This window comes from Mammaliicoccus sp. FSL K6-3158, assembly GCF_038005105.1.
Taxonomy (GTDB): Bacteria; Bacillota; Bacilli; order Staphylococcales; family Staphylococcaceae; genus Mammaliicoccus; species Mammaliicoccus sciuri.
The window spans coordinates 865,071-980,413 of the sequence record NZ_JBBOSL010000001.1 but is presented as its reverse complement, the minus strand read 5'-3'; the positions used below and the strand labels follow the sequence as shown (position 1 = coordinate 980,413).

General features: G+C 32.7%; 115 protein-coding genes and 3 rRNA genes (2 of these 118 cut by a window edge). 46 read left to right on the top strand and 72 right to left on the bottom strand.

The window, feature by feature from the left end; genetic code table 11:
- The 3 genes from liaF to map all read right to left on the bottom strand — a co-directional run.
- Positions 1-392: the 5' portion of a cell wall-active antibiotics response protein LiaF gene (gene liaF, locus MHH94_RS04815; protein ID WP_058591883.1), read on the bottom strand. The gene continues 319 nt to the left of window position 1, outside the view; 392 of the gene's 711 nt are visible here — the first part of the coding sequence; its start codon is at positions 390-392; its stop codon lies off the left edge, out of view.
- A 15-nt stretch (positions 393-407) separates the two neighbouring features.
- Complete coding sequence (locus MHH94_RS04810) at positions 408-818, bottom strand: hypothetical protein (protein WP_227532160.1); 411 nt, start codon at positions 816-818, stop codon at positions 408-410.
- Positions 819-963: 145 nt separating this feature from the next.
- Complete coding sequence (gene map, locus MHH94_RS04805) at positions 964-1,719, bottom strand: type I methionyl aminopeptidase (RefSeq protein WP_048540673.1); 756 nt, start codon at positions 1,717-1,719, stop codon at positions 964-966.
- Positions 1,720-1,816: 97 nt separating this feature from the next.
- Between map and MHH94_RS04800 the strand changes: the two genes are divergently transcribed.
- Positions 1,817-2,812, top strand: coding sequence for an FUSC family protein (locus MHH94_RS04800; protein WP_078354790.1), 996 nt, complete (start codon positions 1,817-1,819; stop codon positions 2,810-2,812).
- Positions 2,813-2,924: 112 nt separating this feature from the next.
- Here the strand turns inward: MHH94_RS04800 and MHH94_RS04795 are convergent, their stop codons facing one another.
- Both MHH94_RS04795 and MHH94_RS04790 read right to left on the bottom strand, forming a co-directional pair.
- Positions 2,925-3,647 (bottom strand): type 1 glutamine amidotransferase, encoded by a 723-nt coding sequence (locus MHH94_RS04795; protein ID WP_078354791.1) that lies wholly within the window; start codon positions 3,645-3,647, stop codon positions 2,925-2,927.
- Positions 3,647-4,957, bottom strand: coding sequence for a Mur ligase family protein (locus MHH94_RS04790; RefSeq protein ID WP_232183086.1), 1,311 nt, complete (start codon positions 4,955-4,957; stop codon positions 3,647-3,649). Before MHH94_RS04790 ends, MHH94_RS04795 begins: the two co-directional genes overlap by 1 nt.
- A 146-nt stretch (positions 4,958-5,103) precedes the next feature.
- Between MHH94_RS04790 and MHH94_RS04785 the strand changes: the two genes are divergently transcribed.
- Both MHH94_RS04785 and MHH94_RS04780 read left to right on the top strand, forming a co-directional pair.
- A complete protein-coding gene (locus MHH94_RS04785) occupies positions 5,104-5,610 on the top strand; it encodes a ferritin (protein WP_025905146.1) in 507 nt (168 codons plus the stop codon).
- 142 nt (positions 5,611-5,752) lie between these two features.
- Complete coding sequence (locus MHH94_RS04780) at positions 5,753-6,307, top strand: 3'-5' exonuclease (RefSeq protein WP_078354792.1); 555 nt, start codon at positions 5,753-5,755, stop codon at positions 6,305-6,307.
- 52 nt (positions 6,308-6,359) lie between these two features.
- Here the strand turns inward: MHH94_RS04780 and MHH94_RS04775 are convergent, their stop codons facing one another.
- The 10 genes from MHH94_RS04775 to gatC form a co-directional block, all read right to left on the bottom strand.
- Entirely contained in the window at positions 6,360-6,575 is a 216-nt protein-coding gene (locus MHH94_RS04775) for a hypothetical protein (protein WP_048540669.1), read from the bottom strand.
- 118 nt (positions 6,576-6,693) lie between these two features.
- Entirely contained in the window at positions 6,694-7,761 is a 1,068-nt protein-coding gene (gene dinB, locus MHH94_RS04770) for a DNA polymerase IV (protein WP_048540668.1), read from the bottom strand.
- Positions 7,762-7,830: 69 nt separating this feature from the next.
- A complete protein-coding gene (locus tag MHH94_RS04765) occupies positions 7,831-8,376 on the bottom strand; it encodes a DUF3267 domain-containing protein (protein WP_106417800.1) in 546 nt (181 codons plus the stop codon).
- A gap of 96 nt (positions 8,377-8,472) precedes the next feature.
- Positions 8,473-9,597, bottom strand: a complete 1,125-nt coding sequence (locus MHH94_RS04760; protein ID WP_340839942.1) for a PQQ-dependent sugar dehydrogenase — start codon at positions 9,595-9,597, stop codon at positions 8,473-8,475.
- 106 nt (positions 9,598-9,703) lie between these two features.
- Positions 9,704-11,077 carry a 23S rRNA (uracil(1939)-C(5))-methyltransferase RlmD gene (gene rlmD / locus MHH94_RS04755; RefSeq protein WP_325887640.1) on the bottom strand — a complete coding sequence of 458 codons (1,374 nt, stop codon included), beginning with the start codon at positions 11,075-11,077 and terminating at the stop codon, positions 9,704-9,706.
- 60 nt (positions 11,078-11,137) lie between these two features.
- Positions 11,138-12,103 carry a diacylglycerol kinase gene (locus tag MHH94_RS04750; protein WP_025905139.1) on the bottom strand — a complete coding sequence of 322 codons (966 nt, stop codon included), beginning with the start codon at positions 12,101-12,103 and terminating at the stop codon, positions 11,138-11,140.
- Between the two features lie 71 nt (positions 12,104-12,174).
- Complete coding sequence (locus tag MHH94_RS04745) at positions 12,175-13,626, bottom strand: helicase HerA-like domain-containing protein (protein WP_217844039.1); 1,452 nt, start codon at positions 13,624-13,626, stop codon at positions 12,175-12,177.
- A gap of 271 nt (positions 13,627-13,897) precedes the next feature.
- Positions 13,898-15,325 carry an Asp-tRNA(Asn)/Glu-tRNA(Gln) amidotransferase subunit GatB gene (gene gatB, locus MHH94_RS04740; RefSeq protein WP_340839939.1) on the bottom strand — a complete coding sequence of 476 codons (1,428 nt, stop codon included), beginning with the start codon at positions 15,323-15,325 and terminating at the stop codon, positions 13,898-13,900.
- A gap of 6 nt (positions 15,326-15,331) precedes the next feature.
- Complete coding sequence (gene gatA, locus MHH94_RS04735) at positions 15,332-16,798, bottom strand: Asp-tRNA(Asn)/Glu-tRNA(Gln) amidotransferase subunit GatA (RefSeq protein WP_048540663.1); 1,467 nt, start codon at positions 16,796-16,798, stop codon at positions 15,332-15,334.
- Positions 16,799-16,801: 3 nt separating this feature from the next.
- Positions 16,802-17,101 carry an Asp-tRNA(Asn)/Glu-tRNA(Gln) amidotransferase subunit GatC gene (gatC, locus tag MHH94_RS04730; RefSeq protein WP_025905135.1) on the bottom strand — a complete coding sequence of 100 codons (300 nt, stop codon included), beginning with the start codon at positions 17,099-17,101 and terminating at the stop codon, positions 16,802-16,804.
- A 165-nt stretch (positions 17,102-17,266) separates the two neighbouring features.
- On the opposite strand from gatC, the gene putP (MHH94_RS04725) reads away from it, so the two are divergent.
- Both putP (MHH94_RS04725) and putP (MHH94_RS04720) read left to right on the top strand, forming a co-directional pair.
- Entirely contained in the window at positions 17,267-18,796 is a 1,530-nt protein-coding gene (gene putP / locus MHH94_RS04725; protein WP_340839936.1) for a sodium/proline symporter PutP, read from the top strand.
- 252 nt (positions 18,797-19,048) lie between these two features.
- Positions 19,049-20,581 (top strand): sodium/proline symporter PutP, encoded by a 1,533-nt coding sequence (putP, locus tag MHH94_RS04720; protein WP_048540661.1) that lies wholly within the window; start codon positions 19,049-19,051, stop codon positions 20,579-20,581.
- A gap of 375 nt (positions 20,582-20,956) precedes the next feature.
- Here the strand turns inward: putP (MHH94_RS04720) and MHH94_RS04715 are convergent, their stop codons facing one another.
- The 11 genes from MHH94_RS04715 to MHH94_RS04665 form a co-directional block, all read right to left on the bottom strand.
- Positions 20,957-22,144, bottom strand: a complete 1,188-nt coding sequence (locus MHH94_RS04715) for a CamS family sex pheromone protein (RefSeq protein WP_340839933.1) — start codon at positions 22,142-22,144, stop codon at positions 20,957-20,959.
- Positions 22,145-22,155: 11 nt separating this feature from the next.
- Positions 22,156-24,159: an NAD-dependent DNA ligase LigA gene (ligA, locus tag MHH94_RS04710; protein ID WP_058591873.1), complete on the bottom strand. Its 2,004-nt coding sequence runs from the start codon at positions 24,157-24,159 to the stop codon at positions 22,156-22,158.
- 3 nt (positions 24,160-24,162) lie between these two features.
- Positions 24,163-26,343, bottom strand: coding sequence for a DNA helicase PcrA (gene pcrA, locus MHH94_RS04705; RefSeq protein ID WP_058591872.1), 2,181 nt, complete (start codon positions 26,341-26,343; stop codon positions 24,163-24,165).
- A gap of 12 nt (positions 26,344-26,355) precedes the next feature.
- Entirely contained in the window at positions 26,356-27,039 is a 684-nt protein-coding gene (locus tag MHH94_RS04700) for a heptaprenylglyceryl phosphate synthase (protein WP_107603140.1), read from the bottom strand.
- 233 nt (positions 27,040-27,272) lie between these two features.
- Positions 27,273-27,971, bottom strand: coding sequence for a M15 family metallopeptidase (locus MHH94_RS04695; protein WP_048540656.1), 699 nt, complete (start codon positions 27,969-27,971; stop codon positions 27,273-27,275).
- A gap of 103 nt (positions 27,972-28,074) precedes the next feature.
- Positions 28,075-28,377: a YerC/YecD family TrpR-related protein gene (locus tag MHH94_RS04690; RefSeq protein WP_025905127.1), complete on the bottom strand. Its 303-nt coding sequence runs from the start codon at positions 28,375-28,377 to the stop codon at positions 28,075-28,077.
- A gap of 78 nt (positions 28,378-28,455) precedes the next feature.
- Positions 28,456-29,751: an adenylosuccinate lyase gene (gene purB / locus MHH94_RS04685; RefSeq protein ID WP_075578456.1), complete on the bottom strand. Its 1,296-nt coding sequence runs from the start codon at positions 29,749-29,751 to the stop codon at positions 28,456-28,458.
- Positions 29,752-29,950: 199 nt separating this feature from the next.
- Entirely contained in the window at positions 29,951-30,127 is a 177-nt protein-coding gene (locus MHH94_RS04680) for an NETI motif-containing protein (protein ID WP_065381774.1), read from the bottom strand.
- Entirely contained in the window at positions 30,117-30,686 is a 570-nt protein-coding gene (locus MHH94_RS04675; protein WP_048540654.1) for a DUF2179 domain-containing protein, read from the bottom strand. Before MHH94_RS04675 ends, MHH94_RS04680 begins: the two co-directional genes overlap by 11 nt.
- A 64-nt stretch (positions 30,687-30,750) precedes the next feature.
- The gene (gene nadE, locus MHH94_RS04670; protein WP_048540653.1) at positions 30,751-31,572 is read right to left on the bottom strand and encodes an ammonia-dependent NAD(+) synthetase; all 822 of its coding nucleotides are present in this window, start codon (positions 31,570-31,572) and stop codon (positions 30,751-30,753) included.
- Entirely contained in the window at positions 31,569-33,044 is a 1,476-nt protein-coding gene (locus MHH94_RS04665; RefSeq protein ID WP_048540652.1) for a nicotinate phosphoribosyltransferase, read from the bottom strand. The genes nadE and MHH94_RS04665 overlap by 4 nt, the downstream gene beginning before the upstream one ends.
- A gap of 144 nt (positions 33,045-33,188) precedes the next feature.
- On the opposite strand from MHH94_RS04665, the gene MHH94_RS04660 reads away from it, so the two are divergent.
- From MHH94_RS04660 to MHH94_RS04605, 12 genes are all read left to right on the top strand, one after another.
- Positions 33,189-34,358, top strand: a complete 1,170-nt coding sequence (locus MHH94_RS04660) for an MFS transporter (RefSeq protein WP_048540651.1) — start codon at positions 33,189-33,191, stop codon at positions 34,356-34,358.
- Positions 34,359-34,568: 210 nt separating this feature from the next.
- A complete protein-coding gene (locus tag MHH94_RS04655; protein WP_078354799.1) occupies positions 34,569-35,399 on the top strand; it encodes an ATP phosphoribosyltransferase regulatory subunit in 831 nt (276 codons plus the stop codon).
- A 9-nt stretch (positions 35,400-35,408) separates the two neighbouring features.
- On the top strand, positions 35,409-36,026 hold the full coding sequence (gene hisG, locus MHH94_RS04650) for an ATP phosphoribosyltransferase (RefSeq protein WP_025905120.1): 618 nt from the start codon (positions 35,409-35,411) through the stop codon (positions 36,024-36,026).
- Positions 36,016-37,272 carry a histidinol dehydrogenase gene (hisD, locus tag MHH94_RS04645; RefSeq protein ID WP_208182606.1) on the top strand — a complete coding sequence of 419 codons (1,257 nt, stop codon included), beginning with the start codon at positions 36,016-36,018 and terminating at the stop codon, positions 37,270-37,272. Before hisG ends, hisD begins: the two co-directional genes overlap by 11 nt.
- A gap of 3 nt (positions 37,273-37,275) precedes the next feature.
- Positions 37,276-38,286 (top strand): pyridoxal phosphate-dependent aminotransferase, encoded by a 1,011-nt coding sequence (locus tag MHH94_RS04640; protein WP_208182604.1) that lies wholly within the window; start codon positions 37,276-37,278, stop codon positions 38,284-38,286.
- Positions 38,258-38,836, top strand: coding sequence for an imidazoleglycerol-phosphate dehydratase HisB (hisB, locus tag MHH94_RS04635; protein WP_208182603.1), 579 nt, complete (start codon positions 38,258-38,260; stop codon positions 38,834-38,836). The genes MHH94_RS04640 and hisB overlap by 29 nt, the downstream gene beginning before the upstream one ends.
- Complete coding sequence (gene hisH, locus MHH94_RS04630; protein ID WP_058591862.1) at positions 38,836-39,417, top strand: imidazole glycerol phosphate synthase subunit HisH; 582 nt, start codon at positions 38,836-38,838, stop codon at positions 39,415-39,417. The genes hisB and hisH overlap by 1 nt, the downstream gene beginning before the upstream one ends.
- A complete protein-coding gene (gene hisA / locus MHH94_RS04625; RefSeq protein WP_078354802.1) occupies positions 39,410-40,114 on the top strand; it encodes a 1-(5-phosphoribosyl)-5-((5-phosphoribosylamino)methylideneamino)imidazole-4-carboxamide isomerase in 705 nt (234 codons plus the stop codon). The genes hisH and hisA overlap by 8 nt, the downstream gene beginning before the upstream one ends.
- The gene (hisF, locus tag MHH94_RS04620) at positions 40,111-40,869 is read left to right on the top strand and encodes an imidazole glycerol phosphate synthase subunit HisF (RefSeq protein WP_084756448.1); all 759 of its coding nucleotides are present in this window, start codon (positions 40,111-40,113) and stop codon (positions 40,867-40,869) included. The genes hisA and hisF overlap by 4 nt, the downstream gene beginning before the upstream one ends.
- Complete coding sequence (hisIE, locus tag MHH94_RS04615; protein WP_048540643.1) at positions 40,866-41,498, top strand: bifunctional phosphoribosyl-AMP cyclohydrolase/phosphoribosyl-ATP diphosphatase HisIE; 633 nt, start codon at positions 40,866-40,868, stop codon at positions 41,496-41,498. The genes hisF and hisIE overlap by 4 nt, the downstream gene beginning before the upstream one ends.
- A gap of 65 nt (positions 41,499-41,563) precedes the next feature.
- Positions 41,564-42,622, top strand: coding sequence for a nitric oxide synthase oxygenase (locus MHH94_RS04610; RefSeq protein ID WP_058611146.1), 1,059 nt, complete (start codon positions 41,564-41,566; stop codon positions 42,620-42,622).
- Between the two features lie 14 nt (positions 42,623-42,636).
- Positions 42,637-43,449, top strand: a complete 813-nt coding sequence (locus MHH94_RS04605; protein WP_048540641.1) for a prephenate dehydratase — start codon at positions 42,637-42,639, stop codon at positions 43,447-43,449.
- Between the two features lie 36 nt (positions 43,450-43,485).
- Here the strand turns inward: MHH94_RS04605 and MHH94_RS04600 are convergent, their stop codons facing one another.
- Both MHH94_RS04600 and MHH94_RS04595 read right to left on the bottom strand, forming a co-directional pair.
- Positions 43,486-43,935, bottom strand: coding sequence for a DUF1801 domain-containing protein (locus MHH94_RS04600; RefSeq protein ID WP_088592246.1), 450 nt, complete (start codon positions 43,933-43,935; stop codon positions 43,486-43,488).
- A 17-nt stretch (positions 43,936-43,952) separates the two neighbouring features.
- Entirely contained in the window at positions 43,953-45,059 is a 1,107-nt protein-coding gene (locus MHH94_RS04595; protein WP_208182601.1) for a glycosyl hydrolase family 28-related protein, read from the bottom strand.
- Positions 45,060-45,147: 88 nt separating this feature from the next.
- Between MHH94_RS04595 and MHH94_RS04590 the strand changes: the two genes are divergently transcribed.
- From MHH94_RS04590 to MHH94_RS04580, 3 genes are read left to right on the top strand one after another with little or no spacing between them, the layout of a single operon-like run.
- Positions 45,148-45,696: a cysteine hydrolase family protein gene (locus MHH94_RS04590; RefSeq protein WP_058591855.1), complete on the top strand. Its 549-nt coding sequence runs from the start codon at positions 45,148-45,150 to the stop codon at positions 45,694-45,696.
- A 59-nt stretch (positions 45,697-45,755) separates the two neighbouring features.
- Positions 45,756-46,682 carry a manganese-dependent inorganic pyrophosphatase gene (locus MHH94_RS04585; RefSeq protein ID WP_058591854.1) on the top strand — a complete coding sequence of 309 codons (927 nt, stop codon included), beginning with the start codon at positions 45,756-45,758 and terminating at the stop codon, positions 46,680-46,682.
- Positions 46,683-46,703: 21 nt separating this feature from the next.
- The gene (locus tag MHH94_RS04580; protein WP_106417404.1) at positions 46,704-46,979 is read left to right on the top strand and encodes a GNAT family N-acetyltransferase; all 276 of its coding nucleotides are present in this window, start codon (positions 46,704-46,706) and stop codon (positions 46,977-46,979) included.
- Positions 46,980-47,021: 42 nt separating this feature from the next.
- On the opposite strand, the gene MHH94_RS04575 is transcribed toward MHH94_RS04580, so the two are convergent.
- Both MHH94_RS04575 and MHH94_RS04570 read right to left on the bottom strand, forming a co-directional pair.
- Positions 47,022-47,324, bottom strand: a complete 303-nt coding sequence (locus MHH94_RS04575) for a hypothetical protein (RefSeq protein ID WP_058591852.1) — start codon at positions 47,322-47,324, stop codon at positions 47,022-47,024.
- Positions 47,317-48,291: a Gfo/Idh/MocA family protein gene (locus MHH94_RS04570; RefSeq protein WP_107603091.1), complete on the bottom strand. Its 975-nt coding sequence runs from the start codon at positions 48,289-48,291 to the stop codon at positions 47,317-47,319. Before MHH94_RS04570 ends, MHH94_RS04575 begins: the two co-directional genes overlap by 8 nt.
- Before the next feature lie 113 nt (positions 48,292-48,404).
- Between MHH94_RS04570 and MHH94_RS04565 the strand changes: the two genes are divergently transcribed.
- Entirely contained in the window at positions 48,405-49,784 is a 1,380-nt protein-coding gene (locus tag MHH94_RS04565; protein WP_084756436.1) for an aldehyde dehydrogenase, read from the top strand.
- A gap of 96 nt (positions 49,785-49,880) precedes the next feature.
- Here the strand turns inward: MHH94_RS04565 and MHH94_RS04560 are convergent, their stop codons facing one another.
- The 4 genes from MHH94_RS04560 to pglS all read right to left on the bottom strand — a co-directional run bounded on the left by MHH94_RS04560 (position 49,881) and on the right by pglS (position 53,327).
- A complete protein-coding gene (locus MHH94_RS04560) occupies positions 49,881-50,639 on the bottom strand; it encodes an ABC transporter permease (protein WP_078354807.1) in 759 nt (252 codons plus the stop codon).
- The gene (locus MHH94_RS04555; RefSeq protein ID WP_340841566.1) at positions 50,636-51,370 is read right to left on the bottom strand and encodes an ABC transporter ATP-binding protein; all 735 of its coding nucleotides are present in this window, start codon (positions 51,368-51,370) and stop codon (positions 50,636-50,638) included. Before MHH94_RS04555 ends, MHH94_RS04560 begins: the two co-directional genes overlap by 4 nt.
- Positions 51,371-51,499: 129 nt before the next feature.
- Positions 51,500-52,276, bottom strand: coding sequence for a carbon-nitrogen family hydrolase (locus MHH94_RS04550; RefSeq protein WP_058591849.1), 777 nt, complete (start codon positions 52,274-52,276; stop codon positions 51,500-51,502).
- Between the two features lie 16 nt (positions 52,277-52,292).
- Complete coding sequence (gene pglS, locus MHH94_RS04545; protein ID WP_084756434.1) at positions 52,293-53,327, bottom strand: 6-phosphogluconolactonase; 1,035 nt, start codon at positions 53,325-53,327, stop codon at positions 52,293-52,295.
- Positions 53,328-53,802: 475 nt separating this feature from the next.
- Here pglS and MHH94_RS04540 point away from each other — a divergent pair, with 475 nt between their 5' ends.
- The 4 genes from MHH94_RS04540 to agrA are packed head-to-tail and all read left to right on the top strand — an operon-like array spanning position 53,803 to position 56,574.
- Complete coding sequence (locus tag MHH94_RS04540; RefSeq protein WP_340839900.1) at positions 53,803-54,378, top strand: accessory gene regulator AgrB; 576 nt, start codon at positions 53,803-53,805, stop codon at positions 54,376-54,378.
- Positions 54,375-54,515, top strand: coding sequence for a cyclic lactone autoinducer peptide AgrD (gene agrD, locus MHH94_RS04535; protein WP_107565491.1), 141 nt, complete (start codon positions 54,375-54,377; stop codon positions 54,513-54,515). Before MHH94_RS04540 ends, agrD begins: the two co-directional genes overlap by 4 nt.
- Positions 54,516-54,544: 29 nt before the next feature.
- On the top strand, positions 54,545-55,861 hold the full coding sequence (gene agrC / locus MHH94_RS04530) for a quorum-sensing sensor histidine kinase AgrC (protein ID WP_049320426.1): 1,317 nt from the start codon (positions 54,545-54,547) through the stop codon (positions 55,859-55,861).
- Positions 55,858-56,574 (top strand): quorum-sensing response regulator AgrA, encoded by a 717-nt coding sequence (gene agrA / locus MHH94_RS04525; RefSeq protein WP_048540627.1) that lies wholly within the window; start codon positions 55,858-55,860, stop codon positions 56,572-56,574. Before agrC ends, agrA begins: the two co-directional genes overlap by 4 nt.
- 60 nt (positions 56,575-56,634) lie before the next feature.
- Here the strand turns inward: agrA and MHH94_RS04520 are convergent, their stop codons facing one another.
- Positions 56,635-56,853, bottom strand: a complete 219-nt coding sequence (locus tag MHH94_RS04520; protein WP_025905095.1) for a hypothetical protein — start codon at positions 56,851-56,853, stop codon at positions 56,635-56,637.
- A gap of 242 nt (positions 56,854-57,095) precedes the next feature.
- Between MHH94_RS04520 and MHH94_RS04515 the strand changes: the two genes are divergently transcribed.
- Positions 57,096-58,031, top strand: a complete 936-nt coding sequence (locus MHH94_RS04515; protein ID WP_119650313.1) for an LPXTG cell wall anchor domain-containing protein — start codon at positions 57,096-57,098, stop codon at positions 58,029-58,031.
- Here MHH94_RS04515 and MHH94_RS04510 read toward each other — a convergent pair.
- Positions 58,021-58,593, bottom strand: a complete 573-nt coding sequence (locus MHH94_RS04510; protein ID WP_048540625.1) for a hypothetical protein — start codon at positions 58,591-58,593, stop codon at positions 58,021-58,023. The genes MHH94_RS04515 and MHH94_RS04510 overlap by 11 nt on opposite strands.
- A 71-nt stretch (positions 58,594-58,664) precedes the next feature.
- A complete protein-coding gene (locus MHH94_RS04505; RefSeq protein WP_049320466.1) occupies positions 58,665-58,832 on the bottom strand; it encodes a hypothetical protein in 168 nt (55 codons plus the stop codon).
- Between the two features lie 245 nt (positions 58,833-59,077).
- On the opposite strand from MHH94_RS04505, the gene MHH94_RS04500 reads away from it, so the two are divergent.
- Positions 59,078-60,049, top strand: coding sequence for a bile acid:sodium symporter family protein (locus MHH94_RS04500; RefSeq protein ID WP_058591845.1), 972 nt, complete (start codon positions 59,078-59,080; stop codon positions 60,047-60,049).
- Between the two features lie 333 nt (positions 60,050-60,382).
- A complete protein-coding gene (locus MHH94_RS04495) occupies positions 60,383-61,420 on the top strand; it encodes a C45 family autoproteolytic acyltransferase/hydolase (RefSeq protein ID WP_078354812.1) in 1,038 nt (345 codons plus the stop codon).
- Positions 61,421-61,463: 43 nt separating this feature from the next.
- Here the strand turns inward: MHH94_RS04495 and MHH94_RS04490 are convergent, their stop codons facing one another.
- Positions 61,464-62,303, bottom strand: coding sequence for a DUF4097 family beta strand repeat-containing protein (locus MHH94_RS04490; protein WP_048540622.1), 840 nt, complete (start codon positions 62,301-62,303; stop codon positions 61,464-61,466).
- Complete coding sequence (locus tag MHH94_RS04485) at positions 62,300-62,848, bottom strand: HAAS signaling domain-containing protein (RefSeq protein ID WP_058591843.1); 549 nt, start codon at positions 62,846-62,848, stop codon at positions 62,300-62,302. Before MHH94_RS04485 ends, MHH94_RS04490 begins: the two co-directional genes overlap by 4 nt.
- 154 nt (positions 62,849-63,002) lie before the next feature.
- Here MHH94_RS04485 and MHH94_RS04480 point away from each other — a divergent pair, with 154 nt between their 5' ends.
- The 3 genes from MHH94_RS04480 to MHH94_RS04470 all read left to right on the top strand — a co-directional run bounded on the left by MHH94_RS04480 (position 63,003) and on the right by MHH94_RS04470 (position 66,586).
- The gene (locus MHH94_RS04480) at positions 63,003-64,040 is read left to right on the top strand and encodes a S66 family peptidase (RefSeq protein ID WP_058591842.1); all 1,038 of its coding nucleotides are present in this window, start codon (positions 63,003-63,005) and stop codon (positions 64,038-64,040) included.
- An 81-nt stretch (positions 64,041-64,121) separates the two neighbouring features.
- Positions 64,122-64,673 carry a thioredoxin family protein gene (locus tag MHH94_RS04475; protein ID WP_058611167.1) on the top strand — a complete coding sequence of 184 codons (552 nt, stop codon included), beginning with the start codon at positions 64,122-64,124 and terminating at the stop codon, positions 64,671-64,673.
- A 674-nt stretch (positions 64,674-65,347) separates the two neighbouring features.
- On the top strand, positions 65,348-66,586 hold the full coding sequence (locus MHH94_RS04470; RefSeq protein WP_106417766.1) for an L-lactate MFS transporter: 1,239 nt from the start codon (positions 65,348-65,350) through the stop codon (positions 66,584-66,586).
- Between the two features lie 81 nt (positions 66,587-66,667).
- Here MHH94_RS04470 and MHH94_RS04465 read toward each other — a convergent pair whose 3' ends face one another.
- The 12 genes from MHH94_RS04465 to MHH94_RS04410 form a co-directional block, all read right to left on the bottom strand.
- Entirely contained in the window at positions 66,668-68,026 is a 1,359-nt protein-coding gene (locus MHH94_RS04465) for a gluconate:H+ symporter (protein ID WP_048540617.1), read from the bottom strand.
- Between the two features lie 12 nt (positions 68,027-68,038).
- The gene (gntK, locus tag MHH94_RS04460) at positions 68,039-69,574 is read right to left on the bottom strand and encodes a gluconokinase (RefSeq protein ID WP_058591839.1); all 1,536 of its coding nucleotides are present in this window, start codon (positions 69,572-69,574) and stop codon (positions 68,039-68,041) included.
- Positions 69,575-69,583: 9 nt separating this feature from the next.
- Entirely contained in the window at positions 69,584-70,291 is a 708-nt protein-coding gene (locus tag MHH94_RS04455; protein WP_058591838.1) for a GntR family transcriptional regulator, read from the bottom strand.
- 142 nt (positions 70,292-70,433) lie between these two features.
- Positions 70,434-71,624 carry an amidohydrolase gene (locus MHH94_RS04450; RefSeq protein WP_058591837.1) on the bottom strand — a complete coding sequence of 397 codons (1,191 nt, stop codon included), beginning with the start codon at positions 71,622-71,624 and terminating at the stop codon, positions 70,434-70,436.
- 50 nt (positions 71,625-71,674) lie between these two features.
- Positions 71,675-71,878 (bottom strand): hypothetical protein, encoded by a 204-nt coding sequence (locus MHH94_RS04445; protein ID WP_025905081.1) that lies wholly within the window; start codon positions 71,876-71,878, stop codon positions 71,675-71,677.
- Positions 71,879-71,939: 61 nt separating this feature from the next.
- Positions 71,940-72,668 carry an ABC transporter permease subunit gene (locus tag MHH94_RS04440; protein ID WP_107609443.1) on the bottom strand — a complete coding sequence of 243 codons (729 nt, stop codon included), beginning with the start codon at positions 72,666-72,668 and terminating at the stop codon, positions 71,940-71,942.
- Positions 72,665-73,537 (bottom strand): phenol-soluble modulin export ABC transporter ATP-binding protein PmtC, encoded by an 873-nt coding sequence (gene pmtC / locus MHH94_RS04435; protein WP_078354816.1) that lies wholly within the window; start codon positions 73,535-73,537, stop codon positions 72,665-72,667. The genes MHH94_RS04440 and pmtC overlap by 4 nt, the downstream gene beginning before the upstream one ends.
- A 17-nt stretch (positions 73,538-73,554) precedes the next feature.
- A complete protein-coding gene (gene pmtB, locus MHH94_RS04430; RefSeq protein ID WP_119469796.1) occupies positions 73,555-74,220 on the bottom strand; it encodes a phenol-soluble modulin export ABC transporter permease subunit PmtB in 666 nt (221 codons plus the stop codon).
- Positions 74,217-74,873 (bottom strand): ABC-2 transporter permease, encoded by a 657-nt coding sequence (locus MHH94_RS04425; protein ID WP_084756424.1) that lies wholly within the window; start codon positions 74,871-74,873, stop codon positions 74,217-74,219. Before MHH94_RS04425 ends, pmtB begins: the two co-directional genes overlap by 4 nt.
- Positions 74,874-75,749, bottom strand: coding sequence for a phenol-soluble modulin export ABC transporter ATP-binding protein PmtA (pmtA, locus tag MHH94_RS04420; RefSeq protein WP_084756420.1), 876 nt, complete (start codon positions 75,747-75,749; stop codon positions 74,874-74,876).
- Position 75,750: 1 nt separating this feature from the next.
- On the bottom strand, positions 75,751-76,128 hold the full coding sequence (gene pmtR, locus MHH94_RS04415) for a PSM export ABC transporter transcriptional regulator PmtR (protein ID WP_048540607.1): 378 nt from the start codon (positions 76,126-76,128) through the stop codon (positions 75,751-75,753).
- A gap of 156 nt (positions 76,129-76,284) precedes the next feature.
- Positions 76,285-77,568, bottom strand: coding sequence for an aminotransferase class I/II-fold pyridoxal phosphate-dependent enzyme (locus tag MHH94_RS04410; protein ID WP_058591830.1), 1,284 nt, complete (start codon positions 77,566-77,568; stop codon positions 76,285-76,287).
- Positions 77,569-77,732: 164 nt separating this feature from the next.
- On the opposite strand from MHH94_RS04410, the gene MHH94_RS04405 reads away from it, so the two are divergent.
- On the top strand, positions 77,733-77,909 hold the full coding sequence (locus MHH94_RS04405) for a hypothetical protein (protein WP_048540605.1): 177 nt from the start codon (positions 77,733-77,735) through the stop codon (positions 77,907-77,909).
- Between the two features lie 51 nt (positions 77,910-77,960).
- Here MHH94_RS04405 and MHH94_RS04400 read toward each other — a convergent pair whose 3' ends face one another.
- Entirely contained in the window at positions 77,961-78,773 is an 813-nt protein-coding gene (locus MHH94_RS04400; RefSeq protein ID WP_048540604.1) for a MetQ/NlpA family ABC transporter substrate-binding protein, read from the bottom strand.
- A gap of 115 nt (positions 78,774-78,888) precedes the next feature.
- Here MHH94_RS04400 and MHH94_RS04395 point away from each other — a divergent pair, with 115 nt between their 5' ends.
- Positions 78,889-79,407, top strand: a complete 519-nt coding sequence (locus MHH94_RS04395; RefSeq protein ID WP_078354820.1) for a methylated-DNA--[protein]-cysteine S-methyltransferase — start codon at positions 78,889-78,891, stop codon at positions 79,405-79,407.
- Positions 79,408-79,439: 32 nt separating this feature from the next.
- On the opposite strand, the gene MHH94_RS04390 is transcribed toward MHH94_RS04395, so the two are convergent.
- The 3 genes from MHH94_RS04390 to groES all read right to left on the bottom strand — a co-directional run bounded on the left by MHH94_RS04390 (position 79,440) and on the right by groES (position 82,086).
- Complete coding sequence (locus MHH94_RS04390) at positions 79,440-80,003, bottom strand: GNAT family N-acetyltransferase (RefSeq protein ID WP_078354821.1); 564 nt, start codon at positions 80,001-80,003, stop codon at positions 79,440-79,442.
- 129 nt (positions 80,004-80,132) lie between these two features.
- Entirely contained in the window at positions 80,133-81,758 is a 1,626-nt protein-coding gene (gene groL, locus MHH94_RS04385; RefSeq protein WP_340839859.1) for a chaperonin GroEL, read from the bottom strand.
- Between the two features lie 43 nt (positions 81,759-81,801).
- Positions 81,802-82,086, bottom strand: coding sequence for a co-chaperone GroES (groES, locus tag MHH94_RS04380; protein ID WP_025905068.1), 285 nt, complete (start codon positions 82,084-82,086; stop codon positions 81,802-81,804).
- A 173-nt stretch (positions 82,087-82,259) separates the two neighbouring features.
- Between groES and mroQ the strand changes: the two genes are divergently transcribed.
- On the top strand, positions 82,260-83,030 hold the full coding sequence (mroQ, locus tag MHH94_RS04375) for an intramembrane glutamic endopeptidase MroQ (protein ID WP_048540600.1): 771 nt from the start codon (positions 82,260-82,262) through the stop codon (positions 83,028-83,030).
- Between the two features lie 200 nt (positions 83,031-83,230).
- Here mroQ and MHH94_RS04370 read toward each other — a convergent pair whose 3' ends face one another.
- Positions 83,231-84,658 carry a phosphate--AMP phosphotransferase gene (locus MHH94_RS04370; protein ID WP_232157318.1) on the bottom strand — a complete coding sequence of 476 codons (1,428 nt, stop codon included), beginning with the start codon at positions 84,656-84,658 and terminating at the stop codon, positions 83,231-83,233.
- 113 nt (positions 84,659-84,771) lie between these two features.
- On the opposite strand from MHH94_RS04370, the gene MHH94_RS04365 reads away from it, so the two are divergent.
- Positions 84,772-86,472: a M3 family oligoendopeptidase gene (locus MHH94_RS04365; RefSeq protein WP_325868224.1), complete on the top strand. Its 1,701-nt coding sequence runs from the start codon at positions 84,772-84,774 to the stop codon at positions 86,470-86,472.
- A 561-nt stretch (positions 86,473-87,033) separates the two neighbouring features.
- Here the strand turns inward: MHH94_RS04365 and MHH94_RS04360 are convergent.
- From MHH94_RS04360 to MHH94_RS04325, 8 genes are all read right to left on the bottom strand, one after another.
- A complete protein-coding gene (locus MHH94_RS04360; RefSeq protein WP_340839852.1) occupies positions 87,034-88,071 on the bottom strand; it encodes an SdrH family protein in 1,038 nt (345 codons plus the stop codon).
- Positions 88,072-88,260: 189 nt separating this feature from the next.
- A complete protein-coding gene (locus tag MHH94_RS04355) occupies positions 88,261-89,742 on the bottom strand; it encodes a glycoside hydrolase family 32 protein (protein WP_107609137.1) in 1,482 nt (493 codons plus the stop codon).
- Positions 89,743-89,807: 65 nt separating this feature from the next.
- Positions 89,808-90,761 (bottom strand): LacI family DNA-binding transcriptional regulator, encoded by a 954-nt coding sequence (locus MHH94_RS04350; RefSeq protein WP_058592486.1) that lies wholly within the window; start codon positions 90,759-90,761, stop codon positions 89,808-89,810.
- Positions 90,762-90,887: 126 nt separating this feature from the next.
- Positions 90,888-91,112 carry a sulfurtransferase TusA family protein gene (locus MHH94_RS04345; protein ID WP_025905061.1) on the bottom strand — a complete coding sequence of 75 codons (225 nt, stop codon included), beginning with the start codon at positions 91,110-91,112 and terminating at the stop codon, positions 90,888-90,890.
- A gap of 18 nt (positions 91,113-91,130) precedes the next feature.
- On the bottom strand, positions 91,131-92,198 hold the full coding sequence (locus MHH94_RS04340; RefSeq protein WP_058592485.1) for a YeeE/YedE family protein: 1,068 nt from the start codon (positions 92,196-92,198) through the stop codon (positions 91,131-91,133).
- Positions 92,199-92,323: 125 nt separating this feature from the next.
- Complete coding sequence (gene tatC / locus MHH94_RS04335) at positions 92,324-93,103, bottom strand: twin-arginine translocase subunit TatC (RefSeq protein ID WP_058592484.1); 780 nt, start codon at positions 93,101-93,103, stop codon at positions 92,324-92,326.
- A 74-nt stretch (positions 93,104-93,177) separates the two neighbouring features.
- Complete coding sequence (locus tag MHH94_RS04330) at positions 93,178-93,402, bottom strand: twin-arginine translocase TatA/TatE family subunit (protein ID WP_048540593.1); 225 nt, start codon at positions 93,400-93,402, stop codon at positions 93,178-93,180.
- An 11-nt stretch (positions 93,403-93,413) separates the two neighbouring features.
- Positions 93,414-94,046 (bottom strand): redox-sensing transcriptional repressor Rex, encoded by a 633-nt coding sequence (locus MHH94_RS04325; RefSeq protein ID WP_025905057.1) that lies wholly within the window; start codon positions 94,044-94,046, stop codon positions 93,414-93,416.
- Between the two features lie 162 nt (positions 94,047-94,208).
- Here MHH94_RS04325 and MHH94_RS04320 point away from each other — a divergent pair, with 162 nt between their 5' ends.
- The gene (locus tag MHH94_RS04320) at positions 94,209-96,131 is read left to right on the top strand and encodes an ABC-F family ATP-binding cassette domain-containing protein (protein ID WP_107609136.1); all 1,923 of its coding nucleotides are present in this window, start codon (positions 94,209-94,211) and stop codon (positions 96,129-96,131) included.
- 503 nt (positions 96,132-96,634) lie between these two features.
- On the top strand, positions 96,635-96,778 hold the full coding sequence (locus MHH94_RS04315; RefSeq protein ID WP_167388695.1) for a hypothetical protein: 144 nt from the start codon (positions 96,635-96,637) through the stop codon (positions 96,776-96,778).
- Positions 96,779-96,945: 167 nt separating this feature from the next.
- On the opposite strand, the gene MHH94_RS04310 is transcribed toward MHH94_RS04315, so the two are convergent.
- The 5 genes from MHH94_RS04310 to tsaE all read right to left on the bottom strand — a co-directional run bounded on the left by MHH94_RS04310 (position 96,946) and on the right by tsaE (position 100,000).
- Entirely contained in the window at positions 96,946-97,374 is a 429-nt protein-coding gene (locus tag MHH94_RS04310; protein WP_048540591.1) for a VOC family protein, read from the bottom strand.
- Positions 97,375-97,449: 75 nt separating this feature from the next.
- Positions 97,450-98,463, bottom strand: coding sequence for a tRNA (adenosine(37)-N6)-threonylcarbamoyltransferase complex transferase subunit TsaD (gene tsaD / locus MHH94_RS04305; RefSeq protein WP_107603106.1), 1,014 nt, complete (start codon positions 98,461-98,463; stop codon positions 97,450-97,452).
- Entirely contained in the window at positions 98,456-98,923 is a 468-nt protein-coding gene (rimI, locus tag MHH94_RS04300) for a ribosomal protein S18-alanine N-acetyltransferase (protein WP_107603107.1), read from the bottom strand. The genes tsaD and rimI overlap by 8 nt, the downstream gene beginning before the upstream one ends.
- Positions 98,896-99,561 carry a tRNA (adenosine(37)-N6)-threonylcarbamoyltransferase complex dimerization subunit type 1 TsaB gene (gene tsaB, locus MHH94_RS04295; protein WP_084756484.1) on the bottom strand — a complete coding sequence of 222 codons (666 nt, stop codon included), beginning with the start codon at positions 99,559-99,561 and terminating at the stop codon, positions 98,896-98,898. Before tsaB ends, rimI begins: the two co-directional genes overlap by 28 nt.
- A complete protein-coding gene (tsaE, locus tag MHH94_RS04290; RefSeq protein WP_048540698.1) occupies positions 99,542-100,000 on the bottom strand; it encodes a tRNA (adenosine(37)-N6)-threonylcarbamoyltransferase complex ATPase subunit type 1 TsaE in 459 nt (152 codons plus the stop codon). Before tsaE ends, tsaB begins: the two co-directional genes overlap by 20 nt.
- Before the next feature lie 448 nt (positions 100,001-100,448).
- On the opposite strand from tsaE, the gene ilvD reads away from it, so the two are divergent.
- From ilvD to ilvA, 9 genes are read left to right on the top strand one after another with little or no spacing between them, the layout of a single operon-like run.
- Entirely contained in the window at positions 100,449-102,137 is a 1,689-nt protein-coding gene (ilvD, locus tag MHH94_RS04285) for a dihydroxy-acid dehydratase (RefSeq protein ID WP_025905050.1), read from the top strand.
- Positions 102,138-102,149: 12 nt separating this feature from the next.
- On the top strand, positions 102,150-103,883 hold the full coding sequence (gene ilvB, locus MHH94_RS04280) for a biosynthetic-type acetolactate synthase large subunit (RefSeq protein ID WP_048540588.1): 1,734 nt from the start codon (positions 102,150-102,152) through the stop codon (positions 103,881-103,883).
- Positions 103,883-104,356 carry an acetolactate synthase small subunit gene (ilvN, locus tag MHH94_RS04275; protein ID WP_048540587.1) on the top strand — a complete coding sequence of 158 codons (474 nt, stop codon included), beginning with the start codon at positions 103,883-103,885 and terminating at the stop codon, positions 104,354-104,356. Before ilvB ends, ilvN begins: the two co-directional genes overlap by 1 nt.
- Before the next feature lie 34 nt (positions 104,357-104,390).
- Positions 104,391-105,398: a ketol-acid reductoisomerase gene (gene ilvC / locus MHH94_RS04270; RefSeq protein ID WP_058592479.1), complete on the top strand. Its 1,008-nt coding sequence runs from the start codon at positions 104,391-104,393 to the stop codon at positions 105,396-105,398.
- A gap of 29 nt (positions 105,399-105,427) precedes the next feature.
- On the top strand, positions 105,428-106,960 hold the full coding sequence (locus MHH94_RS04265; protein WP_048540585.1) for a 2-isopropylmalate synthase: 1,533 nt from the start codon (positions 105,428-105,430) through the stop codon (positions 106,958-106,960).
- Positions 106,957-107,997 carry a 3-isopropylmalate dehydrogenase gene (leuB, locus tag MHH94_RS04260; RefSeq protein WP_340839837.1) on the top strand — a complete coding sequence of 347 codons (1,041 nt, stop codon included), beginning with the start codon at positions 106,957-106,959 and terminating at the stop codon, positions 107,995-107,997. Before MHH94_RS04265 ends, leuB begins: the two co-directional genes overlap by 4 nt.
- A gap of 15 nt (positions 107,998-108,012) precedes the next feature.
- Positions 108,013-109,386, top strand: a complete 1,374-nt coding sequence (gene leuC, locus MHH94_RS04255) for a 3-isopropylmalate dehydratase large subunit (protein ID WP_058592477.1) — start codon at positions 108,013-108,015, stop codon at positions 109,384-109,386.
- A complete protein-coding gene (leuD, locus tag MHH94_RS04250; protein WP_048540582.1) occupies positions 109,387-109,956 on the top strand; it encodes a 3-isopropylmalate dehydratase small subunit in 570 nt (189 codons plus the stop codon). It begins immediately after the preceding gene.
- A gap of 14 nt (positions 109,957-109,970) precedes the next feature.
- Positions 109,971-111,236: a threonine ammonia-lyase IlvA gene (gene ilvA, locus MHH94_RS04245; RefSeq protein ID WP_058592476.1), complete on the top strand. Its 1,266-nt coding sequence runs from the start codon at positions 109,971-109,973 to the stop codon at positions 111,234-111,236.
- A 207-nt stretch (positions 111,237-111,443) separates the two neighbouring features.
- Here the strand turns inward: ilvA and rrf are convergent.
- The 3 genes from rrf to MHH94_RS04230 all read right to left on the bottom strand — a co-directional run.
- Positions 111,444-111,558 (bottom strand): 5S ribosomal RNA (gene rrf, locus MHH94_RS04240).
- Between the two features lie 84 nt (positions 111,559-111,642).
- Positions 111,643-114,569, bottom strand: a 23S ribosomal RNA gene (locus tag MHH94_RS04235).
- A gap of 249 nt (positions 114,570-114,818) precedes the next feature.
- Positions 114,819-115,343 (bottom strand): 16S ribosomal RNA (locus MHH94_RS04230); it runs 1,028 nt beyond the window's last position.
- Together the 16S, 23S and 5S rRNA genes form the textbook arrangement of a ribosomal RNA operon.

Here is a 115,343-nt window from a genome sequence, read left to right as displayed (position 1 = left end):
TAGTGTGGTGTCTTTTGAGGAGAGAACCATCGCTGTTTTATAAATGATTCGTTAATATTTTCATTTGACGTTTGGTCGACATGTTCTACTCTTAATGGTTTCTTACGATATAGAAAATATCTAATAACTAAAAATACTAAGAATAAAAATAAAATGGCAAGCATGTATGGATTAGAAAGTAATGCATAAATCATTAAAATAGCGCCTATCCAAAATATAATTAATCCCCGTAATTTATGAAAATATAAATACCCTACATATATAAATATCGTACCCATTACTACAACGAGTAATAAGCCTATTTTCTCAAAGAAAATATAGTAAATGTTTGATAACAAAATCAATACAGATAATACGATCAACAATTCAGTTGATATAAATTTATTCTTCAACATACCACTCCTTTTTTAGAGAAGTGAATTCATCTGAGTAAGCATCGTACGCTCAGCTATCGTATCAGCAATTTTATCTAAAGTGCTTTTCATAGCTTCGTCAATTTTCGCTAATTCACTTTCTAACATATTAATTTGCTTTTGTAACCATTGTAAATCATGATCTTCTAATTTTTTAGCACATTTAATTTTAAAATCTTCAATCTTGTCCATATATTTATTGTCTAATTCTAAAGTATATTTATCAATTAATTTACTTAATTGACAACGTTTTTGTTCAAGATACGTGATGTACTGTTTCATAGCTTTAATTTTAACATCTAAGCGCTTTGCACATGTATCTAAACTTTCATAATACGAAACAAGAATCAATTGCTTTAATTGATCTGAAACAACATTAAACATAGAATCACCTACTTCTGTCATATTAAACTCTATTATAAAATGTTATTTCAAATCTAAAAATGGACCTAGGATTGAATTTTCAATAGGACCTTAGTCTTAGAAAAATAAAAAGGAGTAGTATAGAATCTTGTATGTTTAATCAATTCTATCCACTCCTCTTATATTTTTAGTCTTCTAATTTAGTTAATAATAATGGTCCTTCTTTAGTGACAACAATTGTGTGCTCAATTTGAGCGACGAAACTTTTATCTTTCGTTTCAAATGCCCAATCATTTTTACCGTCGCTAACGATTGTTGCATTTGATGAGATAAATGGTTCTACTGCAAGTACCATACCTTCTTTAAGCAATTGTTTTTCTAATGGATCATAATAGTTCATAACATGTTGTGGTGAATCGTGTAATGAACGTCCAACACCATGACCTGTTAAGTTTTTAATAACTTTTAAGCCATTTTTACGTGCTGTAGCATTAACTGCTCTGCCAATTTGAGATAATTTAGCACCTGGCTTAACTTTCTTCATTGCTTCTTCAAAAGCCATAGCCGCTACATCTACTACTAATTGTTTTTTCGGGTCATCTGCATTACCAACAACAAATGAAATACCTGTATCTGCATAATAGCCATTTTTACGTGCTGATACGTCTATGTTGACAAGATCGCCTTCTTTAATCACACGTTTACCAGGTATACCGTGCGCAACCTCTTCATTAACACTTATACATGTGTAACCAGGAAAATCATACTCTGCAATAGGTGCTGATTCTGCTTCTAATTCAGCAAATCTTTCCTTTGCGATGTTATCTAATTCTTTAGTTGTCACTCCGGGTTTAGTTGCTTCTTTCAACTCATCACGAATTATTGCACAAATTTTACCTATTTCTTTTAGGCCATCAAGTTCTTCATTGTTTTGAATTATCATTTAAATCCCGTTCTTTCTTTTAAAATTTTTTTGTCGTTTATCATTATATCAGAAAATGCATGTTATACTATAAAAAAATGATTTCGGAGTTTTGAATATGAAAGAAAATTGGTTATCTCGAATTATCGGTGCAAGAATTATTAAAACTGGATTAGCAACTTTTTTAACAGGTTTAATATGTATGTCTTTAAATTTAAATCCTATATTTGCGGTTATCACATCAATTGTGACAATAGAACCTACAGCTAAAGCCTCCTTAAAGAAAGCTTTTGTAAGGTTCCCCGCTTCAATACTCGGTGCATTTATAGCTGTTATTAGTACATACTTCTTTGGAGAATCACCTTTAAGTTATTCATTAGCAGCAACCGTCACGATTTTAGTATGTTATAAACTTAAATTATTTGATGGAATGTTAGTTGCTGCCATTACAGCTGTCGCAATGGTCCCTGTTATCCATGAAGCATTTGTATATAATTTCGTATCACGATTAGCAACTACTACAATTGGTCTTGCAACAGCAAGCATCGTCAATTTTATTATTTTGCCACCTAAATATATAAATCAAATAGAAGACATTAATCAAAAAATGGATCAAAGTATATTAGAAATATACATATCTAGACTTAAAGAACTCTTACTAGGTGAATATGAATCTGCCCTATCCATGAAAAAAGTATCAACATTACAACAGCAAGCCACTAAAATTGAACAACTTATAAAATATCAAAAAGAAGAATACGATTACCATAGAGCAAAGAAAGAATCTAAATCTCACATTAGAAAAGTCGAAATGAAATATCATATTAACCGACTACTAAATGCACATTTATTAAACCTAGTATATTTACCAGAGAATACGCACATCGTCTTTACTGAAAAAGAACGCACAGCAATCTCAAATTTCATCAAATCCTATGAACATTTAATAAATGCAAATGAATATAAAAAACAAAAAAATGCAGCATCCACATTAAAAAATAGTGTTAAAGGACTGAATGAATTTGATGAAAACCAAATAAAAAGTCACATTATTTATGAAATACTCATGATTAATAAAATTTTAAACGATAGATATTCAAGATTAACAAAATAACTAAACTAAAACTTACTAAAGCGGCTAGGGCACTAAAATATGTCCCAGCCGCTTTTTATTATTATTTATTAATGATGTGAAGGTTACTACCTCTTTAACTCACATTTTTTTATTATTTTGCTTTTAACAACCTTTTTATAATAGCTTGTTTTGCTGCTTCTTCAACTGCATTGTCTAGTTGTTCTGGTTCGAATGTTATACCTTTTCGGATACATGCTTGTTTTAATAAGTAATCTGTGATTTCGTGGTTTTTAGGTAAAATTGGTCCATGTAAATATGTACCCAATAAATTTTTATAATGGATACCCTCTTTTTTATCTGTATCATTGTTACCATAACCATCAACAACTTTACCTAATGTAGGATATTCATGATATGTTCTTCCACCATGATTCTCGAAACCGACGATTTGTCCAAATGTTTCTGATTCAATAACAATATCTCCTATTAGACGGTCTTTCTTAGATTCTGTATAAATATCAAGAATGTTTAAACCTTCTAATCTTGTTCCATCAGGTGTTACATATTCAGATCCTAAAAATTGATAGCCGCCACATATTGTTAAAGTTGGCATGCCGTCTTCAATTGCATCTTTAAGTTGTGCTTTAATTTTCTTTAATTGTTCTGTAGCTAAACTTTGTTCTCTATCACTTCCACCGCCTATAAAGAAAATGTCACATTCATCTAAACTTAATTGATCTGTATCTGTTATATCTATTACTTCTACTTCTATATTACGCCATTTCGCACGTTGTTTTAGTGCAATGATATTGCCAATATCGCCGTACAAATTTAATTTATCTGGCATAAAATGAAATATTTTTATTGATGACATTATGCTTCCTCCTTAAAGGCTTTATTCAATGTTCGATGCATTGGTGATAAAGATGTATAGTTAGGAATTGCAACTGTAAACTGATTGTAAGTCATTGATAGTTCCGTTGCCTTTTCTATTGAATGTTCTATAATAACTTCCGCTTCAACTTCAGCATATTTCAGTCTTAATGCTAATTCTTCAGCTCTTTGTCCTGTACAGATGATAGTTTTGATATTTTGTCTAGATAATTTTTCAAAGTCTGCATCATAAATCCATGAAATATCTCTTCCATCTGCGCCGTTATCATTCAAACTGATTAAATAAACTTTTTCCCCATCAATTTGTTCACCAACAGATAAACTTGCATTAAGGCCTGCAGGGTTTTTAGCTAAGTTAATAAGCGCTTCTTTTTTACTATTTCTATAGTATTGCATACGTCCATTATCAGAAGTATACGTTTCAAAACCAGCTTTTATAGATTGATCATTTAAACCTAATTCTCTTAATACTGAATAAGCTGCAATGACATTAAACACATTAAAATCACCAGCAATCTTCATATCAAAATGTGCATCATTTAAGCCAACATGTATAAACGGTTCTTGTTTAAATGCTGTCACTTCATATTGTGGAGTCGCTCTATTAAATCCACATTCACATGTATAATGACCAATTTGATTGTAATGAATATGACTATAATTTAATAATCTGCCACAATTAGGACAATATTTACTTTCAACCATTGTACTTTGTTCAAAGTCATGTATCCCTTTTTGCATACCATAATAAACAATGTCATCACTTGCTATTTTCAAACGACTAACGAAAGGATCGTCTGCATTCAGTAATAGTTTAATTCCTTTATCCTTGATTGAGTTGCCGATATTATCTACCATCGTATCGATTTCACCAAATCTATCCATTTGGTCTCTAAAGAAGTTTGTCACTACCATCATAGAAGGTGTCATTTCTTTTAACACTCTTGGAATAGAACCCTCGTCTATTTCTATAACAGCAATTTTAGTATTTTTATTAGATTGAACAATAAAGCTTGAAGTAATCCCTGCTGCCATATTGGCACCTTCAGTATTATGTATAATTTCAATATTGTTCTTCTTTAATGTATAACCTATTAAGTTCGATGTCGTCGTTTTACCGTTCGTACCACTAATCATCACGATTTCATCTACTTCATTCGCTAACTTTCTTAAAATAAGCGGGTCTATTTTTCGAGCTATTTGTCCCGGAAGATCCGTACCTTGTTTACCTACTTTTCTACTAGCATATCGTGCTAGCTTTGCTATATTTTTCGCAACATACTTCTTCATACGTTACCTCCTTGTTCTGTCACATCATTATACCACGTTCAAAAGCTTTAAAAAAAGTGTTTAACTGTATCAAATCGTTGGTTTCATTTTGTTGTTATTGTATAATAAAAATGTAAGTTAAAATTATTATAGAAGGGAAGATTTCTATGTTATCTAAAAATATTTTAGATGCTTTAAACAATCAATTGAATCATGAATTTTACGCAGCACATGCATATATGGCAATGGCAGCTTATTGTGCAGATAAGAGTTACGATGGATTTGCAAACTTCTATATTCAACAAGCTAAAGAAGAACGTTTCCATGGTATGAAAATATATGACTATATTAACGATCGTGGTGAAAAAGCTATTTTCACAGCTTTAGATGCTCCTAAGACTGAATTCAGTTCTTTATTAGAGACATTTAAAGATGGATTAGCTCAAGAACAAGATGTTACACGTCGATTCTATAACTTATCTGAAATTGCTAAAGAAGAAAAAGACTTTGCAACAATTTCATTCTTAAACTGGTTCTTAGATGAGCAAGTTGAAGAAGAGTCTATGTTTGAAACACATATTGACTACTTAGAAAGAATTCAAGAAGACAATAACGCATTATTTATCTATGAAAAAGATTTAGCTTCTCGTCACTTCGATGAAGATGCTGAATAATTTATAGCCTTACAATACTTAAACAAGACCATCTCCATGAACTATTCATGGCAGATGGTCTTTATTCATTCTTTCTACATACCATCATCATTTACATTATTCCGACAAATGTTTATAATAACTTTCTAAAGGAAGTGATGGCATGTCTTCATTTGTAGCACTTGATTTTGAAACAGCAAATGGAAGTCCGGAAAGCATTTGTTCTGTCGGAATGGTCAAAGTAATTGATCATCAAATTACAGAAACTTTTTATACATTAGTGAACCCTGAAGATTATTTTTCAAATATAAATATTAAAATCCATAAAATAAAACCTTCTGATGTGACAAATTCACCTACTTTCGATGTCGTGTTTCCATATATGATGGATTTCATCGGTACACTACCAGTTGTAGCACATAATGCTAAATTTGATATGACTGTATTGTTTAAATCACTCATTAAACACCAAATCGAAATTCCTGAATTAACGTATTTTTGTTCATGTATATTAGCTAGAAAAACAGTCAACAATCATAGATATGGACTTGCGCCAATGATGGATTATTATAATATTGATTTTAAAGGTCACCACCATGCGTTAAATGATGCTAAAGCATGCGCAATTATTACGTATCGATTATTAAAACATTATCCAGACTTAGATTCTGTATTAAGTATTTATGGCAAAGCATTAACCGATAAAAAATATGTATAAATAAAAGCTTCTAAGATATTATAACGCATCCTAGAAGCTTTTATTCTTTTATTTACTCTTTGTGTTGGAATTCTTTTTTTATGTCTCTTTTTAAACTTGCTTTATTAACAGGTCTTTCTAATTTTCTATCAACCCAGAATAACAATATTGCTATCGCAATAATACCTAGTAATTTGATAATATCGAATGAACCTGTTTCAATGGAACTTTTAATAAATAAAATGATTAATAATACTGTAATTGCAATAATTGAAAATTTAAATTTCATATCAATCTCTACTTTCTTATTATAAGTATTAATAAATACCCACTTCTCGTATAGCCGAAACGCGCATTCAACAATATCCAGAATACTAAGGATACATGACGATATCAAGTAAACCGGTTTAAATAAAATCATATATTGTTAAATTGCGATATGTTCTCGAAACTAAATTCCCGATAGATACACCTACTAAACGTATAGAAGTATCCGGATCTTTTAATGAATTATATAAATCATATGCAATATTATAAATTTCAACTTCGTCATAGACTGGTGTATGACTACTTGTTTGTTTAGATAATGTTTCAAAGTTATGTGTTTTTAGTTTAACTGTTATTGTTCGCCCTGCTAGTTCGTGTTTATCAGCTCTATTGGCAACTTCAGTACTCAATTTTCTAATCGTATTGAGAATAAAGTCATCATCATTTTGATCTGTTTCAAAAGTTGTTTCTCGACCGATTGATTTTCTAACACGTGTTGGTTTCACTGGAGAATGATCGATACCACGTACTTTATTATAAAAGCTTACACCACGTTTACCGAATAATTGAATCAATTCCATTTGGTCATATGCGTATAAATCATTACCACTATTGATTCCCAATGATTTCATCTTTTCTTCGGTTACTTTCCCAATACCTGCAAAATCTCCTATCGGCAACGACATCAATAAATCATGTACATTCTCATAATCTATCACTGTCCGACCACTCGGTTTATTCATACCACTAGCGAGCTTTGCTAAAAATTTATTATAAGAAACACCTGCTGAAGATGTAAGATGCGTCTTATCATAAATATCCCGTTGAATATATTGAGCAATCGTTGAAGCAGATAAGTCTCTTCTCACAAGTTCAGTAACGTCTAAATAAGCTTCATCTAACGATAATGGTTCAACAATATCTGTATAACTTTTAAAAATCGCCATTATTTCATTAGATACTTCACGATAATAATTAATTCTTGGGCGTACATAATAACCATCCGGACAAAGTTGATGTGCTTGAGCCATGGGCATAGCTGAATGAACACCAAATTTCCGAGCTTCATAGCTAGCCGTTGAGACAACGCCTCTACCTGAAGCACGTCCTCCTATAATAACTGGTTTTCCTTTTAATTTTGGATTATCTCTTATTTCAACTTGAGCAAAGAAAGCATCCATGTCAATGTGAATGATTCGCCGTTCCATTCTAAACACCTCTATAAAAAAATAGGAAGTTGGTTGCCCAAATTCCTATATATTATATCAAAAATCTTTTTAACTTGTTGATTGAACATCTTTATTATCCGTAAATAAATTAATGCCGACTTCTGTATCTTCTACATAATTCATCTGTTTATTACTATAAATCACTTGTGCCATGTAAAAATCACCGATACATGCAGCACCATGAAAAGCAAATACATAAATAATAGAAGTGACTTGAAGCCATAATAATACAATTAATAATCCTATACTAATTAAAACAAATGGTGCTAATAATATGATATAAAATTGTTTTCTTGTAAAAATAGCATGTGGCATCGTTGCATAAAACATGCCTTTCATATATCCATATTTAACTTTTTCCTTTGGATTAAATATTTTAAAGCAAATACCGTGTATTAACTCATGGATAAACACTAATATAATTAAACCAACTAACCCAACTATGATATTTCTTACAAAGCCCTCTTCATAAATATATATGATATTCGCAATTAACTTAAAGCTAATTAATATTAATGAAAGAAATAAAACAAATTGTAAAAGTGCTAACCTCTTTAATACAGATATATTGTTAACTAAGTCAATTTTAAGCATCCAATACCCCCGAGAAACCATTTCTTAATAACCTTTACATAATGATTATAAAATATAAATTCAATTTATACTAATGATTTTATGCTCAGGTTTGAGTTATGAATTTAATTGACTTAGCGAAACTTTATACATCTTATCATCATTTTGGGAAGGATTACCTCTACCATCTGTATTGTTGCTTACAAAATATAAATCATCATTTACGATGTAAACATCTCTAATTCTTCCATATTTAGTCGCCACTTTTTTCATTTCATCTTTTTCTACATCAAATTTCATAATACCTTCTCCACGCAACGCAGCTGAATAAATGATACCATCTTTAAATGCTATGCCTGAAGGTGCCCAAGTATCATCTGATCCTGAAGTAAATATCGGTGTTTCCATATTATCATTTTCTTCATTACCTTCAATCACTGGCCAACCGTAATTTTGACCTTCTTTAATCTCATTTATTTCATCATTAGCTTGATTACCATGTTCACTCGCATACATCTGTCTATCAGGTGTCCATTCAATTCCTTGTGGATTTCTATGACCGTAACTATAAACATATGAATTAGAAATCGGATTATCTTTAGGTTTACTACCGTCAAGATTAATTCTTAAAATTTTACCACCTAAAGTATCTTTATCTTGTGCATTTTGTTCGTCTGAAGCATCTCCAGTAGTCGCATATAATTTATCATCCGGTCCGATTTTCAACCGACCACCATGATGATATTGGCCACTTGGTATTTTATCAATTAATACCTCATCCTCTTTCCACGTATCATTTTCTAATTTTAATTTTACGATACGATTAAACTGACCATTATCTTCATATGTGTAATAAGCATATGCTTCTTTAGAATCTTTAAAATCAGGCGCAAGCACAAATCCTAATAAACCCGCTTCAGCAGCAGTAGAAACTTCCTTATCTAAATCCACTTGTTGCTCAGTCTTTTTATTGCCATCAATTTTAATAATTTTACCAGGGCGTTCTGATAAATAAAACACATCATCTGATCTCGCAATACTCCAAGGTGTATCTAAACCTTGAGCTACCGTTTCAATCCCTTTAGTTTCTTTACGTTCTTGGTTGTCATCTGACTGACTCTGTTCATGTTCCATTTCATTCTGAGTTTGCTTACCTTTATCTTCAGTTTCTTCTTTCGAATCATTACTACAAGCAGATAAAATAAAACTAGCCGAAATCGCACTGATCATTAGTCGCTTCATAAACAACCCTCCTTACATTATTTATACAGTTGTAAACACTTTCACACAACCATAACGCTCAAAAACCCAAGCCAACTTATACGTTGGCTTAGGTTTTTAGTTAATTTTATTCTGTTATTTTTTCGATTAAAGCAACTGTTTCGACGTGTGTTGTATGTGGAAACATATCTACTGGTGTGATTTCTTTTAGTTGATAACCGCTATTTTTCAACAATTCTACATCTCTAACTTGTGTTGCTGGGTTACATGAAATATATACGATTCTTTTTGGTGATAATTCGATTAAAGTTTCTATAAATGTTTGATCGCATCCTTTTCTTGGTGGATCGACCATTACAACTTCTGGCTTAATACCTTCTTGTTGCCATTTTAAGATGATTTCTTCTGCTTTTCCTGCTTCCCATGTCGCATTATCTATATGGTTGATTTGCGCATTTTCTTTTGCGTTTTCTATTGCTTGTTCGACGACTTCCACACCATAAACGTGTTTCGCTTTTTGTGACATGTATGAACCGATTGTCCCAATACCACAATATGCATCAATGACAGTTTCTTCTCCATCTAATTGTGCATATTCTAGCGCTTTATGATAAAGTTTTTCTGTTTGTGTTGGGTTGATTTGATAGAAAGAAGTGTCGGATATTTTAAATTCATATTCAGAAAGTTTATCTGTAATGGTATCTTTCCCGTATAAAGTATATGACGTATGTCCCATAATAACATTTGATTTTTCTAGATTAATATTATGTTTAATGCTGACCACATTTTCAAATTCAGTTTGAATAAAATCAATTATTTTATTTTTATGGCTAAGTTGTTTACTATTCGTTACGAATATAACCATTGTTTCTCCAGTATAATAACCAGTTCTCAAGATGATATGTCTTAATTCACCTTTGTGCTTTTGTTCATTATAAATACTGATGTTTGTTTCATCTAAAATTCGTTTAAGTTTCTTCATAATTAAATCATGTTTTTCATCTTGAATCATACAATGATCTATATTTACGATATCGTGACTTCTTTGTCTATAGAATCCTAGTTCAATTTCACCAGATTTATTTTTCCCGACTGGTATTTGTGATTTATTACGATAATGCCAAGGATTCTCCATTCCAACTGTATCGTGAATAATTGTATCTTCAAAATGTGATTTTCTCTTGAATAGATTAATCACTTGTTCTTTTTTCATTTCTAATTGCGCTGTGTAGCTTAAATGTTGAAGTTGACATCCACCACAAACTTTATAATATTCACAAGGTGGTTCAATTCTGTCCTTTGATGCTTCTTCAATGGAGATTAACTTACCAATAGCAAATTGTTTTTTCACTTTGATAACTTTAAATGAAATGGTTTCATCTTTAATTGCATTTGGTACGAAAATTGGATAACGATCGAATTTAACTACACCATGCCCTTCATGTGTAAAATCGATAACCTCTCCAGTATATATTTCATTCTTATTTACGACTCCTGCCATATTAACTCCCTCTTTCACGATAAACATAGAAAAAAGGGACAAAATAATGTCCCTATGTATTTATTCTTCTGTTTGTTCTTCGTGTAGTCTTTCTCGTTCTCTTTCTACTGTTTCAATTCCGTGCTCTCTCTTAACCCTCTCAAGTTTAGAAAAGACTTGTATATGTTGTTTTAAGTTTAAGAAATTAGCAGGTAATACACCACCAAATTCACCATCAACATTTAATTGAATTTGCTCAAATGATGAGACATTAATTGTTTTAGCTTTAGTGTAATGAACTTTCGGATGATTGATATGATCACCTCTAGAAGCCAATGTCATAATGTGACCAAGCTCAGCTATATTCACTTTCTCTAATATAAGCAAAGTAAAATTACCATCATTAATATCAGCATCTGGTACTAGCTTTTCAAAGCCACCTATTGAATTCGTTAAGCCAATTAAGAACATCATCGCTTCGCCTTGGAATACATTACCATCATATTCGATACGTATATCAGTCGCTTTAATTTGTGGTAACATCTCTAAGCCTTTAATGTAATAAGCGAGTGGTCCAACCATTGTTTTCAATTTACTTGGCGCTTCATAAGAAACTTCTGTTATTTTACCACCACCAGCAATATTAATAAAATAGCGATTGTTCATTTTACCAACATCTACTGGTACAAGATCACCTTTAATGATTGTATCTACAGCTTCCATTATATTGTTTGGAATAAGAAGTGCTCTACCAAAATCGTTAACTGTCCCCATAGGAATTAGCCCTAGTTTAGGTCGTTTCTTTGCTTCTGCAATACCATTGATAACTTCATTTAAAGTACCGTCTCCACCAGCAGCAATGATAACATCATAATCATATTTTAGAGCTTCCCTAGCAGCATGTGTCGCATCTCCAGCACTTGTTGTAGCATGAGCACTTGTCTCATAACCAGCCTGTTCTAACTTAATTAATACATCAGGTAATGCTCTTTTAAATAACTCTCTTCCTGATGTAGGGTTGTAAATGATTCTAGCTTTTTTCTTCATTATGATCCCTCTTGTATATTCTTATATCTTTATATTAAAGCATATACTAAATATAAGAAAGCAAAAAATAATTAGCGTCTTTTCGTTCCAAATATATTACGTACGATTTCTCTACCAATTTGTCTTCCAACTGTTGATAAGAATTTAGATGTTTCTTTTTGGAATTGTGAAGGTTTTTCTTTCTTCTTAGATGTTGTTTCTTTCTTAGTTGACTGTGATTTCTTAGTTTTTTGTTCTTCTTCAGGTTGCTTTTCAATTTTATTTTGTAACATTTCATATGCACTTTCACGATCAAATGTTTCTTTATACGTTTCATTTAATGACGCATTTTCAATTAAATCTTTTTTAACAGATTCATCGATTACATTAATTTTACTTTCAGGTGGACGAATAAATGCACGTTCAACAACATTCGGTTGCCCTTCATCATTTAAGAATGAAATCAACGCTTCCCCAGTTTTCAATTCTCCGATTACTTGAGCAGTGTCAAAGCTTTCATTTTGACGGAAAGTTTGTGCAGCGCTTTTAATCGCTTTTTGATCTTTAGGTGTATAACTTCTAAGTGCATGTTGTACTCTATTTCCTAGTTGTCCGAGAACTGACTCTGGAATATCAATTGGATTTTGAGTTACGAAATAAATACCTACACCTTTAGAACGAATTAAACGTACAACTTGTTCAACTTTTTCAATTAACTCTTTAGAGCTGTCATTAAATAAAAGGTGGGCTTCATCAAAGAAGAATACAATTTTTGGTTTTTCGGGATCTCCTACTTCTGGAAGACTCTCAAATAGTTCAGATAATAACCATAATAAGAACGTTGCATATAATTTAGGCTTTTGATATAAAACAGATGCATCAAGTACATTGATCATACCTCTGCCTGAATCATCAAACTTAATAAAATCTTCTAATTGTAATGCAGGTTCTCCGAAGAACGTTTCAGCACCTTCAGTTTCTAATCTTAATAATGCACGTTGAATAGCACCAATTGATGCAGAGGAAATATTTCCATACTTCTCAGCATACTCTGCTCTATTTTCATTAATTTCTTTTAAAAGTGCTTTAAAATCTTTCATATCAATCAGAAGCAGACCACTTTCATCAGCAACTTTAAATACAATATCTAACACACCTAATTGAGTATTATTTAAATCTAATAACTTACCAATTAATAGCGGACCCATTTCTGTAATTGTTGTACGAACAGGTACACCCGTTTTTTGAAATACATCAAATAACGTTACAGGGAAAGCATTATTTTCATAATCATCAATTTTCATCATATCAATACGTTCTTGAATCTTATCATTGATAGAGCCAGCCTCAGCAATACTTGAGATATCCCCTTTAACATCTGACATAAAGACTGGAACACCAGCTTTTGAAAATTGTTCAGCCAATACTTTTAAAGTAATTGTTTTACCAGTACCAGTAGCACCAGCAATCAAACCATGTCTATTAGCTTGACCTAACTCTAAATTAATTTCATTTTCATTTTTAGCTATTTTAATTTGCGTCATATGTAGTTACGCCTCCATCGTCATTAAGATTTAATACTATTGTACTTCAACACACCAACCATGCAAGTAATTAGATATAGAATTTGCAATTTAATAAGATCAAGAATTAACTGTGGTGTAACTTCCATTATTCCGAATTCTAGCAATTAGGAAGACGCTCATTTTGGGGACATTTCTCAGAATTCTGTCCCTTACAAATATCCATCCTCTTATACAATAAAAAATCTCGTCACGAGTACTTCACTCTGTGACGAGATTTTCATTATATTTATTATCTTTTCTCTAATTCTGATTTTAGTAATTGGTTCACGATTTGTGGGTTTGCTTGGCCTTTTGAAATTTTCATAATTTGACCTACTAAGAAGCCCATCGCTTTGCCTTTACCATTTTTAAAGTCTTCTACTGATTGTGGATTGTTATCTAATGCTTCTGTAACAAATCCTAATAGTGTTGCTTCATCAGATATTTGTACAAGACCTTTGTCTTTCATAATTTGATGTGCGTCTCCACCATTTTCAGCTAATTCAGGGAATACTTTCTTAGCAATTTTACTACTCATTGTGCCATCTTCAATAAGTTTAATCATACCTGCTAAGTTTTCTGGTGTTAATGCAGTATCTTGTAATTCGATTTGATTTTTATTTAAGTATTCATTAACGCCACCCATTAACCAGTTAGATGTTAATTTAACGTCTGCACCATGTTCAATTGCTGCTTCAAAGAAATCTGACATTTCTTTAGTTAATGTTAATACATGTGCATCATAAGCTGGTAATCCTAATTCATTAACATAACGTTCTTTACGTACGTCTGGTAAATCTGGGATTGTTTGACGTACACGTTCTTTCCACTCATCATCAACATATAATGGTACTAAGTCTGGTTCTGGGAAGTAACGATAGTCATCTGAACCTTCTTTAACACGCATTAAAATTGTTTCGCCTGTTGATTCGTTGAAACGACGTGTTTCTTGTAAAATTTCTCCACCAGCTAATAATACTTCTGCTTGGCGTTTTTCTTCATGTTCAAGACCTTTACGGACATAGTTAAATGAGTTTAAGTTTTTAAGCTCTGCTTTTGTACCGAATTCTTCTTGACCATATGGACGTAATGAAATGTTGGCATCACAACGTAATGAACCTTCTTCCATTTTACAATCTGATACGCCTGTATATTGAATAATTGCACGTAATTTTTCTAAGTATGCATACGCTTCTTTAGGAGATCGAATATCAGGTTCAGAAACGATTTCAATTAATGGTGTTCCTTGACGGTTTAAATCAACTAAAGAATATCCCTCTTTATGTGTTAATTTCCCTGCATCTTCTTCCATGTGTAAACGAGTGATACCAATACGTTTAGTTTCTCCATCTACTTCAATATCAATCCAACCATTTTCACCAATTGGTTGATCGAATTGAGAAATTTGATAAGCTTTTGGATTATCTGGGTAGAAATAGTTTTTTCTATCAAATTTAGATTCTTTCGCAATATCCATATTTAATGCCATTGCTGCACGCATAGCCCAATCAACAGCTGTCTTGTTTACAACTGGTAACACGCCTGGGTATGCTAAGTCAATAACGTTTGTATTTGTATTAGGTTCCGCACCAAAATGAGCGGGTGATGGTGAAAACATTTTTGATTCTGTTTTTAATTCGACGTGAACTTCTAAGCCGATAATTGTTTCAAAATGCATTCAGTTTCACACTCCTTGTAAAGTTTTATAGTCATCATGTAAGTTATATTGTGTTTCATATTGATAAGCAACTTTGTATATCGTTTTTTCATCGAATGGTTTACCAACAATTTGTAAACCAATTGGACGACCATTTGATTTACCACAAGGAATAGAGATTGATGGTACACCTGCTAAGTTAACTGGAATAGTTAAAATATCATTAGCGTACATTGTTAATGGATCATCAATTTGTTCACCAATATTGAATGCTGTCGTTGGTGCAGTTGGTCCTACGATAACATCATAGTCTTCAAATACTTTTTCGAAGTCTTGTTTTATTAATGTACGAACTTTTTGAGCTTTTTTGTAGTAAGCATCGTAATAACCTGAACTTAATGCGAATGTTCCAAGCATAATACGACGTTTAACTTCGTCTCCAAAACCTTCACCACGAGATTTTTTGTATAGTTCTTCTAGTGTATTTGCTGATTTTGAATGATAACCATAACGGATACCATCAAATCTAGCTAAGTTAGCTGATGCTTCAGAAGATGCAATAATATAGTAACTTGCTACACCATACTTAGTATTTGGTAATGATACACGATCAACTGTAGCACCTAAAGATTCTAAAGTTTTAACAGCTTCATTAACTGAGTTCTTAACTTCTTCAGATACACCAGAGCCAATGAATTCTTCTGGTACAGCTACTTTTAAGCCTTTAATATCTTTACCAATTTCAGACGTAAAGTCTACATCTTCGATCGGTGCACTTGTTGAATCTTGTGAATCATGTCCAGAAATCGTTTCTAAAATTAATGCGTTATCTTTAACACTACGTGTAATAGGTCCAATTTGATCTAATGAAGAAGCAAATGCTACTAGACCAAAACGTGATACACGGCCATATGTAGGTTTCATACCAACAACACCACAGTATGATGCTGGTTGACGGATTGAACCACCAGTATCTGAACCTAATGCAAATGGTACTAAGCTTGCTGCAACAGCTGCTGCTGAACCACCTGATGAACCACCTGGTACGGCTTTATGGTCAAATGGATTAACAGTTGTCTTGAAATAAGAGTTCTCATTTGAACCACCCATAGCAAATTCATCCATGTTAAGTTTACCAACTAAAATACCATTTTCAGCATTTAATTTATTCATAACTGTTGATTCATATATAGGAATAAAGCCTTCTAACATTTTACTTGCACATGTAGTTTCTACACCTTCAGTAATAATATTGTCTTTGATACCCATTGGAATACCAAATAGCTTACCTTCCATTTTACCTTCAGCTTGTAATTTATCTTGTTCTTCAGCTTTTTTAATTGCTTGTTCTTTATCTAAAGCTAAGAATGCTTTAATATTTGCGTCGTCTGCTTCTATCGCATCAAAAATATCTCTAACAATTTCAGATGGCTTAATTTCATTATTTTTAATCATTTCTGATAAACGTTCAATTGTTTCATAACGAATTGTCATGCTTTAGTCCTCCTCATTCATAATTGCTGGAACTTTAAATTGCCCCGCTTCTTTTTCTTTCGCATTAAGTAATGCTTGTTCTTGAGGAATTCCTGATTCACTCTTATCTTCTCTTAGAACATTTTGTAAGTCTAATACGTGGAATGTTGGTTCAACATTTTCAGTATCAACTTCATCTAATTGTCCTGCAAAGTTTAAGATCTTCTCTAAAGATTGTGTGAATTCATTGACTTCGTCTTGTGAAACTTCAAGTCTAGCTAAATTAGCAACATGTTCAACTTGTTCAGATGTTACCTTCGTCATGTGCGACGCCTCCTTAGTTAATCTAACATCATATAATTTTAACAAATTTTCATATAAAAATCTAAAGTTATTAAAAATTAACTACATGAAAGCGCATACATTGTGTATAATAAATTATCAGAATTTTTTCTGAATTTTATGTCAATGAGTGAGAGGTGGTTTTTCATGTTTATTCTTGGAAATACTTTTAAGAATGTTAAAGTCGAAACTTCTTGGGAAACATACGTCATGATTGCTATTTATTTTGCCATTTTATTAGCAATTGGATTTTATGCTTACAAACGTTCGACAAGTACGCTTGATGAATATATGTTAGGCGGCAGAGATTTAGGTGCACTTGTTACTGCCCTATCAGCAGGTGCTTCAGACATGAGTGGTTGGATGATTATGGGGTTACCAGGATCTGTATATAGTATCGGTCTATCAGCAACTTGGATTGCCATTGGCCTTACAATTGGTGCTTGGCTTAATTACATACTCGTAGCATCACGTTTAAGAATTTATACTGAACTGACTGATAACGCTATTACTTTACCTGACTTTTTTGAAAAAAGATTATCAGATAATACAAGAATCGTTAAAGTCATTTCAGGGTTAGTTATCGTTGTATTCTTTACGTTATACACACATTCTGGAATGGTAGCTGGTGGCGTACTATTTAATAGTGCATTTGGACTAGATTATCATGTTGGTTTATTTATAGCCGCTAGTATTGTTATTTTGTATACACTTTTCGGCGGTTATTTAGCTGTATCATTAACAGACTTCTTCCAAGGTGTCATTATGATCTTAGCATTGGTATTAGTGCCTATCGTTGCGTTGTTAAAGTTAAATGGTCTCGACACGTTTAGTGAAGTTGGTGATTTAAAACCTACGAATTTAGATTGGTTCAAAGGAACAACTACAGTTGGTATCATCAGTTTACTAGCTTGGGGATTAGGATACTTCGGTCAACCACATATTATAGTACGTTTTATGTCTATTAAAACACATAAACTAATGCCTAGAGCACGTCGAATTGGTATTTCATGGATGGCGATTTCTTTATTAGGTGCTTGTGTGACTGGGTTAATTGGTATAGCTTTTGTTGAACATACTAATATAGAAGTTAAAAACCCAGAAACAATCTTTATCGTAATGAGTCAAATTTTATTCCATCCACTCATTGCAGGGTTCTTCTTAGCAGCAATTTTAGCTGCGATTATGAGTACAATTTCTTCACAGCTTCTTGTAACATCTAGTGCATTAACGCAAGACTTCTACATGTTATTGCGCAGAAAAACTTTACAAGATAAAAGTCATGAAAAGGAATTCGTTCTTGTAGGACGCTTATCTGTTTTACTTGTATCAATCGTTGCAATGTACATCGCGTGGAATCCAAATGATACAATTTTAAATTTAGTTGGTAATGCTTGGGCTGGATTTGGCGCAGCATTTGGACCTTTAGTATTATTATCACTACATTGGAAACGTCTAACTAAATACGGCGCGATTGCAGGAATTTTGACTGGTTCATTAGTCGTTATTTTCTGGATACTCATGAAAAATCATGGTGGTATTTTTGAATTTTATGAAATCATACCTGGATTTATTTCAAGTATTATTGTAACAGTTATTGTGAGCTTAATGACGAAACCACCTGTTGAAAATGACCTTAAAAAGTTTGATGACATGGAACAAATTTTAAAAAGCTAAAAATTTTTAAAAAAGTTTACATCGTCATTTTATGAGCAAAATAAGTCATAATCATATCCTTTGTAAACATTTACACCGCAAGGCATAGAGCAATATTATCAAACACAAAATATGAACAAATTGTGACACGATTCTATATAAATGATAAACTGAATATACGGATAATTTACTTTTTACCCTTTGATTATTATTTCATTTGTGTATAATGGTCAACGTGCAACTTTAAAATACATAAAATAAAGGAGCGGGATTATGTTTATTTTAGGACAAATTGATGCGAGTGCTGGAGTTGCTTCAGGCTGGCAAACTTATTTCATGATTATAGTCTATTTTCTTGTTCTATTAGCAATTGGTTACTATGCTTATAAACAATCAACAAGCAATTTAGATGAGTACATGTTAGGTGGCCGTAGTATAGGTCCTTATGTAACAGCATTATCCGCTGGTGCATCCGATATGAGTGGTTGGATGATTATGGGACTTCCTGGTGAAGTTTACAGTATTGGATTATCGGCAACTTGGCTTGCTATCGGTTTAACAGTAGGTGCATGGTTAAATTACATTTTAGTAGCACCGAAATTACGTGTATATACTGAACATACTGGAAACGCGATTACGATTCCAGATTTCTTCGAGAAACGTGTTGCAGATAATACACATGCTTTAAAAATTATTTCAGGTATTATCATTGTCGTATTCTTTACGCTATATACTTCAGTTGGTATGGTTTCAGGTGGTACTTTATTCGAAAGTGCATTCGGTATGGATTATCGTCTTGGTATTATTTTAACTGGTGGTATCGTTGTATTATATACATTCTTCGGAGGATATTTAGCTGTTTCACTAACAGACTTCTTCCAAGGTGTGATCATGTTAATAGCAATGGTTATGGTACCTATCGCTGCTTTATTAACTTTAAACGGGTTAGATACTTTCCACACTGTAGCAGAAGTTAAACCAACTAACTTAGATTGGTTTAAAGGAACTTCAGTTGTAAGTATCATAGGATTAATTGCATGGGGACTTGGTTATTTTGGACAACCACATATTATTGTAAGATTTATGTCTATTAAATCACATAAACAATTACCAACAGCAAGAAGATTCGGTATTGGTTGGATGGCTATTTCATTATTAGGTGCATGTTTAGTTGGTTTAACTGGTATTGCATACATTCATGATACAAGCCAAACAATTGATAACCCAGAAACAATCTTCATCTTAATGAGTCAAGTGTTATTCCATCCATTAGTTGGCGGGTTCTTCTTAGCAGCAATTTTAGCGGCTATTATGAGTACAATTTCATCTCAATTACTCGTTACATCAAGTGCTTTAACACAAGACTTTTATAAAATTATAACTAAAAAACGTGGTTATGAACCAGATAGAGATAAAGAATTTGTTATGGTAGGTAGATTTGCAGTATTAGCTGTAGCAATTGTGGCAATATTACTTGCTTGGACTCCAAATGACACCATACTTAATCTTGTAGGTAATGCTTGGGCAGGATTCGGTGCAGCATTTGGACCACTTGTATTAATGTCATTATACTGGAAAGGTTTAACGAAAAACGGTGCAATCGCAGGTATGGTGACGTCTTCAATCGTCGTACTATTCTGGATTATGATGAAAAGTCATGGCGGTATTTTCGAATTATACGAAATTATCCCAGGATTCTTCACAAACATCGTCGTTACAGTTATTGTAAGTTCATTTACTAAGAAGCCAGACAAAGAAGTTATTGATAACTTAGATCGTATGAAACGTATCTTAAATGAAGATTAATATGGAAGAGACTGGTACATAAAATGTGCCAGTCTTTTTTATATGGAAAAATAGCTGTAATTTTTTGGGGGTATATGGCTTGTTTGGGGAGTCTTGCAACATATGTGAGTTCTATGTTGCTTGTTTGGAGTGTCTTCCAACATAGAGGGCTCCTATTTATCTTGTTTCATTAGTCTTGATAAATACAGACCTTCTATTTATCTTGTTTCACCAGTCTTGATAAATACAGACCTTCTATTTATCTTGTTTCATTAGTCTTGATAAATACAAGGTGCTGAACATTGCTTGTCATACCTCACTTGCAATGTTCAGACCTATATTTCTAAAAATACGAAAAAGAGTCTAGAACATTTCTGTTCCAGACTCACTTTTTAACTATTTATAAATATGAATTTGTGGTTCGTCATCGTCTTTAGTCTTCGTAATTAATGCTTGTGGTTCTTCTCCGTCTACGATAGAGATTTCTAAATCATCTATACCTTTAAAGTATTTTTGAGATAGGTCTGCTACGTATTGAGTCACACCAATTACTTCTGCTTTTCCATAATAATCAAGTGGTACTTTTATTTCTAGTTCTGTCAGTTTATCGTCATCAAATTTACCTGTTCCTACTGATTGTGTAAAGTTAGGGAAGTATTTTTGTAAGTCTTGATTAAACTGTTCAAAATTAGAATTTAAATTTTCATCTAAATCTGATGCATCACTTGATGGGATTGTGACATATTTTTGATTCATTTTTCCCCAACTTTTAACGTTACGCTTACCGCCTTCACTAGAGGCATAATAAACAAATTTACCTGGTTTGATGTCACCTTCTCCAGACTGTATGAATATACCAAAGTTAATTGGAATATTTTTAAGGTCATCTCTTACACGAAGACGTGAAAGGATTTCTTCAGCCATCTCTTTACCTTTTTTCTCTACTTCTTTGTTATCAAGTTTCTTAGTATATGTTTCGCCGTATTCTTCTTTTTGGTAAACATATTCACTATTCATGGCTAAGCCAATCGTCATACCAGAAATCTTTTGTTTTTTAGCATCACTTTCTGTGAAGTAATCTTGTTCGATGATATGTGATAAATATGTAGGTGAATTCTCAGCTATTTTTTCAGGATCTGTTTCTCCTTTATGAGTTGGATTCAAACCTAAGTTTTCTCTTGCATTATTTTGTTCTTTTTCATCATCACTCATATCTTTAATTTCTGCTTTTGTATATTTAGGTGCTAAATATGCTCTCACAGTATCTTTATCTAAGAACTGGCCATCTCTGTATAAGTAATCATCAGGTGAAAATGTCTGTTTACTTATATCTAACAATCCACTTTCAAATGCTTCACTGTTATAACTAGAAATCATATTATCTTGCGTTAATCCTCTTGCAGCACTTACTTTAAATGGTAGTAATGTTCGATAATAATCACTGGAAATTTGCATACCTGTAGAAATTTGCTTTGTTTGCTCTTTTTCTTTATCTGATTTATCTTGATTATCTTTTTGGGTAGTATCTGATGAACATGCTGTAAGCAATATTACAGACGCTAAAATAAGAAATCCTTTTTTCATATCTTTAACCTCTATTCATTGATATTACGATATTTGTTTAACCAATCTTCTTCTGACCAAACTTCTATATTTAATTTTTCAGCTTTTTCAAGTTTGGATCCAGCATCTTCACCAGCAATAACAACATCTGTATTTTTAGTGACACTTCCTGTTACCTTTGCACCTAATGATTGGATTACTTTTGTTGCTTCAGGTCTAGTCATCTCTGTCATTTTACCAGTTAATACGAATGTTTTTCCAGTAAAATCTGGATGACCTTCAATTTCAGATTGCTTAATACCTGTATAAGTCATGTTAACATTTTTCTGTTTAAGTTTATCGATTAATACTTTTATATCATCATTTTCCATATAAGTAACAAGTGATTGAGCCATCTTATGACCAACATCTGGTATTTCAGTTAAATCTTCTATCGTTACTTCGAATAAGCGATCAATTGTTTCATATTTTTCAGCTATTACACGACTTGCTTTTGTACCTAAATGTCTTACACCTAAACCAAATAATAAATGCTCTAGTGATTTTGCTTTAGAAGCTTCGATTGCTGTTAATAAATTATTAACTTTCTTCTCACCCATTCTTTCCAATGGTAATAAATCATCTTTCGTTAAATAATATAAATCCGCGACATCTTTAATTTTATCGTTTTGATAAAGTTGTTCGATTATTTTATCTCCTAAACCGTCAATATTCATTGCTTGTCGTGATACAAAATGAATCATACCTTCTACTAATTGTGCAGAACATTTAGGGTTAATACATCTTAATGCAACTTCACCTTCTATTCTAACCAATTCATGCTCACAACTTGGACAGTGTGTTGGCATATGATAAATCTCACTATCTTCGCTTCTTTCTTCAGCAATACTTTTAACGACTTCAGGTATAATGTCACCTGCTTTTTTGATGACAACTTTATCTCCTATACGGATATCTTTCTCATGGATTAAGTCTTCGTTATGTAATGATGCTCTAGAAACAGTAGTTCCTGCCACTTTAACAGGCTCTAATATCGCAGTTGGTGTCACAACACCAGTTCTACCTATACTTAATTCTATATCTGTTAATGTTGTTAAGACTTCTTCAGCTGGGAACTTGTACGCAATTGCCCATCTTGGTGATTTCTGAGTAAAGCCAAGTTCTTCTTGCTGACTTAAATCATCAACTTTAATAACAATGCCATCTATATCATATGATAAATTATTGCGTTGTTCAGTCCACTTACTTATAAAAGATAATACGCCTTCTATATCATCAAAAGTTTCTCTTTCTTTGTTTGTCTTAAATCCTAGTTCATCTAAATTGTTTAATGCCTCTGATTGACTATCCGCTTCTATTTCAGTTAAGTCATTAACACTATATAAGAAAATATCGAGCTTCCTTTTAGCAGTTAATTTTGAATCAAGCTGTCTCAATGAACCTGCAGCGGCATTTCTAGGATTTGCAAATAGTTGTTCCCCGTTTTGTTCTTTTTGTTCATTTAAAGAAATAAAAGATTTCCTAGGCATGTATGCTTCACCACGAACTTCAATAGAAAGAGGTTCTTTAATTGTTAAAGGAATGGCATGTATCGTTTTTAAATTTTCAGTGATATTCTCACCTGTTGTACCGTCTCCACGCGTTAATCCTTGAACAAATCGTCCGTTTACATACTTTAACGATACAGCTAAACCATCAATTTTTAATTCACATGTGTATCGAACACTGTCTACTTTTTCTCTAACTCTTTGATCAAATTTTCTTAAATCTTCTTCGTTAAAAGCATTACCTAATGACAACATAGGTGTGTCATGATTAATTTTTTCAAATTGAGATAACGGTGGTCCACCAACTCTAACAGTTGGTGAATCGTCCGTTTTTAGTTCAGGGTGCTTTTCTTCTATAGAGATTAACTCATGCAATAATTGATCATATTCACTGTCAGGAACAGTTGGATTATCTAACACATGATATTCATGGTTATAACGATGTAACAATTGATGAAGTTCTTTAACTCTTGATTTTAAATCTTCCATAGTTTACTCCCCTTTCTTCTCAATTGGTGCAAATTGTGCTAATAGACGTTTTGGTCCTTCTTTTTTGAAAATGATATCTAATTCAACAGAACCATTTTTATCATTTACAGCACTTACCATACCTTCACCCCATGATTTATGGGTTACTTTATCCCCAACATTCCATGATGTTTCTGGTTTCTGCTTCGTATTCATACGACCTGCAAAACTACGTTTAGGTGTGGAAGTTTGTTTTTGCTTAAATGATGTTTTTGGTTTCACGCCATCTAGTAAATCTTCTGGAATTTCTTTTAAAAATCTTGATTTTAAGTTCGCTTGAGATCTACCAAACAATGTACGAGTTGTCGCGTGAGATAAATGTAACTCTTCTTCGGCTCTCGTAATAGCCACATACGCAATTCGGCGTTCTTCTTCCATTTCATGTTCTTCACCTGATTGAAGACTTCTAAAGTGTGGGAAAATACTTTCCTCCATACCAATAATAAATACAACTTTGAACTCTAGACCTTTCGCTGAGTGCATTGTCATCAAAGTTACACCCGCTTCTAAATCTGCATCATCAACATCTGCAACGAGTGATAAATCTGTTAAGAAGTTCATCAATGATTGTTCTTCAACTGGTGTGTTTTTTTCATAGTCTCTTGGTACAGATAAGAACTCATCAATATTCTCAAGTCTACTTTGCGATTCAATCGTTTGTTCGTTCTCTAACATACGTCTATAACCAGATTTTTCTAATATTTGTTCTACAATTTCAGTTACAGATAAGAATTCTTGTTGTTGCATAAAGTTATTCATCATCTCATAAAATGCTGCGCCTTCTTCAGTAACTTTTTTAGATAAACCGATAAAATCAACTTCTCCTAAAGCATCAAAGTAACTCAATTGATTCATCGCTGCATATTGAGCAATTTTTTGAACAGATGTCGGCCCAATACCTCTTTTAGGTACATTAATGATTCTTTCAAAACTGATATCATCATTGCTATTTGAAATTAATCTTAAATAACTCAAAATATCTTTAATTTCTTTTCTATCATAGAACTTTGTTCCACCAACCATTGTATAAGGAATATTAGATTTCAAGAACGTTTCTTCAAGTACACGTGATTGAGCATTTGTTCGATATAACACAGCTATGTCTTGGTTTTTATAGCCATCTTGTTTTTTCTTTAATATTTGACGAATGACATATTCTGCTTCATCTCTTTCAGTTGTTGCTTCATAATATTTTATCTTTTCACCTGAGTTATTATCCGTCCATAATGCTTTAGGTTTACGTTCAGCATTATTACGAATTACTTCATTTGCTGCAGTTAAAATAGTTTTTGTTGATCTATAGTTGCGCTCCAGGAAGATTGTTTGTGCATTTGGATAGTCTTCTTCAAATGATAAAATATTTTTAATGTCTGCACCTCTCCAACCATAAATAGATTGGTCAGAGTCACCTACGACACATATATTTTCAAATTTACTTGCTAATAAATTAACGAGCGTATATTGTGCTTTGTTAGTATCTTGATATTCGTCGACATGAATATATTGGAATTTATTTTGATAGTATTCCAATACTTCAGGCACTCTATTAAATAATTGAATCGTCATCATGATTAAATCATCAAAGTCTAATGCATGATTTCTAAGTAATTTATCTTGGTATCCTTTGTATACACTAGCGACCATATTGGCATGAAAATCACTTGCTTCTTTTTCAGCATCTTCAGCTGTTTTTAATTCATTTTTTAAATTAGAAATTGCACCAATAAATGATCTTGGGTCATATTTTTTACTATCTATATTTTGTTTCTTTAATATTTCTTTAATAACTGATTTTTGGTCAGTCGGATCTATAATTGTAAAGTTTCTTTCAATTCCAATACGGTCAATGTCTCTTCTTAAGATTCTTACACACATTGAATGGAATGTAGATATCCAAATACTTTCAGCTTCAGGACCAACTAAATGGCTAATTCTTTCTTTCATCTCTTTAGCTGCTTTATTAGTAAATGTAATCGCCAAAACATTATAAGGAGAAACATCTTTCTCATCTAATAAATACGCAATTCTGTGCGTTAATACTCTCGTTTTACCACTACCTGCACCTGCCATAATAAGTAATGGCCCTTGAGTTGTTTTGACTGCTTGTTTCTGTTCGTCATTCATTCTATCTAACAATGCGTTCATAAAAACCTTCCTTTATTGTTTTACTTTTACAGTTTGTAAAGCTTTTTTCAAATCTTCATAAATGGCATTACCGACTACAATTATGTCAGCATATTCTGCCATTTCTTTCGCTTTTTCTAAATTATCTATACCGCCACCATAAATAAGTTGGGCGTTTTCTAAATGTTCTTTAACAGCTTTAACCTCTTCCACTTTTCCATACTTACCACTGTATTCTAAATAAAATATAGGTAAATGATATAGTTTATCTACCATTCTTGCATAACTGATTAAATCTTCTTCATCTAAATCTGTATTCGCACTTGTCAATTGCGCTACTTTACTGTCTTCATTCATAACAACATAGCCTTCTAAGAAAATTTCATCAAAATCCATCATATAGCCATATTCCTTAATAGCTTTTTGAAGCAGACCATTATGGTAGTCAACATTATTACTATTTAAAACACTCGGTACAAAATAAAAATCAAAACCAGGCACAACACTTTCAATATTAGAAATTTCAAGTGCACATGGTAGCGGATAACGTCTAATTCTGCTCATTAAATTTAATACATTATCTTCCGTAACATTATCAGTACCACCAATTATAATAGCATCCGTACCAGATTCACATATTTTCATTAAGTCCTCATCTGATATAGATTTCGCTGGATCTAATTTAAATACGTGACTCCACAAATTTATATCGTACATACTTAAACTCCTTTAATTATCATAAGATTAATTATAGCATTTTTAAGTTTAAATTCCGAAATGAAATAGGACAATTATCATAAAAAAAGAAGCGAAAAATTTCGCTTCTTACATTGTTTAAGATACGGTTAAGATGAAGTTGTGAGGTGTGAGTTGGGCTATCTCTTGGCTTTACTCATCCATTAAGCCACAACTTCCACACTCTCATGACTATATAATCTCAACCACAACTTCTATTTACCGTAATCAAAGTATTCTTCTAATGTTGTGTCTTGCTTATAAATTTTTTCTGCTAATTCTTTACCGACATATCTTAAATGCCATGGTTCATATTGGTAACCTGTTATTTTTTCTTTGCCTAATGGATATCTAATGATAAATCCATATTGATGTGCATGTGTCTTTATCCATTTTCCTTCATTTGTATTTCCGAATGACTTTCTAAAATCATCAGTTGCTGAATTTGAACCCACATCAAATGCTAATCCTGTCTGATGTTCTGATTGTCCTGGTTTAGCACTATATTGGTTGGCCGCTTCTTCACCATCTCTTGCTACATAATCATTATATAGTTGTTTTTGATTTTCATAAGAACGATACCCGCTTCTAAATACTAAGTCTAATCCTTCATTCGTTCCATCTTGTATCAATTTATTTAATTGATTTCTAGCAGTACTATTTTCACCAGGGGCATAATCATGTGGTAAGCCTACTTTTTTGTTTACAAAAACATGCCCATCAACATAAGTGATGCCATCTTTCTTTGTAACTTCATGTTTCTTTTGTTCTTGCCTTTTAGATTTTTGTGCTGTCTCTTTTTTATCTTTTTGAGTATGTTCTTCTTTAGTAGATTTCTTATCTGTATTCTGATCATCACTACATGCGCTTAATACTAAAGTAGATATGCCAATTATTAAAAATAATTTCTTCATGCGTAAAGCTCCTTATTTCTTAAAGTTTACTATTTATATACTATTTTAACCAATTAAGGCTGAGACATCCATTAATGTCCCAGCCTTACATACATATTTATGATTATTTTTCGAAGTCAATATTCATTCTTTCAAGAATCATTGTATATGCATCATTACCCCATTGCAATGAGCGTTTAACTCTTGAAATTGTTGCAGTTGAAGCACCTGATTCTTTTTCTATATGAGCATAAGTGTATCCTTGTTTAATCATTTTTGCCACTTGTAGCCTTTGTGACAATGACTGTAATTCATTAACTGTACATAAATCATCAAAAAATTGATAACATTCTTCTCTTGTCTCTAATGTCAGAACTGCATCAAATAGTTCATCTAATGCTTTTCCTCTTAATTTTTCAATTTGCAAAAAATCAACCCCTGTTTAATATAAGTTCATTAATTGCATTTTAACGCACTAACCTATTAAAGTACAGTAAAACGTGTCTTATTCTATACCAGCTCTTCTGAATATGGTATCGACTTGATTTAAATGGTGTTTCTCATCGAAGCATTCATCTAATTCATCAGCACTTAACAAGTTTGTAATTTTTTCATCTTGTTCTACTAATGTTCTAAATGGTGTTTGAGTTTCCCATGATTCCATTGCTTTTGGTTGAACGATATCATATGCTTCTTCTCTGACCATACCTTTATTAATTAACGTTAACATAACACGTTGTGAATAAATTAAACCAAATGTTTTATCGATATTACGTTTCATATTTTCTGGATATACTGTTAAACGATCAATGATATTAGTAAATCTGTTTAATGCATAATCCAATGCGATTGTTACGTCTGGTAGCATAATTCTTTCAGCAGATGAATGTGAAATATCTCTTTCATGCCATAAAGGTACATTTTCATATGCAGTCGTAATATATCCTCTAATAACACGTGCTAAACCTGTAACATTTTCTGAACCAATTGGATTACGTTTATGTGGCATAGCTGAAGAGCCTTTTTGACCTTTAGCAAAAGCTTCTTCAACTTCACGCGTTTCAGTTTTTTGTAAACCACGAACTTCTACTGCAAATTTTTCAATAGATGTTGCGATTAAACCTAATGTCGCAATGTAATACGCGTGACGATCACGTTGAAGTGTTTGAGTTGAAACTGGTGCACAACCTAATCCTAATTCTGTACATACATGCTCTTCTATTTCTGGTGGAATATTTGCAAATGTACCAACTGCACCGCTCATTTTTCCAACTTCGATTTCTTCACGAACACGTTTGAATCTTTCTAAATTACGTTTCATTTCTGTATACCAAAGTGCCATTTTAATACCAAATGTTGTTGGTTCTGCATGGACACCATGAGTTCTACCCATCATTAAAGTTGTTTTATGTTCAATTGCTTTATTTTTTAATACTTCTAAAAATCTTTCTAAGTCTTTTTCAATGATTTCATTTGCTTGTTTAATGACATAACTTAAAGCTGTGTCAACAACATCTGTTGAAGTTAAACCGTAATGTACCCATTTACGTTCTTCACCTAGAGTTTCAGAAACTTGTCTTGTGAATGCCACAACATCGTGACGTGTTTCTTGTTCAATTTCTTTAGCTCTATCAACGTCGACCTTAGCATTTTGTCTTATAAGCTTTACATCTTCTTCAGGAATGTGTCCTAATTTACTCCATGCTTCACAAGCTAGTATTTCAACTTCTAACCAAGCTTCAAAACGATTTTGTTCTGTCCAAATATTAGCCATTTCTTCTCTTGAATAACGTTCAATCATTGATAAATTCTCCTAACATATTTTAGTCATTTATAGTATAACAGACTTCTACGAACACGTACATTATTTATAAAAAATACAAAATTGTTCGTGATTTATAATTTTAATCCTAATATCTTTCATTATATATTGTAACAGTAGGAGAATAAACTAAAAGTAGAAAAAATCTGGGCCACATTCTCATGTCCCAGATTTATTGTCATTCTTTGATTTTCTTACCTACGAATTGTATTTCTTGTTTGAGAACCTCAATGTCACCATTTTCTTTCTCAATAAATACAGGTTTTTCAAATCTTTTTACAGGTGTATAACCTTGAACTTTCATTCTTTTTAGACACATTTCAATCGTTTCATTGTCTTCTACTCTAAACTTCATCAGTATCATACGCCTTTAATTTTTTGCTTCGTACACCTTTAACCCAGAATCCACCGTGTATATTCTTAGGTTCATAAGCGATTACAAAGGCTTTAGAATCCAATTGTTTAATTGTTTCCATTAATTTTAATTCAAATCTACGTGGTGTTAAAATTTGCATCACTAAGCGATCACCATCTCGTCCTTTAGCAACGTAATGTGTTACACCATAACCTAAATCTCTTAACGTTCTTGGTAAATCTGTTTCATATTCAGCTGTTGTAACATTTACAACGATATACCCTAATGCAATTTTCTCTTCAATTTTCATACCGACAATTATGCCTGCAGCAAACCCAAGCGCATAAGCTAATATATTCTGAATTTGGTCAAGACTATTGATAACTAAACCTAACCCGATAACATAAACAACTACTTCAAGTACACTAACAGCAGCGGCAACATATCGATATCCTTTCAATGTTAAAATTGTTCTCATTGTTAAACAAGATACATATACTATATTAATGACAAATATAGATAGCACCATTAACCATGGATTATCTAATATAGCTGACATTTAAACCCTCCATAAATCAAAATACTGGAATCATTTTATCAAGCAAACTTATGAAAGTCACGTATTATTTTGGCCATGTATAACGGTTATAAGGCATTTCTCTTTTATGTGCATTTCTTACATAGTGATTTTGAATAATTTCTTGATCTTTTTCACTGATTTTTTTACCTTCTAAAAAGTCATCAATGGCATCATATGTTACACCTAACGCTTCTTCATCTGGTAAAGCAGGTTTATCTTCTTCTAAATCAGCAGTTGGTACTTTATTGATTAAATGATCTGGACCACCTAAATATTTTAAAATCGCTTTGCCTTGGCGTTTATTAAGACCGAATAACGGTGCAATATCACAAGCGCCATCTCCAAATTTCGTATAGAAACCTGTGATATTTTCAGCAGAATGATCCGTACCAAGTACGAGTCCATTATTAGCTGAAGCAATTGAATATTGAACTTTCATACGTTCTCTCGCCTTTTCATTCCCTTTTTGAAAATCAGTTAATTCTACACCTGCTTCTTTTAAAGATTGAATACTCGCTTCAACCGCAGGCTTAATATTTACTGTTACACGATTACTTGGATTAATAAAATCTAATGCATCTTGTGTATCTTGTTCATCAAATTGTTCCCCATAAGGTAACCTTACTGCGATAAATGCATATTGATGATTTTCTTCAGCATTTAGTTCATCTACTGTTAATTGTGCGATTTTACCCAATAATGTCGAATCTTGCCCACCAGAAATACCTAAAACTAAAGATTTAACAAAACTATGTGCTTTAACGTAAGATTTTAAGAACTGTTTGATTTCTTCAAATTCTTTTTTTGGATCGATTGATTTTTTAACATTCATTTCTTTGACAATGATTGATTGTAAATCTCTCATGACTCTTCCACATCCTTTATCGCTTCTGCTACTCTTTCAGCTACATCGAATATCTTTTTATTCTTATTATCCCAACATGCTTTACTCAAATCTACTGGATATTCTTCAGGATTTAAATAACGTTTATTTTCTTCCCATAATATATCTAAATTGTTAAAAGCAAATTCTCTAATTTCTTTAATTTCTGGAAGTGTGTATACGCGTTTACCATCTTTAAAAATGTCATGATGTAAATCGACAGCTTTAAAATGTTTGATATATTTCATTTTATAAGTATGAACAGGATGGAACATTTTTAGACGTTCTTCTTTATTAGGCTCTTCATCTTCTAATGTAATATAATCGCCTTCAGATTTATTCGTTTTAGTATTGATAATTCTATAAACATTTTTCTTACCAGGTGTTGTTACTTTTTCAGCATTGTTAGAAATTTTGATGCGATCTGATAATTCGCCATTTTCTTCTTCAATTGCTACAAGTTTATAGACAGCACCTAATGCTGGTTGATCATATGCTGTAATAAGTTTCGTACCGACACCCCATGCCGTTACTTTTGCACCTTGTGCTTTTAGACTTGTAATTGTTTGTTCATCTAAATCATTTGAAGCAAAGATTTTTGCATCTGTAAAGCCTGCTTCATCTAACATTCTTCTTGCTTCTTTAGATAAATAAGCGATGTCACCTGAGTCTAGTCGTATACCGATAAAATTAATTTTATCTCCTAATTCTTTCGCTACTTTAATTGCATTCGGCACACCAGATTTTAAAGTATGGAAAGTATCTACAAGAAACACGCAATTTTTATGTCTTTCAGCATATTTTTTAAACGCTGTATATTCATCATCGTATGTTTGAACCATTGAATGTGCATGTGTTCCTGAAATCGGAATACCAAATAATTTACCTGCTCTAACATTACTTGTAGAATCAAATCCACCGATCATCGCTGCTCTAGCTCCCCAAATCGCAGCATCCATTTCTTGCGCTCTTCTAGTACCAAATTCCATTACAATTTCATCACGAACAACTTGTTTAATTCTACTTGCTTTAGTTGCAATTAACGTTTGGAAATTCACGATATTTAAAAGTGCTGTTTCAATGAGTTGCGCTTGAATAAGTGGCGCTTCTACTCTAATGAGTGGTTCATTATTGAAACAAAGTTCCCCTTCTTTCATTGCTCTTATGTTCCCTGTAAATCGTAATGACTTTAAATAATCTAAATAATCATCTTGATATCCAACTTCTCTTAAATACTCAATATCTGTCTCTGTAAATTTGAAATGCTCTATAAATTGCACAATTCTTTCTAATCCACTAAAAATAGCATAGCCGCTATTAAATGGCATACTTCTAAAATATAAATCAAAAATAGCAGTACGCTCATGAATACCATCATTCCAATAAGTTTCACCCATATTGATTTGATATAAATCCGTGTGTAACATCAAACTATCGTCTTCATATTTATACATTATTCAATACTCCTCAGGTTATCTAATTTTATATTATTTTATCATACTTTTTAAATTAAAAATTAAAAAGTAACTTAAATATATCAAGTCATTTATCTCTGTGATAAAATACTAAAGATGTAAAATTTAGAAGGAGGCATACAAATGAAAAACTCTTCATTCAAAAAATTATTTATTATACTTTCAATTATTGTAGCTGTCTCTGGTTTTTCACAAGGAATGCTCTTACCACTTATATCGGTCATTTTTGAACGAAATGGTATTTCAAGTTCAATGAATGGTTTACATGCAACTTCATTATATATAGGTGTGTTCTTATCTTCATTTTTTATCGAAGGGCTTGTTAGAAAGTCTGGGTTTAAATATATGATATTAATTGGTGGAGCCATAGTTGCCTTATCTTTATTGTTATTTCCAACTTTAAAGACATTATCTATTTGGTTTATTTTAAGACTATTAATTGGTATTGGTGATAATATGTTACACTTTAGCACGCAAACTTGGTTAACACATATTACACCTAAAGAAAAATTAGGAAGAACGATTTCTGTATATGGTTTCAGTTTCTCAGCAGGTTTCATGTTAGGACCTCTTTTAGCTAAACTTGTTGACGTTTCGGAAGCTTTACCTTTCATCCTTTCAGCAATACTTTCATTAATAACTATTTCATTAGTCCTTTTAATACACAATGAATTCCCTTCATCTAATGTTAGACCAGTCAGTATACTAAACACTTTAAAAAACTTTGGAGATGTAATACGAACATCATGGATTGCATTTATGTTTCCATTATTATATGGATTGTTTGAAGCTGGATTACATAGTAACTTCCCTGTTTATGGTTTAAGAAATGGCCTTGATGTCACTAGTATTACGTTAATCTTACCTGCATTTAGTCTTGGTGCTATTCTTTTCCAAGTACCATTAGGCATGTTTAGTGACATTCATGGTAGAAAGAAAGTATTAACTGGATTAACATTAATCGGCAGTATCGTGTTTATGTTAGGAGACTTTTTACCAACAAGTACATTTATTATGATGGGATTATTCTTAATCGCAGGATTATTCACAGGATCTTTTTATGGATTAGGTGTAAGCTTTATGACAGATTTAACACCAAAGCATAATCTACCAGCTGGTAATTTAATGATAGCTATGTCATTTAGTGTCGGTAGCATAATTGGCCCAATGCTTGGAGGAACGATTATACAATTATCAAACGGAACAATATTCTTTACGATGATTGCTGCGTTTGTATTTATCGTGTTTATTCTATTACTCATTCATAGAACACCTACAAAAGTTGAAGCATAATTTAAGATATTATTAAAATTTAAAATCACATCGTTTAAATATAATGAGAACCCAAAGACATTGATTAATTCAAATGTCTTTGGGTTTATTTTTTTGATATTTTAAATATTCAGAACTTTCAATTGATATGTTTCGTTATGCATGTTATAGTATCATTTATAATTAAATAAATACTTTAACTTGGTAGAGAGTAAAAGCGAGGTTTATAATATGGATTATGTAAATTACAGAGATGACGTTATTCAAAAGAAAGAAAAAGAACTTAAATTTCTAAAATATTTTAGTACTCGAGATTACGAAGTGATTGATATGAGTTTCATAGAGAAACTTCATTGGAAACAATTGACGCAAGATGACTTGAATAGTTTAGATACAAGAAGTATTTGGAAAAATGGCGATGCATTTTATAGTTTAAGAAATGATTGGACGGATCAAATCCAACATTATAGTCGTGAATATCATCTTGATGCACGTTCTGTAACATATGCTGGCCCTATAGCAATTAATGAACACATATATACAAATTTAGGTGTTGAAATTTTTAATCCTAAAAGGAATGACATGTTGCAATGTTATGAATATATACATGACTTTATCCAAAATGAACTTGATTTAAATGTTGATTTTGCTGTTATAGGACATTATCAATTATTTGATCTTTTACTTTCTAAAGAAGAACAGAACGAAGAATTATTTACGGCTATTAGTGAAAGAAATATTTCAAAAATTTCTAAACTACTATCACAAAATCATTCACTCGTACAATTACTTAAAACACCTACTCATCAACAATTAGATTTTTTAACAACTTTTGCTGATACTGACCATCCAACTTATAAATCTTTACTATATTGGAAAGCGACATTAGAAGCATCAGGCATTAACCATATACATTTAGATATTACAACAATGCCCCCAAAATCATATTATGTTGGGAGCTTCATTCAGCTTTATGAAAATAACAATCGAAATCCAATTGCTTCAGGCGGACATTATAACGGTACGTTAGAAGGTTTTGGATTTGGTATTCAACTATCATAGGAGGTCATTATGTTAACAGTTGCATTAAGTAAAGGACGTTTATTAAAAGATTTCATAAAATTTATTGATGAAAATGGCAACCCAAAATGGGCAGACGCATTAAATAATAGAGAACGTAAACTTCAAATAGAAGTTGCGAACGTTAGATTTATTCTTGTTAAAGGAAATGATGTATCAACATATGTTGAAGAAGGCATTGCTGATATTGGTATTACAGGCAGTGATATTCTTGATGAAAAAGATAAACTCAATGTAAACAACTTAGTTGATTTGCCTTTTGGTTATTGTCACTTTGCTGTTGCGAGTAAACCTGAAGTAACAGAATACAAAAAAATTGCGACGACTTATGTTAAAACGACGAAAGCGTACTTTAAAAATAAAGGACAAGATGTCTCAATTATTCCATTATCAGGATCTGTAGAATTAGCAGCAGTAGTGAATATGGTTGATGCAATCGTAGATATCGTACAAACAGGTACAACATTAAAATCCAATGGACTCGTTGAAAAAGAATCCATCGGTGACATCAATGCTAAACTGATTACAAATAAACATGCATTTTTTAGTAAATCAAATATGATTGAATCATTTATAGAAGAAATTGGGGTGTCGATGAATGCTATCTAAAACGGAATTCATAAATAAATTTGAACAAGATAGATTAACAGACGAAAGTAATACTGAAGATGTTAAAAAAATTATCCAAGATGTAAAAGAACATCAAGACCAAGCTTTATTTCGCTATAATAAGAAATTTGACAATGTTGAATTGGAGCAACTTGAAGTCCCTCAATATGATATAAAAAACAGCATTAACCTTATATCAGACACTTTAAGATCAGCACTTGAAACAAGCTTTGAACAAATTAAAAATTTTCAACAAAAAATTAAACATGAAAATGTAACAACAGGTCAAACTTACCAACTTTATCACCCTATTGAAAAAGTCGGCATTTATGTACCAGGTGGAAAAGCAAGTTATCCATCAACAGTTCTGATGACAGCTACCCTTGCTAAAGTAGCAAATGTTCAAGAAATTATTGTTGTTACCCCACCACAAAAAGATGGTATCGACCCAGCTATACTTGCTGCATGCTGTATTACGGGTGTAGATCGTGTATTCCAAGTTGGTGGTGCTCAAAGTATTGCTGCTTTAGCTTTCGGTACTGAAACGATTCCGAAAGTAGATAAAATTGTTGGACCTGGTAATCAATTTGTTTCATTAAGTAAACAGTTATTATACGGTGTAGTTGGTATCGATCAAATAGCTGGTCCAAGTGAAATTGCACTTATTGCTGATGAAAATTCAAATGTAGATTACATCATTCAAGATATATTAGCCCAAGCAGAGCATGATGAACAAGCTAGAACATTTCTAGTATCAACAGATTCTTCTTTCTTAACAAAAGTTCAACAGAAACTACAACAAGCTATAGATCAAGCACCAAGAAAACAAATTATCGAACAAAGTATCAAAAATTATCATTATCCAATTTTAACGCGTGATATTCATGAAACAATAGAAGTTATTAATTATATTGCGCCAGAACATTTATCTATTCAAACGACTGATCCAAGTAAATATATTGGTAAAATTAAATACGTCGGAGCAATGTTCTTAGGTCAATACTCACCTGAAGCAATTGGTGACTATGCTGCTGGACCAAGTCATGTATTACCGACTGATAAAACAGCAAGATTCTCGAATGGTTTAACAGTCAATGATTTCTTAACGAGTCATTCTGTCATTCATTTAGATGAACACACTTATCAAAGTATTGCACCGAGTGCTATAGCTTTAGCTGAACAAGAAGGTTTATATCAACATAAGCAATCTTTAGAAGTGAGATTAACAAACAACGAGGAGTCGTGAAACATGATTAGAATAAACAAGAATGAAAGCCCTATTCCTGCATTAGATGATGCAACTTTAAAAAATATTATCGCCAAATCAAATTTTAATTTTTATCCTGATGAGGAATATGATGCCTTTATCAAGTCTTATACAGACTACTATGAATTATTACCTAACCAAGTTTCTGCAGCGAATGGTTCAGATGAGTGGATTCAAAAATGCATGATTGCATTACCAGATGGACCAGTCCTAACGCTGAATCCAGATTTCTTCATGTATACAGCATATGCGCATCAAATTAATCGCCCTATCCATTATGTAGATGCAGAAGATGACTATACATTCTCGTTAGATAAAATTAAGCAATCAATCCAAAAATTAAAGCCAGCATTTTTCATTATGAGTGTGCCTCATAATCCATCAGGCATTCAATATCCTAAAGCATTTTTAGAGGAAATCGCGAATGAAATGCAAGCAATTGGTGGTTATTTTATTATTGATGAAGCTTATTTAGATTTCGGAGATGCATACGATATTGAATTACAAGACCATATCATTCAAATGCGTACGTTAAGTAAGGCATTTGCAATAGCTGGTTTAAGAGTCGGCATCGTCATTTCTACCGAGAAGACCATTCAAACTTTAAATCGTATCGCACATCCATATCCATTAAACACATTAACTTTAAATATTGCGACTGAAATTTTTAGTAACAAAGAAATTGTACATTCATTATTAACGCAACAAAGACAATTGAGTAGTCAGTTAAGAAATATTTTCGAACAACATGTGAGCGATATTATCCATGTGATACCTTCAAAAACAAATTTCGTATTAACTTATGGAGATTTAGCAGATTCATTAGGTCAGTATATTTATGACCATGGCTATTTACCAAGATTTTATGATGAACCAAACATGCAACAAACAGTTAGATACTCAATAGCTACAAAATCAGAATTAAATGAACTTGAAAAAATCGTTAAAGAATGGAGACAAGAATATGACTTATCAAAAAGAAAGATCAACTAAAGAAACAGATATCAAAATTCAACTACGATTAGATGGAGAGGATTCACACATTAATACTGGTGTTGGTTTCTTAGACCATATGTTGACGTTATTTAGTTTTCATAGTGGTATTGCATTAAATATAGAAGTTGTTGGAGATACACAAGTAGATGATCATCATACAGTTGAAGATATAGGTATTGTAATAGGCCAATTACTTCTTGAAGTCGTTAAAGATAAAAAATCATTTACAAGATATGGTTCATTTTATATACCAATGGATGAAACTTTAGCACGTGTTGTAACGGATATTAGTGGCAGACCATATTTATCATTTAATGCGACATTTTCTCGTGAAAAAGTTGGAATATTTGATACAGAACTTGTAGAGGAATTCTTTAGAGCACTTGTGATTAATGCAAGATTAACAACACATATTGATTTAATTAGAGGTGGCAATACGCACCATGAAATCGAAGCGATTTTCAAAGCATTTGCTAGAAGTCTAAAAATCGCATTAACACAAGATGATTATGCTGGTATCCCTTCTTCTAAGGGTGTGATTGAATAATGATTGCAATCATTGATTACGGACTTGGCAATATTAAAAATATTGAACGTGCCCTCTTACATTTAGGATATGATGCCAAATTAACTTCAGATGAAGATACTATAAAAAATAGTACACATGTTATTCTTCCAGGTGTCGGGCACTTCAAAGATGCTATGACACAATTAACATCAAATGGTCTAGACAAAGTGATTAAAGATATTAAAGATACGCATAAAATCATTGGCATTTGTTTAGGTATGCAAGTGCTATTTGAATACAGCGCAGAAGGTTCAACAAAAGGATTAAATTTATTGCAAGGGAACGTTATACCTATAGAGAGTCCCTACCCTGTTCCACATTTAGGATGGAACAATTTACAAAGTGAACATCCTCTACTTGATGGTGATGTTTACTTTATACATTCTTATCATGTCTCTACTGATTTACCTATAGTTGCTACAGCAGATTATGGACAACCAATCACTGCAATCGTGCAACAAAAAAATATTATCGGTATACAATTCCACCCAGAAAAAAGCGGTGATTACGGACTCAAAATACTAGACCAAGCATTGAAAGAAGGTTTTTTAAATGATTGAAATTTGGCCAGCAATAGATTTAATAGACTCCACAAGCGTGAGATTAACTGAAGGTAAATATGATTCTAAAGAATCTATGCCTAGAACTGCAGAAGAAGCAATAGCTTTCTATTCAAAATTTAAACAAGTTTCTAGAATTCATGTTATCGATTTAATCGGCGCTAAAAATCAACAACCAACAGAAGCAGATTACATAGAACAACTCGTCAGCTTAACCCATTTACCAATTGAAGTTGGTGGTGGTATTCGAAGTGTTGAAACGATTGAATCATATTTAAATAAAGGTGTTGAGTACATTATCGTCGGCACTAAAGGTATACAAGACTTAGACTGGTTAAAAGAAGTAACGCATACATTTCCAAATAAAATATATTTATCTGTCGATGCGTATGTTGAAAAAATCAAATTAAACGGTTGGCTTGATGATGCCGGAATAAACTTATTTGATTTCATTGAAAAAATTAACACATTCCCTCTCGGCGGAATTATTTATACAGATATTTCAAAGGACGGTAAATTATCTGGTCCAAACTTTGAATTAACAGGCAAATTAGTACAATCAACATCTATTCCTGTAATTGCTTCAGGCGGTATAAGAAATAAAGATGACATTGATCAACTGGATGCATTAAATGTTCACGCTGCTATTGTTGGAAAAGCAGCAAATACGGATGCATTTTGGGAGGGTATTGAATGATCAAAAAAAGAATCATCCCATGCTTAGATGTTAAAGATGGACGTGTCGTTAAAGGCATACAATTTAAAGGTTTGAGAGATATTGGACATCCAGTTGAATTAGCTGAATATTATAATCAAGAAGCGGCAGATGAGCTTGTGTTCTTAGATATTTCTAAGACAGAAAATGGACATCAAATGATGTTAGATATCATATCAGAAACAGCTTCAAAATTATTCATTCCACTTACAATTGGTGGTGGTATTAGTACACTTGAAGATATTTCGGTATTACTTAATCATGGTGCTGATAAAATTTCTTTAAACTCAAGTGCTTTGCGTAACCCAGCATTTATTCGTGAAGCGAGTGATAAGTTCGGAAAACAATGTATCTGTATCGCAGTTGATGCTAAATGGGAAGAAGAACATCAAGATTGGTACTGTTATACACATGGTGGTAAACAGCGTACAGATAAACGTGTGTTAGATTGGGTTCAAGAAGTTGAAAATCTCGGCGCTGGTGAATTATTAATTACAAGTATGGATTATGATGGCGTTAAACAAGGATTTGATCATCGTTTATTAACTGAAATTAATCAACTGGTGACTTTACCTGTAATAGCATCAGGTGGTGGCGGTAATAGCCAGCATTTTGTTGATTTATTTAAACAAACTGATGTATCTGCAGGTCTCGCTGCAAGTATTTTTCACGATAAAGAAACAACAATACAAGCAGTCAAAACACATTTATCTAATAAAGGAGTGAATGTACGATGAGTGAATTTGCACCTGATTTTTCTAAAGGTCTTGTACCAGCAATTTTACAACATTACCAAACTGGACAAGTATTAATGTTAGGTTATATGAATGAAGAAGCTTATAACTTAACCATTCAAGAGAAAGTCTGTTGGTTTTATTCAAGAAGTAAAGATCGTCTATGGAAAAAAGGCGAATCATCCAATCATATCCAACATGTTATCGATATACAATTAGATTGTGACCAAGATACAATTTTACTACAAGTCAAACCTGATGGCCCTACTTGCCATACTGGATCTGTTAGTTGCTTTAATACTGAAGAACCTTACACGCTCGAATCATTAGAAACGACTATTCAAGAAAGTGTTGATTCTAATAACCCAAAATCATATACCAATTATTTACTTAATAAAGGTATAGATAAAATTTCTAAAAAATATGGAGAAGAATCATTTGAAGTTGTTATCGCAGCTATGAAAGATGATAAATTAGAACTCACAAATGAAGTGGCTGATGTACTTTATCATTTGTTTGTATTGCTTCATGATAGAGGTGTTAAATTTGAAGATGTCATATCAGTATTGAAAGAACGTCATAAAAAGTCAGGTAATTTTAAAGGTGAACGACAAGATATCAATAATTGGTAAATTGTCATAATTCATATATTGTCAAAAAATAGCATTCGCTTATACTAGTACATAGAGGTGTATTTATGTTACGAGATAAAGCGACTGCTTTTATTAATGATATGTATAAAGAATTAGAAATATCAGAATTACAAATGAATAAAAGAATACAAGAAATAGAACATGAAATTTCTCAAACTGGTACTTATACCCACACAACTGAAGAATTAGAATATGGTGCGAAAGTAGCTTGGAGAAATTCAAATAGATGTATTGGTAGACTTTTTTGGGATAAATTGACGGTAAGAGATTTAAGGCATATTCAAGATGAACAAGCATTTATTACTTCAATTGAAAGTCACATTAAAGGCGCTACAAATGATGGAAAAATCAAACCCATGATCAGCATATATAACAACCAAATAGAAATTATGAATGAACAGTTGATTAGATATGCAGGATACGAAGATAAAGGTGACCCTAAATCTATCGAAATGACGAAATTAGCACACCATTTAAATTGGCAAAGTCAACATACTGATTTTGATGTACTTCCATTAATGTATCGAATTAATCAACAAAGCCTAAAAATTCATCAATACCCACAAGAACTCATTAAAGAAATTAACATTAACCATAAACAGTATCCTAAATTAGCTTCACTACAACTTAAATGGTATGCAGTACCTATCATTTCAAATATGGATTTAGAAATTGGTGGTATATATTATCATACTGCCCCATTTAACGGATGGTACATGGAAACTGAAATAGGCGTTAGAAATTTTACAGACGAATATCGCTATAACAAATTAAAAGATATTGCAGAAGCATTTGATTTTGATACGACGACAACATCAAGTTACTGGAGAGATAGAGCTTTAGTAGAGTTTAATTATGCTATTTATCATTCGTATAAAGAAGCTGGTGTTGCAATTGTTGATCATTATAATGCCTCTAAACAATTTAAGAAATTTGAAGAGAATGAATGTAAAGCTAATAGAAAAGTGACCGGAAAATGGAGTTGGCTTGCACCTCCTCTTTCACCTTCACTTGTACATAATTATCATAAAGGCTATGATAATGAGATGAGAAGTCCAAACTTTTTATATAGACAAAATCAACAAGGTTGTCCAATGCATTAGAAAGGAAGTCATTTATGAAGTTATATTATTTAGGACCATTAGGTACATTTTCACATATGGCAGCACTTAAATATAAGCCAGATGAAATCACTGAATATATTCCTAAGTCAAATTTATACGAAGTGGTTAAAGCAATTGAAGCTGACCCAGAAAACATCGCAATTGCACCAATTGAAAATTCTATCGAAGGTACAATCAACATCATTGCCGATTCATTAACTGAACAGAAAATCCACGTTATAGACGAATTACATCTAGATATATCATTTTCTCTTTATGTTCAAAAAGGCGCAAAATTAGAAGATATTAAAGAAGTTGTTTCTATTGCCCCAGCAATCAATCAAACATCTAAATTTATTAAAAATCATAACTTTGCATACAGATATTCTGACAGTACCGTTCAAAGTTTAGATGAAATAGATGTACATACTGGCGCAATTGCACCAATTGGTTTAGAAAAATCTAATGACGATGTTGAAGCATTATATGAACACATTGAAGACTATCCACATAATACAACAAGATTTTTAATTTTATCAGCACAAGAAAAACATGTTGAAAAAGCAACAGATAGTATTTTGTTAATTACACCTGACCAAGATAAACCAGGCTTATTAGCAAGTATATTAAATACATTTGCTTTATTTAATATCAACTTATCATGGATTGAATCTCGACCACTCAAGACACAACTCGGTATGTATCATTTCTTTGTTCAAGCAGATTGTAGCGCTGAAGATGTAGAAATGAAGAAAGTAATCACAATCCTAAAAACATTAGACTTTAATGTAAAAGTGCTAGGCAATTTTGATAAACGAATTACATAAATTAACGCCTCTGGGAATTATAATCCCAGAAGCGTTTTATTTTTGATTTCTATGTCCTGATTCATATTTTTGTATCCATTCGTCTACAGTGACTTTTTCACTCAACTCACCTATTAAAGTAAAGGGTATGTTTTTATTGTTTGTAAATCTAATACAACTTTTCCCCATATTTAATTTAGTTGGTACTTGTTCTCTGTATCTATTCTCAAACCATTCTTTCAATTCATTCATCCCATATAACCCCATATGATATAAGGCAATATGATTTTTTTGAGCACCAAGACTAATGAATGGAAGTGGTTCATCTGCTCTATTTAAATAACCTTTTGGATATTTATCTAAAGGTACTACAAATGTCGGCATACCGTATTGCATGACTAGTTCATAGCCAGGTGGTAAATGCGTTTTGATTGTATTTAGCAAATGAATATATGTTTCTTTTTTCTTTTCATCAATTTGTTCAATATAACGGTCTATGCTATTCATCATATCCTCCATTTTAATTATATATGAATAAGGTTCTCAACTTGATCTTGTTTGATATTGCTTAAATTACGGTTGTTGTATAAATAAATATCTGTCGTCTTAATGAATTTAATATTATTTGAAGATTCTCCTTCAAAATGATTATTATAAATATAAATATCTTTATTCATAACGTCTTCATAACTTTTAATTAAAATACTTGGTTTACTTTTAATATCTTTAAATGTATTATCACCTATCAATATAGTTGACCCTGCTTGTCCGCCTCTATTTAATTTATGGATATCTAATGAATATTTACCTGTTGGTACAGCTAAATATCGAATACCGCCCTCACAATTTATAAATTGATTGTGTGTAACGGATGAATCTTTCGCTTTTAATAAAGTAACTGCGAAATCCCCTAATCCTTCAAAAGTATTATGTTGAATATTTATATTCTCATAAAACACATCATACATACTTGCATGAGATCCAACTGCTCTATTCCAAGGTAACATGTTTGGATCACCTGAATTTCCGAAATAACAGTTTTCAATCAGTGCATTTTTAGTTATCGTACCATCTGTTGCCCCAAATTTAGGAAATGCTCCTTCAGTTTGAATATCTATTTGAACTGCTTCACTAAATAATCTCGTTCCACTATCGTCACGGAAACCAAGAAACTTACATTCATTTACATAAAAGCCGTCTAAGCCACATGCATCAATCGCATGCCCACCTACAACATTCTTAAATGTCACATTATGTATTTGAATATTGCGTGCATGACCAATAGACATGATTGTGTTATTTGTATTATTTGTATGTCCAAAAGCATCAAATGTTCCACCGATAATATTGATATTACCGTGCCCATCGTAGCCATAGTATTTTTTCAATCTATGTCCGTTTTTCAGCATAGCTGTAGGCGATTTTCTGATTAATACAGCCTCATCATGTAAAATAAGCGTTGTATGTTCATATATCACTAATTCATAAATAATATGATAAACACCTTTAGGTATATAAACTGTTACTGGTCCCTTCTTAGCTTGTAATAAAGCCAATTGAATACCAATTGTATCTGTTAATCCACAACCACCTTTAGCACCATAACGATTTACATTAACAATATGCTTCATACTTCATAACCACCTTAATATAGCGTATACTTGCATGTATATTTATATTACACTGAAAACATTTTATAAACAATTAGGGGGAATATAATTGAAGAAAGCACTCATTATCGTTGATTATTCAAATGATTTCGTTGCGTCAGATGGTAAGTTAACATGCGGAGAACCTGGTCAAGAAATTGAACAAAATATTCACCATAAAATCGAAACATACAACTTGAATGAAGATTTAATTTTTTATTTAATGGACTATCACCATGAGAATGATCCATATCATCCTGAAACAAAATTATTTCCACCTCATAATATCGTAGGTACAGAAGGTAGAAATTTATATAACTCATTAAAGCCTCAATACGATTCAATCAAACATTCTAATCACGTATTTTGGATAGATAAGACAAGATATAGTGCATTTTTCGGTACAAATCTTGATAGTTTATTAAGAGAACGACATATTGATACTGTTGAAATTGTCGGCGTTTGTACAGATATCTGTGTGTTACATACTGCTGTCGATGCTTACAATTTAAATTATCAAATTATTATACCTAAGAATTGTGTCGCTTCTTTTAATCAAGCTGGACACGATTGGGCGCTTACACATTTTGAAAATAGTATAGGCGCAGTTGTAGAATAGACAATGTGTTCATGTTAAAATAAAGTGACAGAATATTCAAAGCAAAAGGAGAAATTACATTGGTAAACACATTTATATTTGGACATAAGAATCCTGACACAGATACAATTGCTTCAGCATTAGTAATGGAAGATTTACAAAAAGAACTTGGAAATGACGTTCAAGCTGCAAGACTTGGAGACGTTTCTGATGAAACACAATTTGCGTTGGATTATTTCAAAGTTCAAGCACCTGCATTATTAGAAACACCTTTAAAAGACAAAAACGTTATTTTAGTCGATCACAATGAATTCCAACAAAGTGCAGATGATATTACAGATGCTACAATTACAATAGTTGTTGATCACCACCGTATCAGCAATTTTGAAACAGCAGCTCCATTATATTACAGAGCTGAACCAGTTGGTTGTACGACTACAATCCTTAAAAAAATGTATGAAGAAAATGGTATTGAAATTAAACCTGAAATTGCTGGTCTTATGATTTCAGCTATTATCTCTGATACATTACTATTTAAATCACCAACATGCACAGAACAAGATAAACAAGCTTGTGAAGCATTAGCTAAAATTGCCAATGTTGATTTAAATGAATATGGTTTAGAAATGTTAAAAGCAGGAGCTTCAGTAAAAGGTAAATCACCAGAATTCCTTTTAAATATGGATGCTAAATCATTCAACATGGGTGATAAAGTTGTACGTATTGCACAAGTTAATACTGTTGATGTAAACGAAGTTCTTGAAATTCAAGAAGACGTTGAAAATGAAATCAACGCAATTATTGCTAAAGAACAATATGACTTATTTGTATTTGTTATTACAGATATCTTAAACAGTGACTCAACTGCTATTGCTTTAGGTAAAGAACAACAAGTCGTAACAAAAGCGTTCAACACTGAATTAAATGGAAATGTCGCTGTATTACCTGGCGTTGTTTCTCGTAAGAAACAAGTCGTTCCACCTATTGATGAATTATTAGGTAAATAATTTATAAGGAGTGTGCTTTAAATGGAAATCAAACAAGGTACAAACAAATTTTATGTAGGCAATTCTGAGAATGATTTTGATGCAGAAATCACGTATCAAGACTTAGATGGCAAGACACTTGTAGTCGATCATACTTTTGTAGATCCTTCACTACGAGGACAAGGTATTGCTAGAAAATTGGTTGATGTTGTTATTGAAAAAGCAAGATTTGAAGAGAAAGTAATTGATCCAGTTTGTCCGTACGTTAAAGATGTTATGACTAAAGATGAAAGCACACACGATGTATTAAAAAAATAATCAAAAAGTCCTGACGAAATGATATCATTTCGTCAGGACCTTTTATATTTCTGTACTTTCTAATAACCGTTTAAGCAATGATTTATATTGAGGCTTTGCCTTTTCTTCTGTGCACGTATTCATAGGTGGATATTTTAAATCTTGAGCATCTTTATATGTTACTTCATCAATATAATTTGATGCTTTTTCGTAATCATAACAACTCGGAAATGCATACTTATGATTAAAGTGATCAACGACCACTCTTGATGTGGAAGATGGATTTTGTTTAAATGGTATAAATACCACGACGAGTAGTAAAACGATAATAATCACAGCTGTAATGATGAAGTACTTTTTAGACATTAAATTGAACTCCAATTTGATGTCTAATTTCATCTAATACTTTAATCGTTTCTAATGATCTTTGATGTGTATTAATAGATGACTCTACCTTATGATTCTGTACACAATTAATAAATTCAATTATTTCATCTTTCATCGTTAATGGTGAATCATTATTATATTCTTTCTGTAATACCCCTTCTCTATTAAATACTTTAATATTTGAAGGAGCACTTATTTTATCAATTAATACATAACCATTTTCCCCTACTATTTCTGAAGGACTGGGGCGGTCACATATTTTTGAATAACTAATCGTTGCTTGGAAAGTATGATAATCCAATATTGCATTACCTTGTCCATCGGCTCCAGTATCTAATTTAAAACCATTTGCTTTAATATTTTGTGGCATACCAAACAAATGTATCATCGGAGCTACTGCATAAACACCTAAGTCCATTAAAGCGCCGTTCCCTAACTCAGGTTTAAAAGCATTTTCTATGATACCTTTTTTATAGTTATCATATCTTGAAGAATATTGGTGATAATGAAAATCAGCATATCTAATTTCACCAATATCAATACGATCATTTGTAAATTCTACAAATGGCGGTAATAATGTTGATTTCATCGCTTCCATAACAGTGACATTATATTCATAAGCAAGTTTAGATAATGCTTCATATTGTTCTTGAACAATTGTCGCTGGTTTTTCGATCAAGACATGTTTTTTATTTTTAATCGCTAATTCTGCTTGTTCAAAATGAAACGCATTAGGTGATGCGATATATACCGCTTCAAAATTAGGTGATTGACAAAATAACTCTAAATCTGTGAACGTTTCAGTAAGTTGATGCTTCTCCTTATAATAGTCTGCTCTTTCTTCAGTTCGTGAATAGACAGCATAAGGTTCAAACGATTCAACTTCTAAACCATTCTCTATAAATTTATCACTTATCCAGTTGGTACCTATAAATCCAAATCTCATATTATTTCACCTTTTCGTTATTTTTTTAAAATAAAAATTTCATAAATAAACACTTCGCTTTTAATTATAACTATTGTTAAAATATAAACAATAGAAGTATAAAGGAGACATCCATATTGACTATCGCGACTCAATTCGAAAACTTACAATCACTTTTTGATAGTGATGTAACAAAAGATATTAAATTCAGAAAAAAACAGTTAAGAGCACTAAGAAAATCTATTAAAACAAATGAAAGTGCCTTAATTTCAGCATTGCAACAAGATTTAGGCAAAAATTCTGTTGAATCTTATGCTACTGAAATTGGTTACATTTACAAAAGTATCTCTTTCATGCTAAAAGAAGTCAAGAGTTTAGCAAGTAAAAGAAACGTGAATACACCTGTATTTTTATTTCCAGGTAAAAGTTACACAATTAACGAACCATATGGCACAGTCTTAATCATCGGTCCGTTCAATTATCCGTTTCAACTTGTTATAGAACCTTTAATTGGTGCTATTGCTGCTGGAAATTGTGCTGTTATCAAACCTTCAGAACTTACACCAAATGTTAGTATTGTAATAGAAAAGATTATACAAGAAGCATTTAATCCTTCATATGTATCTTGTATAACTGGCGACCAAACTGTAACTGAAGAACTGTTAACTTACCCATTCGACTTTATATTCTTTACTGGCTCTACTAAAGTTGGACAAATTGTGTACGAACAAGCTAGTAAACAACTTATTCCGGTAGCACTTGAATTAGGTGGAAAGAGTCCAGCAATTGTTGATAAGACTGCAAATATTAAAGTAGCAGCAGAAAGAATAGCATTTGGTAAATTTATTAATGCCGGTCAAACATGTGTCGCGCCAGATTATGTCATCATCGACGCATCGATTAAACAACAATTCATTAAAGCGATTCAAACAACTATTCGAGAGTTTTATACGTCAACAGCACAAAATAGTGAAGATTATGGCCGTATCGTAAATGAACGTCATACAAATCGATTAGTGAATTTACTTAATCAAACTAATGGAGACATTGTCTACGGAGGTAGCTCGGACAGAGATAACCGATATATAGAACCGACTATTGTCGATAATGTTAAATTTGATGATATTCTAATGGAAGACGAAATTTTTGGTCCAATATTACCTATTATGACGTATGAAGCATTCGGTGATGCCATTCAATTTATAAAAAATAAACCAAAGCCACTATCACTATATTTATTTAGTGAAGACGAAAATCATACTGATGAAGTCGTAAGAAGAATATCATTCGGTGGCGGTTGTATCAATGATACACTTTTACATTTAGGTAACCATAACTTACCATTTGGTGGTGTCGGTCATTCAGGAATTGGTAAATATCATGGCAAAGCTTCATTTGAACTCTTTAGCAATGAAAAGAGCATCATGTTTAAAACAACTAAACTAGAAACTGGCGTCCTTTTCCCACCTTATAAAGGAAAAGCTAAATACGTTAGAGCCATGTTTAAAAAGTAATACAGAAGTGTTACTGAGAGCCATACAATTAATTTTAAGCATATAAAATAAGCATATGGTATAGACATTCATTTACGTCTTAACCACATGCTTATTTTATTTATACTGACTTTCAATGAGTTGCTGCTTTTTATTAAATAAAGTTGGATATGACAAGAAGCCTAATATCACACTCGCCATTGTAGCACTTGTTAATAACATAAATACGATTAATATTTGAAAGAGTACCGCTTCAATTGGATCTGCCCCACCAATGATTTGACCACTCATCATACCTGGTAATTGCACAAGGCCAATTGTCTTTTGTTGTTCTATAGTTGGTATAACACTAGACTGTATAGAAGTGATCAGTTGCTTATGTATTGCTTGTTTAGGTGTACCTCCCAAACATAGAACAAGCTCTATCACATTTTCATTTTGTTTAACTTCTGACATAAATCTATTTAAGAACAAGATACTTAATACCATCGCATTACCAACAATCATGCCACTTATTGGTATGATGTATTGTGCTGTTGGTGGCGTAATTTTAAACCCTAATAAGATACCTTGTGTAATGACTTCTATTGCTACAAAAGCCAGTAATAATTTCCATGTGATGCCTGGTATTTCCAAACCTTTTTTTCGCGCATTTTGTGTTGCCGCACCTATTATAAGCATGACCATTAAAATGATAAAAATATGGCTTTCTTGATCAAATATAAATTGTAAAATATACCCTACTATTAACAGTTGAACAAATGATCGAATAGCTGCAATTAAAGTATCTTTCTCTAATCCTAGATTAAAACTTTTCGAAATTACTATTGGAATAATAATAAAAACAAACATTAACACGATTGATGTTATACTCATATTAATTTTTTTCCTATAAAGCTTCTGACGTTTGGTTGTTCTGAATTTTTAACATTTTCAACTGTATCAGCTAGTTCAACTTCTCCATTGATCATAACCCATATGTAATCGCTCATTCTAAAGGCTTGGTTAATATCATGTGTAATCCATATCATCGTAACTTCGTGTTCTTTAATAATTTTTTGCAATAGTTGTTCAATTGCACGTTTAGAGTTTCTATCTAATGCCGATGTCACTTCATCTAGCAATATCACTTTAGGTTTATTAACAAGTGATCGGGCTAGAGATAACTTTTGTTTTTCTCCACCTGATAATTCTTTACTATTTTTATTCAAAAAAGTTTCTGGTAAATCGACTATTTTCAAATAATATTTAGCTTCTTCATCTGTCATTTTTTTATTTTGTAGTATTAATGGCAGTTCTAAATTATCTTTTACAGTTCCTTTAATCATCGTTGCTTCTTGAGAAACTAACTGAACTTTTCTTCTAAGTTCCATTGGATTATATGTTTCAATAGATTGTTGATCAATGAATATTTCGCCACTTGTACTAGACTTTAATAAATTAATTAAAGAGAGCAGTGTTGATTTTCCTGCACCTGATGGCCCGATTATAGAAGTAATTTTACCTTTATAAATGGCACCTGTAACACCTTTTAAAATTAGTGACCGTTCTATTTCATATTCTACATTTTTAAATTGGACTGCTACACTACTTTCCAAATAAATCATCTCCATGCCTTAACCATTTTCTGTCTTATAATTGATTTTATACTTTTTCTACAAATGTTCAATATGACATTTGTAAGATAATAAGAGACTGGAATATCATATAATATCCCAGTCTCTAACTACATCTACCTAATATAAATCTGTTCTTAAACTATTGAAAATAGGAATGGCTTCACGAATTTTTTCTTGCGAATCAAAGTCTATATCAACGATTAATGTATCTTCTTCATAGTATAAACTATCAATTAATGTGCCATCTGGTGCATATGCTAAACTGTGCCCACCAAACTCATTTTCATCACAAGTACCCACACTATTACAAGCAATAATATACACTTGGTTCTCAATTGCTCTAGCACGTAATAATACTTTCCAATGATCAATTCTTAATTTCGGCCATTGTGCCGGAACAAAAATTACTTTTGCATCTTCTAAAGCTAATGAACGCGTTAATTCTGGGAATCTTAAATCATAACAAATAATCGTTCCCATCTCTATTTCATCTAACTCATATACAGTTGATTTCTTACTTCCTGAAGTTAAGAAATGATGCTCATTAAACATTGGCACGAGATGTGCTTTGTCGTAAGTATTAATACACTTTCCTTCGTTATTGACGACAATTGTTCGATTATAAATTTCATTTCCCTTTTTATATGCAATTGAACCAGCCACAATATGTTTATGGATTTCTTTTGCTTTTCGCTCTATGAAAGGTAAAATTCTTTGACCGTCTTCATCAGCAAGTTCAGTTAACTCATTTAATCGATAAGAAGTGTTCCACATTTCAGGTAACACTGCTATGTCAATTTCATCATCTAATTCATCTAACCATTGATTAATTTTTTCGATATTTTTTTCTGGCTCTCCAGGTATTACATGCATCTGATATAGTGCTATTTTCAACGTTCATCACCTACCATTATATAAATTGAACACAAACGCCTTCTGCAGCTTTTTGTTCGTTCTCTATTTCTGTCAGCTTACCAGTTTCTTTATTTCGACTAAATAATACTAAATTATATGAATGTTCATGTGCAACAACTATAAATGAATCACTTGGCGTAATATTTAAATCTCTTGGCCACGTTCCACCACTCGTTACAATTTCAACCAATTCAACATTTGCACCATCACCTAATATTTTATAAACAGCTATACTATTATGTCCTCTATTAGAAACATAAATAAACTGTCCATCATGACTTAATCTAACAGCAGCAACTTGTGAGTTTAAATCAAAGTCCTCTGGAATCGTTAATAGTGCTGGACTGATTGTTGCAAATACACCATTTTTATATGATAACACTTGAATCGTATTGCTTAGTTCATTCACTAAGTATGCGTAAACACCACTTGGATGGAATGCAATATGTCTTGGACCGCTTCCAGCTTGAACTTCTAATGTTTCATATAATTCCAATCCTTCATCAGAGAATTTAAATGTTCTAATCACGTCTGCACCTAAATCAACTGTAACGATATAATCTAAATCTGGTGTCTGTTCTGCAAAGTGTATATGGCTAGCTTCTTGTCTTGCTTCATTTGGTCCATGACCTTCACCTTTATACACATCTATTAACTCAATAATTTCGCCATTTTCAGCGTTTAATTTATAAAGTCTTACATAACCACTTCCATATACAGCTTCAAATAAATATTGACCATCTTCAGAAACTGAAATATAACAACCCGTTCCTTCTTGTGAAGCTAAGCAATCATTTATATATGTTAAGCTACCATCTGCATTGATATTAAAACTTGCAACACCACAATCATCGCCATCTCTTTTAATCGCATATAAAAATTGACCATGTTGTGTTAAATATGTAGATGCTTCAACTTCGTAACCAACTTCAACCTTCTCGATTGTTTGATCATTCTCATCAACATCAAAACGATAAATCCCTTTACCATCTTTCTTCGTATAACTACCAATATAACCTTTCGTTTTCATAAAATTAAATTCCTCCCTAATTTGTTCTTTAATATCATTCTACATGAAAACGCTCAATAACTATAATAAAAACGCATACCCAATGGTACACGTTAAAATATTTATTATATGAATAACCACGTATCAAACACAGCAGATATTTAAGTAAACAACCCATTAAAAAGTTCCACTAACCAATTAAAAATACTACAAATAGCATTGACGATATCGCCTGCCATAAAGGATCCTCCTTTATATTTAAACTTTTTAATTTATCATAAAAAATTAAATATTCACTAAATATATTATAGTATTTCAATAATAGAATTTTATATTTTCCCTAAGTCGTTAATTTAAGTTCTTAACTGCATTAAAATTATGTTAAAATACAAATATATTATAAATTCAAACAGTTAGGCATTGAAATAATACAGTTAGGCAAAAGAAGTAAAATGTAAATCAATATGTTCTATAATCATAATGAAGGAGGGGCGCTATGTATCAACCTGTCCAAACACAAATAGATAAAATTGCTGCAAGTCTTCAAAATTCAAATAATCTAGATCATGTTAGTTATTTAAAGGTAAAGTATGGACTAGAAGTATTTGTAGGGAATATGATGAAGACCATAGTTATATACGGCGCTGCCCTTCTATGCCATATATTTTTATACACACTTATTGTACATCTTAGTTATTTTGCCATTCGATATTTCGCGTTTGGCGCGCACGCTAAGTCCACTTTTCTATGTACGATACAAAGCCTAATCATGTTTGTCGTTGCACCACTCATAATTATAAATACCAACATACCCTACTGGCAATTCTTAGCCATAGCGTTAGTCGGTTATCTTATCATTATAAAGTACGCACCAATGCAAACAAAGAAACACCCAATATTAGGCAAATGGAAAAAAGGACTTAAACTAAGATCAATCCTAGCAGCAACAATTTTGATAGTATTAACTTTATTCCTTAAAGAACCCTATCAACAATTAATATGTTTAGGATTAATCTTTGAAGCAGTATCACTATTACCTATATTTTACAAAGAGGAGGAAACATTATCATGAATTTATTATCTAGCCTATTTTCAAAATCAGTATCAAATATCCTTTCAGCAATCGGTGAAAAAGCGGTAATTAGAGGTTGTAATGTATTCTTAGATGAAACAGAAGTACCACAAGAACTATTAAACGAAAAACAATAAGTAATATATAATTTGGGAAGTGTAAGTATATGGCACAATTATCAATTACAGAGACTATTATATATGGTTTGTTTCAAACATCATTATTTGTAGTTCTATTAGCACTAACTCAAAACTATCGATATTCAAAAAGGGATTATGTCATCCTATTATTAGGGTACATGATCCCTTCTCTTGCTTTATATTTTATAGTTGGTGTAGCATCTATAATATTTGTTATAACTTTTTTGGGAGTCTTTTTCTACTTTAAATTTAGAATATTTGGGATTATAAATACTTTACTGGTAATAATCATTTCAGTAGTTTCAGATTATTTATCATCCTTATTAATTAGACTCATCTTTAACATAGAACCTTCTGCTATATCAACACATGTATTTTATTTTGTCTTTCATTTTATAATCTCAGTATCAATAGCGATTATAATAAGACAATTAATGAATAGACTTAAATTAAGTTATTTATATAACAACCGTATCTACCTACTATTGTTAGCAGCGTTTTTAGGTCTTTCTTTTACGGTGTTCTACGTGTACATGCCAAAGTCTTACAATACTGAAAAAGAGTTTGAATTCCAAACTTTATTTTATGTGATCTATGTATGTGTTGCTGCTATTTTTATTATTTTAATTTCTTTCACAGTTATTAGAGAGATGGCATTGCAACGTACGAAGAAAGAAATCAATCAGTATTATAAGTATACTTTGCAGATTGAGCAGATTAATAATGAGATGCGTAAGTTTCGTCATGATTATGTAAATATTTTAGCGACTTTATCTGAATATATTAGAGAAGATGATATGGATGGTTTGAGAACATACTTTGACCAAAATATTGCACATCTTCATGATGATATGAAATTAAATGCGATAAAAATTAATGGTCTTCAAAATTTACATGTTAGAGAAATTAAGGGCTTATTAACAACGAAAATTATTCAATCTCAGGAACAGAATATCAATATTAGTGTTGAGATTACTGAACAGATTGATCATATAAATATGAACATTGTTGAATTAAGTAGATGTATCGGCATCATTATGGATAATGCAATTGAGGCTTCTGAGTTTGTTGATAATCCAACGATTCAAATTGCATTTATTAAAAATGAGAAATCGATTTTACTTGTATTCATGAATAAATGTTCAAAAGATACGCCTAAGGTACATAAACTATTTGAAAATCATTATTCTACTAAAGGTCGTAAGCGTGGTATTGGGTTAACTACGTTGAAAGAAATCACTGAGAAAACAGACCATGTTTTCTTAGATACTTTTATTAATAATCAATACTTTATTCAAAAGCTTGAAATTTTAAATGATAGCAATGAGGAAGTGATTCAATGAAAATCATCATTTGTGAAGATGACCCCAAACAATTAGAGCGCATGCAGACGATTATCAATAATTATATTATGATTGAAGAAAAAGAAATGTCTATTGAACTTGCAACACGTGATCCATATGAGTTGTTGGATCACGTTAAATCTTCAAATGATATAGGTTGTTACTTTTTAGATATTCAATTAGACGCTGATATTAATGGTATTACATTGGCAAGTGAGATACGTAAGTATGACCCTATTGGTAATATTGTTTTTGTCACAAGTCACAGTGAACTGACTTATTTAACATTTGTTTATAAAGTTGCTGCAATGGATTTTATTTTTAAGGATGATCCAGATCAACTGAAGACAAGAGTGTTAGATTGTTTAGACACTGCATACATAAGATTAGGTATGCTTTCAAAAAATACAAACGTTGAAAAGATAGAATTAACGAGAGGTAGCAATTCTGTCTATGTTCAGTATGATGATGTTATGTTCTTTGAGTCATCGTCAAAATCACATCGACTAATAGCACATCTAGACAATAGACAAATTGAGTTCTATGGAAGTTTAAAAGATTTATCTAATTTAGATGACCGCTTCTTTAGATGCCATAACAGTTATGTCATTAATCGTAATAACGTTGATACCATTAACACGAAAGATCGGGCAGTATATTTTAGTAATGGTGAGCATTGTTATGCATCTGTACGAAATATTAAAAAAATATAAACAAAACAGCGTACATGATTTATTTCAAATGTACGCTGTTTTTTATTCATTATTCACATTTTATTCGTGGTTTATAGCATTTCTAAATGATTCAATATCTTCTATGTAATATTTTACTTCGCCGCATTGTAAACATACTGCTGCTTTTGGTATTGCAATCGCTTTGTTTAAAATATCTTCATTTTCTTCTTCTTTTATTAATCTAACATCAACTAGAGTACCTGGAACATTCGTACGAAGATCATCTACCATTTCTTGATTACAACTTGCACATTTCATATAAGACATCCCCTTTTAGATTATGCTCGTTCTGATTATATTTTACTCTTTTATTTTATCACTTGCAAAAAGATTCAAGCATCCATTCTCAAAAATTTTGAATGATATATATATAGGAAGATTTTAGTTGTGTTAAAAATTTTATATAAAATACATAAAATAATAGTGGAATATCTATAGTGTTTATGGCATAATGATATCAGATGATCATCTAATTATTTAAGAGATGAAAGGAGGTCAATATGAAACCTTTCCCAATCTTTTTATTTAGTATTGTATGTATGGTCGCTACATCATTCAATACGTCACGAACTGCACACGCTAATAATGATATGACACCTATTGGCTTTCAATTTTATGCTTCTGATAATACCCCGATATCAAATGAAACTTTCCAATTACATTTAGACCAAGAAGTTAAATCTTTAACAACTAAATCTGATGGTTTAGCATTTATAGAAATTCCTAATAAGAATATTAAGCCTCACTACACTTTAACCACTTCAAATAATCAAATTTTTACTGTTGAACCTAACAAGTTATATAGATTGACTTCTTCTAGCAATAACCAACGCAATATAACGAATACAAATAATCAATCCATTTCAATTAATGTACTTTCAAAAACCTATCACCCTTTAAATAATGTGGAAGTTAAACTCATTGCAGATAAGCAAGAACTTTCTGGCATAACAGATCAAAACGGTAATACTACAATCAATATACCCACTACATTTCTTAAGTCTACTAAATTTAATGTGAAGATTAACGGCATAGATAGCCATTCAACGATTACACTAGGAGAGGATAAATATTATACATTTAATTCTGACGATAAGACTACTTCAACTTTTGAGCAAAATACAAATCAACATACTCAAATAGATCAAGTACAACAAAGTCAAAGTCAAATTACAGATAATCCGAATTCTAATCAAATTCCAAGTCAAAATCAGACATACCAAATCTCAGTCATTAAAGACTCTTTAATTCCAAACCCTAATAAACTTACTAACGATTACACTAATAAAGAAAAAAAGACCAAATCAGAAACATCAAAGCTTCCTGAAACTGGTCAAAGTTCAAAACATTACTTAAATTATTTAATAAGTGCATTACTCATATGTATTGCATCAATTCTATTTTTTATATTCAAAAAGAAGCGGTCTAAACAATAGCATTGTATTTTGAAATGATTTTACCGTCTTCAATTATAATTGGTTTACCGAGATGGTTAATACTATTAATATGTTCGAAGTACTTTTCACCTACGATTTGAAACATCAATTGGGACAACAACGCATTTGAACAATATGTTCGATTAGCATCCCAACTTTCAAATCTATATAATCTTTTTAACAAATTGCAGAAGCCTATATGAGATCCTAATATTATCCACGCATCTGGTTCATACTTCATAAATTTATCCACATACTTTTTAGAAGAACCAACATGATTCTTCCAAATGACGATATTAACATATACTTCAGATTTTTTTCGTTCGTACCACATATACTCTATGATAGCTTTTAAATGAAATGCTGTATTAATCATCTCTTTTTCATTACTCGTTCCAATTGTAATCGATTTTAAAAATGGTTGGTCATATTCAATGCTTTCAAGTATGGCATATAATTCATCTTTGCTCGGTACTTTGAGATTATGAGATAAAGCTTTTAATTGATGACACTTGTCATTTTCTAGTCTTGGGGATATTAAAACATTACGCTCATATCGCAAATATAAACCCTCCTAATTTTTAAATATAAAAAAGGGAGCAATCACAGAAATATTGTGATTGCTCCTTTATTTTAATTATTAGATTCGATTTCAGATACAATTTCTTTTGTTTTTTGTTCTAATTCTTCAAAGTCTTTTTTAAATACAAATGCTAAGACAGCAATACCTGCCCCAACAGCAACTGTTGTTATAGCAATTAAGATGAAAAAGAATTTGAATATCCCTTTAATACAATCCATTGAAGTCACCTCATTCATCATTTTCTACCTCTTTCATCATAACATAATATTTAAAATACATAAAAGATATTATCCTTTTCTAAGTGAGATATTATCGATATATAGATATTTTAGTATAATTTCACTTCATATATGTATCATTTCATCATTAATATGCAAAATAAATAATTAAATCAAATAAAGTATTGAAAAAATTTTGTATTATTGTTAATATTCTGATTATTATTTAATTGGAAGGTGTATATATGAGTAATATTAAGAAATTCAGTCAGTTTATCAATAAAACATTTGTATTTTGGATGCTTTTGGCAGCAGTGTTAGGCTTTAGCTTCCCAAATATCATTGCTCAAATAGCACCTTACATTCCTTATTTATTAGGAATTGTAATGTTTGGAATGGGCATGACTATTTCTACAAATGATTTTAAAGAAGTATTTAAATCTCCTAAAAGTGTGTTAATTGGTGTTATTCTTCAATATACTGTAATGCCTGTTACTGCATATTTAATCGCTAAAGGTCTTAATTTAAGTCCTGACGTAGCATTAGGTGTTATCTTAGTAGGTTGTTGTCCTGGTGGAACTGCATCAAATGTTATTAGCTATCTAGCTAAAGCAAATACTGCGTTATCCGTTTCTATCACAACTGTGTCTACATTATTAGCACCTATTGTTACACCTAGTTTAATTTATTTATTCGCAAGAGAATGGTTACAAGTATCATTTGCATCTATGTTTATATCAGTAGTTCAAGTTGTATTGATCCCAATTATATTAGGTTTTATCGTCCAAAGATTCTTTAAACCAGTAGCTGAAAAATCTATTGATATTTTACCTATTATTTCGGTAGTATCTATTTCACTTATTCTTGCAAGCGTAGTTGCAGGTAATAAATCACAAATCATTGAAACTGGTCTAATTATGTTTGGCGTTGTGTTATTGCATAATGTCTGTGGTTTAACAATCGGATACCTATTAGCGAAATTATTCAAACTTAACCGACCAGATAAACGTGCCATTTCAATAGAGGTTGGTATGCAAAATTCTGGACTTGCTGTGTCACTAGCAACAGCACATTTCAATCCCTTATCCGCTGTTCCAGGTGCAATATTCAGCTTTATCCACTTAATCACTGGACCTACAATTGCTATTATATGGTCTAACCAAACTAAAAAGACTAACAAAGCGCAGTCTTATACAACATCAACAGATCAAATATAAATATTAAGGAGCAAGAGACATTAAATTGTCTCTTGCTCCTTTATTTCAAAAATATATATTCTAGCTGTTCTATAAGCGTCATTTAATAGATTATCTTCTATACCATTCTTGCCATATTTTCTTTACGTAAATATATCCTTGATTCCACATTTTACATACCCCCTTCTCACATAATCAGTGAGATAATTGGTAATTCAAATATAACATGGTAATAAATTACATAGGTTAAGCGATTATTACAATCTCTTTAACATCATATTTCCAATTATATGAGAGGATTTACGTGACAAAGTACATAAGTTCAATCAAAATAAATATAAGAGGAGTGATACTGTGCAAAATGTTAAGATGCAAACATTAGAATTTAGAGGTAACCATTATGATTATGGTGTTGCCCAAGCAGAATGGTTAAAGTATACTAAAATGTTGCAAAATAGAGAAAAAGAATGGCGAATTAGAAGACCCCGCTTCGATATTAATATAGATGAAACAAAAAATATATATCAAAAATTCGCACCAAAAATTTGGGACGAACTAATGGGTATTCAAGATACATTAAAATTTCCGTTAGAAACAATCTTGTTAAACTATGGTCATTATAGAGTATATGCTAAAGATAGTGGTTGTTCCATCTTCTTAGGAGAAGATTATATGGTTAGAAACTATGATTATAGTCCTGCTACATATGATGGAAGATTTAGTCTATTCCAACCTACAGATGGTGGATATGCACAAATCGGCCCTACTTCCAGAGTAACAGGCAGAATGGATGGCATGAATGAACATGGTTTAGCGATGGGCTATAATTTTATGCATCGTAAAAAACCTGGTGATGGATTTGTTTGCTATATGATTGGAAGATTGATTTTAGAAACATGTAAAGATATCGATGATGCTGTTAGACTATTAAATGAAATTCCTCACCGTAGCTCTTTTAGCTATATTTTAATGGATAAAACAAACAAAAGGTTTACTGTAGAAGCGACACCTAGAGAAGTTGTTACTAAACAAAACAATTTATGTACTAATCATTTTGAAATATTAAGTCATGAGAATCGAAATTATATTAAAGAGTCTGTCGAAAGATATAATCGAATCGACCAAATCACAAATGACGAAATGTCTTTACAAGATGCTTTTCGATATTTTAATGATCCTCAGTATGAAATATACAGCAAGTTATTCAAAAGTTGGTCGGGTACGATACATACATCAGCATACATACCTAGCCAATTAAAAATGAAAATTGCACTTGGTGAAAATGGTACCATACATACATTTGATTTCAAAGAATGGTTAGATGGTAAATCCATTACCCTCCCAACAATAACAGGTCAGATTGATTCAGACATTCTATTTGCTAGTGAGTGAATGAAAATAGGCTGAGACTTAGAAGTCTCAGCCTATTTCTATATTATTTTATATAAATATCTCCGTTATCTGTATAACTTTCAATAACGTGTTTCCCTTTCCCTACTTTTTCGCCATTAAATGCTTTATTTTCAATTTTTGTATTGCCTGATTCAGATTGTAGTTGTAACAAAGTATTCTTAGGTGGATTCATATAAGAAATTGAAATATCTCCGTCTTCTGTTGATGATTTAATATCGCATTCATTTTTAAGTTGGCTAATATTAATATTACCAAGAGATGTAATCATTTCACTATTGACGAGACTACTTTTATCGACAGATATATTACCTGTTTTGATTTCACCTGTAAACTCCGTTAAATCCGAATGTTTAACTTTAACGCTTCCTAAGTCTGTCATCGCTTTAGCATGTTTCAAGTTTACATTTTGATAAACAATGTCACCTGTGTCCGTTATCATATTACTATTGTTACTTTTAGCATCACGAACTGAAATGTTTCCTGTATTCGTTGTAATGTTAAATGATTCGTAATTTTTAGGTGGCAAAGTGATTACTAAGTGATTAATGGTTTTTCTAAATGGAATAAAGTTGGCATTAAATTTGTATTTATTTTCTCTCTCCGTAAAATGCAATAAATTATTTTCTATGCTCGCATTAACGTCTTGATTACCGTTATATTTAATACCTAAATATTTCCCTTTCTTAACTTCAACATTTGTATTTTGCCCATTCACGATAACTTGTTCAACTTGGTTGTTTTTATATATTTTTTCATATGTTTCTTGCTTTTCATATTTATTATTAACCGTGAACCATAATATCGTTCCTAAAATGCCAAAAATTAAGAAGATGCCTAGACCAGATAAAAATAACTTCTTCATGATTCAGCACGCCCCTTAACGAGTTTCACACACCATCTTAAATATTTTAAGATACCTTTGTAACTCACTTCTATTAATTTTAGCCCTGCTACTAACAACATAAGTCCTAATCCTAAGAAAGAGATTGAAAAAATGATATTTGTAATATCTACCCAATAAAAACCGTGAACAAATACATTGATCACACTAACGATAGGACCTAACATCATTAAAGCGCCGATTACGACTACGATGAGAAGTAAAAAGGCAATGATAAGAAATGGAATAATAATAAAAAATATACTAAAAAAGCTCAACCCTAATGTCGCTAAAATTGCTTGAAATACATTCTTAAAATTGGGTGATAGCTCAGCATCATGAATGGCACTTGTTGCGTATATTTTCTTGGCAATTGCTTTAGGTTCACCAAGTTCTTGTATCAAACTTTGTTCATCTTCTGATTCAAAAAATTTCGTTTCATATTCGTACATTATTTTATCTCGCTCTACTTTAGGCAGTCGAGATAATTCATCCTCAAGGTAATTAAGGAAGGTTATTTTATCCATAGAAATACCCCTTATATTCTGAAGTTAACCTTACATTATTCATTATTTTACCATTCTTTTTACAAACAAACTTATATTATCATTTGAATTATTTGATTTCAAGTTATACCCATATGCTATACTAATTTCAACATAGAAATAAGGGGGTAATGATGTGAAAGAATTAATTAAACCGAGTAAGCTTTCTAAAGGTGACACTGTAGCAATTGTCTCTCCTTCATCAGGTTTAGCTGGCGAAAAAGACATATTATGGAGAACTGAAGTTGGTATACAAAGATTAAAAGATGAGTTCGGATTAAATGTCAAAGTCATGCCACACGCATTAAAAGGCGCTGACTTCACATATAACCATCCAGAAAAACGAGTAGAAGATTTACATCAAGCACTACAAGATCCAGAAGTTAAAGCCATTATCTGTACACTAGGTGGAGATGATTCTGTACGATTATGGCCATACATAGACTTAAATATTATTAAGGATAATCCTAAAATTTTCAGTGGATATTCTGACACGACTGCACTTCATTTTATGTTTTATCAAGCAGGTGTTTCTAGCTTCTACGGGCCATTGTTATTAACGGATTTTGCAGAAAATGTTCAAATGGATGACTACACTGTTCAATCGATCAATCAAACGTGGTTCCAAAACGGTGTTGTTGGTAATGTACCTACTTCACCACAAATTAGAAAATACGGTTTACAGTGGGATGAAAAGAACAAAAGTATCAATCGAGAATCTTTTGATAATAACGGATATGAAATTCTAAATGGTTCTGGCAAAGCTACAGGACATCTTATTGGCGGTTGTATGGAATTATTCCATTCATTAAAAGCAACTGATGTGTTCCCTAATAAAGATGTCTTTGATGGTGCTATTCTTTTCATTGAGACTGCTGAAGTTCATGCTCCACCATGGTTGATGGAAGATTATGTTCGCGCATTTGGTTCTATGGGTATTTTTGATAGAATTAATGGCGTTATTATCGGAAGACCTCAAGACGATGTATATTATGAAGAATATAAAGAAGTCTGGGTTAAAATGTTAAAAGAGTGGCATCAAGAAGATATGCCTGTTTTTTATAATGCTAGTTTTGGACATAATGAACCAAAATGCATTATTCCATACGGTGTACAAGCTGAATTAAATGTTGATAATAAGACATTTACAATAATCGATAATGCTGTAGATTAATTATTCATTTTAAAGTATTGTACTTTGCGAAATATTTCAGAATTGTTATAATATTAAGTATATAAAAGGGGGATTTTTATAATGACAAAGTTAGCTACATACTATGAACAGGCACAACCCATTAAAGAATATGTTAATGAGATGACCACAAATAAAGAGCAATTACTCGATATTTATCAATCTTTCCAATTACCTAAAAATGACGAACGATTAGATAAAATTAAAGATAAAAATTATAAAGTACTTGTTATTACTGAAGATTGGTGTGGAGATGCAATGATGAACATACCTGTTCTATTAAACATTGCTGATTACGCTAATATTGAAGTGAAAGCTTTCCATCGTGATGAAGATACTAATTTAATTGATCAATACTTAACAAACGGTACTGCTCGCTCTATACCTATTTTTGTATTTTTAAATGAAAAGCATGAACAAGAACATGTTTGGGGACCAAGAGCAATCAGCGTCCAAAAATTTGTAGAAAATATTCGTAAAGATTTACCAAGTAAAGACGATCCAACATATGCTGAAAAAGAAAAAGAAGTACATCATAGCATCCATGAAACTTATCAAAATAAAACAGAATTTTGGGATGACGTATATGAATCAATCGTTAGTTCAATCTCATAATCAGACGTACAAAGGCTCGGACATTCAGTCCGAGCCTTATTTATGTATGTGTGCCCCTATTCAACTTAGGAGAATTTCTCGCCATCCCCATGGCTACTAATATAACTATACTTCAAATCATTAAAAACAGAAAATTCATGTTATCAAAGTTAACATCTAAATTTGGGCATGTGAAAAGCGCTCGTCCGGGAATTAACGAGCGCTTTTCGGGGAAGGGTTATTAATTAAGGAAACATGTATTTTTATAAAGCCGGGAAACTTTATAAAAATATCTTGAATCATTTTATGATCCATTTCAACGTTACAATTACAGATAACTATCAAAACACGTTCTACACAAAGTCATTTACAATCATGAAAAAACATATACGAAATAGTTTTGAGGAATTGAATGGATTGTGCTTCGTGTTGTGTTATCTATGACTAAAGTATATCAGTGAGATAGGAATTTTTGTTGATTCATTCTTAACTCAAATATTTCATTTCTTAAGTGTATTTTACAACTATTTTTTTAACAGTTAGGCATGCCTAACTGTTAAAAAGACGATTAAATCAACATGCAATAAAGCTGCCTAACTGTTGAATAATGACACTTTTCAAAATTTTGATTGCTGAATATTCTGAATTTAGCTATAATGACATCAATTGGACACAATTACTATAGGGGGAATTTGATGAACAAGAAAATTAAAAACAGGTGGCTAATTGCTGTTGCAGCTGTTGGAATACATATTTCAATAGGATCTGTTTATTCATGGAGTGTATTTACGAAACATATTCAAAATGATTTAGGTTTTACATTAAGTGAAGTATCAAGAATATTTAGTATTGCAATATTGTTTTTAGGGCTTTCTGCAGCTTTTATGGGACATTTCGTTGAGAAATTTGGTCCACGTTTATCCGGACTCGTTTCTACGATATTTTTCATCTCAGGATTGTTACTTTCTAGTTATGCGATTTCCGTCGAGAGCTTGCCCTTACTTTACTTAGGATATGGTGTGTTATCAGGTATTGGGCTTGGTGTTGGATATATTGCACCTGTATCTACATTAGTAAAATGGTTCCCCGATAAGCGTGGTATGGCTACAGGATTAGCAATTATGGGATTTGGATTCGCATCAATGATTGCCAGTCCAGTTATAGAATTTCTCATTACACATTTTAATCTTGTATCGACTTTTATTATTTTAGCAGTCGTGTATTGTATTATCATGCTGATCTCTAGTTTATATTTAGAAAGACCACCAGAATATTATAGACCTAATAGTTTTAATCCTCAAAAGGATAAAAAGAAAAAGCCAGACTTAGTTCAAATGTCTGCCAATGAGGCCGTTAGAACTAAAAGGTTTTATTATTTATGGTTAATGCTCTTTATCAATGTTACTTGTGGTATAGCGATTTTATCGGTAGCAAGTCCAATGGCACAAGAAATTGTAAACTTAACACCTGCCAAAGCCGCGACAATGGTTGGTATTATCGGTGTGTTTAATGGACTTGGACGACTCATTTGGGCAAGTATTTCTGATTTTATTGGCAGAACAAATGTCTATACAATTTTCTTTGTCATTCAAATCGCATTATTCTTATGGTTACCAATCGTAGATAGTCCAATGCTGTTTCAAATTATTCTATTCATCATCATCTCTTGTTATGGCGGTGGTTTCGCTTCTATCCCCGCTTATATCGGTGATATATTTGGTACGAAACAACTCGGTGCCATACATGGCTATATATTAACGGCATGGGCAGCAGCTGGATTGGTTGGACCTTTTATATCGGCAACTGTCAGAGAAGTTACACAAAGTTACATGGCAACTTTATATATTTTCGCAGCATTCTTTGTCGTAGCTTTAGCGATTTCATTCCTAATTAGAGTAGATATTAAAAGAATTAAAGAAATGCAAGCACAGTAACATCAAATAAAATCACATAACAAAACCTCCAAATCTTTAAATAAACAGATTTGGAGGTTTTAATATTCATATTTAAATATTTTAAACAAATAGACTTATAAATAGTATAAAGATAATACCTGAAACTGAGATAACTGTTTCAAGAAGCGTCCATGATAAGAATGTTTCTTTCATCGTTAAACCGAAATATTCTTTAAACATCCAGAAACCTGCATCATTCACGTGTGACGCGATTACACTACCAGCACCAGTTGCTAATACGACTAATGCTAAATTAGCATCTGATGATTCTAATAATGGCATAACAATACCAACTGTTGATATCGCAGCAACTGTAGCAGAACCTAATGCTAATCTTAGTACTGCTGCAACAATCCAAGCTAATAATATTGGAGACATTGCAGTATCTGTAAATAGTGACTCAACTGTTTTACCTACGCCACCATCAATTAATATTTGCTTAAATGCTCCACCGCCACCGATGATTAAGAGCATCATACCGATTGGATAAATGGCATTTGTTAATGTATCCATAACTTCTGTAACTTTATATCCTCGTTTAAGTCCCATTGAATAAATAGCAAATAATACTGAAATTAACATTGCAGTACCCGCTTCACCAATAAAACTAATAAAACCTAAAATACCTTGTGGGTTTTCTGGTGAACCTGTTAATAAATCTACAATAGTAGAAATAAGCATAATGAATACAGGTAATAAAGCTGTTAAAGCAGAAATTCCGAAGCTAGGTGTTTCGTCTATATTGAATGTTTTTTGTTTACCTAATGAAGCTAAGTCACCTGACTTAGTAAATGCTTCTGGAATTGCTTTTTTCGCAAATTTTGTAAAAATAGGACCTGCAATAATCGTTACTGGTATTGCAACAATAAAGCCGAATAGTAATACTTGACCAATATCTGCACCAAATTCTTTAGCGATCATGACTGGACCTGGGTGAGGTGGTAAAAATCCATGCGTAACAGATAATGCAGCTGTCATTGGAATACCTAAGTATAATGTTGAAACTTTAGACTCTTTAGCAATTGTAAAGACAATCGGAATTAATAATACTAACCCTACTTCGAAGAATAATGCTATACCAATAATAAATGATGCTGTTACAACTGCCCATTGAATGCGTTTTTGACCAAATTTATTAATCAATGTATGTGCAATTCTAGTTGCACCGCCTCCGTCTGCTAGTAACTTACCTAACATAGCTCCGAGACCAAATATTAAAGCAATGTGACCGAGTGTAGATCCCATTCCTGTTTCAATTGTACCAATGACTTTGCTTAGTGGCATACCAAGCATAATACCTGTTAACATAGCCGTGATAATCAGAGATACAAATGTGTTAAGTTTTAGCCACATAATTAAACCTAATAATATTACAATTGCAAGTGCTACAATTAATAATGGTGCAATTTCTGAAAACATATAAACATCTCCTTATGAATGTGTTGATTGAAATTCTGAAATTAAATCGTATTCTTCATTTAATTTACGACTTAAATTGATGTAAATTGGGATTAACGATTGGTAAATATCGACATTCTCTTGGTTAGGTTCATGTTGATATGTTTTACCGACCATTTCGCTTAAAACTTCAAAATCCTCTATCTCCCCAATAGCTTTTAATCCTAATATACAAGCACCTAAACAAGAACTTTCGTAACTTTCTGGTACTTCAACGGAAGTATCAAATATATCTGCCATCATTTGGCGCCATACTTCACTTTTAGCAAATCCACCTGTTGCTTTAATTTGTTCAGGTGCTTTATCCATCACTTCTATTAAAGCGAGATATACTGTATATAAATTAAGTAGAACACCTTCTAACGCAGCACGTATCATATGTTCTTTTTTATGAGACAGTGTCAAACCAAAGTAACTACCTCTTGCATTCGCATTCCAAAGTGGCGCCCTTTCACCAGCTAAATATGGATGGAATAACAAACCATTTGCCCCAGGTTTTACTCTACTTGCAATCTTAGTTAAGACATCATATGAATCAACGCCAAGTCTTTTAGCTGTTTCAACTTCACTTGCTAACAATTCATCTCTTAACCATCTTAGAACAACACCACCGTTATTCACCGGTCCTCCGATGCAATAATGATCTTCTGTTAATACGTAACAGAATATTCTACCTTTATCATCTGTCTTTGGTTTATCAATAATTGTTCTAATAGCACCGCTCGTTCCAATCGTTACAGCTACTTCTCCTTCACGATAGCTATTAACACCTAAATTGGACAATACGCCATCTGAAGCGCCGATTACTATCGGTGTATCTTCATTGATGCCCATAATATCAGCATAATTCTTTTTAACTTGTTTCATAATATGTGTTGTTGACACTAATTCAGGTAATTGTGTTTCACTAATTTCAAGCAAGGATAAGACATCTTTATCCCAATTTAATGTATTCAAATTCATCATACCTGTCGCTGAACCAATTGAGTGGTCCATAACGTAAGTTTCAAATAATTGATAGAATACATAAGTCTTAATATCTATCCATTTCTCAGTATTCTTGAATATATCAGCATGTTCATGTTTTAACCAATAAATTTTTGATAATGGAGACATTGGATGAATAGGTGTACCTGTTCTTTTATATATTTCTAATCCATTATGTTCATTATTTATCTTATCTGCGTATTCACTTGCTCTATTATCTGCCCAAGTGATACATTCAGTTAATGGCTGATTGTCTTTATCCATTGCTATCAAGCTGTGCATCGCACTACTGAAACTTAATAATTTGATTTCTTCTGGCTTAGCACCAACTTCTCTAATCACTTTTTTTACTGTAAATAGTACAGCGTCGAATATTTCTGCAGGACTTTCTTCTGCAACGCCAATCTCATGGGTCGTCATTGGATATTCTATATTATGTTTTTTCAAAAAGTTCCCTTCGCTATCATAAATAACAGCTTTAGTACTCGTTGTACCGATATCTACACCAATCATATATTTCATTACAAAATCCTACTTTCTATCTATATTAGTTTGAGAATTCCACAAGACATCAATTTGTTCATCAACGTCATCAAAATTAAAATGAAATGCTTCTTTCATTTTATTTCTATCTTTATTTTCAATCGCTTCAATATATACTTTATGGTTATGAATCACTCTTTTAAAATCTTCAGGTTCATTCTGCATTCTTTTTCTCATTGAAATCAAAACTAAACATTCCATAACTGGCGTTAAATTGTGCCATATCATTTCAATGTATTGATGGTGAATAGCAGTGATCATTGATTCATGAAATAGTAAATCCAATCTCGTGAATTCATCTGCATCTTCAAATTCAACAGCTACAGTCATCATTTTTAATATTTTATTCAGCTGTTTAATCACTTCATCATTATTTTCAACTAGTAATCTTTCAAATACAAATGACTCTAACATCAACCTAATGTCATATATTTCTTTTTGGTTTGCTTTAGATAAACCCATAACAACTGCTCCCATACGCTCTAAAGATATAAGTCCATCTTGTTGCAGGAGTTTAAGTGCATCTCTTACTGGCGATCGACTCACTTCAAATTGTTGAGCAATTTTATTTTCACTTAACTTATCGCCTTCTTCTATAATCTTACTTATAATTGCTAGCCTAAGTTCACTCGCTACTTGCTCTCCCGTTGAACGATGCTTTAACCATTCGCTTGGATAATGATAATGATGTTTCATAAAATACCTCCAAACTTCGTATACTTGTATACAAGTTATTGTAAACGTTTTCGAATTATTTGTAAACGGTTACTGCTCATTTTTTAAAATACAAAAAAGAGTTTAGGAAATTTTCAAATCCCAAACTCTTATAAATATAGCGTTATTCTATTGATAATCGATTTAGTACAACTTCCCCTAATGCTTTACTCGCCGTTAACAAAGCATCTTCATTTACGACAAATTTCGGACTATGGTTAAAGTGTGCTTTATCAATTCCATATGGTTTGCATCCGACAAAGAAAAATGTACCTGGTATTTTTTCAAGATATATCGCAAAATCTTCAGAACTCGTTAATTGTTCATGTTCTTTTAAAGATTCAAAATAATCACCTTGACTCGTTGCTAAAATATCTATTAAGTAATCTGTTTGTTTATAGTGATTGACTAGTGGAATACAATCTAATTCATATTTAAACTCACATCGTATATTAAATGTATCTTCTAATCCTTTAATTAACTGCTCTATTTCATCATGGATTTGATGCCCAATACGACTTTCCATATATCTCACATCACCAGCTAATTCAACACTATCTTGTATAACATTTAATGATCCTAAACCATTAAATGAACTAATCGTAACGACGCCCATATCAAATGGATTCAGCCTTCTCGATACAACTGTTTGAACATTCGTTACGAAAGTACTCGCTGCCATTATGGCATCGTTCGCAAGGTGCGGACTTGATCCATGACCACCTTTCCCTTTAACTTTAAGATGAAATAATGATCTACCACCCATTGTGGGACCTTTCCTATATGAAATAACATCAGGTGTATAATCAGGGAATAAATGAATACCATAGATTTCATCCACACCATTTAAATATCCTGACTGCATCATGTCAATCGCTCCACCTGGTGCTAACTCTTCGGCATGTTGATGGATAATCATAATCTTACCTGGTAAATACGCTTTAAGTTCGATCAAACATTCCGCAAGTATTAATAAGTATGCAGTATGTGCATCATGCCCACAAGCATGCATCCATCCTTTATTTTTAGAACTAAATGGTAATCCTGTATCTTCAGTAATATTTAAAGCATCAAAGTCTGCTCGTAATGCAATTGTTTTTCCCGGTAAACTGCCTTCAATCTCTACAATCAGTCCGTAATTACCACCAATGCGTTTATGTATAACGACATCTTTATTTTCATAAAATGCTTCTATATATTGTGAAGTCTTCACTTCAATAAATGACGGTTCAGGATATTGATGTAAATATTGATAATGCTTAATCATATCTTGTTCTTTTTGTTCAAGCTTTTTGAATAGTAAACTACGTAACATAGATTCACCCCCTCAATTTCATAAAAAGTAACTACTACGAAATGTAGTAGCTACTTTTTTTCATTTTTATCTTTTAATTTATCTGGATGTTCATCAACTTTATCTTCTTTTTCAAATTTCGCTAATACGGCTGTTAAGAAAAATCCTAGTCCAGCTCCAATCATTAATGAGCTAGGTGTACCGTGGAAAAAGAAACTTGCGACAATACATATTATACCAATAATGATATAATGTTTAATAAATTTTTTACCCAAAAATATCCCTCATTCTTATGTCTAATAAGTTAAATTTAACATAGAAATGAGGGATAAACCATTAAATATTCTTATTTCTTATCATGTAATGATTGATACCCGTAAATACAGCAATACATGCTACAGATATCCATATTTGTGATACTTTCATTGTTAGTAAACCTTGATTCAATATTTTAGGTAAAAAGTCTAAAGGATTGTATTTCATCATTTTTGATAAATCTTCTCCTATTTCAGGAATAAATATAAATGCATCAAAGATATTAGGTAAAAATAATATTAATATGATGGCAGTAGTATAAACAACTGCCGATTTACCTGTAAGTAAATTAAGGATATTTAATAATGTTCCGTAAAATAGCATGATAAGTAGAAATTCACCAAGCATTTTGAAATAGTCAGTGACACTTAATTCGCCTGCATCGATAATAGTTGATGCTAATAATGTAAATAGCGTACCTAAAATCGTAAATATAATAACAATGCCAATGATAGATAGTAACTTGCCATATAAATACTTCACTCTATTTGTTTTAGAATTTAAGAACAACTGAATCGTGCCATACTGCATATCACGTACTATCGTTCTAATAGAGAACATTAATAATACAAGTCCTCCAAATACGAAGAACATAGCCAATACAACTTGTGCATCAAATGGTCCATCTAATGTTTTAACAGAAATCATGATGGCTATTCCTGGAAACAATGAAATGAGAAATCCTAAATAGCCTAATGGGCTTTTAAATATTCTCGTTAAATCATATTTTACATGTTGGGCGATATTCATGATACTTCAACTCCTTTGTTAATATTAAAGTATTGATCTCTTAAAGTCGTTTTATTATTTTGAATAAACTTAGGATAAATATTTTGAGCGCTTAATACTTTTAACACTTCTTGATAATCTTGTAGTGCTTCAACTGAAATAATCGATTCTTGTTTATTACTTGTTACCACTTTGTAATTCATCGTAAGAAGATTAAGCGCCTCATTATAGTTTGAATGGTCAAAAATAAATTTGGTAACATCTTTTGATTGAGCTTTCATATCGTAATCCTCAACGATCGCCCCATCTTTCATAAATACTGTTCTATCGCATATTAATTCAATATCTTCTAATTTATGACTTGAAATAAGTACTTTAATATTCAAATCTTTACTTACTTTTTCTAAAGTTTTTAAGACGTCAATCGAACCGTCTGGATCCATCCCGTTTGTCGGTTCATCTAAAATCAAATATTGTGGTTTATTCATAAGTGCCACTGCAATAGATAACTTCTGCTTCATACCCATTGAATATTTTTTTACTTTTTTGTCGATATAAGGCTTAATGCCAAATGACTCGATTAACATATTGATATAATCATCATCTACATTTGTCCCTAATACATTTCTAAAGAAGTTTAAATTATAATAACCCGTTTTATTTAAATATAATTTTGGATTTTCTATTAAATAACCCACTTTGTCACTATTTTCTTTGTTGAAAGTTCCTTCATACTTCATAATATTCTGGTTCATAATTTTCATTAATGTTGTTTTACCTACACCATTTTTACCTATTAGTCCGACAATTTGGCTTTCCCCAAAATCAAAGTCAATATTTTTGAGGATATGTTGCTTACCGTAATACTTTTGTATATTTTTTAATTTCACGATTATTCACCTCTCCTTTAAATTGTAATTGCATGCTTTCGCGCTTTATTGATTGAAATGATATAACTCACGATAAATAGAATCATGGAACAGCCTAAAAAGATAGACATATCGTGTGTCGTAAATATCTGAGATTGTATGGAAAAGAATTTAAGCACATAATTTATAAACTGTATTGAGTTTGGTACAATTGCACCGACTATAATCATCCAAAATATAATAGGAATATTGATCAATCTTTTATACTCAGCAAATGGCAAGATTAAGCTGATTGTTAACAAATTTCCTGCAATACTTAAACACATTCCTGAAATGTCGTATGAAACCTCAATACCTTTTTCTTGTATTAAAAATGCTACAATTGTACATAAACCAAGTAGTATTTGTGTGAATAAAATAAATATTAATCCTGTTAAATAATGTGCATTAACGACTGTTGATTGCTTAACAGGCAAGCTTAAAAATGTATATTCGGAATGATTTTTATTGATTCTATTAAATAGAAAATACATTGGCACTAAGAACACAATATGGATCATAACGACGAGTATGCCTAAAATAGCTATTTTAATAAAACCATCAATTGGTAATACGACTATTAATGGTAATAACAATGCTGTAGCCAACATTAAATATAGGTATGATTTTGATAAAACTAAGTTTCTATATAATATTGCCTTCATTTTATACCTCCATAAACCGTAATTTGATCTTGATTCGCTTGTTTGATAGCTCTACTAAACTGAATCAACCATATGATTGCAACGATTAATAATATGATTGCTGGTGTATAGTATAAAAATATTTTCCAACCTAATAAATCAGCAAATTGGCGAGATCGATTCGAATATATACCAAAGTAAAACATTGTGAATATGCCATACATAGCAACTAATATCCAAGCACCTAATTGATTAATATTTAAATGAGCAAATGTTGGATAAACGATGCTTAACGTAAATAAATTCGTTGCTACAATAAATAACCCAGCTTGTAAAAATATTGTGTCTTGTTTTATGAATGCTATGACCATAATCATGATAAATGAAACACCTGTTACTAATAAGTTATATAAATAATGCCCTTTTACAATATCAACTTTAGAAATTGGTAAACTCATATAAAAGATTTGACTACTTTGTTTATTTAAAAATATCGCATGATTAATACTATGAACTGAAACGACTGCGACAAAATATACCGCTAATACATTCATGAGTTCTATATTTTGAAAAGATACAGTAAACTTCGTTATAAATACTAATCCGAAGCAGATTAAATAAAGTAAGTAATACCCCTTCTCATATTGAAAGTTCCGGTAGAAAACAGCTTTCATTTATACCACTTCCTTATCGAATTGATCTTTCTCAATTCTTACCATAATATCCTCTATTGATGGTGTTTCAACAACTACTTCATTTCCAAATAACTCAACAAATACTGAGCTTTGTCTTGTTAATCCTGAGAAACCTGTATTCGTTTCTTTCACACTGATTAATAACGATCTTAATTCATCATCAAGTATGGATTGGTCTCCTTTAATGATTCGATAACCATCTGTTAAATCATCTACACTTTCATTAATAACAATGGCTCCATTTTTCAAATAAACGATATAATCAGCAATTTTCTCTAAATCTGAAATAATATGTGTAGAGAAGAAGATAGTTTTTTCTTCATCAATTAACTCTCTTTGTAGAATTTCAAGCACTTCATTACGTACGACTGGATCAAGTCCTGCAGTTGGTTCATCTAGAATGTAAAGTTCAGCATGGTGACTTAATGCGATTGCTAATGACAATTTCATTTTCATACCTGTTGAAAATTGCTTAATTTTTTGTTTATAAGGTAATTTAAATTCTTTAATATAACCTTCAAATACATCGTGGTCCCATTGTTTATAATATTTACTGACAACTTTCTCGATTGTTTTAATATTCCAGTTTTCATACATATATAATTCAGAATAGACAAAGCCGATTTTATTTTTAATTTCAACTGGATTCTCACTTAAATATTCTCCAAGTATTTTTAAATCTCCACTTTGTTCTTTAAGAAGGCCCATAATTATACGAATAATAGTAGTTTTACCAGCACCATTCGCACCAATAAATCCTGTTACATAACCTTTACGTACTTCAAAATTAACATCTGATAATTTAAGATTTTTATGACTAAAATTTAGATTTTTAACGTCTATCGCATTGTCCATTTTATTCACCTTCCTCATAAATCAAATTAACGATTTCATTGAGTTCTTTAACATCCATTCCGATTAACTTTGCTTGTTTAGTTAAATCTCTTGCTAAATCCTCTATGACAATAAACTGTTTTTCTTTCATGATTGAGGGGTCTTGTGATTTTACAAAAGTGCCTTTCCCTCTTATGGTCGTGACAAATTGCTCTTGTTCTAAATCAACATAAGCACGTTTAGTTGTTATTAAACTGACACCTAAATCACTTGCTAACTCTCTCATAGAAGGTAATGAAGCACCCTGTTCTACTTTACCTTGTAATATTTGTGCTTTGATTTGTTCTTTAATCTGTTCATAAATTGGTTGATTACTATTATTTTGAAGTAGAATCTTCATGTTTAACCTCCCTCTCTCTAACTGTGTATAAAAAGTATATACATTATATACATATTTGTCAAACATATTCAACAAAAAGCTTATAAATTAGCGTTTTTAGACACAAAAAAACAGAGTGTGTATATACAATATATATACACACTCTGTTTAATTTTATTATTTTAAGTCATTGATTGCTTTAGCAATAGATTCAAATACATGTTCTATATCAGATTTTTCAATACAGCTAAACGCAATACGGATATCTGTTTTATTTAAAGCAATAATACCGATACTATACTTCTCAATTAAATGTAATCTTAATTGCTCAGGGTCTACATCTAACACTTTAAGTGCCATAAAGTAACCTGAATTAAATGCATACGGCTTCCATAATGATTTAAATTCATCACGATAAGCGACTTCTTTAGTTACTTCATATCTTTCTTTTAAAATATTCACGTTATGATCAACTTGATCTTGGAAAGAAGGATCTTCCATTGCATGAATAATTGCAGTTTGGCTTGGTAAAGAACAACTTGATAAGTTACTTCTAATTAATCCTTTTAATTTAGCAACTAATACATCTTTAACAACATCATTTTGACTACCAAATGTTAAGAAACCAACACGGAAGCCCCATGAGAAGTATTCTTTAGTTGCCCCATCAATTTTAACCGGCATAATATTTTCATGATTTAGCGCAGTTATTGCTGTAAAGACAGATTGTTTATAAACATCTTCAAAGAATAATCCATAATAAGCATCATCAACTAAAGTAATTACTTGCGTACCTTTATCAGCTAATTGTTTAATAGCTTCAACCATTTCTTTTACTTCTTCAACTACTGGTGTATAGCCTGTTGGATTATTTGGGAAGTTTAAAACGAGAATAACTTTTTCTTTATTATATTGTTCTAAAGCATGTTTGAAATATTCTAAAGTGTAACTGCCATCTTCTTCAAATGCTTTATAAGTTTCAATGTTCGCACTATGTCTTACACCAAAAGCTAATTTATAGTTCCCCCAGTTATGTTCAGGTAATAAAATTGTATCTTGGGCATCTACAAATAAGTCTCCAGCTAAAGATAATCCGTGTGTTAATGCATTTGTTACGACTGGTTTAGAAATATCATCAGCACTTAAATCAGGATTGTCTTTTAAAATTTTATGTTGCCATAATGTACGTAAACGTTCATCACCTTGTGGCGGTGCATATGGGAATATATCACTTGGATCTTGGGTACCAAATTGGTTATATAAAGCATCTGTGTACATAATACCTTCATCAGTAGTTGCCATACCGATTGTTGCATTATACTTTGTACCTTTTGCTTCTCCAGATTGTGATAAAATACCCTTTGGATAATAAATAGATTTACCTAAATCGGAAAGCATATCTAATACAACAGGATATTCTTTTTTCAGTTGTTCATTTAATTCTAATGCTAGTGGGTTCATAGAAAGTCATCCTCTTTCATTGTTATGATACTTCTATACTAGACGAGAATTATGAAAATTAAAAGTGTGTTCACTAAATTTCATCATTTAATTTTAGAAAATGATCCCTTTTTGGATAACAAAGAAATAATTGATATAATAAATAAAGTAAAGGAGCAAAATATATGTCTACAATTACAAAAGTTCTCGTTGGTTTAGCTATAATCTGCTTAATTATTGGAATAGGCATTCAAATAAGCGGCAACTCAGGCATTCAATTTACATTCGCATCAATATTATTTTTAGTAGCTGCATTTATAAGTAGAAATGGCGACCGAAAAAAGGCTAATAAAAAGAAGTAAAAAAATATAGAGACTGGAACATAAGGTAATGTCCCAGTCTCTATATTTATATTATGATTGCTTTGGTATTTTCCAATAATCATCTTTATTTTCTTTATCTAATACTTTCTTAAATCCTTTTGATTGATATGCCTCTTTTATATCTTTTACCCATTTAGCATCTTTATTTTTACTATCTACAACAACTTGTAAATATAAATCTTCTACTAAATCTTCTTTTAGAAGTCCTTTAGCTGGATCAACTTTCGAAGCGTAAACAATTGAACCTGGTATAACTGCATAATCAACTTCGTCTAAAATTCTAGGAATATTTGCAGAATCCATCGTTTTGATGTTAAGATTCATTGGATTATCAGAAATATTTTTCTTCGTGATTTTAATATCATTTTTATCTGCATTTAATTTAATCCAACCTGCTTTTTCTAATAAACGATAAGCTCTAGCTGCATTTGATGGATCTTGTGGTATAGCTATTGTATCTCCCTTTTTAATACCTTTAAGATCTTTATTTTTATTAGAGAAAATTTGTGCAGGCACTGTTGGTATTTTAGTAATATTCGTTAAATCAGCATCTCTTTCTTTATTAAACGTATCCATATACGCTTTATGTTGATCAACGTTAACATCCACACTACCTTCTTGCAAAGCAACATCAGCTTGTAGTAATTCAGTGAAGTCTTTATCTTTAACAGTATAACCTTTCTTCTCTAATTCAGGTTTAATACCTTTCAAAAACAACTCACTATAAGGTCCCGGTGATGTAGCAATAGTAATTTCCTTCTTTTCTTTGTCATCATTATTTCCACAAGCTGCTACCACAACTGATAAAATAAGTGTCAAAGCTAAAAATATGTATCTTTTCATAAAAACGCCTCCCTTAATTCCGACTAAACTCATCTGTTTAATTACTATATTATCATTTAGTAATCTAAAGTCAATCAAATTTTTATATGTTAAACTTTCATTAGGAGTGATAATTATGGCTTTATATCAAAAGTTAATTCAAACGAATGCTGGTGAAATGTTAGCAATTGCTAATAATGAGTACTTATTAATGTTACATTTTACGAATAAACCTTCGTTAGAAGAAGAGTTACAAATTGTACGTAAACAACTTAATTCAGAAATTAATGATGAAAGTAATCATGTTTTAGATAAGCTTGAAGAGGAATTGAATCTTTATTTTGAAGGTAATCTTTCTAATTTTACAACACCTATACATTTTAATTTTGGTACACCTTTTCAACAAAAAGTGTGGCGTGCTTTATGTGATATTCCGTTTGGCGAGACGATATCTTATAAGCAGTTAGCTGAAAATATTGGTAAACCTACTGCTTTTCGTGCTGTCGCTAATGCAAATGGTAAGAATTTTATTACGATTCTTGTACCTTGTCATCGTGTGATAGCTGCTGATGGTTCAATTGGTGGATATTCCAGTGGCATAGAACGAAAAGAAATCTTGCTTGATATTGAGAAAAATAAAAGTAACATCGGCTAATATTTTCAACCGATGTTACTTTTTTTAGTTTACTATAAATGTTTAATCATATATTTGTAGTCATGTCCACTTAGTTTTCGATCATATGATGACTTGAAACCAAGTTTCTCATATAATTTCATTGCACCTTCATTATCAAATTCACAATTTAATGATACTTGCTTAAATCCTCTTTCTTTAGCTCGTTCAATAGCATCTTCTATAAGTTTAGAAGCAATACCTCTACCTCTATATTCTGAAAAGACCGCAACTGAATCAATATATAAATCACCATTATCCGCTTCATGTTCAGGTAACGGCGTTCCTTCTAATTTAAAAGAATCTTTAAATGCAATATTGTACCAATTTTCTTCAAGTTGTTTTTCGTCAGTACCACTATAGCAATTAAGAAAACCTGCTACTTCACCATCGACTTCATATACCTGACTATGTTTATAATGGTTTCTATATTCACTCTCAACACTCGCTTGTTCAAGTAATCTTAAAACAGTTTCCTTATCATTTTGAACAACTAAAGGTAGTTCCATATCATGCCAAATCATAAACATTAACTCACTTAGTTTTTTCGCATCTTCTTTAACAGCAGGTCTAATCATATTTTCTACTCCTTTAATACAAATTAGATTCATTTTAACATAAAAATCCCCTTTCCATATGGTTTAATACCATTTAGAAAGGGGATTAGACATATCTCTAAATTTGTAATGTCGGTTATATTTACCGAATTACATCATACCTGGCATTCCGCCCATGCCGCCCATATCTGGTGCTGCTGGTTCTTCTTCTGGAATGTCTGCTACTACTGCTTCAGTAGTTAAGAACATTGCTGCTACAGATGCTGCATTTTGTAATGCTGAACGTGTAACTTTTGTAGGATCAACAATACCTGCGTCTAACATATTTACCCATTCATCTGTTGCTGCATTGTAACCAATACCTTCATCAGCATTTTTAAGTTTTTCAACTATAATTGATCCTTCTAAGCCAGCATTTTCAACGATTTGACGTAATGGTGCTTCAAGAGCTTTCAACACAATGTTCACACCAGTTTGTACATCGCCTTTCGCTTCAACTTCAGCTACTTTATTATAAATAGATACTAATGCTGTACCACCACCTGCTACTATACCTTCTTCAACTGCAGCACGTGTAGAGTTTAAAGCATCTTCAATTCTTAATTTACGTTCTTTTAATTCTGTTTCAGTTGCAGCACCTACTTTAATAACTGCAACGCCACCTGCTAATTTAGCTAAGCGTTCTTGTAATTTCGTACGATCAAAGTCTGAAGTTGTTTCTTCAATTTGAGCTTTAATTTGACCAACACGAGCGTCGATGTTTACTGAGTCACCTTGACCTTCAACAATTGTAGTGTCGTCTTTAGTAACTTGAACTTTACCTGCTTCACCAAGCATATCTAGAGTTGTTTCTTTTAAGTCTAAACCTAAGTCATCAGTAATCACTTGGCCACCAGTTAAAATTGCTAAGTCATCTAACATTGCTTTACGACGGTCACCAAATCCAGGCGCTTTAACTGCTACTGCTGTAAATGTACCACGTAATCTGTTTAATACTAAGTTTGTTAATGCATCTCCATCAACATCGTCAGCAACAATTAAAATTGGTCTATTTGTTTGTAAGATTTTTTCTAAGATAGGTAAAATATCTTGGAATGAAGAAATCTTTTTATCTGTAATTAAGATGTAAGGATTTTCTAATTCAGCAGTCATTTTATCTGAATCTGTCACCATATATGGTGAAGTATATCCTCTATCAAATTGCATACCTTCAACAACTTCTAATTCAGTGCTGAATCCTTTAGATTCTTCAATTGTAATAACACCGTCATTACCTACTTTTTCCATTGCTTCTGAAATAAATTTACCAATTTCTTCATCAGCAGCAGAAATAGAACCAACTTGTGCAATTTCTTCTTTTTTATCAACTGGTTGAGAGATATTGTGTAATTCTTCTAAAGCTACTTTAACTGCTTTATCAATACCTTCACGAATACCAACTGGATTTGCACCACTTGTTACGTTTTTTAAACCTTCTTGAATCATCGCTTGAGCTAAGACAGTTGCTGTAGTTGTACCGTCACCTGCAACATCATTTGTTTGGTTTGCAACTTCTGCAACTAATTTAGCACCCATATTCTCATATGGATCTTGTAATTCAATTTCTTTAGCGATTGTAACACCATCATTTGTGATTAATGGTGAAGTGAATTTTTTATCTAAAACGACGTTACGTCCTTTAGGTCCTAAAGTTACTTTAACTGCATTTGCTAATTTATCAACACCAGCAAGCATAGAACGTCTAGCGTCTTCTGAAAATTTTAGTTCTTTAGCCATTTATAAAAACCTCCATAAAATATCTTCAAAAATATTATCTAAATTATTCAATAACTGCTAAAATGTCATCTTCTGAAAGGATAATATATGTTTCTTTATCTCGTTTAACTTCTGTTCCTGCGTATTGTTGATATACAACTTGATCACCTACAGCAACATCTACAGTAAGTCTTGTACCATCTTCCAGACGCTTACCTGGTCCAACAGCAACAACTTTTCCTTCGTTGGACGATTCTTTAGCTGAATCTGTCAATACAATTCCGCTAGCTGTAGTTTGTTCTGTTTCTGTTTTCTCAATAATAATTCTATCTCCCAATGGTTTTAACATTTATAAAATCCTCCTTGTCGCTAATAATGTTAGCACTCTTTATACTTAAGTGCTAACTACATTTTTATAATAATCAAATTTGGTCAAAATTACAAGCAATATAACTTAAATTTTTCTCTTTTTCTGCTAAATAAGGTACAATGTTTACATGTTTATTTTTGGAGGAATTGAAAATGCAATTTAATCGATTAACTGTTAATATTGCTACCCTATTACTATTTGGTGTTGTACAAACAATCGCAATTATTCCAAATAGTTTATACGCTGATTCAGGATTATCTAAAGTCACAAGATTAGAAATCAGCTTAACTTGGATGGCAACAACAGCTATCATTACTGTTTTATTATTATGGTATATGAACTCAAATATTAAAAATCCAACTCGATTAGAACAACAAAAGAAAGAACCATGGGTATACGTGATTTTCTGGTGTGTTGCAGGTATTATAATGGCCATGCTTGGACAAATCATCGCCGCTTTGATTAATACATATATATTTAATCAACCAGTAGAAAGTGGCAATACTCAAAATCTCATGAAGATTGCACAACAATCACATATATTAATCATTTATATCGTATTAGCAGGTCCAATATTAGAAGAATTAATATTCCGTAAATTAATTTTCGGAGAGATATACAATATGATCAAAGCACCTAAGTGGTTAAGCTTTATCGTAGCAGTATTAGTCAGTTCTTTTATCTTTTCATTAGCACATTCAGATCCAGAACATACATTAATATATGTTGTAATGGGAACTGTATTTAGTGGACTTTATGTATTAACGAAACGTATCATCGTACCAATGATTGCGCATATGGGAATGAACGGTATAGTTGTTTTGGGACAAATTGTATTTAAAGATCAAGTAAACGAACAATTAGAGAAGCAATCTCAAATTTCACAACTGATTTATCATACAATCTTGAGCATGTATAGCTAAATGAAAATAAAATAAGCATATCACCGAACTGAAGAATTCAGCCTTAAGTGATATGCTTATTTTTTGTATTTAGAGAGCGGCTAACTTCCATTATTTCGAATTCTGGTAATTAGAACGCGCTACCTATCATTATTCTGAATTGTGGTAATTAGAGGGACACTTCTTAGAGACATTTCTCACAATTATGTCCCTAACATATTCTAATATTGTTTAACGCCCCATAATACTTCTTCACATTTTTTAATAATGTATTTAATAACTTCGATTCTAGCTGATTTTTTATTGTCAGCTGGTACGACAAGCCATGGTGCATGATCTGTGTTTGTTAATTTAATCATATCGTGACTTGCTTCGATATATTGATCCCATTTTTCTCTATTTCGCCAATCTTCGTCTGTAATTTTCCATTGTTTTTCTGGTGTTTCTTCTCTTTCTTTAAATCTTCTTAATTGTTCATCTTTATCTAAAGTTAAGAAGAATTTCAAGATAATTGCACCTTCGTCTGTCCACATTTTCTCAAATTGATTGATTTCTTCATACGCACGTTTCCATTCTTTCTTAGTAGCAAATCCTTCTACTCTTTCGACTAATACTCTTCCGTACCAACTTCTATCGAATATTTCAATATGGCCGCTTCTAGGCATATCTTTAGCAAATCTCCATAAGTAATGATGATTCAACTCAACATCTGTTGGGGCACTTATTGCATTTACTTCATAACCGGTTGGATCTAATTTTTCTCTAACTCTTTTAATATTGCCACCTTTACCGGCTGCATCCATGCCTTCGTATACTAATATTAACGGAATTTTTCTTTCGTATAATGCAAATTGCAATTCTTTCAATCTATCTTGTAAGTCACCTATAAGAGATTTATATGTCTTTTTATCTACTTTATCTAATGATTGATTAAATAGGTCTGTTTTAAAATCTTCTGTAAAATCGCCATCAATTACTTTGTCTTTCTTTTTATGTAGTTTAATCGCTTTGTTCAAACGATTGATAATGTGCTGATACATTAAATTGATAGCTTCTTCTCTCTCTGTATAATCAATGATTTCCCATTCATCAGGCGATGCTTTAAGTATTTTATGCATTTCTTTATGATATACGTCATCATTAATGGCACTTTCATATTCTTGTGCTTTCCAACTTGTTAATGGATTTTCTTTCATTTCTTTTAAATGTTCTTTTCTCTTCTTATCACTAATCTCAATATAAAACTTAATAATTTCATAGCCATCATCATGGACCATCGATTCAAAGTCTTGGATTTGTCTTCGTAATGCATGATATTTGTTGTATATAGAATGTTTTATTTTGTTTGCTTGATATTCTATATAATATGCATACCAACTTCTAAAATAAATATTGATATCACCTTTTGAAGGTAAACTGTTCCAATACTTCTGTAAAAATTGATATCTTAGATCGTCTTCTGAAGGTGATTTCATCGGTACAAAGTGTGTGTATTTAGCATCAAGTGTTAAAAGAAGTTCATTTGATAGTCTCGTCTTACCTGATGCGGGAACACCTTCAAATACAATCATGATAGGAATTCCAAGTTCTTTTGTCTTCCTCGTTAATGCTGCTACTTCTAAAGATAATTGTTCATTATTTTTAGCCATTTATATACACCTCTTTTCATCTCATATTATATGCTTTTACCTTTATTTTCGCAATTTTCAATAAAATTACAACAAAGAAATGTTATAATAAATTTATTAAGGGAGGTTTTAACATGACGTTAACTTTTAAAGATTATCAATATGAACAAATCAATATTGAAGAAAAAGAAAAACAAACCAAATCATTATTAAATGAATTCGATAATGCAGAAACGGTCGATCAAGCAATTGAGGCGATTAATGAAATTAATAAGGTTAGAAACCATACTGATACGCATTATAACCTAGCTTACATAAGAGCATCTATCGATACAAATGATGAATATTATAATAAAGAAAGAGATTTCTTTGATGAAACAATGCCTAAAATACAACATTTAGATCATTTATTCTATCAATCTTTATTAAAATCTAAATTTAAAAATGATTTAATTGCACATTTTGGACAACAACTTTTTTCTTTAGCAGAAGTTGCTCTCAATACATATAATCCTTCTATTAATGACTTACTTGTTAAAGAAAATAAATTAGTAAGCGAATATGATAAATTAATTGCTTCAGCAGATATTGAATATAACGGTGAACATTTGAACTTATCACAATTCAGTAAGTACTTAATCAACGAAGATAGAGCAATTAGAAAAGATGCTTTTACAGCTAGAGAACAGTTTTTTGCAGAGCATCTAGAGGATTTAGATCGTATCTATGATGATCTCGTAAAAACTAGACATGAAATAGCTTTAAAATTAGGATATGAGAACTTTGTTCAACTCGGCTATGATAGAATGCAAAGAATTGGGTACGATGCAAATGATGTTAAAATTTTTAGAGAGCAAGTTAAAGAACATGTCGTACCTATTACTGAAGACATCAAATCACAGCATGCAAAACGTATTGGCGTGGACAATTTAAAAGCTTACGATAATAATTTTACTTTTAAAACTGGTTCGCCAAAACCACAAATATCAACTGAAGAAATCGTGAAAAATGCTAAAAAAATGTACCATGAACGTTCTGAAGAAACTGGTCATTTTATAGATTTTATGATTGATAAACAATTATTTGACTTAGAAGCTAAAAAAGGAAAAGAAAGTGGTGGTTATTGTACAATCATTAATGATTTTAAATCACCATTCATCTTTGCCAATTTTAATGGCACGCAAGGCGATATTGAAGTTATGACACATGAAGCCGGACATGCTTTTCAAGTATTTGAAAGCTTGAAGTATTCTGTGCCCGAATATTACTTCCCTACTTCAGAAGCATGTGAAATTCATTCAATGAGCATGGAATATTTAACTTATCCATGGATGTCATTATTTTTCAAACAAGATACGGATAAATTTAAACTCGCTCACTTAGAAGACAATATTAAATTCTTACCATATGGTGTAGCAGTGGATGAATTCCAACACTTTGTTTATGAGAATCCAGACATTTCTTCAGAAGAACGCAGAAAAGCTTGGTCAGATTTAGAAAATAAATACTTCCCAAGCGTAGACTATGACAATATTCAACATCTTGAAAATGGTGCATTTTGGCATAGACAAGGTCATATATTTGCATCACCATTTTATTATATTGATTATACATTAGCGACAATTTGTGCAATGCAATTTTTTATTAAACAAGAAGCTGATCCAGAACAAGCATGGTCTGATTATTTAAAAATATGTCAAATTGGCGGTTCACAATCATTTATTGATATTATGGCATCTGTTCAGTTACAATCTCCTTTTGTAGAAGGTACTGTAAAATCCATTATAGAAACATTATACAAAGCAACTCAGAATATTGATCAAAGTGAATTTTAATAAAAAAGTGAGAGCGGGGCAGAAATCCCGCCCCGACATGGATGACTAGATACTACAAGAGACTGAGACATTACATTATGTCCCAGTCTTTTTTATATGGAAGAATCAAGGTAAGAGTGAGGTTCTATGTTGCTAGATTGGAGTGTCTTGCAATATACAAGAGTTCTATGTTGCTTGTTTGAGGTGTCTTGCAATATACGGAGCTTCTATGTTGCTAGATTGGAGTGTCTTGCAATATACGGAGCGCCTATTTATCTTGTTTGGACAGTCTTGATAAATACAAAGCGCCTATTTATCTTGTTTGGTGAGTCTTGATAAATACAAAGCGCCTATTTATCTTGTTTGGTGAGTCTTGATAAATACAGAGCCTCAACATTGCTTGTCGCGCTTCACTTGCAATATTCAGCCTCCCAACATTGCTTGTCGCGCCTCACTTGCAATATTCAGCCTCCCAACATTGCTTGTCGCGCCTCACTTGCAATATTCAGCCTCCTATTTCTAAAAATATGAAAAGGAGTCTAGAACATTTCTGTCCCAGACTCACTTTTACTTGATTTATATTTATGACTTTGAAAATCTTCGCATTATGAATAATATGATGAATCCTAATACAAGTACGATTGCGATTGAAATACCAATGATAAGCGGTTTAGAAACATCTTTATGATCAGAAGCTGTTTCAAAACTTTCTGTTGTTGTTTTTGTTGTTTCTATTTTTGTATCATCATCATCATCTACAGATGTTGTTTCTGTCGTTATATTAGTCTTTTTAAATTTTGGTTGTGCTAAATCAGGTCTACTACCAACTTTACTTGTTACAAGCTCTAACACATCTTCATCCAATTTACTATAATACGCTTCTGAATGGCCAGGTATAAATTTAGGCGCTTTTTCATCAGTGTATTGCGGATTGTTGTAATAGCCATCCCCTACTTCATTTGTGTTAGGATATGCTGGCATTGTTGGTTTATATTGATTTACATTTTGATCGTTATTTCTATTTGTATTTGGTTCATTAGTTTTAGGTTCTTCAGAAGATGGTTTCCCACTATTGGATTGATTCGGTGATGGTAATTGATCTTGATGATTGCTATCATTGCTTGAAGGTTCTTCAGTGCTCGGCTCTTCTGTTGTTGGTTCCTCTGTTGTTGGTTCTTCAGTGCTCGGCTCCTCTGTTGTTGGTTCTTCAGTGCTCGGCTCTTCTGTTGTTGGTTCTTCTGTTGTAGGCTCCTCTGTACTTGGCTTTTCATCAGTCTTAGGTTCTTCTGTACTTGGTTTCTGATCTGATTTCGGCTCAGTGCTCGGCTCTTCTGTTGTTGGTTCTTCTGATGACTGTTCCTCTGTACTTGAATTTTCTTCTGACTTCGGTTCAGTACTTCTTTCCTCTGTTTTACTATTTTGTTCACTATTAGAATCAGTTTCTTTGGACTGCTGTGCTTCTATATTTTGATTCGATTGTTCTTGAGTTGTGTTCGGAGAAGTATCTTTTGTACTAGATTCATTGCTTTCTATCGCATCTGTATTATTCCCATGTGCTACTCCAAATGCCATAGAAGATAATAGTAATGTTGAAATCATAGCATTTTTAAATATCTTCATAAAAATTCTTCCCCTCCTCTACATTAATTAATAGTTAAAGTATAAAGGAATGTTTCTTTGTTTTCTATGCTTGAACGCCATATGTTACACAGAATTAATATTTTGTAATAACTTATTCATATTTCTTACAATTTACTTATATTAAAATAAACGCTTGTTGTATCAAAACAACAAGCGTTTTTGATTCGTTTAATTATTTAGTTGTAAGTCATATTTCGTAAACTTCAAGTAAACTTGGCCAGACTCTGTAGAAGTTCTGAAATTAACAGCATCTTCATCAGGGAATATTCTCGTTGTGAATACTTTTTCACCATCGTTAACGAAAATTTCTAGACTAGATGTATCACTATAAATTCTCAGGTCTTTTAAATCATTATCTAAAGTTGTTGTCCGAGTTGTCTTCTCAACCGCTTCACTTACAATACCACTTTCAAATCGATCTAAAGTTAGTTGTTTAGAACGTGTATTATAAATAATTTGCGTTGAACATTTCTTAGATACTCTTAAATCAAAGTATATTTCGCTAGCTTCATTCTCCAGAATCTCAATCATTAATTCAAACTGTTTACCTTCATATGGGTGAAGTTTAACTGAATGCTTATTAGCATAACCTTCAGCAGTTTCTTTATTTGTTCTTAATTTTTCAAGTGCTTTTATAGGTCTTTGTTTCAGTTTATCATCTTCAATTGTTAATACTCTTGGAATAGTTAAACAATGTGCCCAACATTCTTCATCTGTAGCATAATCTATTTCAGGAAGTCCCATCCAACCAATTAATATTCTGTCACCATGTTCATCTAAGAACGTTTGAGGTGCATAAAAGTCAAAACCTTGGTCTAATTCAACAAAATTCTGATGCTCAAACTTTAACGTGTTTAAATCAAAATCACCAATTAAATATCCTGATTGATATATGTTCTCGAATTGGTTATTTTCCGCTTCAATACCTTGAGGCGAAAAGATAAATACATCTTTATCATTTAACTTAAACAAATCTGGACATTCCCACATATAACCAAAGTTTTGCAGTTGTGTTTCAATTTCGCCTTTAAATTGCCAATCTTGAATATCTTCAGATTCATATATAACAGCTGTACCTGTTTCATTCTCTCTTTGAATGCCAAATATTGCATAGTATTTTCCATTCTCAAACCATACTTTAGGGTCTCTAAAATGTTCAGTATATCCTTCTGGCTTGTTTGGAATAGCTGGTTGATCAAACTTTTTAAAAGTGCCATCTTCTAATTGTTCAGCAATCATTTGGACAGATTTACGATCCCAATTTTCATTACGCACATTTCCCGTATACATTAAATATAACTTTCCATCATAATCAAATGCACTACCCGAATATACACCATGACTATCATATTCTGTATCAGGCGCCAACGCGATTCCCTCATCTTTAAATTCTAGTAAATCTTTACTTGTATAATGATACCAATACTTCAAACCATGAACGGCACCAAGCGGAAACCATTGATGAAATATATGATAAACGCCATTATGATAAACCAAACCATTTGGATCATTTAACAACCCTGTTTTTGGTTGAATATGAAAAGTTTGACGCCATTTTGACGCATTCACTTTATCTATTAATTCATTGTATGCTTCATCAGATATGTCTGATAATTTTTTATATCTTTCTTCTCGTGTCCAATTTACCATTATCATTCTCCTTACATCCGATTTAGACCGGTTCCATAATATATATTTTAGCATACTTGAAAGGCTTATTTTTTTAACCATTCAAATTGTGTTCCGATAATATTTAATTTTTCTACCGTTTCTTGATTAATACTTTTATTTAATACATGAACAGCTGTCTCACCAGCTAAATAATAGTTAAACTTTACAGTACCAATATGAGGTGCCACAATTTCTGTCATCTTATTTCCGCCAAATCCAACAATCGTTGGCATATCAACTTCTCTTTTTAAAAGTGTATGGTATATACCTAAAGCTATATTATCAGTAGCTGCGACAATAACTTCGTCTTCTCTCAACTTAATATCATTACCTAATATCTGAGCATCTCTTATACTGAAACTACTTTCAATAAATGTTGGGTTGATGCCTTGATCCTTTAGTGGAATAAACAGACCTTCTTTTCTCGTCTTACCAACTGCAATATCATGTTCAGAAACACCGATATATGTAATATTGTGCTTTTGATGTTTCAATAACCATTCTGCTACTTGATTACCTGCTTGGAAATCATCATGAACTATCGATAAAAGTGATCCATGTGATTGACCAACAATAACAATCGGGCATTCAACTGACTCAATTGCTTTCATATGTTCTTCAGAAATGTTAGTTGCCATCAAAATAATGCCATCCACTTTTCTCTTAGCTAACATATAAATTGAATCAATCTCTCTATCTTTTGATAAATCTGTATTCACAATCATTGTTTGAACATTTTGTTTAAGTAAAGTTGTTTCAATTCCTTTTAACGTTTCAGTCGTTGCATAGGAATCTAACCTTGGTACAATTGCACCGATCAGCCCCGTTCTCTTAGCCTTTAAACTTTGAGCAAATTGATTCGGTTTATATCCTGTTTCTTCTACTACTCTATGTATTTTTTCTTTTGTACTTTTACTAATGGAGCCACCATTTAAATATCTAGAAACTGTACTTTTAGAAACACCCGCCATATTAGCAATATCTTTAATCGTCTTCATGTATACACCTCTCAGTCATTTATTCTATCATAAAACCGTTTCCAATTCTTTATAAATAAAATACAGTTTTAAACAAAAAAACCTAGAAACAAAGGTACTTGCCTTTGTTTCTAGGTTAAATGTAATTTATTGTTTTTCAACCGTTATCGTCCATGAAGCATCTCCAAGTTGTTCATAATTCGTAACTGGATAACCATTCTCTGCTGCCCAATTTGGGAGTGCTTCTGTCGCTTGCGTACAATCAAAATCAATTTTCAATTGTTCGCCAACTTGTAATTCATCCATTTTATTTTGTGCTTCTATTAATGGGAATGGACATACCATTCCTACTGTACCTAATTCATGTACCATATATATTTACTCCTTTTATTAAATACTTTGTGTACTTACTTGTGTCTTAGTTTGTCTTGCTTTTCTAGGTTTAACAAAGATGAAATAACTCATAAACCATGCACCAACGATCATTGATGGTAATGCAACCCAACCTTGCCAACTCATTGCTGCAGTTGAAACTAAACCATTACCGATTGAACATCCGCCTGCTAATGATGCACCAACACCCATACAAGCACCACCGATAACACTGTTTCTTATTGTTTTAGTATCTGGCATTCTCCATTTGAATTCTCTTGAACCTTTTGCAGCAATATATGAACCGATAAATATACCAAGTACTAAAAATACGCCCCAGTTTATTAATGAAGCATCACCTGTAACTAAGTATTGCACGATATTTGCTGAAGGTGTTGTAATACCAAGGCCAGCAATTCTACCTGTTGAAGCACTCATTGGCCAAGCAATTAATGCTATAATCCCTACTGCTATTGCAGCTGCAAATGGGTGATATCTTTTTTCAAATAAGATATGACGAATGCCTGTATATTTTTGTTTTAATTGAGGAATTGCTACTTTTGGTTTTTTTAGTGTTTTTGTCACAAAATAAACTGTAACAATAACTAAAATAGCAATCAATACCCATACAGGTACATTAAGTGTTTCTGCCATATTAGAGTTAACGACACTATATGAATTAATTTTTTCTTGAACAGGATTTAATGGTCCAGATTTCATAATTGCTGCAGTTACACCGTATAATACTAAGGCTATCCAGCTTCCAATTAAGCCTTCACCTGCTCTGTACCATGTACCAGTCGCACATCCACCAGCTAGGATAATTCCGATACCAAATACAAATGATCCAAATATCGTACCTACTAATGGAAATGTTGCTGCTTCTAACTTAAATACACCTAATCCTACTAGTGTAAATAATCCAATGCTTTGAATAGAGATCGCGATTAATAAAGCATAAAACATTTTATTATTTTTCTGTACATACATATCTCTAAACCCGCCTGTTAAACAAAAACGTGTTCTTTGCATAACAAAGCCAAGTAATATTCCGACTATAAGGCCACTTATAATCATCCAAACCATATAAACAACTCCTTATTCCTATTACAATGATAGGAATAATAATATATCATATTCAACACATATTCAAGTTAACATTTGATTACAAATATCAGACAATTCAATAAAAAAACAGCTATAGCATTAAGCTACAGCTGCTCTTTATCCTCTTGATCCATCCCCAGTTCTTCTTCCATTAATTTTTGCTCTGCTTTTAAATATTTTTTATAGCCTATTTTTGAAATAATAATGCTGATTTCATAAAGTAAAATCATTGGTAATGTAAACAACATATGTGTCATAAAGTCAGGTGGTGCGATTAACGCAGCCACAACAAGTAAAATAAAATACGCATATTTTCTATTTTTCTTTAAAAACATCGGTGTAACGATACCTAATCTCGTTAAAAATAGTAATAAAATTGGTAATTGAAATACAAATCCGAATGGTATTGTAAATTTAAACATTTCACTAAAGTATTCTTTAATGCCGATCGTTTGTTTAATCCCCATATCATCAGCTAATCCCATTGTGAACGAAATTAAATACGGAAAAATCACAAAGTATGAGAATAATAAACCACCTACAAATAAAATCAAACTAAATGGTATATAACTTAACGTCACTTTTTGTTCTTTCGGATGTAAACCTGGAGATATAAATGCCCATAATTCGTATAAAATTACAGGCGATACTATGATAAATGCAATCACAATTATCATTGTTATGTATATCGTTAATGGATCCGTTATTCTAAATGCATTGAGTTCTAATGTTTGTGTAAAGTCATCATTTGTTATATAAAAAATAACTGGTTTAGCTACGAAAAAGCCAACAATGAGACCACCAACAAGGAAATATGCAATGATCATAATACGTCCACGAAGTTCTTCTAAGTGTTCGACAAATGTTAAATTGTCTTTATCCACCGTCTTACCTCCAATCTAAAAAAGATGTGGCAGGAAACCCGCCACATTCATGGGAACATCTGTTAAATAAAATTCTATTTAACTTCTTTATCTTTGCTATCTTCTGGAGTGCTTTTCTTCTCATCAAAGTTTGTCATGCCATCAGTCGCATCTTTAAATTCTTTCAAAGTTGAACCCATTGCTCTACCGAATTGTGGTAATTTCTTTGGTCCAAATATAATTAATGCAACTACCCCTATAAATAATAAACTGACTGGTCCTGAAATACCAAGTGTGTTAATAAACATTAAAGCTTCCATTTGATACCCTCCTATTGATTCTTCATAAAGAAGATTAAAGATTGTAATTCAATTCCTAAATCTATATGATGAACCTGCACTTTCTCAGGTACATTAATTCTTTGAGGTGTAAAATTCAAAATACCAGTAATACCCGAAGATGTTATACGATCCGCAACTTTTTGAGCTGCTTGTTGTGGTACTGTTAATATTACAACTTGTATACCTACTTCTTCAACTACCTTTTCAAAATCATCCATACTATCCACAGTTAATTTACCAACCATACTTCCAATTATATCTTCTGATTGATCAAAAGCAGCTACAATTTGCATTCTATCATTTACAGTAAAGTTATAATTCACAAGTGCAGTACCTAAATTACCAACACCAACGATTGCGACTTTAGTCATATCATCTTGTTCAAGCGTTGTTCTAAAAAATTTAAGTAAATAACTAATATTGTAACCATAACCCTTTTTACCTAATTCACCAAAATACGAAAAATCTCGACGAATGGTAGCTGAATCAATTTTAAGTCCTTCACTTAATTCTTTTGATGAAACACGATCTACGCCAGAATTATGCAATGTGCTAACAAATCTATAATAAAGAGGCAAACGTTTCAAAGTTGCTTTAGGGATCTTCACATCATTCTTTGCCAAAATCCTCACCTTTTCCAATATAAAATAATGTGATTGCGTTCACATCTAATGGCTTAATTATAACAAACTTCACGTAAAATAACTATATAAATATTGTATGTGATTTACATACAATTATCACTCGTTTTCATGTAAAATAATAACTAATAGAGAGGTGTAAACATGATACTTTTACAAATAAATAAATTAGAGAAATCTTATGATGGAGAAGTTATATTCTCTGATGTAGATTTCGAAGTAAAAACCGGTGAAAGAATCGCTATTGTCGGTAGAAATGGCGCGGGAAAAACAACATTAATGAAAATCATTGCTGGTGTTGAATCATATGATGAAGGAAATATTTCTAAAGGTAAACAGGTTACGATGGGATACCTTACTCAACAAATGACATTAGATTCAAATGACACTGTTATGAATGAAATGAAAAAACCATTTAAAGACGTTATCAATATTGAAGATAAAATGAAAACTTTAACAGATTGGTTAAGTATTCATGCTGATGAGTATGACCAAGATTTATATAAAGAAAAGTTGTCACAATACGAGGCTTTATCCAATCAATATGAATTAATGGACGGCTATAATTACGAAAGCAAAATTAAGACCGTATTAACAGGTTTAGACTTTAAAGAATCTGACTTTGATAGACAAATTCAATCATTTAGCGGTGGCCAAAAAACAAGATTATCTATGGCTCAAATGTTATTAAGTGAACCTGATTTACTGTTACTCGATGAACCTACGAACCATTTAGATATGGAAACAACAGAATGGCTAGAAAATTATTTAACTCACTTTAAAGGTGCAATTGTTATCATCAGTCACGACAGATACTTCTTAGATAAAATAGTCAATCAAGTATATGATGTCGCTTTAGGTTCTGTTAAAAAGTATGTCGGTAATTATAGTAAATTCTTAAAAGAACGAGATGCGCATTACGAAAAAGTCATGGCTGAATATGAAAGACAACAAAGTGAAATTAAAAAGTTAGAAACATTTGTCGAAAAAAATATTACACGTGCTTCAACAAGCGGCATGGCAAAAAGTCGTCGTAAAGTATTAGAAAGAATGGAAAGAATCGAAATGCCGAGACTTGATGCTAAAAGTGCACAAATAAATTTTGAAATAACTAGAGCTACTGGTGAAGATGTACTTAAAGTTCAAAATTTGGATATTGGTTATTCTAAAAGTATTACACCAACTATCAACTTAGAAGTTAAACGACATGATCGAATTGCGATAATTGGTCCAAATGGTATTGGTAAATCTACGTTGATTAAAACAATAGCTCAAAAAATACCTGCTTTAGGCGGTAATATTGTTTATGGTTCTAATATTCAAATTGGTTATTACGACCAAAAACAAGCAGAATTCACTTCTAATATGACAATCTTAGACTATGTTTGGAATCAATATGCACATATGCCTGAGAAAGATATAAGAACAATTTTAGGTAGATTTTTATTTACTCAAGAAGAAGTAAAAAAAGTCATTAATGATTTATCTGGTGGAGAAAAAGCCAGACTTCAACTCGCTTTACTCATGTTAGAAAAAAACAATGTACTCATATTAGATGAACCTACCAACCACTTAGATATCGATTCTAAAGAAATGTTGGAACAAGCTTTGCAAAATTTTGAAGGTACACTACTCTTTGTATCACATGACCGTTATTTTATTAACGAACTAGCAAATAATATTTTCCACATCACACAAAATGGAAATGAATTATTTAGAGGCGATTACCAATATTATTTAGAAAAACTTGAACAACGTGAAGCTATTAGTCGTTATGAACAAGAAGACATCAAATCTACTGAAACGCCTAAAGACGATCAATATTACGCAAATCAAAAGCAACTAAAAAAAGAAAAACGTAAACTTGAAAGACAGTTAGAAGAAATTGAAAATAATATTTCCACATATGAAAAACAAATCTCTGACTATGAGCATCAACTTACGTTACCAGAGATATTTAATGATATTGAAAAAAGCAATGAAATCAATAACTTACGAGTTGAAGCAGAACGTTTGCTCGAAGAAAACATGGAAAAATGGGAAAAACTTGAAAGTAAGTTAAATTAACAAAAAACGACTGAGGTAAATTTTACACCTCAGTCGTTTTTTCTGTATTAATTAAACACAACTTTATACACATCAAAAAGTCTTATTTTTCAAGTAATCCACAAAGTTATCCTAGTTATGCACAGGTAAAATGTAAAAAATCAATCTAAACCAAGTAACTTATCCACAATTATTTAAAAACTTATACTAATGTTATCCACAAAATGTGGTTAACTTGTGCACAAGTACAAATGTTCTGTATTGACTTTATGATAAATACGTGACCTTCATGTATTTTTTGTAAATATTTTAAATTCAAAATGTTGAAATGACTAAAATATTAATATATTTATCAATTAGGCTAGATTTAATATTCAATTCGTCTTATAATTTACATAACCAATTTTCTTGTTTTAAAAACTTTAGTTATAAATACTACTTTTATTTTGAAGTTAATAATGTGCTTAGAGTTAAATTTCATTGATTAATTGGTCTTGTGTATGCTACAGAAGGGATGATGATTTATGAAACAATCTAACATTGAAAATTATACAATGAAAGCTAAGGAACTATTGAAACATAAAATTATAACTAAAGAAGAATATGATCAGCGTATAAAAGATTATACTGACTATACGAATAGTGAAGGCAAATATGCACGTAAATAGAAAAGACTGGGACATAATGTAATGTCTCAGTCTTTTGTAGTATCTTGGCAGTAGATGACTGAATTAAAATGCGCTTGTACCAAGCTTTTTCAACTCTAGTCATCCTTGCCGGGGCGGGACTACGAAATCTTTTTTATACAAATTAGATTTCTGTCCCGCTCCCTTTTCTATTCTGTATATGCATTTACCATCCAAGTTACACCAAATGGATCTTGGAATGAACCAAAGAGTGGTGACCACTCTACCTCGTTTAAAGGCATATCAATTTTACAACCCGCTTCTTCTGCTTTCTTAAACAATTCGATGACAGCTGCTCTATCTTCTTCATCGTTATAATTAAACTGAAAACATGCTTGAGCGCCTTCGTTATTGATATCTTTATTTTGCCAAGTGTCACTACATAAAAATGTCTTCCCTAATAAGTTAAAACTCGCGTTCATTGTAAAAGATTCGGGCAATTTAAATTCATCAGGTGCATCTTTAAACATTTCATGGTTACCCGGAACTCTCATAATATCCGTTGCACCTAATTTTTCTTCGTAGAACTTTAATGCTTCAATACTATTTTTAAAATTAAAATAAGTATTCACTTCCACTTTACAACGCCTCCTCAATCTTTTATATCACATTGAGTATAACGTCTATAGTGCAATATTACAAATTATTGTATATTAAAATGCTTCAATATCTAGAGAACTTTTACCGTTTAATTTCATATTTGAAAAGCGATTATTTTCATATAAGAAATGAGCTACTGACCCTATCATAGCAGCATTATCTGTACATAAATTTAATGGTGGAATACTAAGATCTATTCCTAATTTATCAGTTTCTTCTTCAAGTGCATGACGTAAACCTTTATTCGCAGCTACACCACCTGCCACAATTAAGTGTTGAACATCATAATCTTTAACTGCGGCCATTGTTTTACCGACAAGTACTTCAACTACACTATTTTGGAAACTAGTCGCAACATCTTCTTTTATGATTTCATCATTTTTTTGCTTTTTATTATGCAATGTATTAATAACTGCACTTTTCAAACCACTGAAACTGAAATCATAACTGTCTTTTTCTAACCAAACTCTAGGGAAATTCAAAGTATCTTGACCGATTTGTGCAAGTCTATCAACTTCTGGACCTCCTGGATATGGTAAACCTATTGTTCTAGCAACTTTGTCATATGCCTCACCAACTGCATCATCACGTGTTTCACCTATAACTTCAAAATCTAAATGATTTTTCATGTAAATCAGTTCTGTATGCCCACCTGAAACGATAAGCGCAATTAATGGAAATTCTAATGGTTTAACGAGATGATTAGCATAAATATGCCCTGCAATATGATGAACTGGTATAAGTGGTTTTTGATGACTAAATGCTAAGGCTTTGGCACTTGCAACACCGACAAGTAAGGCACCAATTAATCCTGGACCTTCTGTTACGGCTATTGCGTCAATGTCATCCATTTGCATATTCGCATTTTTCAAAGCTTCATCAATCACTGTTGTCATCACTTCAACGTGTTGACGACTCGCTACTTCTGGTACTACACCGCCAAATTTTTTATGTGTCATCATTTGTGTAACAACTTCATTACTAATAATTTCATTGCCGTTTTTTATGACACTTGCTGCAGTTTCATCACAGCTTGATTCTATACTTAATATAATTGATTCAGACATTTTTTAGACTCACCCACATCACTTTAGCATCCTCTCCATCGCCATAATAATTTTTCCTAACGCCACCATACGTAAAGCCAGCTTTCTCATAAACATGTCTAGCCGCTTCATTATCCACTCTTACTTCTAAACTCATCATCGTACAAGTTGCACTTGCAAAAGTCATCGCATATTCTAATAGCATTTGACCTATGCCATTACCTCTATATTGCTCAGCAACAGAAATAGTCGTTATTTGTGCTTGATCAATGACTAGCCACAATCCGCAATACGCGATAATTTCTTCACCAATAGATACTACAAAATAATGCGCAAATTCATTTTTCTCTAACTCATGATAGAATGCGTCTATAGACCATGAACTTTGTGTAAAACTATGATGTTCTATTTCATATACTTGAGGGACATCTTCAATTGACATTTTTCTGATTTCTAATGCTTCATTTGATTGTTTTTCCAATTTTGTTCCGCCTCTGATAATTTTAGATATCTTGGTTTTAGTTCATGAACATTTAACACAGGTTGTTCTTTAATGTTATACATTATTGAAGCATCAGGTAATTTCGAAAGACTTCTACCTTCTAACTTATCTTGTAACTTTAATACATCGTGACCAATAAATATATATGGATAATTTCGTGATTTTAAAAATTGATTCAATGCTTCAATAGATATATAACTATCGTCTTTGATTGTTTCTAATTTATCATCTTTATATTGATAAACACCAGCAAATACATGGTCTCTTCTAGCATCAAATAAAGGTACAATAAGATTATTTCCGTAGTCATATGTTGCTGCTAATGCCTTTAAAGATGAAACTTCATATAATGGAATATCCAAAGTATATGCCATCGTCTTTGCTGTTGTAATACCAATTCTTAAACCTGTATAAGAACCAGGACCATTAGCAACCACTATTTCAGATAATGATTGAGGTGTTAATTGCGCTTCATCCATTAATGATTCAATAACAGGCATTAATTGTAATGAATGATTCTTTTTTATGTTGGACTGATAATTGATTAATACATTTCCGTCTTTAACAAGTGCTACTGCTAATGGTTGATTAGATGTATCAATTAGTAATGTTGTCATCATTTAGCACTTCCTTTATCTGTTTATAATGTTCACCTTTAGAAATTATTTCAAACACCCTTTTATCTGCGTCTATATACTTAATGTTGATTTCTAAACGCTCTTTTGGTAAATATTCTTGAATGAATTCACTCCATTCAATAATCGTAACACCATTATCATTGAAGTATTCATCAAATCCTAAGTCTTCATCACTATCTTCTAATCTATAACAATCCATATGATGAAAAGGCAATCTTCCTTTGTAGGACTTTATTATATTAAAGGTAGGTGAATTAATGGTTCTTTTAACGCCTAAAGCCTTTCCGAAATATTGGCTAAAAGTGGTTTTACCCGCTCCTAAATCTCCATTCAACAAAATAATATCATTTTCAGTTACAACTTGAGCTAATTTTTCAGCAATTTGCTGCGTTTTTTCTAATGAGTCAACTTGAATAATCACTAATTTGGCACCTACCTTTTCTTTACTTAAACTAACTGAACTATTATAACAAATATTTATTTAATTGGGTAATGAATGGTTTATTTATCAGTAAAGCGCTTACATTATCTAAATTTTTAGAAAAATCTAAATCTTCTGTTGACATGTATTCTGATATGCGTTAAATTTAGTACATAAATTTTTTAACTATTCAAAAATCTTAACTAAAAATATGGTTCACATTTGAGAAGAAAGGACGAGTTGTAATGAATTTCACAATGACGGCAAATAAACCGACAATCGAATACAGCATATTAGTGATTTTATTACGCTCAGAAGGACTCGAACAACAGTAAGCTTCAATTTACTGTATGGTTTAAGTCCTATTTCTACTTGAATGGGACTCGAAGCAACGTCCCATATTTATTGGGACGTTGCTTTTTTATTTTTCTAGAGGAGTGTAATTATGAGAAGTGACATGATCAAAAAAGGTGATCACCAAGCACCTGCAAGAAGCCTATTACATGCAACAGGACAAATCAAGAGCCCAACGGATATGAATAAACCATTTATTGCGATTTGCAATTCTTACATTGATATTGTCCCAGGACATGTTCATTTAAGGGAATTGGCAGATATCGCAAAAGAAGCGATTAGAGAAGCAGGTGGTATTCCATTTGAATTCAATACAATCGGTGTTGACGATGGTATAGCAATGGGTCACATCGGGATGCGCTACTCATTACCAAGTAGAGAAGTTATTGCTGACGCAGCTGAAACTGTTATTAACGCACACTGGTTTGACGGCGTATTCTACATGCCAAACTGTGACAAGATTACACCAGGAATGTTACTAGCATCTGTTAGAACAAACGTACCTGCAATCTTCTGTTCAGGTGGACCAATGAAAGCTGGTTTATCTGCAACTGGTAAAGCATTAACTTTATCTTCAATGTTTGAAGCAGTTGGATCATTCAAAGGTGGTTCAATGACGAAAGAAGAATTCTTAGATATGGAAAAGAACGCATGCCCTACTTGCGGTTCATGTGCAGGCATGTTTACAGCAAATTCAATGAACTGCTTAATGGAAGTCTTAGGATTAGCATTACCTTATAACGGAACAGCTATTGCTGTAGGAGAAGAAAGAAGAGAATTAATTAGAGAAGCAGCCTTTAAACTAATGGACTTAGTTAAAAAAGACATTAAACCTAAAGACATCATTACTAAAGATGCAATTGATGATGCATTTGCTTTAGATATGGCAATGGGTGGTTCTACAAATACTGTCCTTCATACTTTAGCTTTAGCAAATGAAGCTGGTATCGATTATGACTTAAATAGAGTAAATGAAATAGCTAAACGTACACCTTACCTATCTAAAATTGCACCAAGTTCTTCATACTCAATGCATGACGTACATGAAGCAGGCGGTGTACCAGCCATCATCGGTGAATTACTCAAACTCGATAATGTTTTACATCCTGACCGTATTACAGTCACTGGTAAAACATTAAGAGAAAATAACGAACATCGTGAAATTAAAAATACAGAAGTTATCCATACAAGAGATAATCCATTCTCTGAAACTGGTGGCTTATCAATGTTATTTGGAAATATCGCGCCAGATGGTGCAGCTATTAAAGTTGGTGGTGTTGATCCATCAATCAAGAAATTTGTTGGTAAAGCGATTTGCTTTAGTTCACATGATGAAGCGGTTGAAGCAATTGATAACCATACTGTTAGAGAAGGTCACGTTGTTGTCATTCGTTATGAAGGCCCTAAAGGTGGACCTGGAATGCCGGAAATGTTAGCACCTACTTCATCTATCGTCGGTAGAGGTTTAGGTAAAGATGTTGCATTAATTACAGATGGTCGATTCTCAGGTGCAACAAGAGGTATCGCTGTCGGACATATTTCACCAGAAGCTGCCGCGGGTGGACCTATAGGACTCATCCAAGACGGTGATGAAATCATCATTGATTTAACGAATCGTACATTAGATGTAAATGTCTCTGAAGCAGAATTACATGCTAGAAAACAAAACATTGAACCATTTAAAGCTAAAGTTAAGACTGGTTATCTTGCAAGATACACTGCCCTTGTAACAAGTGCAAATACAGGAGGCATCTTGAAAGTACCGGACGAACTAATTTAAGGAGTGATTTGCATGGCACTAACTACTAAATCATACAAAGAACCAGATGAAGCAACTAAAGAAAAGACAATAACTTACACGGGGGCAGAATTACTTGTCCAATCCTTTATCGATCAAGAAGTCGATTACATCTTTGGATATCCTGGTGGCGCTGTCTTACCTTTATATGATGCCTTTTATGAAGGTAAAGTGCCTCATATTCTCACGAGACACGAGCAAGGTGCAGTTCACGCAGCTGAAGGATATGCAAGAGTTACAGGTAAACCTGGTGTTGTAGTCGTTACAAGCGGGCCTGGCGCAACTAACACTATTACTGGAATAGCTGATGCTATGAGTGACTCAATTCCACTAGTTGTACTTACAGGACAAGTACACAGACCAGGTATTGGTAAAGACGCTTTCCAAGAAGCTGATTTACTCTCTATGACAACACCTATTACAAAGCATAATTATCAAATAACTGATGTAAAAGATATTCCAAAGATTATTGATGAAGCATTTCATATTGCTTCAACTGGTCGTAAAGGGCCGGTTGTCATTGATTTTCCTAAAGATATCGGTGTTCTAGAAACAGTTGAAGTTTCTCCAAGAGAACTTAATTTACCGGGATATCACATAAACTTAACACCAGAAGATAAAGAGATTGAACAAATTATTCAAATGATTCGTTTAGCAAAGAAGCCTATTATACTTGCTGGAGCTGGTGTAAACCATGCTGAAGCTTCAAAGGAACTTACAGCATTTGCTAATAAATACAAAATCCCTGTTGTAAACACTTTGCTAGGATTAGGTTCTATCCCCTACTCTGACCCATTATTCTTAGGAATGGGCGGTATGCATGGATCATATGCAAGTAACATGGCATTAACGGAATGTGATTTGTTAATTAACTTTGGAAGTCGATTTGATGATCGTCTAGCAAGCAACCCAGATGAATTTGCGAAAGACGCTAAAGTTATTCATGTAGATATCGATCCATGTGAAATTAACAAAATCATTCCTACAGATTTAGGTATTATTGCCGATGCAAAACAAACATTAGAAGCACTTTTAGAATACGAAGCACATGAACTTATCCATCATGAATGGTATGAACATTGTCTATCTAATAAAGCAACATATCCATTTAGATATGACAAACCAACTGATGACTTTATTAAGCCACAACAAGCAATTGAGTATATCGGAAAGATTACAAACGGAGATGCACTTGTTGCTACAGATGTAGGTCAACATCAAATGTGGGTTGCACAATATTATCCATTTAAAACACATGGGCAAATTATTACAAGCGGTGGTCTCGGTACAATGGGCTTCGGTATCCCAGCAGCAATGGGTGCCAAGTTTGCACACCCTGACAAGACAGTAGTTGCATTTGTTGGTGACGGTGGATTCCAAATGACTAACCAAGAAATGGCCATTTTAAATGAATTTGATAATGACATCAAAATCGTACTAATCAACAATGGTGCTTTAGGTATGGTTAAACAATGGCAAGATAAATTTTATAGCCAACGTTTTTCTCATTCAGTATTTGCTGGGCAGCCTGACTTTATGAAGCTATCTGAAAGCTATGGTGTTAAAGGTTTCATGATCGATTCTAACGATAAATTAGAATCTACACTTGATGAAGCATTCGCTCATAAAGGCCCAGCCTTAATCGAAATTAGAATTTCCCCTTCTGAACCAGTACTTCCAATGGTTCCAAGTGGACAACCAAACTACAAAATGGAGGGCGTTGAATAATGAAAAGAACAATTAAGACTCAAGTACTCGATAGAGCGGGTACACTCAACCGACTTACAAGCATTTTTGTAAGGAGACAATACAACATTGTTTCTCTTTCTGCAACGCCTACTGAAACAGAGGGCATCACAAATATTACATTTATTGTGGATGTTTCAGATGAAAGTAGTACAGAAACAATTATTAAGCAGTTAGAAAAGCAAGTAAATGTAATATCTGCCCTAGATATTACAGATAACAACCTTTTTAATAGAGAACTTATTTTAATCAAGTTAGGTCATCCTGACGATTATCAAACATTCGAAAAAATCATTAAGCCTTATGAAGATCAATTAACCATTTTAAAAGATTTAGAAGATTATATTTATATTCAAGCAATTGGAACCCATCAAACAATAGAAAATCTATTGGATGATTTAAAAATATATCCTGTGACACAAGTGTCACGAACAGGTTCTGCAGGATTACTATAATACAAAATAAAACAAATTAATGGAGGCATTTATTATGACTAAAGTATTTTATGACAACACGGTAACAGAGGACGCATTACAAGGTAAGAAAATCGCAGTAGTTGGATATGGTTCACAAGGGCATGCACATGCTCAGAACTTAAAAGATAACGGATATGATGTTGTAATTGGTATTCGTCCAGGTAAATCATTTGATCAAGCTAAAGAAGATGGTTTTGAAGTATATCCAGTAGATGAAGCGGTAAAACAATCTGACGTTGTAATGATTCTATTACCAGATGAAATTCAAGGACAAGTTTATAAAGAAGAAATTGAACCTAACTTAGATGAAGGAAATGCTTTAGTATTTGCTCATGGATTTAATATTCACTTTAAAGTTATTCAACCACCAGCAAACGTAGATGTATTCTTAGTTGCACCAAAAGGACCAGGTCACCTAGTTAGACGTACATTTACTGAAGGAAGTGCTGTGCCTGCACTATACGCTGTATACCAAGATGCTACAGGTAACGCAACTCAATTAGCATTAAGTTATGCAAAAGGTATCGGTGCTACTAGAGCTGGTGTTATCGGCACAAGCTTTGAAGAAGAAACTGAAACTGATTTATTTGGTGAACAAGCAGTTCTTTGTGGTGGTGTAACGAAACTTATCCAATCAGGTTTCGAAACATTAGTTGAAGCTGGCTATCAACCAGAAATTGCTTACTTCGAAGTATTACATGAAATGAAATTAATCGTTGATTTAATGTATGAAGGCGGAATGGAAAACATGCGTTATTCTATTTCAAACACTGCAGAATTTGGTGATTATGTATCTGGTGAACGTGTTATCACACCTGATGTTAAAGATAATATGAAAGAAGTACTTAAAGATATTCAAACAGGAGCTTTCAGTGATCGCTTCATTAAAGATAACGAAAATGGCTTTGAAGAATTCCTAAGAATGCGTAAAGAACAACAAGGACATCAAATCGAATCAGTAGGTAGAGAATTACGTGACATGATGCCATTCGTTAAAGCTAAAAGTATTCAAACTAAATAAAAGTACTAGAATTTAAGGAGAGGATTATTATGTCAGACCATATTCAAATATTTGATACAACACTAAGAGATGGAGAACAAACACCAGGCGTCAGCTTTTCATTTGATGAACGTCTCAAAATTGCTAAACAACTAGAAAAATGGGGAGTCGATGTAATAGAAGCTGGCTTCCCCGCTTCTAGTGAAGGTAGTTTTAAATCAGTAGAAAGTATTGCTAAAGCATTAACAACAACTGCAGTTTGTGGGTTAGCTAGATGTAAAAAGTCAGATATCGATGCTGTACATGAATCAACAAAAGAAGCACAGCATAGACAAATTCATGTTTTCTTAGCAACTAGCCCTATCCACTTGGAATATAAATTGAAAATGACTGAAGAACAAGTATTAGCATCTATAACAGAAAATGTAACTTATGCAAAAACATTATTTGAAAAAGTTCAATTTTCACCTGAAGATGCTACAAGAACACCTTTACCATTTTTAATTAAAGCAGTACAAACAGCAGTTGATGCTGGTGCAGACATTATCAATATTCCAGATACGGTTGGTTATTCTTATCCTACAGAATATGGTCAAATCTTTAAGACACTTATTGAAACAATTCAAAGTGATCATGAAGTGATATATAGTTCTCATTGTCATGATGATTTAGGTCTTGCTGTAGCAAATGCCCTATCTGCTTTTGAAAATGGTGCAAGAAGAGTTGAAGGTGCAATTAATGGAATCGGCGAACGTGCTGGCAATACTGCTCTTGAAGAAATTGCACTTGCACTACACGTTAGACAAGATCATTACAACCTATCTACTAATATCAATTTAGCTGAAACTAAGAGCACAAGTGACATGGTAAGTAGATATTCAGGTCTTCGAGTCCCTAGAAATAAAGCAATCGTTGGTCAAAATGCATTCAGTCATGAATCTGGTATTCATCAAGATGGTATTTTGAAAAACCCTGAAACTTATGAAATTATGACACCTCAACTTGTCGGTGTTGTTAAGAACTCATTACCACTTGGTAAACTATCTGGTAAACACGCATTTAGTGAAAAGTTAGTAGAACTTGGATATAATCTCTCACCAGATGAACAAGTGGAAGTATTTAAACAATTCAAATCAGTCGCAGATAAGAAAAAACAAGTAACTGATCGAGATATACACGCTATCCTTCAAGGTAGTGAACATGAAGAAAATGCATACTATAAAGTAAATGCACTTCAACTTCAATTTGTATCAAATGGCTTACAAAGCGCTGTTGTCGTTATTGAAGATAAAGAAGGAAATACTTATAAAGACTCATCTATTGGTTCAGGTTCAATTACATCAATTTATAATGCAATTGATAGAATTTTTGATTATACGCCTGAATTACAACAATATCGAATTGAATCTATTACAGAAGGTACGGATGCTCAAGCTGAAGTACACGTTCAAGTAGAATTTGAAGATGAAGTATACACAGGTATCGGTATTGACTACGATATTCTATATGCTTCTTGTAAGGCATATGTTGAAGCACATGCTAAACACAGTGAGAACAAATTGAAAGAAGGCGTAAAGTCATGACATACAAAATCACTGCTCTACCCGGTGATGGAATCGGTCCAGAAATTTTAGAAGGTAGTATTGAAATACTAGAATTATTATCAAAGAAATTTAATTTTGATTATGAAATAGACACTAAAGATTTTGGAGGTATCGCCATTGATAAACATGGCGAGCCTTTACCTCCAGAAACTTTAACTGCTTGTCAAAACAGTGATGCAATATTATTAGGAGCCGTTGGTGGTCCTAAATGGACTGATCCAAAAAATAGACCAGAACACGGCCTATTAGGTATTAGAAAAGCATTAAATTTATTTGCTAACATTAGACCAACAATTGTTACTGAATCCACTGCACATTTATCACCATTAAAAGAAGAACTCGTAAAAGGTACTGATTTTATTATTGTACGTGAATTAACGGGTGGTTTGTATTTTGGAGAACCGAAATATTTTGATGATGAAAAAGCGATTGACACTCTTGCATATACTAAAGAAGAAATTACAAGAATCGCACACGTTGCATTTCAGTTAGCTACTAAACGAAATAAAATCGTTACATCAGTAGATAAAGAAAATGTACTTAGCTCTTCAAAACTTTGGAGACAAACATTAGAACAAGTTTCTAAAGATTATCCAGATGTCACACTTAATCATCTCTTAGTAGACGCATGTAGCATGCATTTAATTACAAATCCTAAACAGTTTGATGTTATTGTAACTGAAAATTTATTTGGAGATATTCTAAGTGATGAAGCTTCAGTTATTCCAGGATCACTTGGCCTTTCACCTTCTGCAAGTTTTGGTGAGAATGGACCAAGTTTATATGAACCAATACATGGTTCTGCACCTGATATAGCTGGTCAAGATAAAGCAAACCCTAGTGGTATGTTACTATCATTAGCAATGTGTATTAGAGAAAGTTTACATCAACATGAATGCGCACAATATTTAGAAGATATCGTATTTAGAACAATCAAGAAAGGTATTGCAACTAAAGATTTAGGTGGAAATAACAGTACATCTGAAGTCTTCGAAGCAATCAAAAATAATATTTAGAAGGAGGAAAACGACATGTCTCAAACATTATTTGATAAAGTATGGAATCGACATATAATAGCTGGTAAAGAAGGTGAACCCCAATTATTATACATCGACTTACACCTTATTCATGAAGTTACATCTCCTCAAGCATTCGAAGGCTTAAGATTACAAAATAGGAAAGTAAGACGTCCCGATCGAACGTTTGGAACATTGGATCATAATGTACCTACAATTGATATATTCAATATTAGAGATGAAATTGCTAATAAACAAATTAGTGCTTTGCAAAAAAACTGTGAAGCATTTGGTGTAAAGTTATTTGATATGGGTTCAGATGAACAAGGTATCGTGCATATGGTTGGCCCAGAAACAGGATTAACACAACCAGGTAAAACTATCGTATGTGGAGATTCACATACTGCAACGCATGGTGCATTTGGAGCTATTGCTTTTGGTATAGGTACAAGTGAAGTAGAACATGTTTTTGCAACTCAAACACTATGGCAAACTAAACCAAAGAACTTGAAAATTCAAGTTGATGGTACATTGCCAACTGGTGTTTATGCTAAAGATATTATCCTATACTTAATCAATCAACACGGCGTTGATTTTGGTACTGGTTACGCTTTAGAATTCGCTGGTGAAGCTATTTCTAATATGACAATGGATGAGCGAATGACAATTTGTAATATGGCTATCGAAGCTGGTGCTAAATATGGCATGATGAAGCCAGATGAAACAACTTTTGAATATGTAAGAGGACGTAAATATCAACCAGAGAACTTTGAAGTAGCTATTGAAGATTGGAAGACTTTATATTCTGACGAAGATGCTACTTACGATAAAGTGATTACTGTAGACGTAAGTGACCTTGAACCACAAGTCACTTGGGGTACAAGTCCTGAAATGGGTGTTAGTTTTAATACACCATTCCCAGAAATTAAGGATTTAAATGATGAAAGAGCCTATAATTACATGGGCCTTCAACCAGGTCAAACTGCTAGAGATATTCCTCTAGGTTATGTTTTCCTTGGTTCTTGTACAAATGCAAGACTCTCAGATCTTATTGAAGCAAGTAAAATTGTAGATGGTCATAAAGTCCATCAAGACATTACAGCAATAGTCGTTCCTGGCTCTAGAAGTGTTAAACTTCAAGCAGAAGCGCTTGGTCTAGATAAAATTTTCAAAGAAGCAGGATTTGATTGGCGTGAACCTGGATGTTCAATGTGTCTAGGAATGAACCCTGACCAAGTTCCTAACGGTGTTCACTGTGCCTCAACTAGTAACCGTAACTTTGAAGGTCGTCAAGGTAAAGGTGCAAGAACGCATCTCGTATCTCCAGCAATGGCAGCAGCAGCAGCTATTAACGGTAGATTTGTAGATACTAGAAAGGTGGTCATTTAAATGGAACCAATTAATATTTTTAATGGTAAAACAGTTCCCCTACTCAATGATAATATTGATACGGATCAAATCATTCCAAAAGCTTTTTTGAAAAGAATTTCTAAAACTGGTTTTGGCCCCTTCTTATTCGACGAATGGCGTTATTTAGAAGATGGCTCTGATAATCCAGATTTCAACTTAAATAAACCAGAATATAAAGGTGCAAGCATTCTCATTTCAGGTGATAATTTTGGTTGTGGTTCATCAAGAGAACACGCTGCATGGGCATTAAAAGACTTTGGATTCTTAATTATTATAGCAGGTAGTTTCAGTGATATATTTTATATGAACTGTACTAAAAATGGTATGTTACCTATTGCTATTGAAAATAAAGAAGACAGAGAAGCAATAGCTCAACATAGTGAAATAACGATTGATTTACCTGACCAACTAATCATTACACCTGAAGCAAAATATCATTTTGATATAGACGCTACATGGAAGAATAAATTGATTAACGGTTTAGATGATATTGCTATTACATTAACTTATGAAGAACAGATCAACCAATATGAAAAAATGCACAACTAATTGGGAGTGGTAGAATGACCTTAAAAACACGTTTAAGTGCTGAAGATATAGAAGAAGCATTTTTAAAATTAAAAGATACAGTAAAAGAAACACCTTTAGAAAAAGATATGTATTTATCACAGAAGTTTGACTGTAATGTATATTTAAAAAGAGAAGATTTGCAATGGGTACGTTCCTTTAAATTAAGAGGTGCGTACTATGCAATTAATCAGTTAACATTCGAAGAACGAGCAAATGGCGTTAGTTGTGCGAGCGCAGGTAATCATGCACAAGGAATCGCATTCACAGCTAAACAACTTGAAATCAAAGCTGTTATATTTATGCCAGTAACAACACCAGCTCAAAAAATTAATCAAGTTAAATTTTTCGGTGGTGAATTTGTACAAATAGAATTAATTGGCGATACTTTTGATGATTGCTTAAAACATGCATTAGATTATACTGAACAATTTGGATTAAGCTTTATTGATCCATTCGATAATATTAATACAATTGCTGGTCAAGGTACGATTGCTAAAGAAATAGTAGATTATGCAGAAGAAGAAAACATCAAATTTGATTATTGCTTTGCTGCAATCGGTGGCGGTGGCTTAATTTCAGGAGTAGGCACATATCTTAAAGATACAACGCCTACTACACAAGTCATTGGTGTAGAACCACTTGGAGCAAGCAGTATGGCTCAATCTGTTAAAGCTAATAAAATTGTTACATTAACAGATATCGATAAATTTGTAGATGGCGCTTCAGTAGGAAAAGTTGGACAATTAACATTCGAAATTTCAAAAAATGTTGTTGATGACTTTGTTGCTGTAGATGAAGGTGAAGTATGTAGTACAATCCTAGATATGTACTCTAAACAAGCTATTATTGCAGAACCAGCTGGCGCACTAAGCGTCACTGCACTTAATCATTATAAAAATGAAATTAAAGGTAAAAATGTTATTTGTATTGTCAGTGGTGGTAACAATGATATTAACCGAATGAAAGAAATTGAGGAACGCTCACTTTTATTTGAAGATATGAAACATTACTTTATTGTTAACTTCCCACAAAGACCAGGTGCATTAAGAGAATTTGTTAACGAAGTGCTTGGACCAAATGATGATATTACAAAATTTGAATACTTAAAAAAATCGAGCCAAAATACAGGTTCTGTTATTATAGGTATCCAACTTAAAGATCATAATGATTTAGACCAACTTTATAAGAACGTTAGCGAATTTGATCCTAAATACATCTATATTAATAAGAATAAAATGCTTTATTCACTACTAATATAAGACAAAATCACATTAAAACATCTCATTTCTTCCTGTTATAAGCAGAGAAATGAGATGTTTTTTAGTTATAGATCCTATAATATAAATTTATTTAATAAGTACAGTATATGACCTTTATCTTCTACTTTATTTTAACTAAGTTTAAACATAAAAAAAGAGACCTAACAGGTCTCGAGTACGGCTCATCGCATCCATTTATAAACATTTGCCCGGCAACGTCCTACTCTCGCGGAACGTAAGCCCAACTACCATCGGCGCTAAAGAGCTTAACTTCTGTGTTCGGCATGGGAACAGGTGTGACCTCTTTGCTATCGTCACCAGACAAATAGTAATAACTTATGATGAATGTATTGTACATTCAAAACTAGATAGTAAGCAGATTTTACGGCTAAAACCGATTTAAAATTTGATTAAGTCTTCGATCGATTAGTATTCGTCAGCTACACACATTACTGCGCTTACACCCCGAACCTATTAACCTCATCATCTTTGAGGGATCTTATAACCGAAGTTGGGAAATCTCATCTTGAGGGGGGCTTCATGCTTAGATGCTTTCAGCACTTATCCCGTCCATACATAGCTACCCAGCTATGCCGCTGGCGCGACAACTGGTACACCAGAGGTATGTCCATCCCGGTCCTCTCGTACTAAGGACAGCTCCTCTCAAATTTCCTACGCCCACGACGGATAGGGACCGAACTGTCTCACGACGTTCTGAACCCAGCTCGCGTACCGCTTTAATGGGCGAACAGCCCAACCCTTGGGACCGACTACAGCCCCAGGATGCGATGAGCCGACATCGAGGTGCCAAACCTCCCCGTCGATGTGAACTCTTGGGGGAGATAAGCCTGTTATCCCCGGGGTAGCTTTTATCCGTTGAGCGATGGCCCTTCCATGCGGAACCACCGGATCACTAAGTCCGTCTTTCGACCCTGCTCGACTTGTAGGTCTCGCAGTCAAGCTCCCTTGTGCCTTTACACTCTGCGAATGATTTCCAACCATTCTGAGGGAACCTTTGAGCGCCTCCGTTACTCTTTAGGAGGCGACCGCCCCAGTCAAACTGCCCGCCTGACACTGTCTCCCACCATGATCAAATGGTGCGGGTTAGAAAGTCAACACAGCCAGGGTAGTATCCCACCAGCGCCTCCACGTAAGCTAGCGCTCACGTTTCAAAGGCTCCTACCTATCCTGTACAAGCTGTGCCAAATTTCAATATCAGGCTACAGTAAAGCTCCACGGGGTCTTTCCGTCCTGTCGCGGGTAACCTGCATCTTCACAGGTACTATGATTTCACCGAGTCTCTCGTTGAGACAGTGCCCAAATCGTTACGCCTTTCGTGCGGGTCGGAACTTACCCGACAAGGAATTTCGCTACCTTAGGACCGTTATAGTTACGGCCGCCGTTTACTGGGGCTTCGATTCGTAGCTTCGCAGAAGCTAACCACTCCTCTTAACCTTCCAGCACCGGGCAGGCGTCAGCCCCTATACATCACCTTACGGTTTAGCAGAGACCTGTGTTTTTGATAAACAGTCGCTTGGGCCTATTCACTGCGGCTCTTCAAGGCTTGCACCCTAAAAAGCACCCCTTCTCCCGAAGTTACGGGGTCATTTTGCCGAGTTCCTTAACGAGAGTTCGCTCGCTCACCTTAGAATTCTCATCTTGACTACCTGTGTCGGTTTGCGGTACGGGCACCTATTTTCTAACTAGAGGCTTTTCTTGGCAGTGTGAAATCAACGACTCGTCGGATACATGATCCAACTCCCCATCACAACTCAACCTTACGAGTGCCGGATTTGCCTAACACTCAGTCTTATTGCTTGGACGTGCACTCCAACAGCACGCTTCGCCTATCCTACTGCGTCCCCCCATCGTTCAAACAATCATAGGTGGTACAGGAATATCTACCTGTTATCCATCGCCTACGCCTATCGGCCTCGGCTTAGGTCCCGACTAACCCAGAGCGGACGAGCCTTCCTCTGGAAACCTTAGTCAATCGGTGGATGGGATTCTCACCCATCTTTCGCTACTCACACCGGCATTCTCACTTCTAAACATTCCACATGTCCTTACGATCATGCTTCGACACGTTTAGAACGCTCTCCTACCATTATCCTTACGGATAATCCACAGCTTCGGTAATATGTTTAGCCCCGGTACATTTTCGGCGCAGTGTCACTCGACTAGTGAGCTATTACGCACTCTTTAAATGATGGCTGCTTCTAAGCCAACATCCTAGTTGTCTGGGCAACGCCACATCCTTTTCCACTTAACATATATTTTGGGACCTTAGCTGGTGGTCTGGGCTGTTTCCCTTTCGACTACGGACCTTATCACCCATAGTCTGACTCCCAAGTTAAATTATTTGGCATTCGGAGTTTGTCTGAATTCGGTAACCCGAGAGGGGCCCCTCGTCCAAACAGTGCTCTACCTCCAATAATCATCACTTGAGGCTAGCCCTAAAGCTATTTCGGAGAGAACCAGCTATCTCCAAGTTCGATTGGAATTTCTCCGCTACCCACACCTCATCCGCTCACTTTTCAACGTAAGTCGGTTCGGTCCTCCATTCAGTGTTACCTGAACTTCAACCTGGACATGGGTAGATCACTTGGTTTCGGGTCTACGACCAGATACTCATTCGCCCTATTCAGACTCGCTTTCGCTACGGCTCCACATTTACTGCTTAACCTTGCATCAAATCGTAACTCGCCGGTTCATTCTACAAAAGGCACGCCATCACCCATTAACGGGCTCTGACTATTTGTAAGCACACGGTTTCAGGTTCTATTTCACTCCCCTTCCGGGGTGCTTTTCACCTTTCCCTCACGGTACTGGTTCACTATCGGTCACTAGAGAGTATTTAGCCTTGGGAGATGGTCCTCCCAGATTCCGACGGAATTTCACGTGTTCCGCCGTACTCAGGATCCACTCAGGAGAGAAATGACTTTCGACTACAGGACCTTTACCTTCTATGGTTGGCTTTTCCAAAACCATTCGTCTAATCATTTCCTTTGTAACTCCGTATTGAGTGTCCTACAACCCCAATAGGCAAGCCTATTGGTTTGGGCTCTTCCCGTTTCGCTCGCCGCTACTCAGGGAATCGAGTTTTCTTTCTCTTCCTCCGGGTACTAAGATGTTTCAGTTCTCCGGGTGTGCCTTCTCACATACTATGTATTCATATGCGGATAACATGACATAACTCATGCTGGGTTTCCCCATTCGGAAATCTCTGGATCAAAGCGTACTTACAGCTCCCCAAAGCATATCGTCGTTAGTAACGTCCTTCTTCGGCTTCTAGTGCCAAGGCATCCACCGTGCGCCCTTAATAACTTAATCTATATTTCCTTATACATAACGTTTAAGAAAATAACTGTTATTAATCTGTGATGTCGTCTATAAAGACGACGCGCGATTATTAAGCTTGTTGAATTTCGTTAGAAATTCACTCGGTTTTTTGCTTGGTAAAATCTATTGCTTACTTATCTAGTTTTCAATGTGCAATGTTGAATGTTATAAACATTCAAAACTGAATACAATATGTCTTCGTTATTCCATGACCTAATGGTCATTCCGTAATATCCTTAGAAAGGAGGTGATCCAGCCGCACCTTCCGATACGGCTACCTTGTTACGACTTCACCCCAATCATTTGTCCCACCTTCGACGGCTAGCTCCTAAAAGGTTACTCCACCGGCTTCGGGTGTTACAAACTCTCGTGGTGTGACGGGCGGTGTGTACAAGACCCGGGAACGTATTCACCGTAGCATGCTGATCTACGATTACTAGCGATTCCAGCTTCATGTAGTCGAGTTGCAGACTACAATCCGAACTGAGAATAATTTTATGGGATTTGCTTGGCCTCGCGGATTCGCTGCCCTTTGTATTATCCATTGTAGCACGTGTGTAGCCCAAATCATAAGGGGCATGATGATTTGACGTCATCCCCACCTTCCTCCGGTTTGTCACCGGCAGTCAACCTAGAGTGCCCAACTTAATGATGGCAACTAAGCTTAAGGGTTGCGCTCGTTGCGGGACTTAACCCAACATCTCACGACACGAGCTGACGACAACCATGCACCACCTGTCACTTTGTCCCCCGAAGGGGAAGACT

Coding starts and splice junctions, on each gene's coding strand:
- MHH94_RS04440 (WP_107609443.1), bottom strand. CDS start 72,668: ATGAATATCGCCCAACATGTAAAATATGATTTAACGAGAATATTTAAA.
- pcrA (WP_058591872.1), bottom strand. CDS start 26,343: ATGAACGCATTGTTAGATAGAATGAATGACGAACAGAAACAAGCAGTC.
- agrA (WP_048540627.1), top strand. CDS start 55,858: ATGAAAATCATCATTTGTGAAGATGACCCCAAACAATTAGAGCGCATG.
- gntK (WP_058591839.1), bottom strand. CDS start 69,574: ATGAAATATATGATTGGTGTAGATATCGGTACAACGAGTACTAAAGCT.
- MHH94_RS04745 (WP_217844039.1), bottom strand. CDS start 13,626: ATGACGCAAATTAAAATAGCTAAAAATGAAAATGAAATTAATTTAGAG.
- MHH94_RS04700 (WP_107603140.1), bottom strand. CDS start 27,039: ATGTACGATATAAATTTGTGGAGTCACGTATTTAAATTAGATCCAGCG.
- leuC (WP_058592477.1), top strand. CDS start 108,013: ATGTCTCAAACATTATTTGATAAAGTATGGAATCGACATATAATAGCT.
- hisH (WP_058591862.1), top strand. CDS start 38,836: ATGATTGCAATCATTGATTACGGACTTGGCAATATTAAAAATATTGAA.
- MHH94_RS04405 (WP_048540605.1), top strand. CDS start 77,733: ATGTCTACAATTACAAAAGTTCTCGTTGGTTTAGCTATAATCTGCTTA.
- MHH94_RS04450 (WP_058591837.1), bottom strand. CDS start 71,624: ATGTTACGTAGTTTACTATTCAAAAAGCTTGAACAAAAAGAACAAGAT.
- MHH94_RS04540 (WP_340839900.1), top strand. CDS start 53,803: ATGTATCAACCTGTCCAAACACAAATAGATAAAATTGCTGCAAGTCTT.
- MHH94_RS04665 (WP_048540652.1), bottom strand. CDS start 33,044: ATGTATAAATATGAAGACGATAGTTTGATGTTACACACGGATTTATAT.
- MHH94_RS04470 (WP_106417766.1), top strand. CDS start 65,348: ATGAACAAGAAAATTAAAAACAGGTGGCTAATTGCTGTTGCAGCTGTT.
- dinB (WP_048540668.1), bottom strand. CDS start 7,761: ATGGAACGGCGAATCATTCACATTGACATGGATGCTTTCTTTGCTCAA.
- MHH94_RS04465 (WP_048540617.1), bottom strand. CDS start 68,026: ATGTTTTCAGAAATTGCACCATTATTAATTGTAGCACTTGCAATTGTA.
- MHH94_RS04785 (WP_025905146.1), top strand. CDS start 5,104: ATGTTATCTAAAAATATTTTAGATGCTTTAAACAATCAATTGAATCAT.
- MHH94_RS04400 (WP_048540604.1), bottom strand. CDS start 78,773: ATGAAAAGATACATATTTTTAGCTTTGACACTTATTTTATCAGTTGTG.
- MHH94_RS04425 (WP_084756424.1), bottom strand. CDS start 74,873: ATGAAAGCTGTTTTCTACCGGAACTTTCAATATGAGAAGGGGTATTAC.
- MHH94_RS04780 (WP_078354792.1), top strand. CDS start 5,753: ATGTCTTCATTTGTAGCACTTGATTTTGAAACAGCAAATGGAAGTCCG.
- MHH94_RS04390 (WP_078354821.1), bottom strand. CDS start 80,003: ATGATTAGACCTGCTGTTAAAGAAGATGCGAAAAAACTAAGTGAGTTA.
- MHH94_RS04790 (WP_232183086.1), bottom strand. CDS start 4,957: ATGAAGAAGTATGTTGCGAAAAATATAGCAAAGCTAGCACGATATGCT.
- gatA (WP_048540663.1), bottom strand. CDS start 16,798: ATGACAATTCGTTATGAAACAATTGAACGTTTATCAGAAATGATTAAA.
- map (WP_048540673.1), bottom strand. CDS start 1,719: ATGATAATTCAAAACAATGAAGAACTTGATGGCCTAAAAGAAATAGGT.
- MHH94_RS04395 (WP_078354820.1), top strand. CDS start 78,889: ATGGCTTTATATCAAAAGTTAATTCAAACGAATGCTGGTGAAATGTTA.
- MHH94_RS04350 (WP_058592486.1), bottom strand. CDS start 90,761: ATGAAGACGATTAAAGATATTGCTAATATGGCGGGTGTTTCTAAAAGT.
- MHH94_RS04345 (WP_025905061.1), bottom strand. CDS start 91,112: ATGGTACATGAATTAGGTACAGTAGGAATGGTATGTCCATTCCCATTA.
- hisIE (WP_048540643.1), top strand. CDS start 40,866: ATGAGTGAATTTGCACCTGATTTTTCTAAAGGTCTTGTACCAGCAATT.
- MHH94_RS04365 (WP_325868224.1), top strand. CDS start 84,772: ATGACGTTAACTTTTAAAGATTATCAATATGAACAAATCAATATTGAA.
- nadE (WP_048540653.1), bottom strand. CDS start 31,572: ATGAGAGATTTACAATCAATCATTGTCAAAGAAATGAATGTTAAAAAA.
- leuB (WP_340839837.1), top strand. CDS start 106,957: ATGACATACAAAATCACTGCTCTACCCGGTGATGGAATCGGTCCAGAA.
- MHH94_RS04315 (WP_167388695.1), top strand. CDS start 96,635: ATGAAACAATCTAACATTGAAAATTATACAATGAAAGCTAAGGAACTA.
- tsaD (WP_107603106.1), bottom strand. CDS start 98,463: ATGTCTGAATCAATTATATTAAGTATAGAATCAAGCTGTGATGAAACT.
- MHH94_RS04500 (WP_058591845.1), top strand. CDS start 59,078: ATGAGTAATATTAAGAAATTCAGTCAGTTTATCAATAAAACATTTGTA.
- tsaB (WP_084756484.1), bottom strand. CDS start 99,561: ATGACAACATTACTAATTGATACATCTAATCAACCATTAGCAGTAGCA.
- MHH94_RS04320 (WP_107609136.1), top strand. CDS start 94,209: ATGATACTTTTACAAATAAATAAATTAGAGAAATCTTATGATGGAGAA.
- pmtR (WP_048540607.1), bottom strand. CDS start 76,128: ATGAAGATTCTACTTCAAAATAATAGTAATCAACCAATTTATGAACAG.
- gatB (WP_340839939.1), bottom strand. CDS start 15,325: ATGCATTTTGAAACAATTATCGGCTTAGAAGTTCACGTCGAATTAAAA.
- MHH94_RS04490 (WP_048540622.1), bottom strand. CDS start 62,303: ATGAAGAAGTTATTTTTATCTGGTCTAGGCATCTTCTTAATTTTTGGC.
- gatC (WP_025905135.1), bottom strand. CDS start 17,101: ATGACGAAGGTAACATCTGAACAAGTTGAACATGTTGCTAATTTAGCT.
- MHH94_RS04475 (WP_058611167.1), top strand. CDS start 64,122: ATGACAAAGTTAGCTACATACTATGAACAGGCACAACCCATTAAAGAA.
- pglS (WP_084756434.1), bottom strand. CDS start 53,327: ATGAAAACGAAAGGTTATATTGGTAGTTATACGAAGAAAGATGGTAAA.
- MHH94_RS04760 (WP_340839942.1), bottom strand. CDS start 9,597: ATGAAGCGACTAATGATCAGTGCGATTTCGGCTAGTTTTATTTTATCT.
- MHH94_RS04715 (WP_340839933.1), bottom strand. CDS start 22,144: ATGAAAAAAGGATTTCTTATTTTAGCGTCTGTAATATTGCTTACAGCA.
- groES (WP_025905068.1), bottom strand. CDS start 82,086: ATGTTAAAACCATTGGGAGATAGAATTATTATTGAGAAAACAGAAACA.
- MHH94_RS04570 (WP_107603091.1), bottom strand. CDS start 48,291: ATGAGATTTGGATTTATAGGTACCAACTGGATAAGTGATAAATTTATA.
- MHH94_RS04765 (WP_106417800.1), bottom strand. CDS start 8,376: ATGCTTAAAATTGACTTAGTTAACAATATATCTGTATTAAAGAGGTTA.
- MHH94_RS04330 (WP_048540593.1), bottom strand. CDS start 93,402: ATGGAAGCTTTAATGTTTATTAACACACTTGGTATTTCAGGACCAGTC.
- agrD (WP_107565491.1), top strand. CDS start 54,375: ATGAATTTATTATCTAGCCTATTTTCAAAATCAGTATCAAATATCCTT.
- MHH94_RS04675 (WP_048540654.1), bottom strand. CDS start 30,686: ATGTCAGCTATATTAGATAATCCATGGTTAATGGTGCTATCTATATTT.
- groL (WP_340839859.1), bottom strand. CDS start 81,758: ATGGCTAAAGAACTAAAATTTTCAGAAGACGCTAGACGTTCTATGCTT.
- MHH94_RS04485 (WP_058591843.1), bottom strand. CDS start 62,848: ATGGATAAAATAACCTTCCTTAATTACCTTGAGGATGAATTATCTCGA.
- MHH94_RS04370 (WP_232157318.1), bottom strand. CDS start 84,658: ATGGCTAAAAATAATGAACAATTATCTTTAGAAGTAGCAGCATTAACG.
- MHH94_RS04610 (WP_058611146.1), top strand. CDS start 41,564: ATGTTACGAGATAAAGCGACTGCTTTTATTAATGATATGTATAAAGAA.
- MHH94_RS04695 (WP_048540656.1), bottom strand. CDS start 27,971: ATGAAGAAATTATTTTTAATAATTGGCATATCTACTTTAGTATTAAGC.
- putP (WP_340839936.1), top strand. CDS start 17,267: ATGTTTATTCTTGGAAATACTTTTAAGAATGTTAAAGTCGAAACTTCT.
- MHH94_RS04595 (WP_208182601.1), bottom strand. CDS start 45,059: ATGAAGCATATTGTTAATGTAAATCGTTATGGTGCTAAAGGTGGTTGT.
- ilvA (WP_058592476.1), top strand. CDS start 109,971: ATGACCTTAAAAACACGTTTAAGTGCTGAAGATATAGAAGAAGCATTT.
- hisA (WP_078354802.1), top strand. CDS start 39,410: ATGATTGAAATTTGGCCAGCAATAGATTTAATAGACTCCACAAGCGTG.
- MHH94_RS04355 (WP_107609137.1), bottom strand. CDS start 89,742: ATGGTAAATTGGACACGAGAAGAAAGATATAAAAAATTATCAGACATA.
- pmtA (WP_084756420.1), bottom strand. CDS start 75,749: ATGGACAATGCGATAGACGTTAAAAATCTAAATTTTAGTCATAAAAAT.
- hisB (WP_208182603.1), top strand. CDS start 38,258: ATGACTTATCAAAAAGAAAGATCAACTAAAGAAACAGATATCAAAATT.
- MHH94_RS04560 (WP_078354807.1), bottom strand. CDS start 50,639: ATGAGTATAACATCAATCGTGTTAATGTTTGTTTTTATTATTATTCCA.
- ligA (WP_058591873.1), bottom strand. CDS start 24,159: ATGGAAGATTTAAAATCAAGAGTTAAAGAACTTCATCAATTGTTACAT.
- mroQ (WP_048540600.1), top strand. CDS start 82,260: ATGCAATTTAATCGATTAACTGTTAATATTGCTACCCTATTACTATTT.
- agrC (WP_049320426.1), top strand. CDS start 54,545: ATGGCACAATTATCAATTACAGAGACTATTATATATGGTTTGTTTCAA.
- MHH94_RS04515 (WP_119650313.1), top strand. CDS start 57,096: ATGAAACCTTTCCCAATCTTTTTATTTAGTATTGTATGTATGGTCGCT.
- MHH94_RS04580 (WP_106417404.1), top strand. CDS start 46,704: ATGGAAATCAAACAAGGTACAAACAAATTTTATGTAGGCAATTCTGAG.
- putP (WP_048540661.1), top strand. CDS start 19,049: ATGTTTATTTTAGGACAAATTGATGCGAGTGCTGGAGTTGCTTCAGGC.
- MHH94_RS04795 (WP_078354791.1), bottom strand. CDS start 3,647: ATGTCATCAATAAAAATATTTCATTTTATGCCAGATAAATTAAATTTG.
- MHH94_RS04600 (WP_088592246.1), bottom strand. CDS start 43,935: ATGAATAGCATAGACCGTTATATTGAACAAATTGATGAAAAGAAAAAA.
- MHH94_RS04660 (WP_048540651.1), top strand. CDS start 33,189: ATGAAAAACTCTTCATTCAAAAAATTATTTATTATACTTTCAATTATT.
- MHH94_RS04505 (WP_049320466.1), bottom strand. CDS start 58,832: ATGGATTGTATTAAAGGGATATTCAAATTCTTTTTCATCTTAATTGCT.
- MHH94_RS04520 (WP_025905095.1), bottom strand. CDS start 56,853: ATGAAATGTGCAAGTTGTAATCAAGAAATGGTAGATGATCTTCGTACG.
- ilvD (WP_025905050.1), top strand. CDS start 100,449: ATGAGAAGTGACATGATCAAAAAAGGTGATCACCAAGCACCTGCAAGA.
- MHH94_RS04655 (WP_078354799.1), top strand. CDS start 34,569: ATGGATTATGTAAATTACAGAGATGACGTTATTCAAAAGAAAGAAAAA.
- MHH94_RS04680 (WP_065381774.1), bottom strand. CDS start 30,127: ATGAAGTTTAGAGTAGAAGACAATGAAACGATTGAAATGTGTCTAAAA.
- MHH94_RS04410 (WP_058591830.1), bottom strand. CDS start 77,568: ATGAACCCACTAGCATTAGAATTAAATGAACAACTGAAAAAAGAATAT.
- pmtB (WP_119469796.1), bottom strand. CDS start 74,220: ATGAAGGCAATATTATATAGAAACTTAGTTTTATCAAAATCATACCTA.
- rlmD (WP_325887640.1), bottom strand. CDS start 11,077: ATGGCAGGAGTCGTAAATAAGAATGAAATATATACTGGAGAGGTTATC.
- MHH94_RS04360 (WP_340839852.1), bottom strand. CDS start 88,071: ATGAAGATATTTAAAAATGCTATGATTTCAACATTACTATTATCTTCT.
- MHH94_RS04750 (WP_025905139.1), bottom strand. CDS start 12,103: ATGAAGAAAAAAGCTAGAATCATTTACAACCCTACATCAGGAAGAGAG.
- hisF (WP_084756448.1), top strand. CDS start 40,111: ATGATCAAAAAAAGAATCATCCCATGCTTAGATGTTAAAGATGGACGT.
- ilvC (WP_058592479.1), top strand. CDS start 104,391: ATGACTAAAGTATTTTATGACAACACGGTAACAGAGGACGCATTACAA.
- purB (WP_075578456.1), bottom strand. CDS start 29,751: ATGATTGAACGTTATTCAAGAGAAGAAATGGCTAATATTTGGACAGAA.
- MHH94_RS04605 (WP_048540641.1), top strand. CDS start 42,637: ATGAAGTTATATTATTTAGGACCATTAGGTACATTTTCACATATGGCA.
- MHH94_RS04455 (WP_058591838.1), bottom strand. CDS start 70,291: ATGAAACATCATTATCATTATCCAAGCGAATGGTTAAAGCATCGTTCA.
- ilvN (WP_048540587.1), top strand. CDS start 103,883: ATGAAAAGAACAATTAAGACTCAAGTACTCGATAGAGCGGGTACACTC.
- hisD (WP_208182606.1), top strand. CDS start 36,016: ATGCTATCTAAAACGGAATTCATAAATAAATTTGAACAAGATAGATTA.
- MHH94_RS04775 (WP_048540669.1), bottom strand. CDS start 6,575: ATGAAATTTAAATTTTCAATTATTGCAATTACAGTATTATTAATCATT.
- MHH94_RS04555 (WP_340841566.1), bottom strand. CDS start 51,370: ATGATTTATTTGGAAAGTAGTGTAGCAGTCCAATTTAAAAATGTAGAA.
- leuD (WP_048540582.1), top strand. CDS start 109,387: ATGGAACCAATTAATATTTTTAATGGTAAAACAGTTCCCCTACTCAAT.
- hisG (WP_025905120.1), top strand. CDS start 35,409: ATGTTAACAGTTGCATTAAGTAAAGGACGTTTATTAAAAGATTTCATA.
- ilvB (WP_048540588.1), top strand. CDS start 102,150: ATGGCACTAACTACTAAATCATACAAAGAACCAGATGAAGCAACTAAA.
- MHH94_RS04640 (WP_208182604.1), top strand. CDS start 37,276: ATGATTAGAATAAACAAGAATGAAAGCCCTATTCCTGCATTAGATGAT.
- MHH94_RS04340 (WP_058592485.1), bottom strand. CDS start 92,198: ATGGTTTGGATGATTATAAGTGGCCTTATAGTCGGAATATTACTTGGC.
- MHH94_RS04265 (WP_048540585.1), top strand. CDS start 105,428: ATGTCAGACCATATTCAAATATTTGATACAACACTAAGAGATGGAGAA.
- MHH94_RS04575 (WP_058591852.1), bottom strand. CDS start 47,324: ATGTCTAAAAAGTACTTCATCATTACAGCTGTGATTATTATCGTTTTA.
- MHH94_RS04800 (WP_078354790.1), top strand. CDS start 1,817: ATGAAAGAAAATTGGTTATCTCGAATTATCGGTGCAAGAATTATTAAA.
- MHH94_RS04810 (WP_227532160.1), bottom strand. CDS start 818: ATGACAGAAGTAGGTGATTCTATGTTTAATGTTGTTTCAGATCAATTA.